This window comes from Paenibacillus sp. FSL H7-689 (assembly GCF_000517905.1).
Classification (GTDB): Bacteria; Bacillota; Bacilli; order Paenibacillales; family Paenibacillaceae; genus Paenibacillus; species Paenibacillus amylolyticus.
The window spans coordinates 1-115,343 of record NZ_ASPU01000007.1 but is presented as its reverse complement, the minus strand read 5'-3'; the positions used below and the strand labels follow the sequence as shown (position 1 = coordinate 115,343).

The window sequence follows — 115,343 nt, the reverse complement described above, 5'->3', positions numbered from 1 at the left end:
TCACTGCGTGTGCCTTGCGCTTCAATCTCAATCGACTCAATTTTGTCCAGGAAAGCGTCCAGAATCATCGTAATATCGATTCCCATACAGCCCCCGAGACCCGCCAGCAACAATTCCATCGGGGTCGCACCCTTGCTGTCACCACCATAAGCAGCAGTGGCATCCATGCCAACGGCGTAGCCAGAGGGTCCTTCGGAAGTAAACGCGCGTTTGCCTTTCCATACGGTTGTTACATTCATGATGTTATCCTTCTTTCTTACAATAGTTTACGATTTGCAGAAATCCGTTCCGGGTACGGCTCGTTCTTCCGATCGCTGTTGTCTCCAAATATTTTTGATTTTTATTCACAAAGGACAATATTCGGAGACAAAGGCGAGCGCTACGCTTCTTCAGAATCGATTCCGTCCCCTTCACTCAGCAGCTTATCGCTATAATCGATCGTATCAATCAGTAAATTGTAGTAATGTAATTAGAATTCAGTAATCTGTTGCAAGAAACGACGGGTGCGTTCTTGCGTTGGATGTTCAAAAAAGGCTTGTGGACTTGCCTCTTCCACAATTGACCCGTCCGCCATAAAGACGATTTTGTTCGCCACATTACGGGCAAACTTCAATTCATGTGTCACAACCAGCATCGTCATGCCTTCCTCTGCCAGTTCCTTCATAACGGAAAGCACTTCTCCGACCAATTCAGGATCAAGAGCTGAAGTTGGCTCATCAAACAGCATCACTTCCGGCTCCATCGCGAGTGCACGCGCAATGGCGACCCGCTGCTGTTGTCCACCGGACAATCGGGATGGATACGCATCCTGCTTGTCCGACAAGCCGACCCGATCCAGAAGAATCCGGCCGCGTTCAGCCGCCTCGTCCCTTTTGATTTTTTTCACCGTAACAAGGCCTTCTATCACATTACCCAGCACTGTCTTGTGCGGATACAGATTAAATTGCTGGAATACCATGCCGGTCTGGCGACGAATCTCCAGTACCCGGGCACGTTGGACTCGCAGCGGATCTGCGCTGTTGACCACAATGCCGTTCACTTCGATCTGTCCTCCGGACAGCTCTTCCAGCCCATTCAGACAGCGCAGCAAGGTACTTTTGCCTGAACCACTTGGGCCAAGCAATACAACAATATCTTTGGCATCGACATGCAGATCGATGTTCGTAAGTACTTCATTTTTCTGAAAACGTTTGGTAAGTCCAGTTGTTGTAATCATCGGTTCTCTCCTCCCATCAGTAAGCCCGGGCCAACCGGCGCTCCACTTGTTCCAGAATGGCCGAGAAGCCGATACTCATAATCCAGTAGATCACACCGATGGCCAGATAAAAAGGCATATTCAATGCATATTGGGATACCAGCAGTTGTGCTGAACGCAACAACTCGGTAACACCAATCGCCGCCACAAGTGATGTTTCCTTCAACATGCCAATAAACGTGTTCCCCATCGGCGGAATCGCAATGCGCACAGCCTGCGGGAAGATAATCCGTCTCATCGCTTGAGCCGGGGTCATTCCCGTTGCATATGCAGCTTCAGTCTGTCCTTTAGGCACAGCCTGAATGGCTCCACGGAACGTCTCCGATAGAAACGCACCTGCATTCAGACTCAGTCCCAGACATGCTGCGGTGAGTGATCCCAAGGTCACTCCATAATCGACCAATCCGTAATAAATAACGAATAATTGCACCAGCAGCGGGGTTCCCCGCATGATGGATACATAAAACCTTGCGATCAACCTAAGCCACATCGGTCCCTTCAGACGAGCAATCGCAACAAGCACCCCGATGATGAACGCAAAAAACATGGAGATCACAGTTACATACAGCGTATAATAAGCCCCCTTCAGAAAGAAGGGGATATTCTCAAATACCAGTTCCATGGGTCAAATCTTCCCTTCGCCTTGCAGGTTCATTATTGCGCAGGCTCTTCACCAAACCATTTTTTGAAAATGGTATTGTACGTGCCATCATCTTTCATGCCTTTGAGAGCATCATTTAATGCTGCTACAAGTTCCGGATTGTCTTTGCGAACAGCAATACCTGCCTGGTCACTCTTAATAGCTTCACCTACAGCTTTGATTTTCAATCCGTTGGCATCCACAATCGGTTTCAGAGCGTACATATTGTTGATTGTTGCATCAATCCGCCCAGCATTCAGATCTTTGAGTGAAGAGATGACATCGTCATAGGTTTTAATCGTGAAGTCTCCCACTTTTGGCAACACTTCATTACGCAGATATGATTCATCATTTGTACCCAGACCTACGCCAATCGTCTTACCTTTGAAGTCTTCCAGCTTGGTAATATCGTTATTGTCTTCTTTTACAATAATTTTAACTTGGTTCGTAATATACGGATCACTGAAATCCAGTACTTTCTTACGATCATCGGTAATCGTCATCTGGCTGATAATGGCATCAAGCTTCTTCGCTTGCAGACTTGGTGTCAGACCGGAGAACTCTTGGGATACAAATTCAACCTCTACACCCAGACGCTTCGCAACTTCACGTGCGATATCGGCATCATAGCCGTCCATTTCTTTCTTATCGTTCAGGAAGTTGTACGGTGCGTATGTGCCCATCATGCCCACTTTGATAACGCCAGCAGACTTGATTTGCTCCAGTTCATTGCTTGCCTGTGCACCATTTGTACTTCCATTGTCTGCTGCTTTACTTCCACAAGCACTAAGTACCAGCACGGTCATCAGCAGAATTGCTGTCAAAGACCAGCCTTTACGAGTTTTCGATCCATATGTGTTGTTCATTACGTTAACTTCCTCTCAGTCGTGTATTAATCTGGATGTACATTGGGTTACTTTATTGTGACTAAACCGCAGTTGTACCCATTATTCCCTGCTATTTGTTTAATCATGTGAATCTTATGTGCCTAGCAGTCCGTAAAACTCAAAGCTTGCTGCTTCAGTTGCCAGCGATGAAGCTGTCATGGCTGAAAATTTGCTGTGTAACTCATCGGAACCGAACAACCAGCGTGATATCATGCCTTCAATCATGCTTACCAATAGGGCTGCTCGAAGTGGAACATCCATGCCCTTAGGCAACATGCCGAGTTCGATGGCACGTTCCATATTGTGACGAAACGCAGTTTCCACGGCATTACGTGTCTCCTCGACCAGGCGTTGTACGGACTCTTCCGTCACGATGCCTTTGAGCAACAGTTCCATAAAATAACGATTCTGCGCGGCAAACAAAAACAAGTCAGTGAACAGCCTTTCTGATGCTTTCACCATATCCTCTACTGATCCGGCATCCTTGCGGTACCCTTGTCCAATCGACTCAAGTAACTTCTCCTTGCCCGTTAAGACAATCTCCGAAGCAATGGCTTCTTTACTCTTGAAGTGCCAGTAGAATGTCCCTTGCGCCACACCAGCCTCGCGGACGATATCGGAAATTTTCGTCTGATGGTAACCTTGGGTTGCAAAACGTTCCATCGCTATGCGTATTATTTGGTCCCGGCGTTCTTCACCGGGTTCCAAACCGTTAATTTTGGTCATTCATGTAACCCTCCCGATTGATCAGTCAGTCAGTTAAGTTATATCCTATGGGATAACTAGGTTTTTGTCAATATAGTTTTAAACAAATGGTTACAAGCATAAGTTGAAGTTGAGTGCATTTGTGATCATAATAGGTGATAGCCTTGTTCAAATGAACAGGCATGGTCAAGCAGGACAGCCTGTGCTGTCACCTGCATTTCAAGGAGGAAGAGAATTGGACATTATATCATCCATTATTATGGGCATCATCGAAGGTTTGACTGAGTTTTTGCCCGTGTCCTCTACTGGACACATGATTCTGACTGCCCATTTGCTGGGTTTATCGGAGGACAACGAGTCAGTCAAAACGTTTGAGGTGGTTGTTCAACTCGGAGCTGTACTTGCTGTTGTTGTACTGTATTGGAACAAATTCATTGATATGTTCCGCTTCACCGGAGGGAGCAGGCCTTACTCCCGCCGCCTCAATCTGGGACATATTTTCCTGGCGATGGTTCCTGCCGTAGTCATCGGACTTGTATTCCGCGACTGGATCAAAGCACATTTGTTTGGTCCGGAAACAGTGCTGTACAGCCTCGTTATAGGTGGTATATTGATGATCGTAGCCGAACGCTGGAGCCGGAAGAGTGGGCGGATTACTACCCATGATGTCGATGATATTTCCTACAAACAGGCATTCGCGGTGGGTATATTTCAGATCTTGGCGTTGTGGCCAGGCTTCTCCCGTTCCGGGTCAACGATCTCAGGCGGTCTCTTTGCAGGGGTAAGCCGTGTAGCCGCTGCGGAGTTCACATTCCTCGTGTCTGTGCCAATTATGATTGGTGCTACGGGATATGACCTGTACAAAAGTATCGATCACCTGAACGGCAGTGATTTCCCAATCTTCGCGATTGGATTCATCGCTGCTTTCATCGTCGCCATGCTTGCGATCAAGACGTTCCTGTCCATTTTGAAAAAATTGAGTCTGACCGTCTTTGCTGTGTATCGCTTTGTCTTGGCAGCCGTGTTCTTTATTATTTTGATGTAAGCATTACAATTCAAGTAATTAGACAGGCAAAATCAATGGCGGCCTCACGTTCCCTTGGGAAGCGAGGCCGCCATATTTTATATTCTGAACTATTGTTTCTGTTGCTTCACAATTCTGTTGCTGCTTCAGAGACAGCAATACCCGTAATTAGAAGAAGTCTGATTCTTCATTACTTCCTTCTTTGCTGGGTTGAATCATTGGTGATGCCGACTAGGTTTACTATGTATCATGTACATCCATATTTATGTTCACTTCTGAAAAGCAGTCTGGCTAATACCACTCTTTTACTTGAAAGTTCCTGTGTTTCTTTCGACTCTTCAATCTCTCACGCAGATTATATCTATTCTCCTTTTGTTCCTGCAGCAATTGCTTCACCCCGATCATCAACAATCGGTATCTTCGGTCATCATTGTGACTTAATTGGTGCATTTCTTCAAAGATTTCATTCTTCATACGGATCTTGTTCACTCCAAATATTCAGTTTGTTCTCACAGTATACATGGGAGCACTGAACAAATTCTAAACAAGCGTTGTTTCTCAACTTCAGTTATTCAAATGCACATTTGAATGCACTTCAAGCGTGCTGGAATGAAACAGAAAAACCCCTTCCTGTCGCAGGACAAGAAGAGGTCTCCTTAGCTAAATTAATTAGACAAACTGCTGAGTCTCGTACGCTTAAACTTTGGATTCAAGCGTCTCCAGATACTCGGAGATTTGAGCAGGTGTTTTAGCCCATTTGCTATGCAGATGTGCGATTTTCTTGCCGTTCTGGAAGACGAGCAGGCTTGGAATGCCGCGTACACCATTCTCTTCGGCAAACGGCTGGAACTTTTCTGCATCCAGGGCATAGAAGGTTTTGTCCGTATGTTGGTCGATAACATCCCCGATAAAACGATCCAGGTTTTTGCAATCCGGACACCAGGTTGTATCAAATTTAATGACGGTAAAACCATCAGAGTTAATTGTATCCAAATATTGCTGTTCACTTTGAATTCTTTCCATATGTCTTCTCTCCCTTATATGTTCCTTTTTTGGCTGATCTTCATTGTACCTCGTATAGTTACAATTGAAAATAGGCTTAATGGAGTTAACGATGCTGCTTGTACAGATTAGCGGGACTGAGTTCTCGTATTTCCTGAATTTCCGCAGGGGTGAGTTCAGGCGAATTCGAAGCAGCAATATTATGCAACAACTGTTCTCTTGAACTGGCACCAGGGACAACAGCTGCTACGGCAGGATGGGATAACGCGTAGCGAATAGCCGTCTGAGCCATACTGCGTTGGTCTGTAACAAGACGACTTAGCCCTTGCCGAATGGTATATAGTTGCTCTGGCGTATAGTCCAGATAACCTTTGTCTGCCTTGGCAGATCCAGAATCGGCAAGCACACCGCTAGCCACAGGTCCACGGGCAATTACGCTGATCCCCTTTTGCTCCAATAAAGGCAACACTTCTTCTTCCGCTCTGCGGTCAGCAACACTGTACTGGTTCATTACACTCACGAGGGATGCCCTCTCCACATATTCCCGAATCACGTTGGGACGAATGGAAGAGATACCGTAATACCGTATTAGTCCTTCTTTCTTTAACTCCTCAAACGCTTCGATCGTCTCTTCGATGGGGTCGTCCAAGGTCCCGCCATGCAGCTGATACAGATCGATGTAATCGGTCTGCAGACGCTTCAGACTTTCATGTACAGCCTGCTTAATGTAGGCTTTGGACGGGTCCCATGACCAGCCGTCTTTGCCCGGCATACGACGATTACCTACTTTGGTCGCCACAATGACTTGGTCCCGACGCCCCTTAATAGCTTGTCCTACAATCTCTTCATTACGCCCTTCGTCATACAGATCGGCTGTATCCAACAGATTGACACCATGATCCAGAGCCTCATGAACCAGGCCCACAGCGTGCTCCATTTCAGTTCCAAGTGACATACATCCTAGCCCAATCTCAGACACCATCAGTTCGGATGTACCCAGACGATTTTTCTTCATATGTGCATCTCCCTCCATACGTTCTGCAAGTATCCATTGTATCATTCTTGCTGGCAAAAATCGCATGCCTCACCGAAACAAAGGGTAGTTTTCATCTCACAAAAAAACCTGGAACGACTTCATCTCCAGGTTTCTCATGATCATCATTTAAATTCAATCGATAAACGAACTATCGCAATCTATTTCACTTCAACACGTGGTCTGGTTTTACTTGTTCCATTGGACGAATTGGAGTTTTTCATCATACCCGAGACAGTGCTAAACAGCTTATCTCTTGCTTGTTTGTTCCTCATCAGATAAGTCACACCTGCGCCGATAGCCGTCATGATAATTCCTCTTCTTTTAGACATGTGCTTCTCCTCCTTCAGGATAAATGTACATCGTGTCTTGCTTGACAATTACCCTGTGGGAACAAAACGAAACGAAGTACAGGCTTGATCGCAGAAAAAAAGATGACCTCCGAATTCAATTCAGCGGTCATCTTCCAATCGTCCTGTTGAAACATCAACCGCACGAGATAAATCATACAAGCTTTCGTACAATCAAGACAAACATCCATGTCCAATTAATCAGATGGCGTTGCCACATGGGTCATTTCTTCATGTTTGTAGGTCGAACCATCGGCGGTCAGATAAAAGTGTCCGATGGGATGCAGATCTTCATCCAATTCGTAGACAAGCGGAATGCCCGTTGGGATATTGAGCGCCATCACGTCTGCTTCGGACAATTGGTCCAGATGCATGACGAGTGAACGGAGCGTGTTCCCATGCGCAGAGATCAGCACTCTTTTGCCAGCAGACACCGTCGGTTTAATCTCCGCATTCCAGTACTCCAGTACACGCTTCGAGGTATCCATCAGGTTCTCCGTAAACGGGACGGTGCATCCGAGTCGCTTGTACTTGTCCAGATCCTGCACATATCGGTCATCGGTTTCGTCCAGTGCCGGGGGAGATACGTTCACGGATCGTCTCCATTCCTTTACTTGGTCTTCCCCATACTTCAGAGCAGTCTGCTGTTTATTCAGTCCTTGCAGCGCACCATAATGGCGTTCATTCAGCTTCCAAGTCTTCGTAATGGGAATCCACATGAGGTCCATTTCATCCAGCGCAATATCGAGTGTTCGGATAGAACGTTTCAGCACGGATGCATAGGCGTAATCAAAATCAAATCCCTGTTCCTTCATGATCTTCCCTGCTTTACGTGCTTCTGCGTAACCATCCGTCGTCAGATCCACATCAGTCCATCCGGTAAAACGATTCTCTACATTCCACATGCTCTGTCCATGGCGAATCAAAACAACTCTGTACATAAACGTGAACCCTCCTTCCATGGAAACATTACCCACAAGTCAAACTAATTAGCACAGTGAAACGTTCATCACATTAATAATATGGTGCCATCATCAGGTATACCACGACACCTGTAGAACTGACGTACAGCCAGATTGGCATCGTCCAACGTGCAATTTTGCGGTGTTTCTTCAATTGATTCGTCCAACCCCATACCAGTGTGAACAACGCCAATGGAACAATCAGGGCTGCCAGTATACTATGGGTAATCAGAATGAAGAAATAGATCGAACGAATGATGCCCTCGCCGCCGTATTTGGACGTCTCTGGTGAGAGGTAATGAAACGTCAGATAGGTTACGAGGAATAACAGTGTTGTTGAGAATGCAGCAAGAATAAATCGTTTGTGCAGCTTCACATTCCGCTTAATAATAGCAATAAGCGCTGCGAGCAGGAATATGAAGGTAAAGCTGTTAAACACGGCATTAAACCGCGGCAACACCGTAATATCAAAGGTTACATCACCTTTGTAACCAATGGACGGTGCGAAGAACAATAATAAAATAATGACATTAGCAAGAATAGAAATCGTGATAATGATGCCTGCGAAATTTTTATTGCTCGTCGGGGATGGAATGTTCGGCTCCCCTTTGTTATTTTTGCCCAATGCAAAATCCTCCTCATATCCTAACTTCTATGTTCTATATCATTATATCTCGCCAATTCCGGGCTGTTAAGTGACAACACTCTGAACAAAAGCCGCTGCACTTCCCTATAAAATGCCCCTTTGCGGCCATTTTCACTCAAATCCAATCCGACTCCCATTTACCGAATCCTTCATTTGTGGTATAATTAACGCAATTAATTACATACGCGTTGAAACTGGAGGAGCCTGTCACCAAGGGCCCCTCTTTGTCTTTTTCAGGCACAGAACGGCACTCTGCTAATGCCGTTCTGTGCCTTTTTGTCTGTTTGAAGCGGAGGATGGATCGCCCTTGGGTTGGTTAACCTATTGACGCTACTACTGGAGGGAAGAACACCTATGGAATTTATTTTGGTTCTTGCACTTATTTTAATCTTTACCAAACTTGCTGGTGATCTATCCGTAAGATTGGGTCAGCCATCCGTTTTGGGGAAACTGATTGTCGGTGTCATCCTCGGACCTGCGCTGCTCGGTTGGGTGGAGAAGACGGATTTCGTTCATTATATGGCTGAGATCGGGGTATTGCTGTTAATGTTCATTGCGGGACTGGAAACCGATCTGGAGCAGTTAAAGAAAAACTGGAAGGCGGCCTTTGCCGTAGCGGTCGGCGGTATTATTTTGCCTTTTATCGGCGGGTACGGTTCGGCCATAGCATTTGGTATGTCGCAGACACACGCGCTGTTCTTTGGACTTTTATTCTGTGCTACTTCCGTCAGTATCTCAGTTCAGACGTTGAAGGATATGAATCAACTGAGTTCACGGGAGGGTACCACCATTCTGGGTGCAGCCGTTGTGGATGATGTGCTCGTTGTGGTTCTGCTCGCCGTCATGATGAGCTTGCTCGGCACAGGTGCAGGGGATGTCTCTATTGGATTGTTGATTGGTAAGAAACTTCTGTTCTTTGTCATCATCTTTGCAGCAGGCTGGTGGCTTGTGCCACGGGTCATGAAATGGATGGCCCCACTGCGGGTCACGGAAACCGTGATTACGACAGGACTCATTATCTGTTTCCTCTTCTCATACTTTGCAGAGTGGATGGGTGTTGCTGGAATCATAGGTGCATTTGCCGCTGGTATCGCCATCTCCCAAACCAAATTCAAACATGAGGTTGAAACTAAAATCGAGCCGATTGCTTACGGAATATTTGTCCCAGTTTTCTTTGTCAGTATCGGCTTAAATGTCACTTTTGATGGTGTGGGTTCACAGATTTGGTTTATTGTTGTTATAAGCCTCATCGCTATTGTTACCAAACTTATCGGTGGTGGAGCTGGTGCCCGGCTGACCGGGTTCGACCGTTCCTCTTCTATTGCTATTGGTGCAGGCATGATCTCCAGAGGGGAAGTTGCTCTAATTATTGCTTCGACCGGACTTGCTTCGGGCTTGCTTGATTCGGAGTATTTTACCAGCGTTGTGATCATGGTTATTGTGACTACACTGGTTACTCCGCCACTCCTCAAAATCACCTTTGCACGTAAAAAAGGGGAGCAGCGGGTTGAAAAAGGAATTGAAGATTCTCATTTGAACGGGTGAGATATGTCTCAGTTCAAAACTTAACAATAAAGATTCCATTGTGGCACTCTGAACTCTAGACTTCAGTTGTGTCCCTAGAATTACTATGAGTGTCTTGCGACTCAGGTAAGCTGTGTCTTGATGATATGCTGCACTTTAAGCTTTTCGCATTTGGCACACCCAAGGCATCCAGTCGTCACACATACTAACACTGTCTTGAAGCATCAACGGGCGTAAAATTCCTGAAATGTAGGCCGGCTGCGCCTTAAGAATAACCCTTCATTTTTTCTAAGGAACCCAGTACGTCTTATTTGGTCCTCTGGCTCTCTTTTTCAATTGTAAGAAACATCAGACACCTTATTTCCCAAATTTTCATAACAAAACGCTGAAAATGGCTGTACATTCCGAAATAACGTTTCTCAGGTTCCTTACATTTCTGCGAGTGCTTCAACTCCCTGAATAAGACGTCTCAGATTCCTTAGCTCTTATTGCCCGCTCTACGCTTCTTTCCAAGCATGAGCAAGAGAAGACGCATACCCGCGGTACGAAGAACTTAATTTAAATGTAAACAGCCTTGAAGGCGAGAATAATCTACTTTTACAGCGTCTATATCGCTTACTCGCACATTAAGGGACGCGTTCTCACACATTTAAAGTGTAGCACCTACTAGCTCGGAATACGTCCAGTCTCGTTCTGGCATTCAGACCTTGGCTTGAGATATCCTCTATTGGAAAAGGTATTGAAATCATTCCATATTTAAAGCTATACTTGATCTAGAAATGTAACATATTGGTCGTGAAGCACACGCCGCTTTGATCCATTCTCCCCTTCAACGCGAAGGTTGGAAATGGTCAGAGCGGCTTTTTGTATTTTGACATGACGACCTGAAGCCTGTTCACGTTCGTTTATTTTATTTTTAGAAGAGATGAAGACGATGAGCATTGATTTTGAGGAGGCTTACGAAGTTTGGATGCACTCCCTTCTGGAGAAGGAAACGAACCCCAGAGTGCTGTCCAGACTAGAAAATGGACTTGAACATGGCACGTTGGAATTTTTGCGTTCAGTCTGGTTTCCGGTGATGAAAAACTTTAACCATTTGCAACCCGAATGGGAAGTTCGAGACTTTCATAACGGCTATCGGTATCTGGATCTGGCTTATCTGCCAGGTAACGGCGTTAAGGGAGGTATTGAGATTCAGGGATACGGGCCACATGCCCGTGATCTGGATGTACGGCGCTTTAAAGATTTATGCTGGCGGCATTGTCTGCTAACGCTTGATGATTGGATTTTTCTGCCGATCGCGTATCTCTCCATTAAAGACGAACCGAAACGGTGCCAACAGCTTGTGCTCTCTTTTATGGGAAAATTCATTGCTACGGACGTTCCGACATCCTTAAATTGGCTAGAAGCCGAGACTGTTCGTTATGCCAGACGCATCATCCGTCCATTTGCCCCCTCGGAACTAGCAACACACCTGCGAATCACGGATCAACATGCTCGAAGAGTTCTTCACAGCCTGATTGATCAACAAGTATTACATGTCGCTAGTGGCGCTCAACGATATCGAACGTATATCTTACGAACATGAGACACTCTATTTCGCCGATATCGTACATATTCATTTTCTAACGAACTCAGGACATCTTATTGTGATGATATGAAGTAGATCAGGGCACTTTTTCGGGCCTTTTCGTGAAATAAGTTTGCTGGGATTCGTTAGAATTCCAACATGCCTCTTATCTCGATAATAAGCTCACCTGAGTTCGTTAGAATTTTAGAAATGACTCCGAAACTTTTGGAGTTACTACTATAACTTTTGGAGTTACTACTATTAAACCTAATTGCGAACCACTTTAGCTACTGGAGTGTCAGATACTTGCGTCACCAACGAGTTACATGGAGATTTACACGGAGATTTACACGGAGGAATAGCTCTGAGCTTGAATTTACTTGAAATAGCTTGCGGGCTAGCCTACAGCTCCAAGGATAAATTACTTGTAGTCGATTAAATCACTTAAAATGAGGTCTCCGACCATATATAGAAAAACAAAAAAAGACCACCTTACACTCAAGAGGTCTTCGATCTTTGCCTGTTGTTGCAACAGGCTGTCCCATTTTAAGTTAACACGCCAACATAAAAACCAATCGAGATAAAGACAACACACCAGACGAATGCACCAATGCCCGATACAACTACGTACCTGCCGATGGCCATCTTGCTAATTCCGGAGAAACAACACATCAGATGACGAATGCCTGGAATGAAGTAACCTAGGATGATGGACCAATACCCATATTTGAGGAACCACGACTCCACCCTGCTGAATCGTTTGGCATTAACGCCAACCCACTTACCGTATTTTTCAACCAGCGGCCTGCCCGCTTTTTTGCCAATCATGTAGCTAAGCAGCCCTCCGGTAAATGCACCACCAAAACTGACGGCGATGGATACGGAGTAATTCAATACCGAGATGGAGGCGAGATAACCAACAAAAGTCATCATCACCTCATCCGGAATCGGCATGCCAATAACGCCAAGAGCCAGTAGTCCGTATATTGCGAAATAACCATATTGACCAATAAATTCTTTTGCAAATTCCATACTGACTCGCTCCTTATTTCGGTTCCACAATATCCTTCTCATGTGAGGCTAGCACTTGTTTTAGAGACGGGAATCGGATTTGGCTCACCATGAGACCGGATAATACAATAATGACAAGATAGGCTACACCATGTGTGAAATAAGGACTCCAGAGTGCGAAAAAGGACATCAGACCTCCCGCAAATGTAATCGGCATTCCGACAAAACCACTGCTTGCTGTCTTCTGACAGTTATAACGGGCCAGACGCAAAGCACCGCAAATCGGAAACAATGCAGTCAGTGCCATCCCCAGCACACTCACTTCAATCATGGAATTCAGGTACAGAATCAGCACGGGTGCTGTTCCGAATGAAACTACATCCGCAAGCGAGTCCAAGGACTTGCCGAACTCACCCTCACAATGCAATTTACGAGCCGCATACCCGTCAAACAGATCAAAGAACATCGCTACCCATATCATCATCACAGCCAGGGCAAATTCACCATGAATAGCCATAATGACTGCCAGCATGCCTGAACTCAGATTCCCCAAGGTTAAAATCGATGGTAAAGACTTCATAATATTTGACTCCCTTTCGTACTAGGCTTTAGGAAAAATAATATAAAAACGGACTCCATCCGGTGTATTCTCCACTCCATAACTGCACCCATGCAGATCAAGAATCTGCTTCGCAATGGCCAGACCAAGCCCGGTCCCCCCCATTTTACGATTACGTGAGCGCTCTACCCGATAGAACCTCTCCCATATATACTGCCGCTCAGCTTCAGCAATGTGCTCACCCTTGTTTTCAATGGAAATATGGACAAAACCTTCACGCCTGCTAATCTCAATAGTTATATCGGTATGTGGTATCGCATGACGTATAGCATTCATCATGATATTGAAAATAACTTGCTCCAGTTTGCTTCGGTCACCCTCAACCGTCTGTTCTGTTGTGGATACAAGCACTACATCCAATCCTTTGTCCTTCAGTTGCGGACCCAGACGGCCGGCGATATCTTCAATCATGTCAGCCAGTGCAACAGCATCCGTATTCAATTGAACCGCTGAGGATTCCAGTCGCACCAGATCCAGCATCTCTTCAACCATCGTTTCCATTTTGATCGTCTCATCGGCAATGATCTCAATGTAACGCTCCCGTTTGCTCTCACTGACGCCATCCTTCAGCCCTTCAGAATATCCCTTAATAATGCTGATTGGTGTCTTAAGTTCATGTGATGCATCGGCAAAAAACTTGCGCTGACGCTGTTCAATCTCCTGCTTCATTTCCATATCTGTACGCATCTGCGTGTTGGCCTGCCTCAGCTCTTCCAGTGTCTGACCCAAGGTTCCCGATAAGGCATTGAGGCTGTTAGACAGACTCCCGATCTCATCATTACGCCGGATGGGTGATTTCACCGTGAAATCCAGCGTAGACATTTTCTTGGCGACATGGTTCAACGCCAAGAGCGGCTTCGTAATAATTCGGGACAGGAGTAACGCCAGCAACAGAATCAATATAAATGCCCCTATGCCGAAATACGCATAGAACAAACGTGTTGCCTCATTCGCTTCCCTCATCTCCTGTAGAGAGGTGAGCGAAAAGATCAGTTGTTGCTCGGGTCCGGAACGATGCACTGGAGCAATGGTGATGACATTGCGAACACCGCTCCAGCTATCCATCCATTCTTCATTGAGCATTTTGCCATTCGCCAAGGCAAGTTGGTCTTCGGTAGATAATGGGAACCGGCTATCCAGTGCTTGCACCAGCAGTCCCTGCCTCTGACTCCACGTTGCCAGATTGGGAAGAACTACCTCGGTTAATACGCCTGACCATTCCTTTACCGGTTCAATTGATTCCTGAAAGCTTTCTGTTCCCCATGCGGCAGAAGTGGCATCCTGGATTTTGAATGGATAGACCATGGATTCGCTGGCCGGACCTTTCACCGTCAGTTCTTGCCCATATTTCAGATGGGATGTAATCCAGCCAGCATTCTCACTATTGATAAACAAGGACAAGGACACTTTCACTTGACTTCCATCCTCTTGAAGCAACGTAATGTGGAACGGGTCATTAACCAGTCTTCCGGTATTCGTCAGAATGACCAGATGTGATTGATTCTGACGCATGAACTTCCCGGTCTCCTTGGCTAGCTGTAAATCACTCCAATGCCCATTGGAGTATTGCTGTTCGAACTTGGACAGCTTTTTCTTCATACTGCTGACCTTTTGATGCTGATAGAAGTCGGGGAACCAGACCAACTGAGCAAAAACCGTCGTCCCATATAGAAGTACCAGACATCCTGCCATGACCAGGAAAAGCTTCATCGTTACGCCATTTCTTCTCATGCTTCTGCCTCGAAACGATATCCAGTACCAATCACCGTCCGGATACACTTGGCTTCATCACCCAATTTGCTGCGCAACTTCTTGATGTGGGTATCTACAACACGTGAGTCCCCTTCAAAATCAAATCCCCAGATCCGATTCAAAATGGCATCCCGGGACAACACAATGCCTGCATTACGTACCAAATAAAGCAACAGATCATATTCCTTTGGTGCAAGTTCCACTTCAATTCCGTCCTTCTCCAGACGTCTGGCCCATGGATCAAGGGTTACCTGTCCGAAGCGAATCACACCCTGCTCTCGTCCAAATGCACCTTCAACACGCTTCATTAATGTCTCTGCACGTGCAACCAGCACACGTGGACTAAACGGCTTGGTAACGTAATCGTCTACGCCCAGCTGAAATCCATGAATTTTATCGTCATCCTCGGACCGTGCAGTCAGCATGATAATAGGTACGGTGGATTGGGATCGAATATGCCCACATAACGTCCATCCATCCATTTCAGGCATCAAAACATCCAGAATAACCAGATCTACCTCATGCAGAGCCAACAGTTCCAGTGCCTGTACTCCATGTTCAGCTTCTATGACGTTCCATTGTTCTTTTATGAAATAATCGGCCACAATCTCACGAATGCGGCTTTCATCTTCCACCAGAAGCACTGTTCTGATCATGGCCGACTCTCCTTTTAGATTTCTGATGATAACATACCTATTCCATGTGTCGTTCATGTGTCCACACATGTTTTGGAATGCTCCCATGATATATACGATTAATATAAGCCAAAAGTTACTAATTTTTATAAAAATTCGCATAAAAAAGAAGCCATCAACGAGCAAGCTCCTGCTCATTGACAGCCACTTGAATGAAATCGAAGTGTGTTATCCAGAATTGATGCGCTACTGTGCGCTCCCTGGCAACACTTAACGTTGTTGCTCCAGACGGTGTGCCACATGCAGTGTCGGGCCAACAAAACGGTTTAGCGGGAATCCGCCGGCAATCGCTTTGGTCACGAAGGCTTTACCTTCACGAACAGCCTCTTTCACTGAAAGACCACGAGCCAATCCTGCGGTAATCGCCGCAGACGTTGTGCAGCCCGCACCATGAGTATATCCGGAGCCGACAACATCGGCTTCAAACCATTCGTAGTTGGTTCCATCATAGAGTAGATCCATTGCTTTACCCGGGCTAATGACACCTCTGTCCTTGATCAGAACATGTTTCGAGCCATGGGCATGAATTGCTGCTGCCGCTGCTTCCATTTGTTCCTTGGAGCGAATAGGTCCGCTCTTCGCCAGTTGGGATGCTTCGAACAGATTAGGTGTAACCAGATCAGCACCTGGCAACAGGAATTCGATCATCGCTTCCGTATTTTCCGGTTGCAGTACTTCGTCTGTACCTTTGCAGACCATTACCGGATCGATAACGATCTGTGGCAGACCGCTGCGGCGAATATGTTTTGCTACCAGTTCAATAATATCTACAGAACCGAGCATACCTGTCTTCATTGCATCGAAACCGATGCCGTCCAGAACCGTGCGAAGCTGCGCTTCAACCACATTTAATTCAACAGGAAAGACCTGGTGATCCCATGTTTCGGGCTCCATTGCCACAACCGTAGTCAGTACGGTCATGCCATACACACCCAGCTCCTGAAAAGTTTTCAAATCAGCTTGAATACCTGCACCGCCGCTCGTGTCCGAACCAGCTATTGTTAATGTTTTTGGAATCGTCATGGTAGTTGCATTCTCCTTCGTGTCTCAGTTGACATTATCCTATCCCTTGTACGAGCGGATGTCAATGGCATCTGAAGCCATACAGAGCATGGTTTTCCGAATGATTCAGTTCACATCTTTTGTCTCCAGACGAACCATGGACATCGAAGCAATCCATATCCCTATTGCTCCAAGGGTCAGAGGAATAATAATAAGAGAATGAACGGAAACTTCCGACCCGTTGAATCCGGAGCAGACAATCGAAACCAGCAAAATGGACGAGACCATTGTAGTTGTAACAGAATGCTTACGCATACCGAAGAATAGGGGAATGAGTGCCATACACGCAGCCGATAAAGAACTTATACTGTACTTCACCAGAAGTCCCAATATATCCCGATTCGTCAGTGATTCAGGAATGAAGGAGTAGAATTGATTAACAATCAACAATAGTGAGCCCATGAACAGATCGTTAACCATAATCATCACAAATGTAAAACCAAACACGATAATCAATTTGGCAGCGATGATTTTATGACGCTGGATGGGATAGGTGAACATGACGTTCATCGTTTTATTTCTATACTCACTGATCACCAGCTTGGATAATAAAGCTCCTGCAAATATGATAAAGGTCGCTCTCACAAACGTATCAATAATCATAAAGGCGGTCTGGTAATCGGCATAGGCATAATCTTCTGCTCCCACATCCACGAATCCAATCATGATCAGAAAAAGAAGAATGGCTATACTGGCAATACCTGCACCTGCAAAATTACGTGCAAAACGGTGCTTCCGCATCTCAAGTCTGATTAGTTTAAGCAACGTCTTCATCCCCTTTCACAAGCTTCATGAAGTGTTCTTCCAGGGAATGAGCCCGTTTGGATATCGATTCGATCTCAATGCCGTGTTGGATCAGCTTGGTGTTCAGTTCCGATGGAATGATTCCCGGATCATAGATGCGTAACGTTTGGTCATCAACCAGTTTATAATTACTCAAACCAAGCTGGTGTTCAATGACATAGGTCGCTTTGCGGATATCCACCGCCTGTAACTCGATGTACTCATTTTGACTTCCACGAATGCTCTCCATCGATACTTCCTCCACCAAGCGACCGCCGCGAATGACACCAACTGTGTCCGCAATCTGCTCTATCTCGCCAAGAATGTGACTGGAGACCAGCAGGGTAATGCGATACTCATTGCTAAGGCGCTTGAACAAATCACGCATCTCCCGGATCCCTACAGGGTCCAATCCGTTGATTGGTTCATCCAGAATGAGCAGTTCTGGTGTGGTTATAAGTGCACGAGCCAGTCCCAGCCTCTGTTTCATGCCCAAGGAGAAGTCCTTGACCGGTTTCTTGCCCGTATCCTTCAGCCCTACCATTTCCATAGTGTTGTCGATGATCTTTTTGTTGTAGAATCCCATGTATTCACAGTGAAGCTCCAGATTCTCGCGAGCAGAGAGTCTATCGTAGAAAAAAGGATATTCAATAATGCTGCCCATTCGCTTCAGCACTTCATAGGAGGTCGGCGTTAGCTTCTCCCCAAACAGTTCTATCTCCCCTGTGGTTGGTTTGACGAGATTGGTGAGCATCTTCATGATGGTTGTTTTACCAGCACCATTCGGACCGAGGAATCCATAGATCTCACCTTGCTTGATATTCATATTGACGTTGGATACAACCTCCACCCCTTCATATACTTTGGTCACATCTATTGTTCGTGCGATATAATTCATCGTCTTGTTCTCCTTTACGTCCCCTGTCCGGGTTCCTATATCTATATTGTAAAGAGAAAAGTCTTCTTTTTTATTAATCAAATCTTACAAAAACCTTAAGTCTGACCGGACATGCCAACGCAGGGTCTACCAAGCCTTTAAGGTAACCGAGAATACAGTCCGTTGATGTGGCACACTATGCAAGTGAATACTTCCACCCATCCGCTCAACTAGCCGTTTCGTAATGGTCAGACCCAGGCCACTGCCTTGATAGAGTCGATTGCGGGAATCCTCCAGTGTATACATGCGTTCAAACACACGGCTATGCTCGCTCTCAGGAATCCCTTTTCCCTGATCCCAGATCTGTAACGTCACAGGTGCACCTGTTGAATGATCAAGTGAAAGTCCCAGTACCTTACCCTCTGCTCCATATTTCATTCCATTGGTAATGAGATTATCCAGCACACGGTCCAATGCTTCTTCATTCGCTTGCACGAAGATATCACCATCAGGTATCTCCAGCTCCACGTGCAACCCCAGATTCGTCAACATTTCATAAAAGGAAAGCATCTTCAACCGGCATAATTCACTTAAATTCACCCGACTAAGTACCAGTTCCGTATCTCCGGATTCCAGCTTCGCCAGATCAAAAAAGGAATGGATCAAACGCAGCACTTCCTGCGCCTTATCTTGTATTTTCTCCGTCATCATCTTCCGTTCCTGATCGGTCAATGATGGGCTGTGCAGTAAGGTCTCACTATAACCCAGCACAACCGTGAGTGGCGTTTTCAGATCATGAGAAATGTTGGAGAGCATATTACGCATCTCCTTCTCCTGGTTCGTATAACCAGCCTTCGCGCGGTGCGCATGATCCAGCAGCTGGTTCATGTCTTTCAGAAGCTGACTGAATTGTTCATCACTATTGAATACAAGCAAGCGCTCAAAGGTGCCTTGATCCAAAATATCGGATATTTTCTGATGAATATAGGTCAGGTGTTGGTTTCTTTTCCGGAATTTCAACCACAATACAATGAAGGCAATGGCCAGAATACCCGTCGTGATGGCAAAAATCAGTGTCATCCCTGCTCCGCCTCCAGCTTATACCCGATGCCCCAGAGTGTCTTGATATACTGGGGAGCCGAAGGGTCTACCTCCAGTTTCTCACGCAGACGACGCATATGTACGTTAATGATATTTTCGTCTCCATAATAGTGATCGTTCCAGACGGAAGCGTAGATCTGAGCCTTGGTGAACACTTTGCCAGGATGGGTAACCAACAGCTTCAGAATTCCAAATTCCTTGGATGTCAGCTTGACGGGTGTCCCTTCACGTTCCACCTCGTACGTCTCCATGTCAACTACGAGTCCTCCAATGTGAATACGTTGATCTTTAGCCACTTCAGCCACAGGCTGAGTAGTATAATTGGCGCGGCGAATCGCAGCTTTGATGCGGGCAGTCAGTTCTATTAACGAGAAAGGTTTGCTCAAGTAATCATCTGCACCGAACCCCAGACCTAATGCTTTGTCCACCTCCCCATCCTTCGCAGACAGAATGAGCACAGGGACCAGACTGACTGCCCGAATGGTTTGCAGCACATCCATCCCACTTTTGCGGGGCAACATCAGATCCAGAATAACCAGATCATACCCGGGTTGGGACTGGCTGAACTGACGTTCTGCCTCTAAGCCGTCATATGCATAAGTGACGTCGTAGCCCTCTTTTTCCAAGTATGGCCCGACCATCTCACTAATTGAACGATCATCTTCAACAAGCAACAAGCGGTGACTTAACACATGTTTCCCTCCAACATGAACAGTTTTCTTTATTACCTCACAGTTTGTTTGAATTGGCAATGACATACGAAAAAACCTGACAGGAGCAACACTTTGACATCAAGTGTGTTTCCTGCCAGGTCTATGAGAGTTTATAGATGAGTGCTTATAAGTCTAGTCTCTATATCCGTTCTCGCTGTGTATCCAGCACAGCCCAATGGTTCCTGCACCTGCATGAATACTCACCACAGGAATAAACGGCATGATTTCGGTCTTTAATTTAGGGAGCAGATTGGCAATCTGCTTCTTGATCGTGACGGCTTCTTCCTGATTGTTCGCATGCATAATGCACACATGCTTTACTTTCTCCACATCCAGCTTGAGCATATCCAGCATGCGCTCTTTTGTCCGCTTGAACGTGCGAATTTTCTCATTCACAACCACTTTGCCCTCTTCAAATCGAAGCAGCAGATGGATCTTGAGCAGTTGACTGATGATCAGCTGTGTGCCCGACACCCGGCCACTGCGGTGAAGATGTTGAAGACTGGCCGGTATGAGGTAAAAGGACATGTTATCAATCATTTGTTCAATGTTTACTTTGATCTCGGCAGCTGAACATCCCTGCTTCTGCCATTCCAGTCCTTGCATAATCATCTCACGGTGAGGATAGGCACCTGCCTTCGAATCAATTGCGGTCACCGTCACTCCTGCAATCTCTGCAGCCTGCATGGACGTATGCAGCGTTCCGCTAAGCTCTGTAGAGCAATGAATCGTAATAATCTCATCGTACTTGTCTTTGAGCGACTCATACAGTTCAATGAATTCGCCAATGGGTGGCTGCGAACTGCTCGCACGTGAAGCCTCCGCAAGTTTCTCATAGAACATTTCAGATGTAATATCATCGGTTTCCCGGTAACATTCCTCTCCAAATACGATGCGCAGCGGTACGATGTAGATATGATTTTGCTCCGCAAAAACGGGATCCAGTGTACTGGTACTATCGGTGACCCATGCAATTTTCTTCATGACATCCTTCTCTCTTGCCGGATTGTTCGTTCTGTATCCTCAATCGTCAAGCACAAGCCCGGCGGTTTATTTAAAATTTGAATATTTCACATTGTAAACGTTTGCGATACTACCTCTCAATTATAAATGAACGGACAGACCGTTGTCTTGTGGCGCAATCATGAACATCCCTGTTAATACCATTATTAGCTAAAAAAATGTCTTGCCTGTGAAGGAATAAATTGGTATGCTGTTGTCCTTCTCTCTTTTTCGCCTTGACTGAAGTGAACGGAAACGCCGTTCAATCCACTTATCGGAGGTGTCACATGCTTTATTTCACTCTGGCTTCCAAAGCCTACTCCCGGAATCTGCAATACCGCGGGGCACACATGGTACATAACTTGGCAAGCGCCATGTTTGGTTACATGTATGCCTGCCTCTGGATCGGCATCGGGGCCGACCATACTCTCGGAGAATATGGGACACAGGGAATGATCAGTTACATTGCGTTCACGCAATCCTCTCTCTGGATCTCGGGTTTTCTCACGAACGGATTGGGTATTCCCTTATCCGTCAGGACAGGGCAGATCGCACTGGATCTGATGAGGCCTGTTCATCTGTTCACCCACCTGATGGCACGCGAATGGGGGCAGATTGCCTACCAGTTCGTGTACAAAAGTATTCCGATCTACCTGCTCTTCTCCATTGTCTTTTCCCTGCATTGGCCCTCAGACGTTTCAACACTATTCTATGCCGCACTTGGTCTTGCCGGCGCCGCATACTTATCCATCTGTATGAACTACATCATTGGTGCTACGTCGATGTGGACCACGGAGTCCTCTTGGCTTCACTGGGGCAATCACGCGATGATGAATCTGCTGGCTGGTTTTTTCATTCCGCTGGAATGGCTACCGAACTGGCTTGAACAACTTGCCTGGATATCACCCTACCCTTTCCTGCTCTATGTACCTACCCGAATCTATCTTGGTTTCGAAGATGGCTCCTTGTTATGGGGAACCTTGCTTTGGTGTGTCTTTATGACGTTGATCTGTCTTGCCATCACCCAAGTGTTACGTCGTAAAGTGGAGGTACAAGGCGGATGAAACGGACTTCCTGGTTCAATTTATATAAAATGCTCATTCGAACAAGCATCCGCAGTCGGATGCAATACAAGTTCAATTTCATCATGGCGTCCGTACTGGCCGCTTTAATTCAGATCTCCGAGTTTCTGATGGTTGCTCTCGTGTTGCACAAATTCGGAGCAATTAAAGGCTGGTCCCTCCATGAGATCGGTTATCTCTTTGCCATCATGACGTTATCCAAAACACTGTATCGCACATTTGGCAATGAGGTTCACCATCTGGAAAAATACCTGGTTAATGGTGAGCTTGATCAACTGTTAACACGTCCCATGCCCGTATTGCTGGCACTGCTGCCGCAAAACTTCCGCATCATGGCTGGAGAAGTCCTGCAAGGCGGGTTCATTCTCTGCTGGTCATTGGCAGGCATGATGCATAGCGGACAGATTGGCTGGATAGCCATTCCCTTCTCCCTGCTCATTATCCTGACGGGCGCAGTCATTCTCTTTTCCATCGGACTCGCTACTGCCACGCTCGGATTCTGGACCACACGCATCGAGGAATTACAGACGATCACTGAAGATGCCGCACGAACGGCTGCCCAATATCCGCTAACGTTATATCCCAAATGGATGTCTGGTATTCTGCTGACGGTAATTCCCGTGGGATTCGTCAACTACATTCCGTCACTTTACCTGTTACGGGGTGAAGGAGGAGCGTGGATTCTTGTTGCTGTTGCGGCGGTTGCCGTACTGAGCTTGGTTGCAAGTCTGCGTTTCTGGCAATTCGGCATGACCAAATATCAAAGTACAGGTAGCTAAGGAGGCGAAACGAATCATGAACATGATCACAGCACGGCATCTGCAAAAGGAATTCAAGACCCCTGTTATTCGCGAAGGACGTTTCTCCGGTCTACGTACGTTATTTTCACGTGAATATGTGTCCAAGGAAGCGGTACGCGATATCAGTTTTGATATCGGCCCAGGGGAATTTGTGGGTTACATCGGTCCGAACGGGGCTGGAAAGTCTACCACGATCAAAATGCTGACAGGTATCCTGCACCCAACCTCGGGTGAGGTAAAGCTTGACGGTATGAACCCACATCAGGACAGGCGCAGGACCGTTGGTCGACTAGGTGTTGTGTTTGGACAGCGCAGTCAGCTCTGGTGGGATCTGCCCGTGAAAGATTCATATGATATTCTGGCCGAGATGTACGGCGTTCGTGCCGAGGATAAAAAGAAACGGCTGTCCCAGTTCGCCGAGCTGCTGGACCTTGAATCGTTCTGGGCCACGCCTGTCCGCAAGCTCTCGCTTGGGCAACGCATGCGTGCCGATCTCGCAGCTTCCATGCTGCATGATCCGGAACTGCTTTTTCTCGATGAACCAACGATCGGACTGGATGTGAACGCAAAGCGGAATATTCGTCAATTTCTACGCACATTAAATGAAGTGTTTGGCAAAACGATTTTGCTGACCACACATGACATGGACGACATTGAGCAGTTATGCAGCCGGGTCATGGTGATTAACCAGGGTCAACTGACATATGACGGCACGATCTCGTCGCTTCGCGAAACCATCGGACTACCTACGCTGATTCGGGTAACGTTCCGAGGAGCGTTTCACATCCCGGATGTTGTGTCGTCCGCGATACATATTACAGGAGTGGAAGGGCAGATTGTCACCGTCGAAGTGAACCGGAAGGAATGGAGCACAATGGACATTCTGAAACAGTTGGAGCACTGGGGTGAGATTGAAGATGTAGAGATGAAAGAACCCGATTTTGAAGATATCATTCATCGGGTGTATTAGTCGGCCCGTTTTGTGAGGAAATAAGATGAAGACCTGTTCTTACGCCGTTACATGAAAGAGGGACATGGCGTACTGTAATAACGGAGGTGAAGCGTCATGCTTGTGACCAAACATGTCCTTCTAGCATCCAGCCTACACGCTACTCCCTACTTCATCGTACGTGGCATGATGCCGGGACCCGTGATGTTCATTACATCCGGAATTCACGGGAATGAAACGGCGAGTATGGCCGCTGCGCAAAAACTCGCAGATGATATTGCGACAGGTCGTCACGCCATTCAGCGAGGGCTGTTAATTATCGTGCCACGCGTGAACCAACAAGCCTACGCAAAGAAAATCAGAGGCAAGCCAGATCTGAATCGTACGTTTCCACGCCGTATGTCAGGCAAGGCCAAGCATCCGCTCGCTGCGGCAGTTTTTCAGCTGGCGCGTGAACATCGGGCCGACTGGTGGCTTGATCTGCATGAAGCCAACGGCCTGTCTCAACTGAGTTCACGAGTGCTTGGACAGACGTTGATCACCAATCCCGGCAGTCAGACGATTCCAGCTTGCAGAAGAGTTATCGAACGGATGAATCGGTCGATTGCCATTCGTGATCGTCATTTCAACCTCAAGCAGCATGAATTGCCGGGATCTGCCCGTACAGCGGCTTCAAGACTATTACAAGCCCGTTCCGTCACAGTGGAGACCTGTTGGAGTCTGAAACGCTCGACCCGTATCAAGTATCAGACGAAGATTGTGCACCATTTTCTGCGTGAAGCGGGTATGTCATGATCAAGACTATTAAGATAGAACGAAAAAAAACCTCCAACAGAGAGCGCCGAAGTACATCCTCAGGTGATCTCTATTGGAGGTTTTTTTTATCTCTGCATCATGGCTTCCAGTATTTTATTACCCACGGGATCCAGCGGCATGAGTGGATAAAGGTCTTTTTTAGTTATAAACTTGAATATCGCATCCAAATACTCATCCACAATTGAGGCTGATCCAAAACAATAATTGGACAATAATACGATGCCTATATCCTGTTCCTTGTTTATAGCCAAATAACTGGAGAAACCAAATGTGCCACCGTTATGCCAGAGTATATTCTGATCCGAGATGTTATCACTAAACCAGGCGTAATGATGGGTTGAATCTCCAATCATCACAGGCGTGTGACTTTGTTGTATTGCAGAGGCTAGCGGATGATCTTCATTCAGGTTGGCCTGTACAAATAAACTCATATCGTAAAGAGAAGACTTGATCGCTCCTGCCCCTTCATGTACACCAGTATCCCAGTGAGGCATCTTTTTCCCCGTTGACGTATGTCCATCTACAAATCTGCCATTCTGTTCTGGATTCAGCATAGCTGCTGTCTCCGTCATGTTTAATGGACCTGTGATATATTTTTTCAGCAGATCGTCATATGTACTGCCTGATACTTTACATAGGATATAGCCCAGTAAGCCCACGCCGGTATTGGAATACTCAAATGAACCCATCTGATCCGTATAGTCAGCATCCGATAAAAAAGCAAGTAAATCATCCTCCGTATAATTTGAATACGGATTGTATCGATTTTTCTTCGAGGACAGGTTTGTGGCAACTCCGGGTAATCCAGAGGTATGTGTCGCAAGACTTTTTAAGGTAACCTTATTCAAATAATCGTTTTTGCCATTGTGTATGTACTTGCCAACCGTGTCATCCGTGGAAAGCTGCTGTTGACGCTCCAATTCTAATAGAAGGATCGATGTAAAAAGTTTGGTTACAGAGCCGATTTCGAACAATCTGTGTTCGGGAGCAGCCACGCTCTTCTTTTTGGGATTGCCCAATGAATGATATTCGATATCTCCCTTTGTAATAACGCCAATCTCAAGATGCAGATGTTTCTTTCCTTTGATGTAATCGGATACAAAACCTTGCAAATCCCTCATAGAAAATGTTACTCCTTTTGTGGTGTGAGTTTCATTATTGAAATTATTGAAATCACGTTAAACACCATTATGTATTGGCAAACTACACTATGTATTCTTTCTAAATCTCCGATTCCCTGCTCGTTAGTCAACTCCTGTTTTCTGCTAAACAGGAAAAGAGCCGCGATTACGGCTCTTTCTTTTGCACCCTGAACGATTGAATATAATTGTCGATATCGTCCTCCGGTGTATGCAACAGTCGTGCCAGATTAATCTGCAGCTGTTCCAGATGGTCAATATGCTTCTGAATGTCAGTGATGCGTTCGCGTACAAGGGTTTTTAACGTTTCCTTTTCCATGTCTTCCTGACTGAGTAACTGTAACGTATCCTGTATTTCCTTTAGAGAGTAACCCAGCGACTGGGCATCCTTAATAAATTTAATCTTCACCAAATAATCCTCAGTATACACCCGGTATCCGTTGGAGGAACGACCGGGAGCGGGCAGAATCCCGCTGTCCTCATAATAACGGAGGGTTGCCATACTTACACCGGTACGCTTAGCCAGCTCTCCTCTTGTCATGGTTTCCATAGATACTCTCCATCCTTCTGCTGGGTTATTCCGCTTTTTGGTGACGTAGCTTGGTATACTTGGTATCATAAGTGGCCTCAGGGAATTTAGATGAAGGGCCTTGCAACAACGGCTGCTCCTCCCCCTTCAAATAATGATCAAAGAAGGCCAGCGTATAGGATCTGGTAATATCCACATTATGTTCTGGCGTCATACCTCTGGCAAACATTTTTGGTGAAATTAACGAAATATCCGTAAAGCTTTGATGAAATAAATTCTCCACTGTCAGATAATAGGTATCATTAAGACTGTTTGACATCACCCGATCCAAATCAGGCTCAAACTCGGGATAAAATACTTTATCCTTGGCAGTGGCGTCCGGGTCCAGACTTTTGGCTGTCCCACCCGACATGATATACATAAATGGCTGTTTCAAGGCTGTTGTGGATACTTTACCCCAGAAACCGCCTTCCAAACTAAGTCCTGCTTTGAAACGGTCATCCTGAGCCAGCGCTTCCGCTGTGGTTGCACCGCCGTAGGAGTGACCAAAGATACCGACAGAATCCAGATCAAGCTTGCCTTCGAGCAATTGATTCGGATCATGTGAATTCCACTGTGTGAGAGTGTCCAGTACAAAGCTTGCATCCTCTGCACGAATACCTATACCTTTTATATTATATTGATATAGTTCTTTGGAGGTTGGGAAGTCAGGGTCCGGCTGATAAGAAGCGACATGGCCATCCGAGAATGTAACTTGTGCAGATGTATACGGATGGTCGATACCAACCACAATGTAGCCGTGGCTCACAAGTTCCTCAATCGCGGTCATACTTTGAAAGCGAGTAGAACGTATCCCTGGTGAAAACAGTAAAACAGGATACTTGCTCTGTGCGGCAGATACCTCGGCACCTTTAACAACATGCGTCGGAATCGTGTCAAGGTAACTGAATACCACTGGTGGAATACCAAATACCAGGCTGATCGCCTCTCCCAATTCGGCAGGATAATGCTCTAGCGGCAATCCTTTGGCTGTTTCCTGATCTACAGGATACCAGACATTGATCATGAGTTCCCGCTTGTCGCCCGGTTCAACCGATTTCGTTTCTTCCCGGGAATCATCCGTTAACTGCTGCGAAAAGGTTCCTATGGCAAATGAACCCGTCGATTCGGGCATCGTGAATGCAGGGAATAACGACGTCAACACCATTGTACCTGCACTAAGAGCGAGCACCAGAATGGATGCCAAAATGGTTTTGAACCACGATCGACGTTTCTGTTTCTGTGTATTCTGAATATTGCGCCGTGACTTCCATAATTGAACGGACAATACAATCAGTAAAACAAAGGCCACGATATAGGTAGGCATCAACTGCAAACGAAAATGATCCATTCCCCCATGCAAAAGGATAGCCAGTGCCAGTGCCGACAACGTACCGCCCCCCACTACCCGATGTTTGGGAGCCACCCAAATAACCACTGCGCTAATAACTGTCACGATTACCAAAATCCATTCTAAAATTCTCATTATTCAGCCTCCAATATTTCTTGATAAAAAAAGAATAAACCTTGAAGTATACTTCAAGGTCAAGGCTGTATTTTAGAAAAGATTTTATCGAGGAATTCGTAAATCCCATTTGCGAAGTTCGGTCAACGTACACGTTCCGGATGAGAAAGCCTTAATACCTGTTGAGCTCGGCCCAGGATAGATCCGCCCTGTCATTACCTGCTCTCCCTGCTGAATGAACACCTCAACGGAGCTGACATCCATAAAAATATGAAGTTCCAGTTTCCCGTCAAGCAGTTCCACTGTTGCAGCTCGTTCTCCGCCCGGCCCTTGTCCGGCCTGCTCGCGATTCAAGCATAAACGCCGCTGCTCTACATCATAGGAAATCACGGTTTCTTCATCCTCACCCGTGCGCAGCTTTAACCCAAAGTGTTGTGCCTGTTCCGCTTCGAATACAGCATACAGTTCGTAACGGTCTCCACTGATTCCAAGATCAAAATCATGTTCATCACCATTTAAATGTATACCATACTGCTCGGTGCCTTCCGACCTGTACTGTATAAGTTCGGAAAGAGGCTGGAATATCAATCGTTCTCCCCTACGAATCAATTGTCTTGGCAACGTCATCGCTCCAGCCCAGGCATGGGACTGTTGTGTCGGGATTTCCGTTTCCCACGTATCCATCCAAGCCACCATGATTCGTCGTCCCTGTGCATCCTCCATCGTCTGAGGTGCGTAAAAGTCGAAGCCACAGTCCAACGGAACGTACTGCTCGTACTTCAACACACCCTGGTCTTCATCCAGCGTTCCCATCATATAAACGGTCGAATGCAAGTTGCGATAGTTATCTCCCTGAGCAGGCATGCGTTGCGGAGACATGATCAGAATATCTCGGCCATCCAGTGTGAACAGATCGGGACATTCCCAATTGTCGCCAAGCGTCCCGTCACTCTGGGCCATAATGTTGACATAACTCCAATCCAGCAAGTCCGTTGAGCGGTATAACAGAATGACACCTTTGCCCGCAGCATCATTCGATCCAAGGACGCAATAGTACACACTGTTTCGTTCAAACACTTTCGGATCACGGAAGTCCTTCGTACTCGTATGCTCCGGAATCTGATCCAGCCGAATGACCGGATTCATCGTGCTTTTGACAAAATCAATCCCATTGTCCGAGACAGCGATATTCTGTGTCTGCAAGTAATCGTTATCCTTGTCAGGTCCAGTCACGACATGTCCCGTGTACATCAGCACCAACTTGCCATCCTGCACGATTGCACTTCCGGAGAAACAGCCTCCACTGTCGTAGCTCTGATCGGGCGCCAGTACAACAGGCAGGTAAGACCACGTAACCAAATCACGGCTCACCGCATGGCCCCAGTGCATCGGCCCCCATACCGGTTCATAGGGATAATGCTGATAGAACAAATGATACATCCCACCGAAGTATATGAAGCCGTTGGGATCATTCATCCAGCCCACCTCTGGCATCAAATGATAGGCCATTCGATAGGTTGGATCAACCTGATGTCGATGCTCCTTGATATATGCGTTGGCCCGGGCGAGTGTATAACTCTCCTTTGTTTGAGCCGAAGAACTCGTCAGTCCAAGGTCTGTCTCTTGCCTTGTGTCTATTTCCTGCTTCTCGTGTCGTTCCTGGTTCATATGTCCTTCACTCCTGTCTCTCTCTATATCACCCGACTGAACTTATTTTATTGCCCCTTGCATGACCCCCTGAATAATGTACTTCTGCGCAAACAGATAAACGATCAGGACAGGTAGCAGGGTCAACACCAGACCAGCCATCAATGGACCGTAATCCACTGTATATGTCCCATAAAAATAAAACGTGGACAACGGCAGCGTACGCTGCTCGGATGAAGTCAGTACCAGAGAAGGCAGCAAAAAATCATTCCATATCCACAATACATTCAGCACGCTAATCGTTACGGTTGTTGGCAGTAACACTGGCAGTACGATACGGAAAAAGGTCTGCACTCTGCCGCAGCCATCCATTAGAGCCGCTTCTTCAAGCTCCAGGGGAATACTTTTGATAAAGCCATGGTAGATAAATACGGCGAGCGGACTGCCAAAGCCAATATACATGTAGATCAGCGACCACTTGTTATCCAGCAGGCTGAGCGAGCCGTATATTTTAACCAATGGAATCATAATGGCCTGGAACGGAATAATCATCGCAGCTACCATCAGGAAAAAGAGATACTGATTCACCTTGCTTTTGTGACGAACAAAGTAATGGGCTGTCATCGCCGCAAAAAGAGCAATCAGTAATACACCTGCAATGGTAATGAGCAACGAATTGCTGAATGCGGATACATATCCCATTTTGTCAAACGCATTGACGTAATTATCAAATTGAAAGGAGCTTGGCAAGCCCAGCGGATCGGAGGTAATTGCCTGGTTAGCCTTGAACGAATTGACGATTAGAAGCACAAACGGAAATACAAACAAAATCATCACAATGATTAATGCAATAAACTTCATCCAGTTGAGAATGCGCGATTGTCCAGCCATCATGCCTCGACCTCCAGTTTTTTGCTGAAATAGACCTGGAGCAATGTAATGGCGGCTACAAGGATAAACAGAACAAAGGCTTCTGCCTGACCCAATCCGTAGTCACGAGCAAGAAAGGCCTGCTCATAAACATGCATGGATACCATCTCTGTGCTCTTGAAGGGCCCGCCACTGGTCAAAGAGACGTTCAGATCATACACCATGAATCCCCGTTGCAGTGACAAAAAGATGCATACAATAAACGAAGGAACCATCAGTGGCAATACAATGCGCGCCAGCATTTTGCGATTACTTGCCCCATCAATGCTGGCTGCCTCCATAACATCCTTCGGCACATTCATCAGTCCTGCAATGTAGATAACCATCATATAACCGGCATACTGCCAAACGGTCACCACAACGAGAGCCCAGAACGCTTTATCCGGATCAGCCAACCAAGAGGTGGAGAACAGCGTGAGATTCATTTTTTGTCCTGCAAAGACGAGTACCTGATTAAAAATAAACTGCCAGATGAAACCAAGCACGATTCCGCCCACCAGATTTGGCAGGAAAAATCCAGCCCGAAACCAGCCCTGTGCCTTCATTCCCCGAGTTACAACGTAAGCGAGCAGGAAGGCAACCGCATTGGTCAGCACAACGGTAATAAATACGTACTCCAGCGTCATCCCAAATGATTTCCAGAACACGGTATCCTTGAACACACCGATATAATTATCCCAGCCAACAAAGTTTTGATCGATGGCAATGCCATCCCAGTTCGTAAACGTCAAATAAATACCATACAAAAATGGAATAATCATCACTGTAGCAAACGCAAATAATGTCGGGCCAGTAAAGATCAGGCGGGTGCGCAAACGTGTCCATAATCCTTTTTCGGTCAGCATTGTCAACCTCCACTCTATCCAAATGATTAGCCTGGCGGTTATACCGGAAACAAGTCGAACAGACCTCGTGTGGAAGCTGTATGTTCACCATCTCCGGCGTACCGCAAGTCTCTCTCTATGTGCTGCACAGGGCTATGATTAATTCCTTTATTTCACGTTGCTCCAGTATGCCTGAATTTCACTGGCAAGTCCGGCACGGTCAATGACGTCAGCCAAATATTTCTGCATGGATGCACCCAGTTTGGACCAGTGATCCGCAGGAAGTGTGCTCATTGATTCCTCGATTTTGCCTGCCTTGATGTATTCACTAATGGATTTGCCAAGTGGATCGGTTGGCTCCAATGTAATGTTGCTGAATGCCGGAATAATACTGGCTTGATTCACCAGGAAATCCTGACCTTTTTCGTTATAAACGATCCAGTCCAAAAATTTCTTCGCTGCTTCCTGCTGCGCTGGTGTGCTCTTTTCCTTATCCAGCAATATTCGTTTGGATACGGCAGCAGAGATTTGCGTATTACCGAAATCATCTGGATTATTGCTCACAGGTACCGGGAGGAAGCCATATTTTCCATCTGCTGTATCAAAGCTTGAAATTTGTGGCCATGCCCAGTTGCCCTGGAACCAGATACCTACCTCACCCTTGCCAAGCACTTCAGGTCCACGCTCATAGGTTCCGGACAGTGGAGAAGCCTTGTCAATATTGTAGGTTTTCATCAGATCAAATGTATCTAACAAGCCATTAAACACGGCATTGGAAGAAAGGTGCACTTGACCTGCCTTCAGATCAGTAATGAATTGATCCACCTTCGCACGGTCTGAAGACTGCCCACCATATGCAAGCCCCAGATAATGCGCACCAAGCGACCAATCCATCGGAGATACAATCAAAGGTGATTTTCCAGTAGCAGCGATCTTTTGGAACAACTCATCAAGCTGTGCAGTGGTCTGTACAGACTTTGGATCGAATGTCCCACCTACCGCCTGATCCAAGACATTCTGGTTATAGATGAATCCATATCCTTCAATAGAGAACGGGAAGGCATAATTTTTGCCATCAAACGTTGTAGCCGCTGTGCTATTCTCCACAGCATCCTTCATCCAAGACTCGGATGTGAGGTCCAGAACACGATCTTTGAATTTCTCGACATCCCCTGTATCCAGCATCATCATCGTTGTAGGGCTGCCAGAGGCATACAAAGCAGACGCTTTTTCAAACGGAGACTGTCCACTGCCTACAGGTACAATTTCAAGTGTTATATTTGGATTTTCGGCATGAAAGTCTTTAGCCACTTGTTCCAACTGACTGTTAATTTCCGACTTTGAATTAAGCAAGGTGATTTTGACACTCTCACTGCTGCTACCCTCTGAGGAGGAGTTGGACTCCGTCGCTGCTTTACCTCCACATGCCGACAATACAAGCATCATAGTCAATGACAATACCGATAATTTCATCCATCTCTGTTCTCTTTTCATCTTGTTATGGCCCCCGATCAATAGTTTAAAAGGAAACGCTTACAAATCGAATTATAATGTCAAAGGTTTGACATGTCAATCGTTTGACATACCATTCAAAAAAAAATTTCTACGACTTCATTTTTCCGTTGCAAAAGGACGAATATGAAAAAACGACCTGTATCAGGTCGTCTCTCTCTCCACGATAGTAACTGGCAAAATATGCTCCATTCCGATCTTCTCTTCCGCGAGTTGGCGCCGAATCAGATCAATCGCCAGCTTAGCCATGGCCTCCACCGGCTGCCTGATCGTTGTTATGCCAGGCATCGTATACGCTGCCGCACGACTGTCATCATAACCTATAATAGCGATATCGTCGGGTACCTTGCGCCCACCTAACACGATCTGCTTCAGCGCATGCACCGCCATCAGATCACTCGTTACAAAGAGCCCATCCACCTCGGGGTGTTGTGCAAGCAGCTTATCCACCAATTCCGTATACTGATGCTGATCAAACACATTCAGATCGGTTTCATGAATCATAACCGGTTTGACTCCATGAGCCTGCAATGTATCAACGAAACCTGTCGTCCGGCGATTGGACAGCATTTGCAATTCCAAATTACCGCAGATATGTGCCAAATGCCGTCTGTTCTTCGAGAGCAACAATTCAGCAGCCATAACCCCTCCCTGATAGTTATCAGATGAGATAAACGGGATGTCTTCACCGATCTTACGATCAAAGGTCACGATTGGGGAATGCAGATTCATATACTCATCAACTTCCAGTGTATGACTTCCCATAATAATTCCATCCACGCGATTACCCTTAAGCATTTCCACATATTCACGCTCTTTGGAAGGGTCCATGTGGGAATTGCATAACATAATTTTAAATCCATTCTGGTAAGCATGATACTCAACATAGCTAGCCAGTTCTCCAAAAAACGGATGGGATACATCAGGAATAATCAAGCCTATAACATTGGATTGCTTACGCAGAAGAGAACGGGCAATTTCATTGGGTCGATAGTTAAGTTCGTCCATGGTTTGATACACTTTGTCCCGAGTCTTCTGACTGATATATCCCCGGTTGTTTAATACACGCGAGACGGTAGTTACAGAAACTCCTGCCCTGAGTGCAACATCATGAATAGTTGCCATAACACCCTCTTTTCCTACAACATTCTTCATACCTTTAACATTATAAACCCATTGCTTCATTCCGCTACAATTCTCGCTCTCGGCATGCTATGCATAGCTCCGTGCGTAACATGGACCTGTACCACATACGTACCTGGTTCTTCAAAGGTATGCTGGATTTCATACAGCCCTTCCTCTGACTCATTGGCAGTAATAGCCCCCTGATTCTCCAGTTCGTCCGCTGTCATCATACCTTGTTCCGGAGATACAGAAGGCGGATCATCAAGCTCATTCCAGATCTGGAATTGCACATGGTCAGCCTGACTTAACGGTGCATCTCCCTGTGTAAGCTTCACCTGCAACCTTGTTGGTTTATGAAGAGAAGCCTTCTCTGGAACGTCAAGTTTCACTTTAATCATCTCTGGCATCTCGCCCGATTGTGACTGTTCTTCATAAGAGCATCCCACCGTCAGGAGGAGCAGAATAATGAAGGGCATGAACCAACGAGCTTGTCCGCTCATCACCATCTATCCTTTCTTATTAAGAAGATTTTGGTGTTTTGCCGATACCCCACAGCATCACGATGATGATAATAAAGGCGATCAGTGCCAGTAATGGAATCGTGATGAAACCAAACCAGTTCAAATAGTCGGTATAACATGGAACCTTACCGCACGCTACGGCATTACCTGTAGCTGAAAAAATACGCTGGATCGTTACATGATATAACGAAATGCCGCCACCGACGAAACTCAGTGGGAGTACGTATTTGGTGATGCCCACGTCATCCTTAAAGTAGGCAATGCCCAGCAAAATCGTTAGTGGATACATGAATATACGCTGGTACCAGCACAGATCACATGGAAGAAAGCCCTTGATCTCACTGAAATAGAGACTCCCCCCTGTTGCGATAACGGAAACGGCCCAAGCAACAAATAACCGGGTATCCACATTTCTCGCTGGACGCTCCGATTTTGATGATGTACTCATTCCTCTGTCCCCCTTTTCATTTTGCTTATACCAAATTATCATACATCATTCTAGACTCCATCGGCTATTCAAGCTGTTATGTAGGTCATTACTCGATGATTATACCAAATATTTGAACTTTTGGGTGAATACAAAAAAGCTGCCGTATGGGGCAGCTCTTTTGTTTGATTCATATGAAAACTTTATATTACATCGATTTAGTCAGCGTAATGGAACCATCTTTTTGTGCCCATTTCACGTCCCAGTTCAGAAGTTCAGCAATGAAGCGCAGAGGTACTTGCGTACGTCCATCTTTGTTAACAAATACAGTTGCACCCACGTTTTTCTTCACGCCGTTCACTTCCATAACGTTGTTGTTCACCCAGAATTCAAGCGTATCATCGCCAGCCATTACCGTTACTTGTTGTGCCTTTTTGTCCCATTTCACCGTTGCACCAATACCTTCACTCAAGAAACGCAGTGGAATGTATGTTGTGTTTTTCCAAAGCACTGGTGTGGTGTCCATGTTGGTTGTTTTGTCGTTAATTTTCAGCATTTTGCTGTTCAGTTGCATCCACACCGTTGTCATTTCTGGCGCTGGTGCAGGTGTTGCTGGCTCTTGGAATTTGTCGTTGAATTGAGTCACGATGGCGTTACCCAGAGCTTGACCTACACCAAACATCACTTTGAAGCCTTCACGATTCGTTGTGTACGAAGCATCATAGTTACCTGCTGCATATTGATTCAATACGTTTTGTACTTGATTTTCATGTGTTGTCAGTGCTTGTTGTCCTGCTGCTTTTGGCAGATTACCAGCTGTTGCAGAATCCAGGAATGTAGCGAACTCTGTTGTGAATCCAGCAATACGTTTCTCTACTGCTGCACGAGCAGTAGCATCGTTGTTTTTAACGGCTTTTACATAGTCGCTTTGTGCGTTAACGTGGTTCGTTACCCAAATTTTCTCGAAAGCATTGGCACCATCATTACCGTAAACGGAAGCAATTGCTGCTTTGAAGTCAGCTGTGTTTCCAGCTTCAGTTGTAATCAGTGCGTTGGAAGCGGCTGTACGTCCATCAAATTGCTCTTGCATTTGCAGAGCCGAAAGTGCAAAGTGTTCGGAAGCCAAGTGGTTGAGTGCAGATCTCAGATCAGCTGCTTTTGTATCCGCTTTGGTATTTTCGAATTTCTCAGGCATTTGTGTCGTAATTGCTGTGGAGAGTGCCTTACTTACGTCGAACATTTCCTTGAAACCTTCACGGTAAGCCTTGTATGCATCAGCGTAATCTCCAGCTACATACTCATCAAATACTTTTTGCACGAGATCTTCATGTACTTTCAGCGCCTGTTTGGCTGCTGCTTTTGGCAACTTGCCTTCGGTAGCTGTGCTCAGGAATGTGGAGAACTCATCCACGAAACCGTTGATGTTTGCCTGTGCTTGTTTGATTCCAGCCTGGTTGCCCATTTTGGTTGCTTTCACCAGATCATCTGTGTATTTGTTATGAGCGCGGAAGATGCGTTCGAATTCTTTGGCACCTGCGTCACCGTATAGGGAAGCGATTGCTGGTTGCATATCCAGTGCATTCTGGTCGAGTGCTTTGTAGGCTGCATCTGCATCTTTTGCTCCGTCATATGCTTTGGCCATTGCCGTTACTGCGAGTGCAAAGTGCTCGGACAACAGGTGGTCCAGGTTTGCTCTCAGGTCAGCCGCAGGTGTGTTCACGGATGCTTTCATCATGGTCATTGGTGTCTGTGGTGCGGCAGCTGCTCCAGCGATCCCCGGCATCAACAGTGTCAAGCTAAGTACAGGTGCGATAAACTTCTTCATTTTCATTTTCATTACGTGTTCACTCCTCGATTATGTTGTGTGTATAATTTCTTTCCTCGTCGTCGTCTTCATAGGGTGTAACGCAGGGTTCTCTATTCTGGATCACTCTGTGGGCAAAAAAAATTCACAGCTTTCAGTGAAGAAAGCTGCGAACGCCTGTTGTATCAAGGTTTTTTTGAATTAAAAAAATATAAAATTGTAGTGATCTTTCCGATCCAAGACCACATACATACTGTAATATAGATACTTCATTTTCCTTTATTTCTCAACTAAAGCTTACATCAAAGGTTATCCTGAAGTACAATAAGGACATAACATATTATTCGCAAAGGAGGTCCATTCATGACCTGGTTGCCTTATGTTTTAATTGTGGGTATCGCCTTGTTTGGAGGTATTGCTACCATGATCATCGGAAATTCCAAAGCCAATCAGACCAGCAACCCCGAATATGACCGCCGCACAAAGCAAAACCTAAGCAAACTTTCCTATGTATACGTTGGTGCGATTGTACTTGGTTTTGGCGGACTAATCCTCTATCTTTTTAACTAAAATGTTTCGATTCGGCAAAGAATACGTTCAAACATGCCAAGCAGCTTCAGTTTTCGTTCTACATATCCAATGGTTGAGGGACCATCTCCCCTCTCCCTGATTACTGCCAAAAATCCGCGTAACATCCATACTTGTAACTGTTCGTAAAGCTGCCTCCTGTTAAAATCAGCATTCTCCTGCACATAACCATCTTCAAAGTCAGCCATAATCTTTCCAAGTTCTTGCCTATGTGTTGACGAGGGAATTGTAGAAGTCAGTACAGCTGCCAGATCGAAATGATGATCGTCCATTCTTACTTCACTGAAATCAATAATGTAGATGGACTCTTTTGTAAACAACAAATTCCACATGCCCAGATCCCCATGAATGACTGAATGGTTCGTCTTGCGAAATTTCAGACACTCCTCTGTAAGCTGCGCTAACATACGAATTTGTTCGGATGAAGAGGCTAACACTACATTGGAAACCTCACGCCATAATTGAGATAACTCGAAACGATCTTCCATACCAGCAACCTTAAGATGATTCGTCATACGATGAAAAAGGTCTATCACCTGACCTAACCGAACAAAGTCAATGTTACTTTGGGAACGCGGAAGCAAATCCTCTATGTAGATCTGCAAATTATAAATCTCATTATTATATGTAATATACGGAATCTCGTATTTTGTCTGTACAATGGATGGTGAAATGTTTACGGATGCCAATGCCTGAACCATTTCATACTCAATCCACGCCTGTTGTTCGTTCCTCAATTTACGTAAAACGAACTTACCTTGTGTAGACTCGATCAACATCGCTTTAGAACTATTACCGTGTTCTATGGCACTAAATCCTACAATGTTCCCAATATCATAATGAACTGCCACGTAATGAAAAATTGTCATGCCTTCACCTCATTTCCTGATCCTAAGCGATCTATTCAACAGACAGATGCCAGTCTCCTGTTTATATACACATGTTTACAAGTTGGAGATAATTCAGAATTATTCCGGATATGTTCGGGGTTTAATATAAAGCCATAAGGGACAGCGAGCCCATTAAACAAAACTAACCCCCAACTTGAAGGAGAGATATATGATGAAAAAAAACATGAAGAAATCCGTAGCAACGATGATGGTACTGGGCATGACATTAACAGGAGCAACGGGTGTATTTGCCGGAACGCAACTGGAGAAAATCTCTGCATACCTTAACCATGGAATCAGCTTTAATGTCGATGGCGCGGCTTACTCACCAACGGATGGCAATGGCAACAAACTTGCGCCAATTACTTATAACAACTCTACTTATCTGCCCGTACGAGCGCTTGCCGATGCACTGCATGTGCCTGTATCCTATGACGGCAAAAAAGGGCAAGTCATTATCGGCCAAGCTACGAGCAATCCATCAGCTCTGACAAATGTAACGTATAGCGCAGCACAAAAAGAGGCCATTCAAAAAGCTTTTGCACAATTCGATGGGTTCGAGACCGCTTATGCCCCTCAGCAGATGATCGCAGGTGACACGTTCAAAAGTGTAGGTGTGGGTGGCGACGGCGTCAGTTTTGTTTTCAACCATATGAAAGTGGATGTGTCTCCAAGAGATTATTCGGACGGTTATACGAGCAAAGACGTGAAACTGTCCAATGGTGTTATTGCCAAATGGTACACACCAGATCAAACGGGCATGCTCACATTCCAACTGGATGATCGCTACGTTACCCTTAGCTCCCCGGATCATAAGCTGAGCCAAGTTCAGTTGCAACAAGTCGCTGTCTCTGTTCAAAAAGCCAACAGCAACAATGATCAAGGGATCACTGCATTTGCAGATGTGAACTATAGCAAACAACAATTGGATAACATTCGCAAAGCATTTGCGAAGTTTGACGGGTTCACAACAGCCTATGCCCCACAACATATGGTTGCTGGAGATACGTTCAAAAGCGTAGGTGCGGGTGGTGATGGTGTAAACTTTGTTTTTAATCGTATGAATGTAACGGTATCCCCTAAAGATTACTCGTTCAGCTATGATGGCAAAACGGTAAAACTGCCTAATGGCGTATCAGCCAAATGGTATACACCAGACCAAACGGATATGCTCACATTCAAGCTGGATGATCGTTATGTAACCATCAGCTCGCCGAATAACCAATTGACTCACACTCAACTGGAGCAAATGGCGGTATCCGTACAAAAAGTGAAATAAACAAAAAAAGAAACACACATCATTTCGGTCCCGCTCTATGAGCTGGGGCTGATTTGATGTGTGTTTTGTATGCTCAAGCTTTGCAACAAAGGGCTCTTCCACATCTGTATATGCAACTATAGCTTGATAGATACGTTTCGTCATAATTACAGTGTCATTTCCGTTAAACGAACAACCCTGCGATAGACCATCGCATCCATCAAATCCTCCCAGTCGAGTTCACTGGCATTAACGTCTCGATAATAGACCGCAGCAGCAGGCAAGAAACCAACTAGCGGCCCTGTACCGCCACATATCAGGCTACCGCCGTCTCCGCCTTTGGGCATCACATCTCCAACCGAATCCAGTGTAAGCTCATACTTGTAGGGATCACCGGCAAATTGCACTCCGAAGAAATTTGGCAGTTCCAGATCATAAGGACAATCATCCTTTTCTTCAACCCGTGAAGAGGCCGTCTCTGCCAATCCATCCACAAATTCATCCACGCCTTCCAGACTTCCAAAGTGCTTCAATCTCATCGTATAGTCGAAGCTGTCACCCCAGGGAAATAACGTGCGACAACCGCCGCCATAGATATACTCCCATTCGTCTTCGGTTAGTAAACCAAAACCCGCTGTAGCTTCCTCCCTCACAACGTCTTCCAACTCTATTCCTTCGTTGAACCACAGGATTCGGACTTCATTCTCACTTTGGCGAATCAGACGAAATTGTTGATGCAGTTCATATTCACGGATCTCCGACTGCTTAAACTGCTCCAGTGCTGAAGGGAAATCAGGATTTTCCTGTGCAAATGCTTCCTCCTTGGACACTTCAATCCAGCCAAGTGAGATCAGTTCGCATTCAACAAGCATCGGCGCAATGTTGACCGTTCTTACAGGTGACATTTGACTCGCTAGAAACGAATCCACGTCCTCCACACCATACTCACTGACCGTTTCATGCAGGTCGGCTGAGGTCTCTTCGTTCATACCATGCTGCCAACGATCCCAGCCGAGTGTTACTTGATCCCCAGGGACAAACACAAATCTCAGCCCATCCTCCGTAAATACACCTGTCTCCATCCGCTGACCGAATCGTTCAAATGTCTCGAGACCCTCATATACCATACCGTCTGGTAACTGACGAACAAGCTTACGCATCCAAGCCTCTTTGTCCTGAGCATTCAACGCCTGCCACATGTCTCGTCTCAATGCCTCCACAACTTCCCCCACCTTTCCTTATGCACTTTCACTTCACTAAAATACTTTACTAGCGAAGCACAATCTTACTTGTGTTGTTTACATTTTTATTTCTCTGCGGCCTGCAAAAGTTCCATCAATAATTCCTTCCGTCTTCCCTCGGCCTTGCGAGCAAGCGTTGAGAGCTTCTCCACTTTGCCAAAGATCGGATAGAGTACACGTTCTGCTTCATAATGCTCAAGTTTTTGAATCTGTCTAACCAGCAGTTCGAGTATTTCCTCATTCTCCAGTTCGGGCTGAATCTTCAGCTTCAGACTATCGGTCGAACGACGCAAGCTGGCGACTAACGCAGGTATGGCTTGAGCCGTGACACCCTGTTGTTCTACAAATGCCGCAATGAACTTATCCTGAATCAACTGATGCTCATCATCCACTTCACCCATGTAATATTCAACCAGCGGGAAATACCGCTCATCCACGAGCCCCAGCCCAAAGGTTGCATAACTGCCTGGCATACAGCTTTTCTCTCCCTCGGTATCCTCGTAGAACTCAAACTCCTGGATAGCCTCACGCGCATACTCTTCCAGGAGTGGATGCAATTCCGGGTACTCCAGTGCATTGGCAAAGAATCGGTGGGTATCCGACTTCGCGAGCCCTTTGATCGGCAAATACTGCTTTACGCTGGACTTGAGCTTGATCTTATAACTTTTCGGAAAGCCCTGTTTCAATAAATGAGTGATAAAGGTAAGTGCCTGTTGATAGGCACCAGCCTCTTCCTTACGAATGTGAATGGTCATCAAAGCAAATACATCATTTGCTTTGCATTCCACTTCTTCCGTTCTCACATGAATATCGTCCTTCGCATACGTTCCGCTACCTTCTGTCATCATACGTGCCGCACGTTTGCTACCGAGTTGCTTCGCGAGCTCCAAGAAAGTCAGACCTTTGGATTTGCTATAACTGGGCTCAAAACGTAGAATCATGACCGCCGCGTATAATAGCAGATCGATTGGTTGAGTTTCGGATGTTTGCGCCTTCCCAGGCTCGTCCAAATGTTGGCCTTCCTGTGTCTCAACGTTCGACTCCAGCGTTGCTCCGGGCTTTAGTGAATACTCATTGGTACGATAAGGCGAAGACTGAACATCATAATACTGTGGCAAAAACTGATTCTCCGCCCATGCCGTCACCGCACGAGTTATCTCAGCACGATGTTCCGCAAGTGCCTCCGGACGACCCTGATTCAACTCTTGAATCCGGTCATACTGTCTGGTGGTCCATGCTACATCCAACTCAGGGAACAGCTTTGGATCGAGCAGATGACTTGTCAAAAAGAAGGATTCCAATGGCTTCGTTGGATATGTACTGTTCTCCAGATTCTTGTCTACATAGGTATGAATACGCTCAAGGAGCAGCTTTCTTTTCTCTTCGTTGATCCATTCCAATAAAGTCAGTTGCAGCTTGCCTTCGGTTGTTGGGAATTTCCCTCGCAAGGTGAAGCGGTAGTCAATCAACGGAGTATCTGCCAGCTTGTCCAATCTTCCCTGAACAACCTCTACAAGCTTAGGCCCGATCTCGTTCCGTACCTGTTCCTCGGTAAAGGCTCCTGCCTGCTTTGATTTCACATCATCATCCAAACCCAGATCCAGGCTGTCTACCGTGGTCCGTCCAGGTCTGTAATCCAGTACAATATCATTAAAAATACCCATTTGCAGTGTAGTTCGCTTCACAACACTTTCCAAGTCATCCCGCTTTTCCTGTTCATCAAACCATTCATGGATCGTCGTCATCATCTCTTCCATCGCCTGATCATAAAGTGTACTCATCTAATCTCCTGCCTTCCCATGCATCTTATGATGTTCATCAAACACACTTGAACCTCTATTCATCCCGGATTAGTCCGAGGTATCTATGTTATTAATACGTATTGATGTTCGTATATTACCTATTATTTTACTCTCTCAAGTACAACGGAACAATAAGGCTTACGCACGGTTGCTCGCTAGTAAGAGAAATCTACAGATTCCTTTCATAACTATGTACGCTCTCGGCATGCCCTCGCTATCGTCATCCCCACGTTGTATAATCATTGTATTCCTTTTCAGGAGGTCTGACTAAATGAGCTACAGCAAATACTTCCCCTTGGAAAACTATTTGAATCAAGTTTCAATCACCCTTACATATGCAGAGCTTGAGGAGATTCTCGGATTTACGTTACCCCCTACAGCGTATAATCGCGAACAATGGTGGGTGAATAATTCCAATAATCATACACAAGCACTATCCTGGTTAAATGCCGGATGGAAGGTTGAGAATGTGATTCTAGGAAAACAAGTAACTTTTGTCCGCTGCGAGTCATAATCGATCTGTACGATATAGATTAATAGTTATAACTCCAAAGGTTCTATTTTCCATAAATGTTATTCGAGACAAAAAAAGCAGGGTAGACTGATGAATTCATCAGTTCTCCCCTGCTTTGTAAATTAATTAACTGTCTTATACCACTCGTTCACTTCGGCGGTAATATCATCGCCGCCCATGGATTTCCACTTTGTCACAAACGCATCAAATTCCTCAATGCCTACCTGACCATAGATGATCTTGCTGAACGTATCTTTCTCCAACTTGTCGATTGCGTCCTTCTTCATTTTCATCGTCTCGGTTGGTGCCCCGGTGAACTTGTTCTTGATCGCGTTATCTTTATTCGCAACAACCACCTCAGCGGCTACAAACACTTCCGGTTTGTTGGCAATCTTCGTATTTTTCTCAAAAGGAGTCTCCGGTTCTTTGCCCTTCGCAAGTTCCGCCAGCGTATCCATCATGAGATTCGGAATCCGTGCACCATCATACGTAATCGTATATTTGAGTGGTGATACGCCGTCCTTCACTTCAGCTTCACCAACGACTTTGCCATCCACGATGTCATAATCATATCCTTGTGCGAAGCCATGTTCGAACTCGCTGCCCACTTCCGGATTAGCAAAGTTGTCGAACAGATAATTTTGGTACGTGAAGAAAATCTCCGGGTTCGCCATGTCTTTGTTAATCAGTACAACGCCGTTACTTGCACCAGAACCATGCTGGTGGCTCTCACCTGTTGGTCCTGTAGGTAAAGCAATGGCCTTGTACGTGGCACCGTCCACATTTTTCTTCACATCATCAATCGGCCAGTTTGGCATCCAGTGTGGTCCCACAATTATGCCTGCTTTACCTGCGGTGAACAATTCTGCTGCCTTGATCTCGTCATAGACACCCGCTTCTTTGGGCAGGTAACCTTTGGACAACCAATCTTTCATCGTTGCAAGGCCTTCCTTCACACCTGGCTGAATGGAGCCATATTGCAGTGTTCCGTCTCCGGCATCATTCCACTGTCCAGGCATCGTATTGTACATGCCGAAGATCCAGCCGGATTCCGTCATCCAGGTATTGAGCGCATTTTTCATGCCCACGGTCAGACCATACGTATCTTTCTTACCGTTCCCATCCGGGTCCTGATTCGTAAAAGCATCCATGACCGTAACCAGTTCATCCATGGTTTTTGGTTCTTCCAGTCCCAGCTTCTTCAGCCAGTCTTCCCGGATAAACATGACCGAATCGCCGTTGTAGGCATAATCGAAGATTGGAATACCATAACGCTCGCCCTCATACATGTATGGATACCATTCCTCGGATGCTGATTCGGATGCCTGTTTCCATGTGTCTGAAGCGTATTTGTCAAACAACTCGCCTGCATTGGCAAATTTGCCGGACTCAATTAATTCCCGGACCAGATTGTAGTCTCCCCGAATGGAGACGATATCCGGCAGTTCTTCGTTAGCGGACAGGGACAAGCGTAATTTCGTGTAAAATGCATCATTGGTCACCGATACAGCCCACGGTGTGGTCAGATCGATGCCAAGTCGCTCCTTGGCCCATTTGGTATGCACATTGTTCTGGGCCGTTTCCCCGTTCTTAAATTTCGTATCATCATTCCAGGCCCGCAAATAACTCATCTGTACCCCCGGTTCATACTTCCCGTCTTGCAGAGCAAGTGGTGTAGCGGCTTCCTTCGCCGGTTCTTCCTTGGCCCCCGAACTACATGCCGTTACAGCAACCATCGTGATTGCGAGCAATGCCGTCATCATTTTTCTATACATGAACTAACCCCTCCTCAGGTAACTTGGATACCCTTGCGTGCCAAATGCACCTTACATGAAAAGGATAGTGCAGCCGGGGAGGCAAACATATATCACAATTTCAATGTTCATATCGATTTGTTAACCGTTCCGAAAATCTTGCGGGGTCAGTCCATAATGTTTGCGGAACACCTGAATGAAATAAGGTGTATTATTGTACCCCACTTCCTGACCAACTTCATAGATCTTCATCGCCGTATGCTTCAGCAAATGAACCGCACGTTCCATTCTGGAACGGATAATATAATCACTAATGCCTTCACCTGTGGATTGTTTGTACATTTTCGACAGATAGACGGGGTGCAGATGCACCTCTCCTGCAATGACTTGTAACGATAAATCCTCGCCAAGATGATGGTCAATCCATTGCTGTACCTGCCTAATCAGCGTTGATCCGGCATCCTGTCCCACATCGCTTGTGCTCTCTGCCCACTGCTGCATTACAGACCGAGTCCACGTTTCCAGACTACGCAGCGAGATACCATAACCATCCTTGAGCAACTGCTGGTACTGCTCCCCAAGCACTTCGGCTAACTGCCTTCCTTCCCGATGAGCCATATAGGAGAATGCTGCCGCCAAATAATGAAAAGCCACATACACATGCTCCGGGAACACACTGTTCGACAGTTCGGTAAAGATCTGATCAATCTTACGGTGTGCATCTTCCATGCGCCCCGCTTCCAGTAACGTCGTTAGACCCGGTGGTTCATACAGCGCTGCAAGAGACTTCAACGTGGCCCCATTGGTTCCCGCCGCCGCATTCAGATGTAATCCTTTGCCTGCCTCGGCCTGCTTGCGAAGTGCACTCACAGCTTGATGATATAGCTGCGGCACCTGATCTGGGAAACGCCCCATACGACTAACGGACAGGGAAATGGTCGCGTTCAGATACTGCCTCACACTGTGAAGCAATCGTTCTCCAAGTCGGCCCATTAGCATTTCAGGTTCGGCCTGAGTTTGTTTGGGACTGGCCATGAAGACCAGATCATCGTAGGCGTCATCCGTATGACAGAGGTGATAGGTACTGCCGTAGATCTCTTCCACCACATTTGAGATGGCGTACTTCATCAATCGAAACGCTTTATGTGTAGGTTGATGGTCATCATACCGGATGAGCAGCAGTTGCATTTTATCCTGTGGACGGAACTCAATCTCCAATTGCTCCAGCTTGCCTTGGAGTTCATCATCCGCAAATTTATGGCCTAACAGTACATCCTTCATCAGTTCCGCCCGCTTCTCAGGCAGATGTTCCCTTACCGAATACATGGCCCGCTGATGCAGCAATTGTTTCTCACCCTCTAGGCGAATCTGCACTGCGGCCTGCTGCACGGATTCGATCAGTTCCTCATCTCGGACCGGCTTGAGCAGATAACTGACTGTCCCATGTTTGAGCGCCTGCTTCGCATAATCGAAGGAAGCATGCCCCGATAAAATAATACATTTGGTCTGTTCCCACTTTTGGCGGATGTGACTGACCAGATCCAGACCGGACATACCCGGCATACGGATATCCGTGATAATAATATGGACCTGATGTGTTGCCATATGTTCCAGAGCTTCTTTGACTGAATAGGCTTTGAATACCTGCCCAATGCCGTGTTCTCTCCACGGTATCGAGACAGCGATCGACTCTACTGCCGAATGTTCATCATCCACGACCATCAGATTCATCATGCGGTTGTTCCTCCTCAAACCATCGAATTTCTACACTAAGTCCACCATAGGGAATCGCTCCAAAATGAAGCCCCGACGACAGCCCATATCGCGTAACGAGACGCTGGTGCACATTCCACGTCCCTGTTCCAATCTCCTCGCCCATTGGTTCATTGATCTCCCGTTCCAATTCGGCAATCTCTTCCGCTGTCAGCGTGACACCGTCATTGTCTACAAACAGGCTATATCTTGTATATTTTCGTCCCTCAATATGTTCGGGTACCGCCATCCCCGTTACGACGACATGCCCACTGCCTTCCATCGGCTCAATGCCATGGATCACCGCATTCTCTACGATCGGCTGAATGAGCAGTCGCGGAATGTGGAGCTGCATCAGTTGCTGCGGTACGGCGATCTCGTAGGTCAGCCGGTTGGTCCGCATCTGTTGAATGGACAAATAATGGTCCAGCAGCCGGATTTCTTCCTCTACTGTCGTCATATCATTCTCGCCCCGCGTAATGTAGCGATAGTAGTCTCCCAGACTTAGCGACATGGCAATAACGGCTTCACGGTTGCCAAGCTGGGTCATATTTTTGATATAAAACAGGCAGTTGTACAGGAAATGCGGATTGATCTGTGACTGTAGATGTTTCAATGTGGCTTCCCTTGAACGGATACGTTCCTCGTATACCTTCTCGATCAGTTCCTGAATCTGCTCTGCCATATGGTTGAAGCTCTGGGTGAGATACGCGAATTCATCCCGAGAGTGATCGACCGGAATCCGTGTGGACAACTGGCCTTTGCGAATCTGTTGCAGCCCTCTCATCAAACGATGGATGGGCACCTGAACTTTTCGATACAAAAGCAGTGCGGCCCCGATACTCAGCACGAGCAGTAACAGAATGGAGGTAATAAACATATTTCGGCTCTTGTCCATTGGGGTCAGCAAATCATCTAATACCACAGGGTTCACGTATACCGCTTGCAGTTGTTTGGAGTGCACGTAACTGACCAGATATTGTTTACCGCCCACCTCCAATTGATGATTGCCTTCCCTCTCCGGCCCGTTAAAAGGCATATCACGCATGATCGCTTCGACCAGTTCGGGGTCCGCCGTACGGTTCAGCAACGGATCGTTACCTGGTACCAGCAAGAAGGGATCTCCTCCCTGTGTCTCTTTGAAATCATCCAACATGGCAACCACGTTCATCGGGTCAAAATTAATCTCCATCACCGTTCGCACACCTGTGTTCACCGGTTTTTCATTCCACTCGTAGTTATCCGTGAAAAAGTAGGTGAAACTCCCCTTCTCCAGCTGCCATTGGCCAGGTTGCGGAAACGTCAACATCTTCTCATCGTAGACCGTCCGGCTGGACATGGTGGATAACACAAGTTCCGCTTGTGGCAGGACAATGGTAATATCGTTCTTCCAGCGGCTGGTGGACTGGTACAACGATAATTTGTCGAGAATATCCAGATAGATACTGTTCTTCTCATATTGGCTGGTGGAGTCCGTCATGTAACGGTAATGCAGGATACTCGGATCTCGCAGCAATGTCAGGCCATACAGCGAGAGCTGCTCGATATTTTTATCCACCTGCGAACTGAAATAATTGAACTGGTTCAAACTCGACTGTTGTTTCTCTTCAACGACCATGTCCACATTTGCCTGGTTCGCGTATGTATACAGCAGCAGAATGGGTACGAGCAGGCAGATTAAGAGAATGACCGTCTTCGCAAATACTGTGAATTTCATCGTTTCACCCTGTCCCTAAATTTGGAGTCGTTCTACACCGAAGTCCTATTTTATATTGAAAGCCCTTACAATTCTATATGATTTTTTGTTCTCCCGTTTTCCTGTGACTTGAAGACCTCTGTTTCCTCAACAAGTTAATATTTCAACATCCGCATTGAAATGTTGTTCTATAGTCGACCTTTCTCCGTTGCTATAATTCAGTTGCTCCACTCTGTACAGAGGCTTATTCGCCTCACTTTCAGGGCTGGACGAGATAAAGGAGGGACCCTGATGGCTATGGAACAACCGTTAACAACCAATACGCCGGTGCGAAAAATGTCACCCCATCCACGCAAACGTACCCGCTGGAATTTCAAACGCACGTGGCCGCTGCATCTGATGCTGCTGCCTGCTGTACTGCTCACATTACTGTTCGCCTATGTGCCCATGGGCGGCATTATTATTGCTTTTCAAGACTTCAAACCGTGGCTGGGGTTCACTGGATCCAAATGGGTGGGCTGGGATAACTTCAGGTTCATGTTCGAATATCCCGACAGCGTTCAGGTCATCTGGAACACGGTATTGATTGCTTCGATGAAAATCGTGGCCGGACTTGTGGCCCCCGTGGTGTTTGCCATTTTGCTGAATGAGGTTCGGAACTCTACGTTCAAACGTTTCTCACAGACCTTGGTGTATCTGCCCCATTTCCTGTCCTGGGTTGTCCTGGGTGGAATTCTGCTCGACATGTTATCACCGGAAGGTGGGCTGGTAAACCAAGTGTTAGCGGCGGCTGGTGTTGAACCGATCTTCTTTCTGGGAGATGGCGACTGGTTCCGTGTAACGGTAGTTGTCAGTGATGTGTGGAAGGAGTTTGGATTCGGAACGATTGTATTTCTGGCAGCACTGGCGGGTATTAACCCGGCATTGTATGAGGCTTCGGAGGTGGATGGGGCAACACGGCTTAGACAGACATTACATATTACCCTGCCTGCACTCGTACCGATGATTATCGTGGTAGGTACGTTATCGCTGGGCAACATCCTGAATGCAGGTTTTGACCAGATCTTTAACCTGTACAATCCGCTGGTATATGAGAAAGGCGATATTATCGATACCTTTGTCTACCGGATGGGAATTCTGAATGGCAAAATGAGCTTTGCGACCGCTGTTGGACTATTCAAATCATTTGTCGCGATGTTCCTGGTCATCTCTGCGTACCGGATGGCGTACAAAATCGCCAATTACCGTATTTTTTAAGAAGCATTTTGCATAAATCCAGACAGCGACTTTCAATAAGAAAGATAGAGATCGAAATGGTTCAGTTCGTCTATATCTTGTACACGCGAGCGATTCAAATCGAATTATGCAAAATGCAGAGGAGGAATCAAGGTGTATCACAAAACAACCGGGTACCGTATATTCAATGGTTTCAACCTGATATTCATCGCGGCCGTCTCGATCCTGTGCATCCTGCCGCTCGTCCATATTCTGGCGGTTTCCTTCAGTGGTAAAGCGGCAGCATCCGCCAATCTGGTAACACTATGGCCGATTGATTTTACGGTGGACGCCTATACCAAAACATTTGGTAACAGTAACTTTATCAGCGCACTCTGGATTTCAGTCCAACGTACCGTTCTTGGCACACTGCTCAGTATGACACTTGTTTTCCTGACGGCTTATCCGTTATCCAAGGAGAGTCTGCACTTTAAAGGACGTTCGTTATATGCGTGGTTTTTCATCTTCACGATGCTGTTCAGCGGGGGATTGATTCCATCCTATATTTTGATCCAGAAGCTTGGATTGATGAATACGATGTGGGCTCTCATTTTGCCGGGAGCGGTGGCTGTCTGGAACCTGATTCTCATGATGAACTTTTTCCGCAACGTGCCAAAAGAGCTGGAAGAAGCCGCATTTATCGATGGAGCCAACCATATCACAACCCTGTTCAAAATCTATCTGCCTGTTTCCATGCCCGCCATTGCCACGATCTCCTTATTCACCATGGTAGGTCAATGGAATTCCTGGTTTGACGGTTTGATCTATATGAATGATGCTTCCAAATATCCACTCGCCACGTTAATGCAGACCATAATTGTACAGCAAGATTTCTCCAACATGAACGTGGATGCAACGCAGCTCCAGAACATGTCTCAACGTACGGTGAACGCGGCTCAGATCTTTATTGGGGCTCTGCCGATTCTGCTCGTATACCCGTTCTTGCAGCGTTTCTTCGTAAAGGGGATTGTGCTCGGGGCGGTAAAAGAGTAAGGCAAACACACGGAATCCCTTCTTGGAATTCTTTGTTCAGAAAGATCATGATTTCAGTTGATTCGAGATCGTTCTCCCGCGAGTTGCATTGTTATATTCATTAATTAACTCATCCAGCACCATGGATTGGCGAATAACCTCCGGATGCCATAGTTCCGGGTATTGAGCTGCAATCTGGTAGAGCCTTTGCCGTGCATGTTCGATACATTCCTGAATGGTTTCCGGATTATGTACCATACTCCCGCCCCCTGTTGTCCTTGAATATCATCATCCAAAAAAGACCATCTAATATAATATTCGGAACAAGAGGGGATTTGGATTACCCCAAAATTAAAATTTTGGTTATTTTTTCTTGTAAATGTTATTACTAGCGTGGATCACATGAGTTGAGGTGCATATATGTTCAATACAAATAAACCGGATCGGCTGCGGCCTATCCGGTTTTATTCCTGCTGAGTTTTTCAATTTTCTCTATCATGCTCCATTCATCTTAATCCAACATCCTTAAAACGATTGCCTATCGTCTCTGGAAAGGCACGTTTAATGGCATCAATAGCACGTTGTTCCGTAGCCCCTGCCTTCCGGATAAGCTCAATCACGCTTTGCACACATTCCGGTTCTCCCGAATCCCAGGAGATGGAGTTGTCTATTTCCTCAATGATCATTGTGTACAGGTTTGCGAGTAGCTCATACTCGTCTATGACCTGGTCCATTTGAATGGACAGATGCTTAAGTCCTGCAACATAAGAGGCAATATCCAATCTTGATTTGGCATAATAGCGAAGTACAGTTGCCGCTTGTTCTGCGTCATATGTTCCTGACTGCAAAGCAGCAGCAATAGCGGCATACGCAGCCGCCCCACAGGCATAATCTTGGGGCGGCAGCATATAGTCATGAGTTTCCCATTTGTACACGGCCTGGATTAACGATTCCTTGCAGACTTCCCATAAATCGATAGATGCACAGGCTTCCAGAATCTGATAATACCAGTAGGGTGTACTGTTCCTCCCAAACGAATCATAGGGCAGACGAATGATTTCATCACCTTGACTTTCACAGATGAATAAGACCCGTTCCACATCATCATATCCAGTAACAATGACAAATTGATCGTGCCAGAGAATCGCACCTACGCCCCGGTCAATGGAAGCTTTGATATCCAGCAGAGCCTGCTTCTGATAGAGCGGAAAAGTCGGTTCAAATGAAAATCCACCATGTTGTCCCGTTGTCACACCAATGAAGTCTGCTGCGACAAAGTTCTCTGCCATCCAATTGTATGCGGAGATTGACTCTGACGTCAGACGCCGATCCACCACTAATCGGAATGCACTTGCTGTCATACCTGCAATCATGTGGTGTGGGAAAACCGTCCACTGTTTATGTAATAAAATGCGAAACAACGCATCTGTATATGCGCTCACACCGCTCCATGATCTATATTCATCAGCAAAACTCGCAGCTTGCGGGGATTGAATCCAGTCCTGCAATACTACTTTTGTCGCCATCATCCTTCACTCCCTTCCCCTCTCATCCTATCGTGCGGAATGCGCTCCCCACCGTGGTATAGTGGACCTTTTACGGTCAGGATACTTCCTGGATATCACTCGAAAATAATCAATGGCCTGCTCTTCCAGTGCTTTCGCCTTCACGAGTACCTGTGCTAGATCTTCTGTGGTGTCTGGTCGCAAGACACGTCTATTCTCCTGCTGAACCATATATCCTTTCATTTGGTCAATTAACGTCCCAAGCTGTTCATAACATGCACAAGCCTGATCCAGTTCGTTCCATATCCCTCGAACACCCTGCAAATACATCCTTATTTCGGTTCGCGAATGGCAGAAGGATTCCAAAATATAACCTGCACCGGTTTCATCGAAATCCCCACTCCGCAGGGCCTCCACCCACACATCATATGCCTTTCTACCTGAAGCAATATTCTGATCAGGTAACAGACGATAGGGAATATCCCAATCCTCAATCGCCAGTCGCAGGGATTCCAGCAGCATCTGCTGTTCAGGGATGCGGACCTGATCACCAAACACCTGACAATACCAAAATCCGGAAAAGTTCAAGCCGAAATTATCATATAGCAAAATCTGCGGTTCCTTGCTCCATCCGTCTTGCACATAAAAGATGCGGTCACTGTCATCATATCCATGAATAACACCGAACTCAGGAATCCAGTAAATCACACCAGTGCCTTCATCAATACTCCGTCTCACCCAATTCACTGCATCCTGCTGATAATAACCGAACGTGGAATGACGTGTACGTCCCCCATCCCAGATCGTGAATATCCCCAGGTTATCAACTCCGGGACGATGTGCTTCCCCCCATTGTCCATACGCTGTAACCGACATGGGAAGTAGTCTGCGATGTACCGACAGCTTGAAAGCCATGCCCGTATATCCGGCAAGTACAACCTTGGAACCTTGAAACTGGCCTGTATGGGTTAGTATCGCATGCAGACTATCCACGTACGATTTGGACTCCCGCTTCATGATGAGGTTATCTAAAATGTTCTCAGCCAAGGATGGATCTTCTCCTCTCTACACTGGTTTATTCCACGTTTTTCTTACCTTGTATCGCGAGCCTGGCAATTAATCCTTCTGCGCTTTGCTGAAGCTTGCGTCTAAGCCACCCAGGAGACAAAAGTTCCTCCCATTCACTAACAAACAAATGCTGTAAGAAAGCGTCCATGTCATAAAATTCAATTGAATAAATCTGATCTTGCCTAGCCCGAATACGATACCCTTCCCATAGGTCCATTTGCTGCAATTCCTTCAAGCGAATCTCAGCTACAAACGGTTTACGCACAGGCAGTGTTTCTTCCCATCCACCTAGGAGAGCATCTGACTTGTACTCAAATCTCTCATTCAAGATCGATACATGAACAATGCCCTCCAAGCGAATGGCCACTTGCTGTACAGGGTCTGCTTCATAACCCACCACGTAATCGGCGTTAAACTGGGATATCATCTTTAATGGACACAAGGAAAACTGCCGTTCTCCATCGTGATCCCTGTAATGAATATGTACTCTGCGCAAGTCAGTTATGGCATGGGACAACAATTCAAAGAATTGCAGTTGCTTCGGTTGCGCCGAAAACACTGGGAGCTCACTACTTCCCATCTGTTGTTCCTCCAACGTAAAACGCTCCAGCAAATGCGCTACACGTTTCACCGCGTCCGATTGATCATAATCGTAATGCCGGTAACGATGCGCCAGATATTTCAGCACACGCTGCTCTTCTTCGGTCATATACAAATGGGGCAATCGAAAAGTCTGATCCTCATAACAATAGCCCCGATATTTCGCCATATACACCAAAGGGGCTCTCAAGGAACTTGCCATATATTCAATATCACGCTGAGCCTGACGACGGGAGATTTCAAATTCACGGGCAAGCCAGCTGCTATTCGGAAAACGTCCACCCCGAATCTGTTCGTCAAACCAGTGAATCCGATGCATGTTACTCATCTTCCCGCCCCCATCTCATCCATTCTTAATATATTCGATTATATCAAAAGACATGGCCCGTTCCGAAGAACAGGCCAGTTATGTTATACATGTGCCTTATCCACTCTGGATTGCACGGCTTTGAAGCATTTCTTGCATACTTTCAGACTTGTACCGTCTGTTTTTGTTTGCGTATACAACAATTTAATTCGGGTACTGCTGCACACCGGGCATGTTCCCCGGCCCCTGGAAGGAAGACTCCACAAAACGCGTCCTCTTTTGGTTTTTGCCAATGGTTGTGAACCTCTTTTCGATATGGTTTGTGTGTTCACCGTTATTATATAGGGCATGGTACGACACAGAATGTCGCATCAGTATTAGAAGTATTTCAAAAAATAAAAATGTCCCCTCTTCGACCTGAAGAAAGGACAACATTTAGGAAGGATCTGTGCTCGACTGAGCTGCGGCCTGCAATAACGGTTGCAGGAGTCCTGGAAAGCGCGTTTCCAAATCATCGGATCGCAGGGTGAGAAAATGCTGTGTACCCTGCACTCTGACCCGAATGACTCCAGCTTCTCGCAGGGTACGAATGTGATGCGACATCGTTGACTTCACAACAGGTGCATGAAAATGACTGCACGGCTGTTCTCCGCTTCTCGCTGCTTCCGCAACAATCCCAAGACGGGTCGGGTCGCTTAACGCATACAATACGGAGGAAAGTTCAATATCTGACACCTGTGGATGATGTAAAATCTTCATACTGTAGTCCCCTTTTCTCAGACTATCCATTGTATTTTAACACAGATCCATGATATATTTCTAATGTTCGACACCAATCGAACTTTAATGATTTCGTTATGTAACCCCTGCTGTCAGGCACGGGATTGACATCATACTACATTTTGCAAATGTTACACACCGTTTCTGAAATGTTGCGAAATACACATCACTCCAGGAGGTTTTTTATGAACAACACCGCAACCGCATCATCAGGGGAACGGACCGGAATACAGGAAGGATTAATTGTAAGCTTGCTTGGCTTCACCGTTGTACTCGTTGTTATGAATACAATGATGTTTAATCTAGCCCTGCCCAAAATTGCAGCCGAATTTATGCTTACATCCGTCGCTTCCTCATGGATTGTTACAGGGTATTCCATTGTATTTGCCATTTCCTCGATTACGTTCTCACGTCTATCGGATTTCATACCTATTCGTACATTATTCACAACCGGGCTTACGTTACTTGGCGCGGCATCCGTTCTCGGGTTCTTCAGTAATCATTTCATCATTTTGCTCATTGCACGTCTGATCCAGGCTGCGGGTGCTGCATCGGTTCCGGGGCTTGCCATTGTACTGATTACCCGGTACATTCCACATGATCGCCGGGGTAAATCGATGGCTGTCATCATGTCCGCCAGTTCACTGGGTCTTGGACTCGGTCCCGTCATCGGCGGAAGTATTACACAATTTTTGGGATGGCATGATCTGTTTATCGTTACAGGATTAACGTTATTCTTGATTCCTGTATTTTTCAAACTGCTTCCGCGGGAAACACCGCAAAAAGGTTCATTTGACCTGCTGGGTGCCGTGCTTCTCGCCATCGGTACTACGGGTGTGCTGTTATTCCTGACTTCCCGTCAGTGGTTCACGCTTGTCATCGGTGCTGCGGCACTGCTTCTGTTCTGGCTCCGAATTCGGCGCGCGGCAGATCCGTTTGTTCAACCTGCTTTGTTTAAAGACAAAAAATATATGATGCTCAGCTCGCTGGGGATTGTATCGTACATTAATAACTTCTCAACGTTGTTCCTGTTACCTCAAATTTTGGCGCATCTATATGGACTGACCCCTGCTCAATCGGGACTCGTCATCTTCCCTGGTGCAGTCGTGTCCATGCTGCTGTCCAACCGGATCGGCCGTATGATTGACCGACATGGCAATACGTTGCTGCTGAAGTTTGCACCATGGCTACTACTGGCAGCTGCCGGGTTATTCGCCTTATTTGCAGACAATAACATCTACGCCATTATGGCCGTGTATGTCTTGCTCAGCGTAGGCTTCTCTTCCCTAACCACCAGCGTGTCCAATGAATTGTCTGGCAATCTGACTATGGATCAGGTGGGCGCAGGTATGGGGCTGTTCCAACTCAGTCAGTTCTTCAGCGGTGCTTTCAGTGTTGCTGTTACCGGCGTAGCATTAACGGCGATGCAAAACATGCCACTGTCCTCAGCGTATACCAATATTTTCTGGGGCATGACTGTGGTCGCACTGGCATCCGTTATTTTCTCTCAGGTGTATCTGAGAATGCAGTCACGGAAAGTCACGGGAACAAGTCATCAGATTTAATATCATAACTAACCAAAAGAAGTCAGGAAGGGACCCTCGGGTTCTGAACCTGGCTTTTTTCTATCCCATTTTCTATGCATGTGTCAGCTGCCCTCTTCCACTAACACAAAAAAGCCCCAAGGATGCGTTCATCACGCTCCTCGGGGCTATTATTTTATGGTTGACCAACTTCTCTATTCTTCTAAACTGAGTATACTATTCAAACAGGTCCAAACTAAGACGTTTCAGACTTGTATGTTTGATGTACCACTGGCCGTCGATTTTGACAAAAGTTTCGTGGTAGTGCCCAAATCCGTGGAAGGATTTGTTCTCATTGCCCTCCGGGAACGTAACCCAATCTTCCATTGGGGAGATGACCTTTGCTTCGTTCTCAGATACAAATTCAACTTCGGCGCTATGAACATGATGCACGGTTACGGCAACATCCACCAGATCACGGAATACTTGTACGATCGTATCACGGCCTGTTAATACCGGAATTGGATTGCCTTCCGTGCTGAAATCGGCCACTGCATCCGGAGCAAACACATCACCCAAGGTATCCCACTGCTTCGTATCAATATAGCGGCAATAACGTGCCTTGGTGTTCCGAATGTTTTCCAGCGCGAGCAATTGTTCCAGTCCTGTGATCGTTGATTGGCTCATGTGTTGTCCCTCCAGAGATGTAAAATGTGATGTAAGATTAGGATCATGTATGTATGCATACTATACCTTCCTTATTGTACCATTCGACTTCTATTAGGCACAACGATACAAAAAAATCTTTCCTTACCTCTCACGAGGTTGGGGAAAGATCACTTCTAGTGCAAGTTACAGGGAATGTGCACCCTTCATCTGGGAAGCCAGTTCTGACATTTTTTTATTGTTCAAAAAACTTTCCATCTCTTCTTCCGCATGCACCATCACCTGCTGGATCAAACAGCCTGCGTTATGATTCTGGGAACATTCGAACAGGGACGCCTGACCTTCAATCGCATGAATGATCTCCAGGAAAGAAGGATCCGGATTTTTACGACTAAGCCGGTAACCACCATTGGCACCAGAAGTTGATTCGATCATGCCCGCCTTAACCAATTTGGTCAAAATTTTGGACAGATACGTTGGTGATACCTTCTGCAGTTCTGCAAGTTGGTGTACACTAACCAGCTGTTCAGGGGCAGTACTTACAAGATGAAGCATCGTATGCAAAGCATAATTTGTCGCTTTTGAATATTTCATGAGGGCACCTCATTATACACGGATTTAATTTATCCATAATAGACTTGATTGAGTTCTGTGTCAAACCACTATACCTCAAGCGCTGGCAACATCGACAAGAAACGGGTTAATTGTGATACAATCCGCGGTAATCCGTAGGTGTCATCCCCTCATGGGCCATGAACTGACGGTTAAAATAACTGGCATTGGGATACCCCGCTTCCTCCGCGATTTGTCCAATGTTGGCCGTAGGCCGTTCGAGTAACCATTGCTTCGCCATCTGTAGTCGTGAACGAGTGATAAATTCCATGGGCGTCATCTCCACAGCACTCTTGAACATTTTGCAAAAGTAATACGAACTCACACCTGCGAGATCCGCCCAGTCCTGTAACAGGAAAGGTTGACAGGCCTCCTGCTGCATCTGTGGAAGAAGTGCAAGAACCCGATTCTCCGCCTTACTTGTGGTACGTGTGCTCTTTAAAGGTACTGCATGCTGCACGAACTCGGCAAGTACGGCATAGGTCAGTGTGGATAGCTGAGCTGGACGCAGCATGGTGTTCTGTTCCGCTTCAGTGAGCAAGGCCAGATGAGCCTCTTCCCAAGAGCTGCGTTGCCGCAGTGTCCACAATAGATTGCGATGTAACCCCCGCTCGATCATATAATCATGCAGACGTTCACCGTAAAAATGAACCCATCGTACATCCCATGGATCATCTTCACTACTATAATAATGCTGCCGCTGTTGCGGGAAATAGAGAAACGCCTGACCTGCGCGAAGCTCATGTACCACCCCGTCCACTTCCACATATCCCTTGCCCGAAGCCACGTAGTGAATATTAAAGTTGTTCAGTGCGCCGGCCTCACGCAACACGGCATGCTGGACGTGGTCCATATAATGTCCAACGGACTCGGGATAACAAAAATATGGAATATCCTGCAGGGTAAGCAATACGGTTTGTCTCATCATAGCCGGTTCTCCTTGATCAACAATATTGTGTTAACTAACTTCAATATATTATCATTTTAATTCATTGATCTATTCTTTATAATCACAATATACATTCATAAACGGGAGGATACAACACATGAATTCAGTTCGAAAATTGCGTTGGGGCATTCTTGGTAGCGCTAGCATTGCTGTGGAATCCGTCATTCCAGGCCTGCAGCAATCCGAGTTAAATGAAGTAACCGCGATTGCCAGTCGAGACGAAGATAAAGCCAAACAGACGGCCGAGAAACTTGGGATCGACAAGGCTTATGGCAGTTATGAAGCTTTGCTCGCTGATGATTCCATTGATGCCGTATATATCCCACTGCCGAATCATCTTCATCGGGAATGGACGATCCGGGCTGCTGAAGCAGGCAAACATATTTTGTGCGAAAAACCACTGGCTCTGACAGAACAGGAAGCTCAGGAGATGGTTCAAGCTTGTGCAGATGCAGGTGTGCATCTGGCTGAAGCATTCATGTACCGCCATCATCCAAGATATGAGCAGATCCGAGATATCATTGCCAGCGGTGAGATTGGTGAGATTCGTGGTATGCACAGCACATTTTCATTTAATAACTCCAATGCATCCGGCAATGTCCGCTTTCGGCGGGATTGGGGCGGAGGTGCACTGTATGATATCGGATGTTATTCCATCAGTGTAGCACGTCTGCTGCTTGGTCGAGAACCAAGTGCAGCCACTGTTATTGGCATGTTCTCCCCACAGCATGATCAAGTCGATATGATGGCTTCCGGACTGCTGGAATTCGATAATCACATCGGCGTGACGTTTGACAGCAGCATGTGGGCAGCCTTCCGCAACACATTGGAGGTATTGGGATCCGACGGGATTATTGAAGTCCCTTCGGCATTTATCAGCGGACAGGACCGCAGTTCCAACTTCTATGTAACGGCTGGTGGTAAACGCAGAGAGATTGAAGTCCCGCAAGTGAACCACTACTCTCTACAGGGAGATGATATGGCACGTGCTGTACTTCAGGGCAAGGATCTGCGCTTCGCCCCTTCCGATGCGGTAGCTAATATGAAAGTACTGGAAGCTTGCCTTCGTTCAGCGGAAGAACGTACACGAATTACACTATAATTGAGAGGATGAACTGACTTATGGAATTTATCGAAATTGCTGGTACAGGTAAACGTGTCTCCAGATTGATTAAAGGAACCGATTATTTCGTGCATAATGCCTACGATAAAGCAGCTACGAACATGGATGCTTTTCTGTCGATTGGCGGTAACACTGTAGATACAGCACATATCTATTGTGGTGGACAGAGTGAAGAAGTCCTTGGTCGTTACATGAAGGAACGTGGTAACCGCGACCAGATCGTCATTCTCACCAAAGGCGCGCATCATGACCAGAATGGGCCACGTGTGAACGCTGATGCCATCCGCAGTGACTTGATGGAAAGTCTGGAGCGTCTTCAGACAGATCACGTAGAGATGTATGCCTTGCACCGCGATGATCCCAATACCCCTGTCAGTGTTATTCTTGAAGCACTGAACGAACATATTGAATCCGGCAAAATCGGCGCAATTGGCGCATCCAACTGGACCTGGCAGCGGCTCGAGGAAGCCAATGCATACGCTGCGGCAAATGGCCTGAAGGGCTTCACATTCAGCAGTCCAAATCTCAGTCTCGCCAAAGCAAACGAACCTTTCTGGGAAGGCTGTGTGTCAGCAGATGCAGAGACGCTGGCATGGCATGAGCAAACCAAACTACCATTGCTATCCTGGTCGTCCCAAGCACGTGGTTTCTTCACTGGAAGATTCACACCTGAAGTTCGGGATAACGAAGATCTGGTGCGTGTATTCTACAGTGATGATAACTGGGAACGGTTGCATCGGGCTGAACAATTGGCTAATTCCAAGAAAACAACACCAATCCAGATTGCACTTGCTTATGTATTGAATCAGACGTTCCCAACCTGTGCGCTGATCGGAGCCCAGAATCAGGCAGAACTGCTCTCCTGTGACGAAGGATCACGCATCACGCTTACTCCTGCTGAAATCGCATGGTTGGATCTGGGCAGTGATGTACCGGCTGGCATCTAAAGAGAGTTAAACATTCTATCATTCAATTTAATGACTCCAAGAGGCTGATATTCCGCGATAGCGTGAAATGTCAGTCTCTTTCTGTTCTGCACAAGCGATCAGATGCTTTAACCTTGTTGCACAAATTACCATATATACTGTTCACTTTCCCCCACTTGCCCGGGAACAAATAAAGAAGGACTTACCCCAGAACACTTCTCTGAAGATAAGTCCCTTATATCATAGATTAAGACATATAGAATGTTAGAAATTACACTGTCATTCGGTTGGATTACAGTTTAACGATCTGACCTGTTTTCTCGGATTCGAATGCTGCCAAGATCACTTGCAGAGAACGCAAGCCCTCTTCCCCTGAAATCGCTGGAGGTGTTTGAGTGACAATCGACTCTACAAATGCGTCAATTACACCACTTGGCACTTGTTTCTCGTTGGTAGCCATGGCACCAACTTTGTACGTCTCAACTGTACCATTGGTCAGCTCAATGATAACTTCGTCGCCTTCCACTGTTCCGATCTTCATAACACCATTCTCACACCACAGCACTGTACTGTTGTCTCCAGCTCTGTATTGTGTCCAGCTCGCTACGAGCGTTCCGATCGCTCCGCTCTTCATACGCAGCAAGCAAGTTGCGTTATCGTCAACTTTAGTGCCTTCCTTGTGCAGTGTGCTGATGAAACCAGCCACTTCAGATACTTCATCATTCAGCAGATAACGGATGAAGTCGGATTTGTGCACGCCCAGATCGCCCATTGCGCCCATAATCGCTTCTTCTTTACGGAAGAACCAGCTTTCAGCTCCGTCCACACTCCATCCTTCCGGACCCGGGTGACCAAACGATGTACGGAAATTCAGGACTTTACCGAGTTTGCCGGATTCGAGAATTTCTTTTGCTTTTACGTGAGGAGGCATCAAACGTTGGTTGTGTCCAACCATCAAATACACGCCATTTTTCTTGGCAGCTTCGATCATTTGCTCGCCTTCTTCAGTGGATACTGCCATTGGTTTCTCAACCAATACATGCTTGCCTGCATTTGCAGCAGCAATCGCCATTGGCGCATGCAGATAGTTTGGTGTACACACACTAACGGCATCCACTGTTTCGTTTGCAAGCAATTCTTCGTAACTGGAATACGCTTTACCGCCGTAAGTCTCGGCCATCTTCTCCGCACGCTCCACAACCGGATCGGCAAAAGCGACAAGTTCTACGTTCTCATTGGCAGCGTACTCTGGAATATGTCTGCGCTCGGCAATGGCTCCACAGCCGAATACAGCAACTTTAATTTTACTCATGTACATAAGTCTCCTTTGACAAATAGATTAGCATTTTTCATGGTTCGATGGTCCATTAGAATTGATTCAAGTAGTTTTCTTTCAACCAGTTGTAGCTATTGGATACGCTCTCAAGCGGAGGATTCTGACATACGTCTTGTTCCACGATCAGCCATTCCACGCCTGCATTCGTAGCGCCTTCAATAACAGCTGGCAGGTCAACCGAACCTTGTCCCAATTCCAGTGTTTTCATCTGGCCCTGTTCGTCTTTGCTGAAGTCCTTCAGATGAAGCAGCGGCAAGCGACCCGCATATTTATTAATATACTCGATCGGATTTTGTCCCGCAAATTGTACCCAACATACGTCCATTTCCACTTTTACCGCTTCCGGTGATGTTTGAGCGAACATGGCATCAAAGGCATTCGCATCGCCAACCTGGCCGTGGAATTCAAAGTCATGGTTATGGTAACCGAAGATCAATCCTTGTTTCGCTGCTTCAGCTCCATATTGTTGTAACTCAGCGAATAGCTTGGTCCAACCTTCTGCATTCTCAGGACGATCTTCTGGCATCAGGTAAGGACAAATGATATATTGTGCACCAATTGTTTTCAGGTAATCGATTTGTTTTTGCAAGTCTTCGCGCATCGCATGTAGTGAAACGTGACTGCTGAATCCTTTCAGTCCAAGTTCATCTAGTAGCGCTTTCATTTCCTCAGCTGGAATATCGCCATATCCGGCAAACTCCACACCTTCATATCCAAGGGCCGCTACCTTACGCAACGTACCACGAAAATCTGCTGCAGTTTCATCACGGAGTGTAAACAATTGCAAACCAATATTAAGTTTTTTCATGTAGGATACACCTCTGTTCTCAAATTTGCTTTCATTGCTCTATCTGGTATCATCCTAACGCAAAACAGGCTAGAATGAACATATACAATATAGTCAGAACATGAACTATCTGATCAAATTTTATTTCCATCATTTTGCATCAATTGAATGTAGCTAATTTCAACTGAAGATATTTACACTGGCACTCCGATGACAGAACAACCTTCCGATCGCTGTTATCCCCAGATTTTTTTGATTTCCTTTTCAAAAGGATAAAATCCGGAGATAAAGGCGAACACTTCGTTTCTTCAGGTTCTTTCTGTCCTCTCCGTTTTCGTGTAAATGTTAAGTTAAACTTATGATGTAAAAGGATGTACATATTGGGGGATTTTATCTTTGGATACGTTAGAGACATCTGTACTGATCTGTGACTACTCATACCACTATAAAGCGTTCACTCATAATATGAAGGGCGAGCTGCAAACCTATCTGTTCCGTCTGCAGACCGAAGGCTCGTGCAAAGTGTATGTACAGGATGAGGAATTCAGGATGACGAGCGGGGACTTGCTGCTCTTAAAGCCTGGTGACGACTACCATCTCGTTGTCGATGAACCACATAAGGAAGGACGTTTGTCCAGCGGAGATTATTATCTGTTCTGCGAGGGCAGCTGGATCGAGAACTGGTGGAAACGGCAGCATCGATCTACCGTGAGCCGAATTGGACTGGATGACAAACTCATCAGCCTGTGGAGAAATATGTTACTTGAGAAACGTCGCGGGCCTCTTGAGGAAAATGCGGAGCTAAAGGATGCGTTACTACGCGGATTATGTCTGTATATCGACCGGGCAATTAAAGAGAATATACAGACCGATCGGGCAGTTTCCTCTGCGCTGAAGTTAAAACGTTTCATTGAGGAGCATGCCACTGTTACGTTCAAGCTTGATGAAGCGGCTCGTTATGCGGGCCTCAGCCTGTCACGTGCAGTCCGTTTATTTAAGGAGCACTACAATAAGACCATGATTCAATATGCGATTGAGATCCGTTTGAATGCGGCATTGGAACGAATGAAATACAGTGAAATGACACTGGAGCATATTGCCGAATCCTGTGGTTTTGCAAGTTACTCCTATTTCCACCGGGTATTCCGGGCGCACTTCGGTGTGTCTCCGGCGGAGTATCGGGAAAGGGAACCTGAACCCATTGATGATTTGGAACATGTATAGTTGTGTTTATAATTTTTGATTATGTGCTTTTCAATCACTTTATTAATTTCTAACTACCTTCTCTTTCTTAAACCATTTTTATAGACTATTTTTCAATATAGTATAATGAAAATCAATCTGCATCTTTTTACAAATAAATAATTAATGTATATGAACAAATTTGTCTGCCTTTAACAAATAAACATGGAGGAATTATATGACAATCATTAATGAAAAGTACCTGGCCTTATCTCCACGGAAAGAATATTTAGTGGATCCTGTTATCTTAGCGCAAGCTTGGAAAAAATCTCACAGCTATATCAGGCGGCATAACTGGTATGCAGATGTGTTAGAACTTGATCTATCAACTATTACTTTGGAAAAAAATCTTAATCTTTGGGCAGAGCAACTAAAAACGGATGTGTACAAACCCGATAATTTAATGCTGGTACCTGCGCCCAAAACCTCTACTTGGGAGTTTCCTAAAGAAGGGAATGTTTACTGGAAACCTACAGATAAGACTTCAGATATAGATACTGAAGAGGACTTTAGTCTACGCCCGTTAGCACACATAGGAATTCGGGACCAATCCATTGCTACGGCAGCAATGTTGTGCTTGGCTGATGCAATTGAAACTCTACAGGGACCTACCGACGGTGATAATTTCGTCGAAGCACAAGAACAAAGCGTTTTTAGTTATGGAAATCGACTGCACTGTCACTGGGATTCTATGGACGGAAAAAACAAGGCAACATTTGGCTGGGGAAATTCTAAAAGTTATCGAATGTACTATGAAGACTATCAACAATTCTTAAAAAGGCCAAAATTTATGTGCCAATACTATAATTCAATAGCACAACCTAGTATGAAGCAGTATGTAATTACGCTTGATCTTAAGAAATTCTATGATCGAATAGACAGAACAGCCTTGATTAACGAAACAAAGCGGTTATACGAGGATTACGTTTCTAAATACCAAATTACTGATCTTTCTTTAAAAGATGACAATTCATTCTGGAAAAGTCTCAAGAACATATTCTCATGGAAATGGGATCCTGATGATAAAATGAAATCAATGGAAATATTTGAGATTGAGGATTTACCAGAAGGCTTGCCTCAGGGTCTTGTAGCTGGAGGATTTTTCTCAAATATATATATGATGAGATTCGATAAAAAAGTTGGTGAACTTTTACATAAAGAAATTAAAACTGAAAACTTATCAAACAAGATTAGAATCCGGGATTATTGTAGATATGTAGATGACATGCGTTTAGTTATTGAAGCAAGCGATGATATATTGCCTCAAGAACTCATAAGCGTAATTACTAAGGAAGTCGGCTTATGTCTACACACACATCTCAGTTCAATGAAAGTTACTAAACATAGTGATCCCCTGTGCATCAATGAAGACAAAACAAAAATTCAAAGCTATCAGGAGATATCTAGCCAAAATGAGTTGTCAGCTCGTATGAATATGCTTCAAAATGTAATCAGTGGTACTCCTGATATAGACTCAATTAGACAGATCATAAGTGATTTAGATAGTCTATTGCAACTTTCGGAACACCTTGATGAGAAGCAAAAAAACAATTTCAATAGTCTCGCTCTATCGAGAATCTCTGTATTAAACGTAGATGTCAACTCAGATACACTTAAACGTTTCGCTGCAAAGCGACTAGTTGATGCTCTGAGAACACAGAAAGGAATTAACATTCCTGAAGAAGATTTTGTGAATACATCGCAACAGACAAGTGGAAATGTTGCAAGTATTGATCATGATCTTGAGCTATATTCACGCAAATTGATTTCCATTTGGTCAAGGAATCCAGCTCTTTCCTCTTTACTTAAATTCGGACTAGATCTCTATCCCGATCCGTCTCTTTTAAGTTTAGTTATTGATGCTCTAGAATCTAAAATATTTATTCTTCCTTTTTCTTTTTTAATTAATATCAATGAAAAAAAACATAAATTTGCAATGGAATATGTAGCAGCGGATCTCCTCTGTTCAAGTGCAGTTTGGATAGGATATCGCCATAAACAGGACTATCCGCAAAATATAGATGTTCAAGCATTTCGCGAGACACTCGCTCTCTTTGCTCGAAAAATATTAAAAAATGCAACTCAATGCTCATGGTACCTAAACCAGCAGGCTGCACTATATCTAGCTTCCCTGGATCAACCATATGCATTTAAAAACTGGGAAAGCCTAAAAGCAATGGATCATTATGTTGTTCTTCATCAGTCTTTGCTCTATGAAACTATTGAACCTGTAGATATACAGAAAATTGAAGATCGACTTGTGACAAGTCTAGTCGTGCAACAACTCAAACCAAATGTGACTAGATTTGCACTTTGGATGTCTGAATTCTACAACTTATTGAGCGTAGATTTAAAAATCACAACATTAAAGTTGCTATCCATAAATCGACCAGATTTGGTGCGTGAAGTTTTCAAACATATTAAAATAGAAAAAGAGGTACTGTACGAAGCACCAGAGCTTTCTTCTATCGCTTACAGAGACAATATCAAAAAAGTACTGTCACAAAAATCAACAAATAAAACTAGTTATAACCTAGCAACTATTATCAGTAGTCCCGATAATCCTTTCCAACAGGAGAATGCACTACTAATTTTAATTGAAAAATTATTAGATCCTAGCTTCTACAATAGATTGAATTCTAAAAGCGGACTTTCACTTGAAGATGTACAAATTAAGTTCAAGCAATTTGATTCTATACAAAATCCGAGTATAAAGGATTCTTTTACTCTCACACTTTCCAGTAGTAGTAATTCTACACTTTCATTAGATCGTTTATATGATAAGCCTTGGGTAAAAGAAGAGTACTTTTGGCTCTATAATCTAGGAAGCATTATACGCTCTTGTATTACTGGAGAATATGACTTTACAACACACTCATATTTGATTAGACAAGATCATTCGATCTCCTACGGCTACAAAGGATTGAAATCAACATGGTTTACCCGACGTTTTGGTATGTCTGTGTTCGCTCAAGGTGTTTTCACAGAACCCTTACCCCTATCACCTTGGCTAAGTGAGCTCCTTCTTCGCATGCTTCAGTGGCCTGGCATTCATTATTTCGATAGACACCTTAAAAATTTTAGTGAAGCACCCACACGCGTTGAATTAATGAAGATTATAAAAGGTCGAAAAAAGACACAACAGCAGCTTTACGGTAAGCTATCAAATACTCCAGTTTATGTGTTACCAGTTATCAACAAAAAAAGAGAAGAAGATAATCAATTTAGGGCTGTTATTGTTCAATCTCTACTTCCTAACATGTCAGATTTCAATTTGAAAAACCCCATTTACTGGACACCTGAATTTAGAAGGAAACACCGTGGGCATATCGCTGATGTTTGCCATCTAGTAAATAAACATTTAGCTGCATGGCAAGCTGCATCATCAAATTCTGTCGTTAATAAACGAGAAGCTGCAAATGCTGTTGATCTCATTGTTTTTCCAGAACTTTCGGTTCACGCAGATGATATCGATTATCTAAAAAGATTATCAAGACAGACTAAAGCTAGTATATTCGCAGGTGTTTGCTTTCAAGAAAGAACTACAGATAAAGTATTGGTTAACCAAGCTATATGGATTCTATACTCTGACGATGACCCTGATGTTACCGTATGGCAAGGTAAAAAAAATATGACTGTTTATGAAGAGTCCATGGAGATTCAAGGACACCGCCCTTATCAGTTATTAGTAGAGTTTCAAAAATCAGGAAACAGAAGAATTCGAGTAGCAGGTGCCATCTGTTATGATTCTACTGACCTTGAGCAAGCCGCGGATCTTCGAGATATTTCTGATATGTATGTTATTTCTGCACTAAATCAAGATGTAGATACTTTTGATAACATGATTACAGCTTTAAACTATCATATGTACCAACCTGTCATTTTGGCTAATACAGGTGAGTTCGGTGGTTCCGCAGCTTATGCTCCTTTTAAAGGGCATGACAAGTTAATCGCACACGTTCATGGTGGTAATCAACTTGCAATTAGTATGTTTGATATTGATCCTACAATGTTTAAAAACAAATCAAAAGTCAAAGCAACAAGTGGAAAAAAAGTTAAAACTTCACCTGCGGGATTCGAAGGAAGATAGATTGACTGATTGATAATACTGGAGGGCCTCTCTTTCAACTATTTGGCTTAGTTCATCAGCCGCGAGTAGAAAGAGAAGGCTCTTGAGTTTTATTCTCTACGCATTAAAGTAACTTACTCACTTCCCTCATGACTCATCCACATCAAACCTGTATAGTTAAAATCATAGGTTTTTCTTACAGTTTCAACCAACTAAACATCTTATATAGATACTCTAATAATGGAGCGATACATATGCTAACCCACCAGCGCAAAGTCCTCATCATTGAGGATGAATCAGATATTTCGCGCATTCTGCGAGATTATTTAACCAAAAATCAATATGAAACCGCCGTGGCAGCCACTGGACAAGATGGACTTCAGATCATGGAGCTTATTGAACCAGACTACATCATTCTAGATATTATGCTTCCGGACATGGACGGGATTGAAGTTTGCCGAGAGATCAGAAGGCGCAACAATATCCCCATCCTCATTCTAAGTGCCAGAGGCAGTGATACCGATAAGGTACTTGGACTTGGCTTTGGAGCAGACGACTATATGACCAAGCCCTTCTCGCTGAGCGAATTGTTAGCAAGGATTAATGCCCACTTCAGGCGTTATGACAGCATGACATCCGTTGGAGACAGAACAGATCTGCTGCATCTTGGAAACCTGGTGATTGATAAAAAAGCCTATAAAGTTACATTAAACGGATCGGAAGTTTCTCTGTCTGCCAAGGAATTCGAATTACTTCATTACTTGGCAAGCCATAAGAATCAGGTATTCTCCAAAGCCCAGTTGCTCGACGCCATCTGGGGATATGCAACCTACGGTGATGAAAATACCGTAACCGTATACATTCGCAGACTACGTGAAAAGATTGAGGCAGATGCCTCGCATCCGACCGTTCTGAAGACGGTATGGGGTGTCGGTTACAAATTCAATTACGAATAAGTGAGATTGGAGGCACCCACATGTCATTGAACAGCTGGTCCAAACGCTGGTTGTTAACAACACTTGGGCTTCTCATTATTATCGTTTTAAGTATCCTTGCACTGTCGATGATGCTGTTACAAGATCGAAATTCAGGCGTATCCAATCTGTCCCTGAATCAGGTTCGACTCAAGGTCAATCCAATCTTACTCGCTTTGGAGCAAAATCATCAGCATCTTAATGAACAAAATATTCGTGAAGTCATACGTTCCACCGCCAGAGAGACCGGGGTTCTGCTTACCTATCTAAACTTGGATGGAAAAGTCATTCTGTCCTCCGCCCCCACCTCTGAAGGGACGCAAGCTAATCTGCGTAAAGCTCTTCATTATGATCTGCATCATGCCACTCAGGCCGCGGACGGTAACGATTTGCTTGATATTGCGTTTCCTGTGATGGACGGACCCACGGGAAGTCAGATCGGCAATGCCATCTTTTCCATCCCCCAAGCCATGGTTACGGTTCAGCAATCGATGACTTTTCCGGTTATATTGATTAGCGCACTCCTGCTCCTGTCACTGATTCTGAGCTTATTTCTATTCTGGATGAAACGAAAACTGGACAAACACCTGCTCTCTCCCATCCATCAATTGAAGCAACATGCGGAATCCATGCTTAAAGGCAATTATGAAGAAAAAATCCAGTACAACCGGAACGATGAATTGCTCGAAGTATATGCCATGTTTGATCTAATGCGCACGGAGATTAAACATATGAGCGAGCAGCGTATTCAGCAGGAACAAGCACAAAAAGAACTCATCACCAATATATCTCATGACATTAAAACACCAATTACCACGATAAAAGTATACATAGAAGCTATTGAGGAAGGACTATGCAACGATCAGGAGACGCTGATGGAATATATGGGAGTGATGCGAACCCATACGGATAAAACAGCCCGCCTTGTGGAGGATCTGCTGGTTCATGCACTTCAGGAATTGGGGCAAATTTCGGTGGAAACCCGTGAGTTGTACAGTGGGCCTATACTGGAGACGATGTTGAAACCTATTGAACATGTTGTCCTAACAAAGGGGCTTATCTATAAAGGACCCAACTACATCCCCAATGTGTTAATCGCTATCGACCCCACTCGAATTGAACAGGTGATCTCCAATCTTGCCGCCAATGCCCTCAAGCATACAGCTCCAGGAGACACGATACGTATAGATATGGAACTGGAATCTGAGCATTTGAATGTGACGATTGCCGATTCGGGTCAGGGAATACGTGTACAGGACATGCCGTTTGTTTTTCAGCGTTACTTCAGAGGCCAGGCGAGTCATGCAGAACAACGTGTTCAGGAAGGTACAGGGCTGGGCCTTTCTATCTGCCAAAGCATTATTGAAGCACATGGAGGCCATATTTCCTTTACTAGTAAAGAAGGACAAGGTACAACCTTCCGGTTCTATCTGCCGATCTGCTGAGCACCCTCCACAGCTGTAATACTTTATTCATAATTCAATAAGGCTTCCTCAACATCCCTCCTCTAGAATGAATCCTATATTGCACTCGGGAGTGATTCGACTTGTCCAAAAAGGTGATTATCCGTGCACAGAATCTGTGCAAAACGTACAACAGCGGAAGTGAACAACATCATGCCATCCGTAATGTTGATCTTGACATCTATGAAGGGGAATTCACGGTCATCATGGGTAACTCTGGCTCTGGCAAATCAACCCTCTTATATCTGCTAAGCGGACTGGATCAGATTACAGCAGGTGAGGTCTATTTTCGCGACCAGCGGATTGACGCTTACAGTGAACGCCAAATGTCCGATTTCCGCACCCGCCGGATCGGTTATATCTATCAAAGTATCAATCTGGTCCCAGACCTTTCCATCAAAGAGAACATTGCTTTACCGGGATATATTGCAGGAAACAAAAAGAAGGACATCCTATCCCGCGCTGCTGAGTTGATGAATGCCATGGATATTGATGGACAGCGTAACCGCCTCCCATCCCAAACTTCCGGAGGACAGCAGCAACGAGCTGCGATTGCACGGGCTTTGATCAATTCGCCGGATATCATTTTTGCCGATGAACCGACCGGAAGCTTGAATATGGAACATGGCACAGCCGTTCTCGATATCCTTACAGATATGCATCGAAAAGGACAGTCTGTTGTTATGGTGACGCATGATATCAAGGCCGCCTGTCGGGCAGATCGCCTGATCTATATTCAAGACGGCAAGATTGGCGGAATCCTTGAGTTTGACACCTATGACGAACATCAAATTCAGGATCGTGAAGCGATTATCTTCGCTTTGGTTACGGGGAAGGAATAACGATGGCTGTCATATTTAAACTTAGCTTGTCGTATCTGAGTAGGAACAAAATACAAAATGCGTTGATTGCGCTGCTCCTGCTTCTCTCGACACTTCTTGTATCTACAGCTACTGTCATTCTGGCGAACACCGGCAATCAGTTTTATGAAATGCATACCCGAACCCATGGATCTCATCAGATCCTGACGTTTGAAAAAGGACTGAATGACCCTGACGCTGTGCACAACTGGTGGGCTTCTCAGGATGGAGTTCAGGTGTCCCCTTTGCTAACGTATCGTACATTTTCAGGCATCATTTTGAATGAAACTCACATCCCTAACATCTACCTGTACATGTTTAATACGCCTCCACCGCCATGGGGTGTGGATGAACTGATTTTCTCAAGCGGGACGCCCGACACAGTTCCCGAACAAGGCTCCGTCTGGATTCCAACGTCCATGGCGAATGCTTATCATATCTCGGTAGGTGATACCATTGGCTTCAAAACCGGCTCAAGCACACTTGAATTGAATGTATCGGGCATTGTCATCGATGTACCATACGGGGCACCCTTCTCCAATACAGCACGGGTCTGGATGAATCCTGCCGATTATCAACATGATCTCGCTACACTTGCTGGCAACGAGAATCGTATGATGGGCATCCATTTTAACGATTACAGCATGAATTCGGTGTATTGGGAACGGTACAATCGTGAGACAGGTATTCCGTTTCTGGAATCCAAAATGGAGTTCGAGGCCATTGCCTCTTTTTATCTGATCATCAATCAGGTTATTGGATTCATCATGATATTCATGGGTGTTGTCATGCTCTCTATCGCCCTGATGACCATCGGATTTACGATTGCGGATGCCATCCTGGCCAATTACAGAACGATAGGAATCCTCAAATCACTAGGTCTGACTTCCCGAAAAACGATAGGCACCTATGTTATTCAATATGCATTGATATCCATCGTAGCCATTATCCCAGGACTTGCACTCAGTATATGGATATCCAAATGGATCATTAATATTTCTGTATCCTCTCTTCGAGTGGGGAATCAGAACATTCCAGTCCATGGATTGGATGCGGCCATACTGTCCGGCGTACTACTATTTGCTCTAGTGATTCTGTTCACTGTGTTATATGCCAAAAAGGCACGCAGCATACAGCCCGTGCAAGCTATTCGTTATGGTATGTCGGAGACAGATCACGGCCGGATGGCTGGCAAAATGAATTCGCCATGGGCACACTGGATCGGATTTACACGACTGCCTGTCACCGCCGTACTTGGATTCAGACATGTGTTCAAAAACACCAAAAGCTCTGTTCTAACACTCCTGCTAGCCACCATGGCTTCCTCCGTACTTGTTCTGGGTTATGTTCTGCTGACCAGTATAACCGGAATTGAACAGACCGCAGCTAAATGGGGGTATGACAATGCCAATATCGCAGCAGTAGTCGTGAACAAAGGTAACTTTCCAAAGACTGTATTGAAACACACGTTAGAAGAGGATACAAGGATTAGCAATGCAGGCTGGCAAGGGAACACAACGGGTGTAATTAGCCCGGAGTCTTCTGCAACAGTGAAGGGCCAATCCCTCAGTCTCAACTTGAGTGTACTGGACGGGAGTTATCAGGAACTTGGATTCGAAACGTTAAAAGGGGGTAACCCACAACATGCGAATGAAATTGCCCTTGGTGTAAGTGTAGCCAAAACATCAAATAAAGATCTCGGTGATCTTATCGATATCTATATTGAAGGAGAAAAGCGTACATTCCTCATCACAGGCATCTATCAGGCGATCGCCAACATGTCTGTTTCAGGCAGAATCACCATTGATGCCATGAGAAGTGTGAACCCCGGTTATAGTGAATTTGATGTTATCTTCATCAATGTGAACGATATGGCACAAGCGGGTAAGGTTGCCTCTGAATTAAATGAGCAATTTAAAGATTTTGCTTCGGTAGTCACTCAGAAGACTTTGCTTGATTCGGTTTACGCGGAAGCCGCTAACATCCTGATCTATCCGATGAGCCTGATCGGATTGCTGTTTATCATTGTGACGTTCATCATTATTTTCAGTACTTGTAGAATCAATATCCGTAAAGAAAGCAGAACGTACGGGATATACAAATCGCTGGGAATGACATCTCGCCAAATCCGGTTGTCGCTCACCATGGGAATGTTCATACTGTCCTCCGTGGGAGCCATACTGGGTATTTTCGTCGGCGTATACCTGCTGCCTCTTCTACTCGAAATGGTCCTTTCCGGTTATGGTATCGTACAGCTTCCACTGATCCTGCATTGGGGTGGAATGGTACTGTTCACCTGTCTAAGCATCATTGCAGCCAGTCTTGGCTCGTGGTTCTCTTCGAGAATCATTCGGGAAGCATCGCCACGTATGCTGGTTATCGAATAATGTAATCAGAATGCCTTAACACAATAAAACAAGCCCTTCCATACCTCTATAGGATGTGGAAGGGCTTGTTATCATGATATGAACTAATTCCGCCATTTCTTCGCAAGTACACCAATCTGATGTGGCGTAGTACGGCAGCAGCCGCCAATAATTTGCGCGCCCGCAGCAACCCACTGTTCCGAAGCATCACTCATGCTGCCACATGTACCCTGTCCACTCCACGTCTTCGTCACTGCATCATACGTCTCACCTGAGTTCGGATACACAATAACAGGTTTGTCGCTGGCACGGCTAAGAATACTTACGGCTTCCGTCACCACTTCCATGGGAGCGCAGTTCAGGCCAATTGCCGCAACCTGCGGCTCGGAGCCAAACGTCTGTGCACATACCTCAAGCGGTGTGCCCTCGCTGATGCTTGTCCCGTCTTTTAAAGAAAATGATAACCAGGCATACGCATGAGGAAACTCCTTCAGTACATCAACCAGCACCTGTGCTTCCTGCAAGGAAGGAATCGTCTCAAACGCCAGAATATCAGCACCCGCTTCAATCAGCGCCGCCATACGTGGACGGTGAAATGCGGCAAGCGTCTCATCCGACACGTCGTAATGTCCCACATACTCTGAACCATCCGCCAGATAGGCGCCGTACGGACCAACGGAACCGGCAATAATTGGACGTGGACGAAGACTGTCTGCTTCGCGATCCCCTGTACGATCTGTTATGTTCTCCTCGTTCTCCTCGTTCTCCACGTTCTCGGAACGTACTGAAGGAGCTTTTACAAGCTGACCTGTCGAGCTTTCTCTCCCTACTACACCGCTCTGCACTTCTGCCCATACGTCATCTCTCGCCTGTACAGCCAGTTCCACCGTCTTCCGGATCAGCTCCAGTGCTGACTGTTCATCGATCCCTCTCTTGCGGAAACCATCCACCGTCGCCTGATAACTGGATGTAATCGCACAGTCGGCTCCTGCTCGAAAATAATCTGCATGGACCTGAACAATAACATCCGGATTCTCAAGCAACACACGAGCAGACCATAGTGGATCATCGAGATCACATCCATGCTGTTCGAGTTCCGTAGCCAACGCTCCATCCAGAATCATGACCGGATGTTCACGAAGGATCTGTTCTATGGGGTTAGTCTGTTGTTCTTGCGTCATGTACTTGTCCTCTTTTCTTATTCACACGTTCTGTCAGATAATAAGCAGCGTAACATACTGCGATAAACGGAACCCCACAATACAGCGCAATCCGCTGTGTCGGGTCAAAGGCAATACCTATGCATGAAGCCAGGCATAATATAAATGAAACAATTGGTACCACCGGATACAGTGGTGTGCGGTAGACCAGATCTTTGACCGCATGTCCTTCCCGGATATATTGTCTGCGGAACATGTATTGGGAAGCGCTGATGCTCATCCATACCGCAACGACAGCCAGACCTGAAATGGAAACCAGCGTAATATACACCGTACCTGGTGCAATAATACTGGACAGCAATGCCAGCGCACCACCCACCATACTAATCAGAAGTGCATTCAGGGGTACACCCTGTTTGGTCAATTTGGCAAACCACGGGGAGATCGTTTTTTTGTCAGCCAGAGACCAGAGCATCCGCGACGAAGCATACAGGCCTGAATTGGCAGCAGAGAGAATCGCCGTCAGAATAACAAAGTTCATAATATCTGCTGCATAGGGTACACCCACCCGCTCCATTACCGCTACAAATGGACTTTCCAGTACACTGGCATCCGACATGGGTAGCAAGGCCGACAAGATAACAATCGTTCCGATGAAGAAAATAACCAAACGCCACAGCGTTGTATGAATAGCCTTTGGTATCGTCTTTTCCGGGTTCTCCGTCTCACCGGCGGCAATCCCGATTAACTCGGTGCCTGAGAAGGCAAAGTTTACAGCAAGCATGGTCATCAATATCGCTGTAGCCCCATGAGGGAACCACCCGGATGCGGTAATATTCGATATAAATGGAGCCGGTTCAGAATCCGCCATCGGGATGATGCCGAACATGGCTGCGCCACCGATTATAATGAAGATTACGATAGTCACTACTTTTACAGATGAGAACCAGAACTCGGATTCCGCAAAAAATTTCACCGTTAGAGCGTTAAACAGAAAGATCATCAGTGCAAAAACCGCGCTCCATATCCATACGTTTACCGATGGGAACCAGCGCTGCATAAGCAATCCGGCGGCTGTGAATTCGGAGCCAAGCGCAACAGTCCAGGTTAACCAGTATAACCAAGCCACCGTGTAACCTGTTGCCGGTCCGATATATTTGGCTGCATAACTATGAAATGCTCCCGTCTCTGGCATATGAACAGACAGTTCACCAAGACAGAGCATCACCAGATATACAACGATGGCTCCAATCAGATAGGACAGAATGGTTCCCAGTGGTCCCGCCTGCTGAATGGTGTAACCTGAGCTGAGGAATAATCCCGTTCCAATGACTCCTCCGAGAGAGAGCATGACCACATGCCGTGCCTGCATTTTCCGCTGAAAATGCCCTTTGTCGTTGTTGTTCTCCATACCTTCTGCTCCCCTACTTCTTCATCCAGAAAAAACAAAAAAGACCCACTCTGCCTAAAGAGTGCGCCGTTACTGACAAATAAAAACAAACGCTCCTATCTATCAGGCTTTCACCCGCTGGAATTAGCACAGTATCCTTCAGATCTGTTGCTGAGGTTTCTAAGGGCCAGTCCCTCCACCTCTCTGGATAAGAAAATGATTTTTTACTAATATAGCGATCTATCATGAATGTGTCAACAATTAAATAATATATGGCACACCTCGCTATTCGGTGGAAGACCCCGGATTCGTGATGGTGGTCTTTACCTCATAGGTGATCGGCACGGTGCTAAAAATTTTATCCCAATCGTCTTTGACTTTTTTCCATGTTTTAGGTTCTTTAATACGCAAGCTATCCCGAAAATCCGCAACATCTACTTTATAGGTATGCTGCAGTTTGTATAACAACTGTCGAATCTGTTGTTTGGCAAGTTCAGCAAATTCTTTTTCCAATTCACTGAGATACGCACCTTTTTCCTCTTCCTCGGGAGCACGCCAATCCTCCATCAACCAGCCTTCGGATTCAGTTTTCACATGGAATGAAATATCATCGCCAACCACTTTTGGAATTATTGTTGTTTTTTTCTTCTTCATTTCATATACAACAGTGAACCCCTCTTTATTGTATGTCTTCAAGATACCTCCTTTTTCTTTAGGTCTGAGCCAAGATAGCCCTTCTAGATCCGTTTGGCTGAGTTCCCCGATGAATTTGGTTGTTTTCCCATCAAAGATACTGGCACCGGAGAACTTGTCCTCTCCATTGAAGTTCAGTACATTCTGGAGCAAAAAGCTGGAACCGGATTGCATTTGTGCATCTAATTTGGAGAGTAGAACGGGGTCCAGGATTTTATTGGACAAGTATGAATTACCGGTAATACCTGTAAGATAAAATGCTGGAATCCGGGAAGGATCATCTGAAGTCAGTACATCAACAGCGCGATGATGGCTAATCAACACCAGACAGTTAGGACGAATATCGTTATCCCGAAGTACAAAATCCAGCAGCTGGTCCAGACCATACTTTTTGGCGATATCCTTGGACACAACGATAACCTTCAGATGATGTCCGATGAGCGGATGATCTCGTCTCAGTGCAAACTGACGAAAGATTTGCAGCAATGAATCTCCGGTAAGCTGTTCATTGGAATAGGACGTTTTACCAGAAGCAGGCGAACCGGATTGTTGGCTCTTTTGACTGCTGGAATTACCGGGAGCAATCTGTACCGTGGCCGTCAAATTGTTCTGCTTGGAGTACCCTCCTCCCTGATTGGCGATGTTCTCCTCAAATTCCGTCTCTTTGCCGATATCGATCCCGAGACCAACGTAGACACTTAGATCCTCTATCTCTCGACTGCTCCAACATCCGGATATCGTTAAGAGAATGCATAATACAGTGGCTAAGCGTAACAACATGCGGAATGTAATCATGCATGCTTGCCTCCTTTTTTGCGAATCAGACTTAACAACAGTAGTACCAGAGGTAAAATGCCAAACAAAAATACGGACACATTGCCTAGCATATCTCCTAGTACGAAGGTATCATCCACTGTTTTGGGTATCATTGCTGTCAGATAAATGAACGGCAGCAGGCCGTACATGATGCCTTTGATTTTTTTGGAACGAAACAAATCACGAATACCCACCGAAGCGCAGTAATGTGTAATTGCTGTAGTCGAAAAGATTTGCATAATCCAGATGACCAGCAATAAGGATTCAAAACGCTCGAATATCAGACCCTGGATTTCGAAGCTTCTTACCAAATCCAGTGTTGGCCAGGTTCGAGTTTTGATGCCATCGAGCGATAAACTGCCTATAACCATCACCACCGTGATCAAGTAGATAATAGTGGATATGAGTATCCCCCAGGTCATCGCTTTATTGCTCTTCTTCGGATTTTTCATATAGGCAGTCATGATTAACATCACCTCATAGCCCGTATAAGATAATAGTGAAGGCTTCAACCCTTGGAAAACGGGCATAATCCCATCACCGAGGACGGGTCTCAGATTGCCAATCTCGAATAGCTGATTACTAAGCAAAATTTCAATCACAAATATAATAATCGTAATCGGAAGGATGATCTCAAACACGCGTACGATAACGCCAAGCCCGCCTGAAATCATATATACACCGATCCACATGAAGACCATCACAATCACCCAGGTGGGGGTGCGTTCGAGCAGATACATCCCTGTTACTTCAGCCATAACTCTGATTTCGAATGCGGCAATAACTATGAAATACATAATCATAGACAATCCCAGTATGTAAGCAATCCAGCTGCCCGTAATCTCACGGGTGAACTGGAAGACGGTTTTCTCCGGGAATCTGCGACACAGCGTAACCAGAATAATTCCGACGCCTAAGATAATGAATCCAGATAGGATAATGGAAATCCAGACATCCGGTGTTCCGACAGCTTTGCTGGTCGTTCGAGGTAGTGTCAATATCCCGGCACCAAGCATGTAATTGACAATAATTACAACGGCCTGTGTCGTGGTTAGCTTTCCTTGGGAGCCATTCACTTTAGTTCACCTCCAGACCTTCAGTAGATGGAATTCCGTTTATTTTTTCCGATCATCATCGATCGGATTAGTCATCTTGGGACGCATTCTCATCATGTTTAGCGGAGCACGGATAACAAAATCCTTCCATTCATTCATGTGATAAGGAACGGCTGGTGCAACATAAGGTACGCCAAAGCTTGAGAGTCGTGCCAGATGTGTACACACAAGCAGAAAGAACATAACCACGCCAAACAATCCAAGTACGGCTGCGCTGAACATAGCGGCAAATCGTAGAATCCTTAGCGTTAATCCCGCACTATAGACAGGAATCGTAAAGGAAGATATGGCTGTTACCGCAACGACAATGACCAGAAATTGGCTTATTATTCCCGCTTGCACCGCTGCTTGGCCAATAATCAGACCTCCTACGATACCCATCGCTGGCGCAATCGGTTTGGGCAAGCGTATCCCGGCCTCCCTCAAGATTTCAATTGAAAGCTCCATGATGAGTACCTCAATAATTGAGGGGAATGGCACTCCGGTACGCGTTTCAATAATCGTCAATACCAGCTTGGTTGGAATAAGACCCGGATGGAACGAGATAAACGAGATATAGAGCGCAGGAGCAAGCAATGCCAGCATCGCGGCCATAAAACGCAGCACTCGCAAAAATGTTCCAGGAATCCAGCGTTCATAATAGTCCTCTGGAGACTGAAGCAACATGCTAAAGGTCACCGGTACAATTAATACAAATGGCGTTCCATCCAACAAAATTGCCACTCGGCCTTCCAGAAGGGCACCCATCACTCGGTCAGGTCTTTCCGTATTCAGTACCTGCTGAAAAGGACTCAGCGTATTATCTTCGATGAGTTGTTCCACATAACCTGATTCGAGCATTGAATCCATATCCATCTCTTCGATTCGCTTGCATACTTCTGCAACGAGATTTGGATCGGCAATATCCTGAATATAGGCTATCGCCAAATCTTTTTTGATCCGTGAACCCACTTCATACTTCTTAATAAACAGGCTCTGATCACTTCCATAACGACGTAAAATGCCTGTATTATCGCTTAATTGCTCTGTAAAACCAATACGAGGCCCACGAAGCAGTCCCTCTGACAAGGGTTCATTCATACCTCTTGTTTTGATCTTATGAGCTCCAATTAATAAAGCACCTGGCAAACCATCAACCAGCAGTGCATTTTTCCCAAACAACACACCAACTGCGAGTTCTTGGAGGGACTTCGTCTCCTCAACCAGACTGACAGGAAGTAATTGATCTTGCAGATATGCCGACAGTAAGTGTGCGTTGTCTGGATGGAGAAAACCCTCCTGCTTAAGTAGAGGAACACCTTCGAACATCAACGGTGTAATCAAGTGATCATCAACTAAGTCCTGATCTACCAGGCCTTCGGTATAGATGACCGCAGCCCGTGTATTCGTTCCCTTAATAATAAATTCTCGAATATGCACGTCTGCATTGAGTCCAAAGCTTTCTTTCACACTCGTCAGATTTATGCTGTACTTTTCGGTTATTTTAATATTGGCATAGTGGCCTGTTTCGGTCCCTTCACCCTGCCCTTTGGCTGCTGGCGAGATATCCTTCGAGGATATGGACGATGGCTTGGAACGAGAGAAGCTTCCGCGCTTAATGGCAGCATTGATCCAGCGCATGCTCAATGTAATACCAATTGGAATGATGAAGACCAAGAATGCCTGAATCCATATGGACCAATCCGGCACGTAGGATACAATTGTTGACCACATGTTCCCACCCCAACATTTCTCTGCATGACATAGCTGCAGGTATTCCCAAGTATTGTGTCCCCGTTTGATCACAATAATTCCCGTTTTTTTGAGTACTGAACGACAAAAAAACGGTTCCTGTGCAAGGAACCGCTATTACTATATATTGTTATACGATTCTGGTCACATGCTCCGCTTTGGCATCCAACAAGTGAGCTGAAGCAGCAATTGCTGTAAAATCATTCAATGCGATCTCAATCTGCTTCTGGCTCTGCTCCACATATTCTTCTACTTTTTTGGTACCACCCGTGATATTACCAATCTCCTTGGTTATTCCAGTCACGCTATCACGAATCTCATTAATCGAACTCTCCACCATTGCGGATAGTTTCTTAACTTCCTTGGCCACGATATCAAATCCTCGTCCGTATTCTCCTGCATGTGCAGCCTCAATGGCAGCATTCAACGCGAGCAGTTGCGTCTGAGACGAAATCTCGCGTATCGTTCGTACCACGCCCTGAATCGATCCGGCCTGTTCCTGCAGATGGGTCAACGTTGCACGGTTAGAAGTTGACACCTCTGAGATATAGGAGATACTGGACATTAATTCCTGGCTCCGTTCAATGCCTACATCTGCCTGCCCATTCAGTTCATGGGACATCGTTTTCAGCTCATTCACTACGACCGAAATGTTGTTCTGACGGTTGGTAATGTTGGTGGCGATTTTGGATACACCCAGTATCTTCTGATTTGTCTCATCGTACACCGGCATATATGTCGCCTCAAGCCATACGGAATTCCCCTTTGCATCCTTGCGTTCAACCTTGTCCTGGAAGCTGACACCATTAAATATGCTATTCCAAAAAGCATCATATTCCGGAGTATTTGCAAATTGACCGAAGCACAGTTGCTGATGCTTCATGCCGTACATCTCATCTACCGTATATCCCATCGTCTGGGCAAAGACTTCATTCACGTAGGTTACCCGGCGATCCAGATCAAATCGAATGATAGCAAGACTTTTCTCCATCGCCTTGATGACCATTGCATCGGTGACAACATCTTTCTTTTCCATATCTAATATAGACACTTGATAACCCCCACAGTTCATTCCATAATAGACAGCCTTTAACTAGCAAAAAACAATCATAACAACATATGTATCCATCAGGTTCTAGATGGCTCTACTATGGATACCCGATTTGCAGCATTTTGGATCACCTGTTGTTATTTATTTTTATTGCAACCCTGTGAAGTCAAAATATATAGTTGTTCCTTCGTTTCAATGCTTCTCCAATATCCTGGATAAAAGGGTTCCATCAACATACTTTCGGAGCATATTCATCGTCCAGAAAAGAGACGTTATAACTTATCTTATCCGTAAAATATCTCTGTATCTACTAGTACGTATCGTAACATAAGGCAAAGAGGTATACACTTCTGTATTTGTAACGTATTTGTAACATAATTTCTGATTTTTAGTAACCGTTTAACCCCTATATACAAGAAAAACAGAACGATTTGTCATGCGTCGTTCTGTTTCTTATCCAGTCTCATCTTTATTATTTTTTTCGTGGTGTCCAGCGCTTTGTTTCACTGTGATTCGGATACTGAATGCCCGCAGGATAGGAGATCAGCTCGATCAGCATCCCCCAAGGTGCTCTTCCATACACAAACTGATTGCCTTCTCCACCTTCAATATGACCGGTCAATGCCCCAGGCTCTGTTAGCAACACCCCGCCCGCTTCCTTGAAGTGTCGTGCAGCTTCTTGCATATCGTCCACATACAACGCCATATGCTGCAATCCGTAATCTGATGCCCTAACTGGCTCCGATTGCGCTGTATTCGTGTACTGAAATAACTCTATACTAGCGCTCTCCCCGAGCGATAACATCCGAATATGAATAACCTTTGCTCCTGAACGCAGTCCTAATTTAAGCTCTGCCTCGGGTCCTTCCTGTGGGGGATCATCCGGCGTTATATGGTCATAGGCAAGTTGAGCTCCAAACGCCTGTTGTAGAAATAGTGTCGCCTGCTCCATATCCGTACAGTTATTCCAATATGGTCGATTCCTCTCGTAATCATGTTATCCCTTCTTTCCTTTATCCATTGAACTTGCTTGTACACAGCGACATCCGTACCTATATGATTTACACGAAAAGGGGTCCGCTATAACCATCGGTTGCTCGAACAACCTTGTATTGAAACCGAAGAAAGAAGAGCGCATGATATCCATGGCTCTTCTTTTTTTGATGTTTTTAAGTTAGTTACAGGTTTACATACCGAGTGCTTAACCGGGGGCCTGAACTCATTTTAAAAATCGTGTACAGTGACACATAGCTGAATCGCAATGCCAAATGGGTCCCGTACAATACCGTATCCTGGGCTGAATTCATTTTGTTCATACGGTACCAGTATCTTCACACCCTCATGTTGCATCAGAGAATGATACAGTTGATCGATGGTATCTTTATCCTTGGATTGAATACATAGTGACGTGCTGTTCCCCAGCTGCCATGCTCTCTCCGTGTCCATTGCTTCTTCCGCAATCATGACTTTGTTAACCCCAATCTCCAGCACCGAATGTGTAATATACTCATCTTGACCGGCAGGGTACTCGAAACCTGGGTTCATCTCCTTCATCTCTTTATAACTTTTCTTGAATATCACCTTGGCACCCAGAAACTCTTCATAAAAAGCAATGGCTGCCGCCGCATCCCCGTTCATCGACAAAAATGGTATCACTTCAAAATTCATTATATTGCCTCCTTGTTCCTATTGGATTACACTTATCACTATAACAACGAAAGGTGCCAATCTATGGCACCATTAAGAGGGTTTGATATGAAAAAATCAGAACGTATGAACCAGATGCTGCGCTTCATTAATCAAAAACAACAGTTCACCCTGCAAGATCTCATGCAGGAGTTCCAGATCTCCAAACGAACCGCGTTAAGAGATATCGCTTCATTGGAAGAGTTAGGTGCGCCCATCTATGTCGAATATGGACGCTACGGCGGATATCGACTGTTGCAACAGATGCAGCTGCCTCCCATTTCGTTTAATACGGGGGAGCTTCATGCCCTTTATTTTGCGATGCAGGCTCTTCGCAGCTTCTCCAGCCTACCCTTTCAAATCTCTTTCCGTACCATTCATGAGAAATTTATGAACGCGTTATCCGACAAGCAACGACAGGATATTGAGAACATCCAACACCGGGTTTACTTCCAACATACCGAGCAGATCGGCGACAGTGCACATTTGGAGTTTCTGTTGATGGCTGCTGTTCAGAATATAGTGATCCAGATTACGTACGCTAATCAGCGTAGATCCTCTGATCAAAGGCCATCTTCTGCAAACACCAATATCCGCACCATTCAACCCATCGCGCTCTATGCCAGGAAAGGTTATTGGTATTGTCAGGCCTATGATCTGCATAAACAAGCGTATCGTGTATTCCGCTGCGACCGCATCATTTCAGCCGAAACAACGGAGATTGAACCTTTAACTCATGTAAAGGAACTCTATTCACAGGATGCCCAATCTCTATGGAAACCATCGGAACAAGCAATTCCATTCAAATGCCTGATGGACGAAGCCGGGATTGAGCTATTCCAGCAAGAACATTTCCCATCTATGCAGATCATCGAGAAGATGGGACACATGTATCTTGTTGGTTCGTATGAACCTCACGAGCTTGATTTCATAGTGAGATATCTTGCAGGCTATGGTAAATCGATTAAGATTATGGAGCCCGTCATCTTACAGAAAGCATTAAGGCAGTACTATCTGGACTTGTTGGATCATGTATAAAGATCATATTTCTATATCCATTTTACTTCACATGCCTTTTAGCTCTGCTCCCGGCTAACTTTCAAACTTTTTTTATTACCAACAGCCAATTGAACGATAATCTGCAACACGATGATGATAGCCAAACCATAAAATGCTTGCACGAAGCTGCCTGTTAGATCGCGGAGCCAACCAATCGCCAGCGGCCCAAGTGCTCCAAGAATGTAGCCACCAGATTGAGTCATAGCGGACCAGCTACTCGCTTCCTGAGCATTGTTTGTCTCATCAATCGGCAACATAAGTGCAATCGGGAACAGTCCACCTGCACCAATACCGAGCGGAATCGCCGCGAGCCACGGACTGACAGAGAGATTCAGCATCAGGACACCTATTAACTCCAACATCGCACATCCAACAAGCCAGAAGACACGTCTTTGGTACCGATGTACAAGCATGGGAATGAATAACGTTGAGGGCAGTGATATCAATGTAAATAACGTTTGGATGTTGCCAGCAGTCTCTTGGCTATATCCATGGCTCTGAATGGCTGGCGCAAGCCAGGCGGTTAATGAATAGAAGATCGCGGCCATCAGTCCAAAGAACAGTGTCAGCACCCATGCACGCCTGTTCTTCACCGGAAGTGGTGCATGGACTACAGCCGAAGTTTGTCCGGATTGCCGCTCTGTACGCGCAGACCAAGCTAATTTTAACCAGATTGGCAATGCAATGGCAGCGAGTAATGCCCATGTAGCCAAAGAACCTCTCCAAGATCCACCCAACGTATGCTGAAGCGGAACCGATAATCCCACACTAATGCTGGCCCCCATCACCATTGCTGTTGAATAGATGCCGACCATGGCTGCCACTCGGTTAGGGAAATACTGCTTAATGAAGCTGGACAACAGCGGCCCTGCCAATGCAATCCCTACACCTGACAGAAAAGAAGTGAACATCATCAACGGAGTTGCGCCTACAAACAATCGTAATCCCGTACCTATCCCAATAAGGATTAAAGCCAGCACAATGGCACCTTCGTTCCCCCACCTTCTACTTAGTCTTACAGAGAATGGAGCGAATATGCCCATACATAATACCGGTAGTGTAGTTAAAAGACTGGCGGTCATGCCGCTCAAACCCAGATCATTCTGTATGGTACTCATCAGAGGAGAAATGGAAGTAATCGGTGGTCTTAAGTTCAGTGAAGCCAGAATAAGCGCCAATACAATATAAAAAAGTTTCATTATGGATCACCTCATGGGAGTAGTATTCTTGCCTTCACCAAAGATCCTATTTGTTAATGTCAGGATCTTTGAGTGTTGCACGATTAAGTATAGATTCATTATAATGATTGAACAATACTATTGTTTCTATTAAAATGATTACTAAAACCAATGATCAGAGGTGAATTCATGGAGATTCGTCAAATGGAAAACTTTATTACGGTGTGTGAGGAGCTTCATTTTACACGGGCAGCTGAGAAACTTGGCATATCTCAACCTACGTTGAGTCAACAAATACGTGGGTTGGAGGATGAACTTGGTGTTCCTTTGTTTGACCGCGTCGGCAAAAAGATTGTGATGACCCAGGCAGGCACTCTGTTTCTGGAGCACTGTGTACAGATGATCCGGCATTTACAGAATACCCAGGATGCGCTAGCTGAATTTCGGAATGATCAGCGGGGACGATTGGTTATTGGTGTTCTTCCATCCGATTTGGATTACCGTATCACTCCGCTGCTCGTTGATTTTCATGCCCGATTCCCCAAGGTACAATTGAAGGTTATCTCTTCGATCTATGTAGTAAATCAAGTGTTGGAAAATGAAGTCGACATCGGCATCGAGATCACGTCTCCCCCGGATAGGCGGCTTGTACGCATTCCTTTGTGCAGTGAAGAATATGTACTGGTCGTATCCGAGAATCATGATTGGGCTGAACGAAGCACAATTGAAATTCAGGAGTTACGTGATATCCAAACGGTGATGTTCCCCGAAGGATTTACGGGCAGAGAATTGGTCGATGGCTATTGCCGTAAATATGGATTTACCCTAAATACCATCATGGAGACCAGTTCGGCAACCTCCATCATTAGCCTGGTCAAAGCCAACGTCGGAGGAACACTGCTGCCTTATCCTCTGATCAAAGCCATGAATGAGCCCACGCTACGTTGCATCCGAATTACAGACGATCCGCCATACCGGCACTTTGAGATCATCCATCGGTCCGACCGTTACCTGACGCAATCGGCCAAGGCATTTATTGAGAAAACAATCGAGTATTTCGATCAAAGGTGAGATTAAAAGGAGGATGTTGAAATGATAATAAGAGAAGTTGGTTTGTTGACACATCAGGTCGAGGCCATAAAAGAGTTTTACGGTACACTACTGGAATTGAATCTTGTGGAGGATACTGCAACATGCGTTTCATTCCGTGCGGGGAACTCGGTCCTCTCTTTCAAGAAGGCGCCAGAACAAGAAAAGCCCTACTATCATGTAGCATTTACGATTCCAACGAATAAACTTGCTGATGCAAAAAGATGGGCTCAAGACCGTAACATTTCATTGCTATCCAAAGATGGACAAGATGAATTTTATTTCCCCTACTGGGATGCAACAGCCTTCTATTTTTATGATCCAAGCGGCAACTTGATGGAATTTATCGCTCACCATTCATTCGATAATGCAGTTGATGAAGCTTTCGAAGCGAAGCATCTGTTATGTATTAGTGAAATCGGTCTGCCTGTCGATGATGTTCCTGAGACAATGAACACATTGAATGAGCATTATCAACTTGAACCATTTGCCGGAGACGGAAAACAATTCTCCCCCACGGGTGATGCAGAAGGCATGTTTATTGTCATTGATAAACAGAAGCCATGGTTCCCAGACGGACGTATGCCTGGTGTATTTGTTACAGAGGTGAAGGTGGAAACTGGGCAGCCCGGTAATCTGCGTATACAGGACGGCCTATACTCCATTGTATCTAATTAAAGGAGAACAACTAAAAAAGCCGAATGAAGTCAGGAATATGATCCTGACTTCACTCGGCTTCTATGACTTGACTTTAAACTCGTCTGCAACAATTGGCAATTACTTCTAAAAATTAGAAAATAATATCAATAGCCTCTAGCTCATCTTGCTCCTGTTCGGATTGCCCGTTCAGGGAAATATCCTTGAGCAGCACCGAAGGCTGTTCGCCAATTTGGGTGATGATCACGAGCAGGTCCTGAGCGAAATTGTCGATCAGATTGCGCGTAAACAACTTGGTAGCATATTCAAACTGCCCGTTCATTCCCTCATCCAGCAACGAAATGACCAAGGTAAGGTCAAATTGAGCAACCGCATGCGTTTCCGGATAAGATTCGATCTGGATATCCCCGAAGCTTTGAACGTTATCTTCCTTCGTTTCCAGCGCAAACATGACATCAAATACAGGATTGCGGCTTTGATCTCGCGGCACCTGCAGCTTTTTCACAAGCTCTTCAAACGGATAATCCTGGTGGTCGTAGGCCCCCAGCATCGTTTCTTTGACTTCGTTCAAGTAAGCAAGGAACGTCTTCTCCCCGGATGGATAATGACGAATCGCCAACGTGTTGACAAACATTCCGATGAGCGGCTCCAGGTCGGCATGTGTGCGGCCTGAAACCGGTGTGCCTACAATGAAGTCTTCTTGTCCCGAGTACTTGCTGAGCAGGATTGAATAGGCCGCCGATAACACCATATATAGGGTAGCACCGTTCTCATCGGCAATGCGCTGCAAGTTGTCAGTCATCTGCTTGTCGATACTGAAAGGCAGCACATCTCCCTCAAAGCTGCGAGCGGCAGGTCTGACAAAGTCCGTAGGTAGCTCAAGCGTTGGCAGTTCACCTTCCAGCATGTCCAGCCAGTAGGCTTCCTGGCGTTTCAGCCGTTCTTTTACAGGTTCGGACTGCTGCCAAGTGGCAAATTCCTTGTATTGAATCCGAAGCGGTTCCAGCGTCTCACCGTTATACAGGCGTAGCAGCTCTTCGATGAAGATACCCATCGACATGCCATCCGTGACGATATGATGAATGTCCAGCATAAGCAGATGACGTTCCGCTTCCCATTCAACTAAGCCCACACGCAGCAGCGGCGGCCGCTCCAAATCAAAGACACGTACAAAGGCATCCGCAATGCTTTTCGTTTCACTTTCCGTCGCCTTTGTATACTCGACGGCAAACTCCAAGTCCGAATAAATCCGTTGTACCGGTTCGCCGTCGACCATTTCGAAGCCGGTTCGCAAAACTTCGTGACGAGCGATTAATCCTTTGAGCGCCGCCTCGAATTGATTCCGCTCCAAGCGCCCGACGAGAACCGTCATGCCGGACATGTTGTAACTAAGCTCGGCCCCTTCCATCTGCTGCTGGATGTACAGCCGCTTTTGCACAGAGGAAAGCGGATAATACTCCCTTTTATCCAGAATTGGAATGGAAAGAAACTCCTGCTGCTCCAATCGGCTAATCACTTCAGCCATCGCTTCAATAGTTGAGTACCGGAATACATCGCGCAGTGGCAGGTCCACGTGCAGCTCCTTGTGCACCTTGCTGACCAGCGTCGTCGCCCGCAGCGAGTGACCGCCGAGGTCGAAGAAGTTGTCCGTCACACCAATCGTAACTGACCCAAGCACGTCCTGCCAGATGGAGACCAGTTTCGTCTCCAGATCGGTGCGCGGCGCCACGTATTCGCGTCCTGCACTTGCTCCCTCTTCCGGCGTCGGCAGCGCTTTCCGGTCGATTTTCCCGTTTGGTGTCAGAGGTAAATGCTCCAGCTCCACAAAGTACGACGGGATCATGTAACCCGGCAGCTCGCTGGAGATCGCTCGTTTCAGGTCGGCTGCCGTCAGATCGATATCCATTGTGTAGTATGCGCACAGCGCCTTTTGCTCGTTCGCATCACTTCGAACCAGCACCACCGCTTCGCGTATACCTACCACCCGCAGCAGCTGCGACTCAATCTCACCCGTTTCGATCCGGTAGCCCCGGATTTTCGCTTGATTGTCGATCCGGCCGATGAAGTCCACGTTGCCGTCTTCCATCCACCGCGCCAAGTCCCCCGTGCGATACAACCGCTCACCCACGGTGAAAGGGCTGTCTACAAACTTCTCTTCCGTCAGCTCTGGGCGGTTCAAGTACCCACGTGCCACACCGACTCCGCCGATAACCAATTCGCCCAGTACGCCGACTGGCACCGGGTTCAGATGTGCATCCACGATGTAAAACTTCGCATTCAACCACGCTTTGCCAATCGGGACATGGCCTGTCTGCGGCAGTTTCGCCAACTCCTCGTCATAGAAACTGGAGTCAATTGCCGCTTCCGTCACACCGTAGGCATTAATAATGCGGAACGACGAGCCAAACCGCTCCTGCAAGGTACGGTAATCCGCTACACTGCAGCTGTCCGAGCTTGTGATCAACAGCTCCATACCGCTTAACTTTTGCCCCTGCTCATGCACGTATTCCATAAACGGCACGACCAGTGCTGGTGTTGATTCAAAGATCGTCACTTGCTCCTGCTCTATCCAGTGGTGCAGACGAGATGGATCAATCCGGTCGTCCTTCGGTACAATGACCATGGTGCCTCCGTTATACAACGTGCGTGCGATATCGCCCACGAAAACATCAAATGAGAAGCTTGCGAGTTGCAACAGTCGCACCGGAAACTGATCCAACCGGTATTCCCGTCGGTAGCCCGCTGCCGTGTTCACTAGGCTGCGATGCTCGATCATCACGCCTTTTGGCTTGCCCGTCGTTCCCGACGTGTAGATGACGTACGCCAGATCCTCCGGACGGGCTTCATGGAAGCTGTCCATATCGACAACATCAACATCATTTGGATGACTCTCGCCACCACCGTTCACAGCCCCCGTTAGCTTGCCGTTGACTCGATCGGGAGCACTGTTGGAGCCTTGGCCAAAGTCCATTGGCACATTGCTTCGTTCCTCGCTGTATGACGTTTCGTCGTCGAGATACAGCACCGTCGCCAGTGCCAGTTCCTCTTCACCGAGCCAGGCTTCGGCACGCTCTCGCAGCGGCGTTTGCGTCAGCAGCACCTTCGCTCCGCTGTCTTCCAGCATGAACCGCACACGGTCCACCGGATAATCCGGGTCAAGCGGTACATACGCCCCGCCTGCTTTCCAGACGGCCAGCACGGCCACCAACAGGTCCACCGAACGCTCGGCGAGAATGCCGACGATTGACTCCCGGCTGATGCCGCTTGTGCGCAGCGTGGCCGACAGGCGGTTCGCCCGCTCGTTCAGCTCCGCATACGTCAGCCGATCGTTTTCGTAAACGACAGCTTCAGCTTCCGGCGTGTGTTCCGCCTGTTCCTCGAACAGTCGATGGAACGCTGCCATAAGAGCCTCTTCCGGTTGCGCAGGGTTAAACGCGCCGACAATCTGCTCTTTTTCCTCTGCCGTTAACAAGTTCAGCTCGGCAATAGTCGCCGACGGGTTGCAGAGAATGGATTCAAGCAGCTGCAAGTAGTGAACAGCCAATTTCTCCACCGTTTCGGTTTTGTATAGAGCTGTGGCGTATTCAAACAGATATTCCAAGCCGTCCTCAATCTCCGTAACGTCCAAGCTGAGATCGAATTTGGAAACAATTTCTTCGCTGGCATACGTCGACAAATGCAGTCCCGGAAGCTGGATTTCCACATTTTCTGTATTCTGCAAAGCAAACATCGTATCGAACAGTGGATGACGGCGTAGATCACGAGCCACGTTTACCTTATCCACCAGTTCCTCAAACGGATAATTCTGATGTTCAAAAGCACTCAGCGTTGTCTCCTTGATCTCCTTCAAGTAGTCAAGGAACGTTTTACCGGCAGCCGGGTAACTTCGGATGGCCAAAGTATTAACGAACATCCCGATCAGCGGTTGAACGTCGCTATGATTTCTGCCCGCAATCGGCGTACCTACCACCACGTCTTCCTGACCTGAATATTTATGCAGAAGCACGTTATATGCCGCAAGCAGAACCATGTAAAGCGTTGCGCCGTTTTCAGCTGCAAGCCGTTTCAGACCTTCGCTTTTCTCAATATTCATAAACAATTGCAGCGTGCGGCCCTCATAGCTCTGCATAGCCGGGCGCGGATAGTCCGTTGGCATTTCCAGAACTGGCAGTTCTCCGCGGAACATGTCAATCCAGTAGGCTTCCTGCTTGGCAAGTTGCGTTTTCTGCTCGTCCGATTGCTGCCATACTGCATAATCTTTGTACTGAATGCGGAGTGGCTTGAGCGGCTCCCCGCTGTACAAGTGCACAAACTCTTCGATCAGTACGTCCATTGAAACGCCGTCCGATACGATATGATGTGTATCGAACATCAGGATGTGCCGGTCCGGCGCGAGTTCGGCAATGCCCACCCGCAGAAGTGGCGGCTTCGCTAGATCAAACGCACGAACAAATTGGCGCACCGTTTCTTCCGCCTGCTCCCCGCTGATCTGCACATATTCCACCTGGAAGGTGACTTCTTCGTAAATCCGCTGAACCGCTTCGCCTTCAACCATCTCAAAGCTGGTACGCAGCGTTTCATGACGAGCTACAAGCTCGCGGAACGCTTCTTCAAACCGCTGCCGGTTGAGCTGCCCTTTGAGCAGCATAGCTCCCGGTATATTGTAGCTCAGCTCGCCTCCTTCCAGCTGGTTCAAGATATAGAGACGTTTCTGCGCAGAAGAGAGCGGATAATACTCGCTAGGTTCCGCAGCCGGAATAGCCATAAACGAGCCGATCTCCAAATGCTCCATAGCCACAGCCATTTCCTCAACTGTCGAGTAGCGGAATACGTCGCGAAGCGGGAATTGGGCGCCCAGCTCCTTATGCATTTTGCTGACAAGTGTTGTCGCCCGCAGGGAGTGTCCTCCGAGGTCGAAGAAGTTGTCCGTTACGCCTACCGCCTTATCCCGAACAAGTACCTCCTGCCAAATGGCGGCCAGTTTTGCCTCCAGTTCGGTGCGCGGCGCCACGTAATCGCAGCCTCCGCCTGCTCCCCCTGCCGGCGCTGGTAGCGCCTTCCGGTCAATTTTCCCATTCGGCGTTAGAGGCAATTGCTCCAGTTCGACGAAGTACGACGGAATCATGTATCCCGGTAGCTCGCTGGAGATCGCCCGTTTCAAATCTGCCGCCGTCAAGCCTTCTTCCACTGTATAATAAGCGCACAACGCTTTCTGCCCTTCTTGATCTTCCCTGACAACAACGACCGCTTCCTTCACGCCACCTACACTCAGCAGCTTTGCTTCGACTTCGCCCGTCTCGATCCGGTAACCCCGGATTTTCGCCTGGTTATCGATCCGCCCGATGAAGTCCACGTTGCCGTCCTCCATCCACCGCGCCAAATCTCCCGTGCGATACAACCGCTCACCCGCAGTGAAAGGACTGTCTACAAACTTCTCTTCCGTCAGCTCTGGACGGTTCAAGTACCCGCGCGCCACACCGAATCCGCCGATAACCAATTCGCCCAACACACCGACCGGCACCGGGTTCAGGTACGCATCCACGATGTAAAACTTCGCATTCAACCACGCTTTGCCAATCGGTACATGGCCTGTCTGCGGCAGCTTCGCCAACTCCTCATCATAGAAACTGGAGTCAATTGCCGCTTCCGTCACGCCGTAGGCGTTGATGATGCGGAACGACGAACCAAACCGTTCCTGCAAGGTCCGGTAATCTGCCACACTGCAGCTGTCCGAGCTTGTAATCAACAGCTCCATACTGCTTAACTCTAGTCCCTGCTCATGCACGTATTCCATGAACGGCACGATCAGTGCCGGCGTTGATTCAAAGATCGACACTTGCTCCCGTTCTATCCAGTAGTGCAGACGAGACGGATCAATCCTGTCGTCCTTCGGTACAATCACCATGGTCCCTCCGTTGTACAGCGTCCGCGCGATATCACCCACGAACACGTCAAACGAGAAACTGGCGAGTTGCAACAGCCTTACCGGGAACTGATCCAACCGGTATTCCCGTCGGTAACCCGCTGCCGTGTTCACCAGGCTGCGGTGCTCGATCATCACGCCTTTTGGCTTGCCCGTCGTTCCCGACGTGTAGATGACGTACGCCAGATCCTCCGGACAGGCTTCATGGAAGCTGCCTATACCGACAACATCAACATCATTTGGGTGACTCTCATTACGGTCGTTCACAGCACCCGTTAGCTTGCCGTTGACTGGATTGGGAGCACTGCTGGAGCCTTGGCCGAAGTCCATCAGTGCATTCGCTCGGTCTTCGCTGTATGACGTTTCGTCGTCAAGATACAGCACCGTCTCCAGTGCTAGTTCCTCTTCGCCGAGCCAGGATTCCGCACGCTCTCGCAGCAGCGTTTGTGTCAGTAGTACCTTCGCTCCGCTGTCTTCCAGCATGAACCGCACGCGGTCCGCCGGATAATCCGGGTCAAGCGGTACATACGCCCCTCCCGCTTTCCAGACGGCCATTACGGCCACCAGCAAGTCCACCGAACGCTCGGCGAGAATGCCAACGATTGACTCCCGGCCGATGCCATTTGCACGCAGCGTTGCCGACAGGCGGTTCGCCCGCTCGTTCAACTCCGCATACGTCAGCCGATCGTTCTCGTACACGACAGCTTCCTCTTCCGGTATGCGCTCCGCCTGTTGCTCGAACAGTCGATGGAACGCTGCCACTGGAGCCATTTCCGGCTGCACCGGATTAAACACGCCGACAATTTCTTCTTTTTCCGCTGCCGTCAAAAGCTCTAACTCATGTACACGAACATTCGGATTAGCCGCAACCTGCTCCAATGCACGGGCAAAATGACCGTGGATCTGCCTGATGTCTTGCTCTCTAAATGTCAGTGCATTGTACGTAAACCGCAGCAAAATATGCTCTTCCGGAATGACGGTAATGTCCAGATCGTAGTTCGTTTGTTCCGGCGATTGGATATTAGCGATTTTCAGCGCTTCTTGTCCTCCGCCGACAACCTGCTCAATCTGTTCTTCCATCGGATAATTTTCAAAGACCATAATATGGTTGATCAAGTCGCTCTTTTGCTCGCTCAGCGACTGAATTTCGAAGAGCGGGAACGTTTCGTAAGCTCCCGATGTCAGCGCTTGATCCTGGGTTTTTCTCAAAATATCAGCTACCGTCTCCTCGGCTTTACCTTGAATACGGACGGGGATCGTATTAATAAACAGACCGATCATGCTTTCGATACCCGGAATCTCCGCCGGACGCCCGGATACGACGGAGCCAAATACAACATCTTCGCTGTTGTTGTATACCTGCAGAACCAGTCCCCATACGGTCTGCATGAATGTATTAAGCGTCACCTGATGCTGGCGCGCCACCCGCTCGATTTGCCCAGTCAGTTCCTTGCTGAGTTCCACATCGATCTCAGCTGCTTCAAAAGTGCCCTGCTTCAGCCCTGTTTTCTCCCGAGGCAGCTTGGTCTGCTGATCATAACCCGCCAAATACTCGGACCAGTAACGCGAAGCTTTCGCGGCATCTTGAGCTTCCAGCCATTCGATATACCGAGAGTACGAGGTAACCGGAGGAAGCTCCAGCGTCCGTTGCTCCTGGAACGCGAAGTAGGTGTCGAACACTTCCTTGATCATTAAGGACATGCACCAGCCGTCCAACAAAATGTGATGGTGACTCCAGATCACTTGGTAGGACTCGTCGCCCGTACGCAAAACTGTAACGCGCATCAGAGAGCCTTGGGCCAAATTGAACTTGTTCGCTTTATCCGCGCTGACAAAATCGGCTATCGTCTTCTCCGGGTGTTCATCTCTTGCCGAGCGAATATCTTCAAAGTACACTTCACACTTCCGCTCGCGGAATACCACTTGAATCGGCTCGTCTCTCCAGCCGGTAATAAAATTGGTCCGCAGCGCCTCATTTCGCTGTACCAGCGTATCCAATCCGCGGGTGAAGGCTTCCACATTCAGGCTTCCATACAGATCGAAGGTCACCTGTTCGAAGTAGGCTTCCGAATCGGCATCCAGCAAGCTGTGGAACAACATCCCTTTTTGCAGCGGAGTAAGGGTGTATACATTCTCCAGTTCGCCGAGTGCCGTCGTATGTTCTGACAGCCGCTCCAGTTCCTCCACCGTCACATCTTGAAGCAGTACGTCACTAGGCGTAAGCTCCGGCCGCTCTTTCGATACGCAATGGCTGATGACTTCAAGCAAACTCGATTGAAGCAGGGTGCCCAGGCGCTCAACCGTCTCCCGTTGATACTGGGTTTCCCCATAACGGATCGTAAGTTCCAACACGCCTTCCGATACCATACCGTTGATATCGAGGACATAATTCATCACAGCATTCGGGCTTGAATCGGAGCCCGGACTGAACGGAGACGGCTGCGAGCCGCTGCTTTCGTAATCCTGGTCGAACTGACCCAGATAGTTGAAACTGATCTCCGGCTCTAAAGCAAAGCGCTCGCCGTCATGCGGCGCCGACAAATAACGCAGGATGCCGTAGCCGATTCCTTTGTTCGGAATGCGGCGCAAGTTTTCTTTCACCTGTTTCACCTGATGACCGAGCGCCTGGACGTGACCCGGCTCCAGAACGACAGGGAATTGGCTTGTAAACCAGCCTACCGTCCGCGTAATGTCCACATCCGGCAAAAGTTCTTCCCGACCGTGGCCTTCGAGATTCACCAGCACGCGTTCCCGACCGCTCCAAGCTTGTACCGCGAGGCCAAGCGCGGCAAGCAGCAAATCGTTCATTTCCGTATGGTAAGCACGGTGTGCCTGCTTCAGCAGCTGTTCGGTTTCCTCCGCCGTCCAGCGGACGGTCACGAGCCCGCTGTCCTTCAGCTTGGATGTGCCTTGTTCAAAATCTTTTGGAAGCGGCTCATAGGTCAATTGCTCGAGATGCTGCCAATACGCTCTCTCGCTTTCCATCGCCGGACCGTTCGCATAATCAGCGAGCTGTTTCGCCCACGTTTGGAATGAATCCGTTTTGAGCGGCAGACGGATCAGCTGCCCTTGCAGCGCCTGCTCATAGCCGACAGCAAAATCCTCAAGCAGAATCCGCCAGGATACGCCGTCTACGACCAAGTGGTGGATCGCGATCAGCAGATGATCTCCATCCGTACAGCGGAACAAGCCGAGCTTCAGCAAAGGCCCTGCCTGCAGGTCAATGCTGCGCTGAAGCTCGTTCGCCTTGGCTTCGATCGCCTGCGCGCAGTCCGTCATTCCACGGAAATCGATCACTTCCAGGTTGTAGAGCTCGCCATCGCTTTCCGCGATGCCCCGGTTCCATGCCGCATACCCGCTCTCGGTCCGGCTGAAGACGAGGCGCAGCGCATCGTGATGCTCGGCCAGCTTCCGCACGGCCTGACGAAGCGCCGCTTCGTCATAGCCTTCCTCCCGGTACAGCATCACCGCCTGGTTAAAGTGGTGCAGCTCGGCGAACGACTGCTCGAAGAACCAGCGCTGAATCGGCGTCAGCCCCGTCTCTCCCGTAGCTGCCCCCTGATCGGCGCGTCTTAAGACCGACTGGAGATACGGGCTTAATTCCGCTACGGTCGGATATTTGAACAAATGCTTAATTTCCAGCTTGTACCCGGCCTGATGTAGCCTGGACGACACCTGGATCGATTTAATTGAATCCCCGCCGAGTTCGAAGAAATTGTCCATCACGCCGATCGGACGACCCGTTCCCAGCACCTTTTGCCACACCGCAACCAACGTCTGCTCCGCCGCCGTCCGGGGCGCCACGTATTCCGTTCCAACGAGCATACTGCTTTCCGGTGCGGGCAGCGCCTTGCGGTCGAGCTTCCCGCTGTGTGTGAGGGGCATCCGCTCCAGCTGCACGAAGTAGGACGGAATCATGTACGCAGGCAGATCCTCCGCCAGCGCGCTTCGCAGCTCGCTCGCCGCAAGCGGCTTGTCCGCCACGAAGTACGCGCAGAGCTGCTTCTGACCGGCTTCGTCCTCTCTGGCGATGACAACCCCCTCTTGGACGGACGCCGCTTTCAGGACCTGCGCCTCCACTTCGCCGAGTTCGATCCGGTACCCGCGGATTTTCACCTGATGGTCGATCCGGCCCATATACTCGATGTTGCCGTCCGGCAGCCATCTGGCCAGATCGCCCGTCCGGTACATCCGCCCGCCCGGCGCAAACGGACACTCTACGAATTTCTCCGCGGTCAGCTCGGGACGGTTCAAGTAGCCTCTAGCCAGACCTTCGCCCGCGATGCACAACTCGCCCGGCACGCCGACCGGCTGCAGCGCTGTCGTCCCTTCCTTGACAATATGCAGCCGGATGTTCGAGATCGGCTTGCCGATCGGCACCGATACATTCGCCTCTTCCGGTCCGCAATCGTAGTACGAGACATCAACCGTCGCTTCCGTAGGCCCATAAAGGTTGATCAGCTGCGCTTGATTCACGGATGACGAAATCCACTGCCAGAACCGGCTCACATGCGACGTCGCCAGCGCTTCCCCGCTTGCAAACACCCGTTTCAGCGAAGACAGCTTGTTACCCAGATCTTCGCTCGGCTGACGCTCGACATATTCGAGGAAGACGTGCAGCATCGACGGCACAAAGTGCATCGTGGTGACGGCTTGCCGTTCGATCGTGTCCAGAATCGTCTCGGGATTCTTCTCTCCGCCCGGCGGCAGCAAGCAAACTTTGGCCCCCGTCCAAGCCCACCAAAACAGCTCCCACACGGAAACGTCGAAGGTGATCGCCGTCTTTTGCAGAATCGTATCCCTGGAGTCGATCGGGTATGCATTCTGCATCCACAGCAGCCGGTTGATCACCGGACGGTGCTCCACCATGACGCCTTTGGGCTTGCCTGTCGAGCCCGATGTGTAAATGACGTAGGCCAAGTGCTCCGGTCCGCTCGCCGGCTCCAGGTTCGAGCCGTCTTCATCATACGCGGATGGATCGTTCAGATCGACGAGCGATAGACCACCAAGTGGCTCGGTCCCGGCAAATGACGCGCTTTCCCGCAAATGGCTCTGGATCAGCAGCAGCCTAGCGCACGAATCTTCGAGCATGTAGCGGATACGCTCCTGCGGGAATTGCGGGTCGATCGGCACGTAGGCGCCCCCGGCCTTCAAGATCGCATAGATGCCGACAATCATCTCCAGCGAGCGCTCGGCCATGATCGCGATCGGCTGATCGGCCTGCGCGCCAGAGGCACGCAAGGATCGCGCCAGCCGGTTCGCCCGCTCGTTCAACTCCCGGTAAGTCAGGCGGCTGTCCTCATAGACAACGGCCACCTGCTCCGGCGTTCGCTCTGCTTGCTCCTCGAACAGCTCGTGGATCGTTCTCTCTCTCCACGACTCATCCGCTTCCAAGCCTGGACCCTCTGAGGCGGATTGCTTCGCTAGAGCCGAAGACGACACGGCAAACCCGACCAGTAAATCATGCTTTTCGCTGTCCTTCAAGATGTTCAAATCCGAGATCCTCGCACCCGGCTGAGCTAGGATCGATGCCAAAAGCTGCTCGTAATGACCCGCCAGCCGTACCATCGTTTCCTGTCTAAACAACGAGGTAGCGTACTCGATCTTGCAAACCAGCTCGTTACCCTCTTCCACGATATCCAGGCTAAGATCAAACTTTGCTCTCTTTTCCTCGATGTCAAACAGCGACCATTGCAAGCCTTCCAGGGCTAAATCCAGACTTTCGTGCTTTTGCAAAGAAAACATGGTGTCAAACAGCGGATTCCGGCTTAAATTCCGGCTCACCTGAAGAGCTTCTACCAGCTCCTCGAACGGATAGTCCTGGTGCTCGTAGGCTCCAAGCGTTGTTTCCTTCACATCCTGCAAGTAATCCAGGAACATCTGTTCTGCCGTCGGACCCAAGCGAAGGGCCAGCGTATTTACAAACATGCCGATAATCGGTTGTAGGTCGGCGTGAGAACGAGCGGCAATCGGAGTGCCGACTACGATATCTTCCTGTCCCGCGTATTTATGAAGCAATACGGAGTAAGCAGCCAGCAGAAGCATGTACAGCGTCGCCCCCGAATCTCCGGCAAGCCGTTTTAGAGCTTCGCTTTTCTCCGCATCCAGCGCAAACGTGAGCGTTTGACCGTCAAACTGTCGGACGGCTGGGCGGGAAAAGTCAAGAGGCAGCTCAAGAACCGGAAGCTCGGATCTGAATACCCCGCGCCAGTATTCCTCCTGCCGTTTGATACGCTGACATTGCTCGTCGGATTGCTGCCAAACGGCGTAATCCTTGTATTGAATCCGCAGCTCCGGCAATTCTTCCCCATTGTAAAGCCCCACAAATTCGCGTAGTAGCACGTCCATGGAAAGACCGTCGGAACCAATATGATGCATATCCAGCGCAAGCAGGAATTTCTCTTTCTCAAGTATGATCAGCAGGGCGCGCAGCAAAGGCGCCTGGGTCAAGTCAAAAGGCTGAATGAAGCCTTCCAGAATGGCCGCGACCTGATCTTTGCTTGCTTGAAGCTTCTCGACCTTGAAATCTACGAGCGGATGAATACGCTGAACCGGCTCTCCATTCACGATTTCAAAACCGGTGCGCAGCATATCGTGCCGGGCCACCAAAGTAGTCAGCGCCTTTTCCATTTTGGCCTCGTTCAAATTCCCTTTCAATTGCAAGGCGCTCGGGATGTTGTAATTCAGCTCCGAGCTATCTAGCTGGTGCAGGACATACAGCCTTTTTTGCGCAGAGGAAACTGGATAGTACGCTTTCTCTTCCGCTTTTGGAATCGAGCTGTGCTCTGATTCTTCCAAGCTGGCAATAGCCCCGGCCATCGATTCTACCGTCATATAGCGGAACACATCGCGCAGCGGAAGTTCAACGTTCATTTCCTTCCGAATCTTGCTGACAAGGTTTGTCGCCCGCAAGGAATGCCCTCCGAGCTCAAAGAAATTGTCCAGGACTCCAATGCCGGAGTTGCCCAGCACTTCCTCCCAGATCTTCACAAGCTGGGACTCCGTAAGGTTACTAGGGGCTACGTATTCGACGCCTGTTTGCAAGCTACCTTGCGGCTCCGGCAGCGCTTTGCGGTCCACTTTGCCGTTAGATGTCAGCGGCATGCGCTCCAGCTGCACGAAATACGACGGGATCATGTATCCCGGCATTCCCTGTGCCAGCGAGGTTCTCATTTCGCTGACTGTCAGCGTCCGGTCTGCAACAAAGTAGGCAACAAGTGCCTTCTCTCCCTCGTTGTCCTGACGGGCGAGCACCACCGCTTCTTCCACGCCCTCCACGTTCAGAAGTTGCGTCTCGATTTCGTCCAGCTCGATCCGGTACCCGCGGATTTTGACCTGATGGTCGATCCGGCCGAGGTATTCAATGTTGCCGTCCGGTAGCCATGCCGCCAAGTCGCCTGAGCGATACAGTTTTTCCCCCTCCGCAAACGGGGAATCAACGAACCTTTCCGCCGTCAAATCCGGTCGATTCAGGTATCCTCTTGCCAGGCCTTCACCGGCCACGTACATTTCGCCTGCTACGCCGATCGGAACAGGACGACGGTTTTCATCCAGAACATACACGCTCAGCGTCGGGATCGGCTTGCCGATATTACTCTTTGCCGCCTCCATCTCGATCCATGTAATTTCCTTATACGTCACGTGAACCGTCGTCTCGGTAATACCGTACATATTGATCAGCTTTGTCTCCGGGTACTTCGTCTTGAAACCCTTGAGCAACAGCGGGCTGAGTGCTTCGCCGCCAAAGATGACGTTGCGAATCCGCAGATTGTACGGATGGTCCGCTAAAACCTCACGCAGCAGTTGGTAGAAATATGTTGGCGTCTGGTTCAAAATCGTGACCCGTTCGCGGCTCAGCAGTGCCAAGAACTCGGCTGGATTTTTCGCCGTAAGTGGCGGTACGATAACCAGCTTTCCTCCATTCAGAAGTGCTCCGTACATCTCCCAGACGGAGAAATCGAAGCAGAACGAGTGGAATAACGTCCACGTGTCGGACGGCCCAAAGTCGAACAGGTTCTTGTCGTTGAACAAAAGGCGCACGACGTTTTTATGCTCAATCAACGTGCCTTTGGGTTTGCCGGTCGTTCCCGATGTGTAGATGACATAAGCCAAGTTACCCGGGCCAGAAATTGGTTCCAGATTCGAATCGTCCAGTGCATCAGCGGAGTCCGCCCCTTTGTCGCCCCAAACGAAATCGTCCAATTCAAGGCGCGTTCCTGCGAAATCGGTCTTCTCATGCAAATGCTTTTGAATCAGCAATAACGGTGCGCCCGAATCCTCAATCATGAAGCGGATGCGTTCCTCCGGGTAGTCGGGATCGACAGGCACGTAGGCTCCGCCCGCTTTGAGAATCGCCAGAATGCCGACGACCATATCAAGTGAACGTTCGGCCAGAATCGCTACCAACTGATCCGCTTCGACTCCTGTCTCCCGCAGCTTACGCGCAAGGCGGTTGGATCGCTCGTTCAGTTCGTGGTAGCTCAACAGCCGCTCATTCATGACGACGGCCACGTTATCCGGGTAAAGCTTCGCCTGCTCTTCGAACAAGCCATGAATCGTCTGCTGCCGTGGGTAGTCTGCCTCCGAATCATTAAAACCGCGCACCAGTTCACGGATTTCCTGCTCGGTTAGCATTTCCAGCGAAGCAATATCCCCTTCCGGCGCTGTTGCGATAGTTTCGAGTAGCTTGTCATAATGTCTGGCGAACCGCTCCGCGGTCTCCTGTTTATACAAAGCCGTAGCGTACTCCAACCGGCATTCGAGCTGACCATCCAGCTCCGAAATATCCAGAAGCAGCTCGAACTTGGACGTTCGGTTTTCCAACGGATAAAACGATTGCTCCAGCCCCTCGATGACAATTTGCTCATTCTCCGTATTTTGCAGAGAGAAGAACGTATCAAAGAGCGGATTCCGGCCGGTCGCGCGCGGAATATGAAGACTTTCCACCAAATCTTCGAACAAATAATTTTGGTGTTCAAAAGCCCCGAGTGTGATTTCCTTCATTTCTTCCAGGTACTTAAGGTACGGCTTGGAACGCTCCGGATGGCTGCGAATGGCAAGCGTGTTGATAAACATACCTACGATTGGCTGCACTTCTTCCTGCGTTCTTCCGGCAATCGGGGTTCCCACGATCAGATCTTCCTGACCCGAGTATTTATGCATAAGGATCGAGTAAGCAGACAACAGCACCATGTACAGGGTCGTGCCCGTCCGTGCGGCCAGTTCTTTCAGCTTCTCCGTCCGTTCTTTCCCAATATCAAACTTCACGGTCCGGCCGTCAAAACTTTGCACCGCAGGCCGCGGGAAGTCCGTCGGAAGTTCCAATACAGGCAGCTCGCCCGACAGCTGTTCCAGCCAGTACTCCTTCTGCGGCTGGATCAACTGCCCGTAGGCTTCGGAATGCTGCCAAACGGCATAATCTTTGTATTGAATACGCAACGGAGCCAGCTCCTCACCCCGATACAGGCGGCTGAACTCGTCGAAAAGCAATGCTGTCGAGATGCCATCCGAGACGATGTGATGCATATCGAACAACAGGATGTGGCGATCCTCGGCGACTTCGATCAGGCCGATGCGAAGAAGTGGCGGCTTGGTCAGATCAAACGGGTGATAGTATGCTTCCACCACATGGTCCACTTCTCGCTCGCTCGCCTGGAAATAATCTACAGCAAACTCCAACTCGTCATAGATGCGCTGCACAAGCTCGCCTTGAACCTGCTCGATCCCGGTACGCAGCGTCTCATGGCGCTGAATCAGCGCCCGGAACGCGTACTCTACACGCGTGCGGTCCAGCTTGCCTTCGAGAAGAAGCGCCGCCGACATATTGTAGCTACGCTCGGCCGCGTCAAGCTGGCGCAGGACGTACAGACGCTTTTGCTCGGATGAAACCGGATAGTACTCGGTCTCTGCCGCCTTTGTAATCTCATACGTTTCTTGCTGCTTTAAACCGCTAATTCTTTGGGCAAGCTGTTCGATCGTGGTGTAGCGGAAAACGTCCCGCAGCGGAACCTCGACTTGCAGCTCTTTTCGAATCTTGGAAACAAGCGCGGAGGCCCGCAAGGAATGACCACCCAGGTCAAAGAAATCGTCTTGGACTCCAACTCGCACAATACCTAGGACCTGCTGCCAAATAAGAGCAAGTCTTGTTTCCAGCGTTGTGCGAGGAGCCACATACTCACGGCCGGCTTCTATCTCTCCGGTCGGCTCAGGTAGCGCTTTACGGTCAATCTTGCCATTCGGTGTGAGCGGAAGCTGATCAAGAGACACCAGTCGGGCCGGGACCATATGGGCAGGCAGCTCTTGTTTCAATTGGGACAGCAGATCGCTCAGCTGCAAGGAAACATCCCCCGCCACGTAACCGCACAAATACTTTTGCCCCTGCTCATCCGTACGGTCAGTCACCACAGCCTGCTTGACCCCCGCGAAACTGAGCAGGACCGTTTCAATTTCGCCGAGTTCGATCCGGAACCCGCGAATTTTCACCTGATAGTCGATCCGGCCGATGAAGTCAACGTTGCCGTCTTCCAGCCAGCGGGCCAAATCTCCTGTCCGATACAGACGTTCTCCAGGCACAAACGGGCTGTCTGCAAACTTCTCGGTGGTTAGGTCCGGACGGTTCCAATACCCGCGCGCCACCCCGGCGCCGCCGATGACAAGCTCCCCCGGAACCCCTACAGGAACCGGCTTTAACCCGGCATCTACAATGTAAAACCGGGCGTTCAGCCAGGCTTTGCCGATCGGCACATGACCCAACGATGGCAGCTTGTCCAGCGGCTCATCGTAAAAACTGCTGTCAATGGCCGCTTCGGTAACGCCGTAGCTGTTGATGATGCGGAATTGTCCGCCGAATCTTTCCTGCAGCATTCGGTAATCGGTGACACTGCAAGCATCCGAGCTGGTAATCAGCAAATGCATGGAGCTGACGTCCAGCCCTTCTTCATAAATATGCTGCATGAACGGCAGGATAAGCGCAGGTGTCGATTCAAATACCGTAATGTTTTGGTCCCGAATCCAGCCGTATAAGCGGTTCGGATCAATCCGGTCATCCTTTGGCACAATTACCATCGTTCCTCCGTTATACAGCGTCCGCGCGATGTCTCCAACGAACACGTCAAACGAGAAGCTCGCCAGTTGCAGCAACCGCACCGGGAACTGATCCAACCGGTACTCACGGCGGTACGCATCCGCCGTATTCATGAGGCTACCATGCTCGATCATGACGCCTTTTGGACGTCCCGTCGTACCGGAGGTGTAAATCACATAAGCCAAGTCTTGTGGGGCACTGTCAGCAGATTCAAATTCCACGGCTGAGGTATCCCCGTTATACATCTGTTCATCGTCCATCGCATAGACAGCTTGAAGCTTCAGCCGGTCATCGGCCAGCCAACCTCCGGCCCCCTCCAACAGATGACGCTGCGTAAGCAGCACCGATGCTTCGCTATCGCTGAGCATGTACTCAATCCGCTCCGCTGGATAATCGGGGTCCAGTGGTACATAAGCTCCGCCGGCTTTCCATACGGCGAGCACACCGACCAGAAGTTCCACCGAACGCTCTGCCCAGATCCCCGTAATCGTCTCCCTTCCCACGCCCTGTTCACGAAGGAGCGCAGCCAGCCGCTCAGCGCGTTTGTTCAATTCGCCGTAAGTCAGCTTTTTGTCCATGTAAACAACTGCCGGGTGATCCGGAATGTCTCGGGCAAACTTTTCGACATACCGATGAAACGCTATTCCCTCGCTCAGTGCTGCCACCGGCGGGTTAAACACGTCCAGAATACGGTGTCTCTCCTCATCGCTCAACAGAGAAATCTCGCTCACCCGCAGTTCCGGAGTCTCAAGAAACTGGTCCAAAACGGTTACATACTGTTCCATAATGCGATCAATCTCGGTCGTCTCGAACAGGCCGGTACGATAGGAAGCATGGAGAATGACATGGCCTTCATTCAGCATATGGTCGAAGCGCAGCAGTAGATCGTCCATCTCGTGTCTAGCAAAGTGAGCCTCCAGACGTACCTTGATTTCTTCGTACTCCACGATTTTCAAAGGTAGATATTCCAGAGACGTGCGGAACAACTCCGAAAGATCGTTGCGGCCGTGTTGTTCGCGTAAATCCTGAATCAATTGGTTATAAGGATATTTCTGATGCCGCAGATCCGCCGTATTTTCCTTGGAAACGGTTTGGATCAAGGAAAGCACGGACCCAACTGGATTCAGACTAATCCGCGTAGCCACGGTGCTGACGAACATACCGATCGTTTCTTTTTCCTTCTTGCTCGTGCGATTGGCAAAAACCGTGCCGACTGGAACATCGGTGCTGTCGGTCAGCTTATACAATAAGACGTACATGGCGGACAAAAATAACGTATATAAACTAACCTGATATTGTTCGCTAAAAGCCAGAATGCGGTCATAGCGGGAACCATCCAAAGTGATGGAACGTTTATTCGATTCGCTACCAATCGAGAATGGCGGAACTGATTTAATGCCGCTCGTTTCAGGCAAAGTCTTGTACTTGGTTAGCCAATATTCCTTGCCTTTTTGATAACGCTGCGATTGCTCATATTCATGCTCAGTTGAAATATAATCCAGATAGGATGGGGCCTGGTAACTGCTGAAGATGCCATTGCGCAGTTCCAGGTATTTTTCCATCACCGCATGCAGCAAAGCAGTGACGGACAAGCCATCGGCGATGATATGATTTATAGTCAAATTAAGCCATACTTGGCCGTTCGCAAAATGGATCATCGTAAATTGATAGAGGTGTTCGTCGAACACACTCGCCGGTTTTTCGGTTACTTCTTTCACCCAAGCATAGAATTGTTCGGTTGTGCCTATTTCGAGGTGGCTTATCCTGGTTTGGACATTCTCCAGCTCTTCGAACCACTGCGTTGGATTTTGCATATCCCCGCTAATGCGGATTCGGAAAGCGTCATAGGTTTTTACAATCTCTGCCGCCGCTTGCTCAAGCAGCTTGGTGTCGATCTCGCCCGTAATCTGGTAGGTCGCGGAAAGCATCGTGATGGATGTGCCCGGATTCATAATTTCCATGAACCATATCCGGCGCTGGGCTTGCGTTAATCCATATTGCTTGTTCGTATTCTCTCTCACATCGACACACTCCCGTATTAGAGATTGTTTGTAGATAGGCTTTATACCTGAATATCAGCAGGAAGCCGCCCGCCGAAAAGCGAGTCTAGCCGTACAGCCGCGCGTAGTAACCTCCGAGCGCCAGCAGTTCCTGATGGCGGCCCCGTTCCACGACCGTTCCTTGATTCATGACCGTAATCAAATCCGCATGTTCCACAGTGCTGAGACGGTGGGCAATCAGAATGGTGGTGCGCCCCTTCATCAATACGTTCAGAGCTTGCTGTACCCAATGCTGGGATTCGTTATCCAATGCAGAAGTCGCTTCGTCCAGCAGTAGAATCGGGGCGTTTTTGAGAATCGCCCGGGCGATCGCAATTCGCTGCCTTTGTCCACCTGACAATGACGCTCCCCTCTCTCCCACCGGCGTTTTATACTGTTCAGGAAGTTCCTGAATAAAATGGTGAGCGTACGCCGCTTTGGCCGCTTCCACCACTTCTTCATCCGTTGCATCCGGGTTGCCATAGCGGATATTTTCCTCAATCGTGCCGGTAAACAAAAACGGTTCCTGCGGAACGTATGCAATCTGCCTGCGGATTTCTTCCAGCGTGTAATGGCCGAAAGGTTTACCCTGAAGCAGGATATCTCCGCTGTCCACAGGATAAAAGCCGAGCAACAGCTTAATCAGCGTACTTTTACCGCTGCCGCTGGCTCCTACAATCGCAGCGACCTGACCAGGAAACACTTGCATGGACATGTCGACAAGTACCTTTTTATCCGCCTGATAGGAAAATTCCACATCGCGAAACTCCACCGCAGCCTCCGATACAAGCTCGCTACGAGAAGATCCCAAACGCTCCGGTTCCTCTTCCTCACTTAGTACCTCTTGAATCCGGTGAGCGCCCGCGAGCGAATTTTGGGTCATCGACAGAACCATCCCCAGGTTCAACAAGGCGTGCGTCAGATTCACTTGCAAAACTGCCAGAGCGGCGACACTTCCCATTCCCATCAATCCGTAAGCATAAAGAAGACTGCCGATGACGATGATGCCGCAGAACGTGACATAGCTGATAAAATGGTTCACCGCAGCCTGCATACCGTTCTTTTTCGCCGTTTGCCGAAGCGTTTGCGTCATTTGCTCGTTCAACGCCTCGTACTGGCCGTAAATCGTGCGGATGCGAAACAGCTTCACAATTTGAATGCCGCCCATAAAATCTTTAAATTTTTCGGTCATTTTACCGAGCGTACGCAAGCCTTGCTCGGACAAAGCGCGGATATCCCGTGCAAATTTCAGGCTGACCAGAGAAGACAGCAGCAGAATGACGAAGGATACGCCAGCAAACCGCCAATCGATCACCGCCATAGAGACAATGGAGCCGATGCAGAAGACAACTTGAAGCAGCAAAACGAAGTAAACCTGCGAGAATGTAAACTCAACGGTCGTTACATCGTTGTTCACTCGCGACAGCAAGTCCCCATGATGGTTCTGCTCCAGGAATCTCGGCCGCACCCGGCACAGCTTGTCATAAAGACGTTTGCGGATATTCAGCACAGTCAGCTCGACACTGCGCTGGTATAAGTAAATGAACCAGGGAGAAATTATATTTTCCAGGAACAGGGCCGCGCCCAAAATAACAAAAGCTTCTACCATCAGGGACGTATCTCGGGACACGGCGAAATCAACCAAGTTATGTACGACCAAGCTGAAGGCGATCAGAAACAATGTCTGGGTGAGCGCCGTTACAGCAAGGCCAATCGCGTACTGGGTTTTGCGCTTGCGGTTCATAAACGTCAGCAAGTAGCCGAGTTCTTTCACTTGTGATAGCCTTCCGCCCTTTTTCATGTGTACGACACCTCCCTGCGTTCGGCAGACTCGGTAAACTCCTGGTAATACGACTGGGCGTACAGTCCCTTCCTCTCGAGCAATTGTTCATGAGTGCCCTTTTCGACAATACTTCCTTGTTCCATAACCCAAATTTCATCGGCGTTTTGTACCGTAGAAAGCCGGTGGGCAATAACCATGGTCGTTCTCTGCTTCATCAATACGCCCAACGCTTCCTGAACCGCGCTTTCCGACTCCGGATCAAGTGCCGATGTGGGCTCGTCCAACAGCAGAACGGGAGCATCCTTCAGAAACGCCCGAGCCATTGCAATGCGCTGGCGTTGCCCACCGGACAAAAACCCGCCGCGCTCTCCGACATACGTCTGGTAACCGTCCTCAAGCTGCATAATGAAAGAATGAGCCTGAGCGGCTTTGGCGGCTTCGATAATCTCGTCCATCGACGCTTCTTGCCGCCCATAGCCGATATTTTCGGCGATCGTACCGCTAAACAAATATGAATCTTGGGTTACCACGGAAAAATGCGACCGAAGCTGCTCCGGATCTGCACCGTGGATCAGGCTTCCGAACACGCGGATCTCGCCCTGATCCTCCGGAAGTGGATAAAAGCCGCATACCAGCTTAAACACCGTACTCTTCCCTCCGCCGCTCGCTCCGACAAGTGCAATCGTCTTGCCTTCCGGCACCGAGAAGCTAACATTCCGCAGAATCGGGGAACTCTCTTCATACCCGAAGGTTACGTTCTGAAACTGGATGGGGGCGGCGCTCGCTTTTGGAAGCAAACGGCCATTTTCCGTTTCGGTCGGCTGCTCGACGATTTCGGAGACCCTTCTCAGGGCACCGGTCATTTCGAACGTGCGCGTGATGAGCTCGGGAATATGCTCCAGCGGCTCCAGACACAGATTAAGCAAGTACAGGAAGGCGATCAGTTCTCCCGCGCCTAGCTGCCCGTTGTAGATCAAATAGCTTCCGTAACTGACGGCGAAAATGATCGGGCTAATCATCAGCGTAGAAAGCAGCGGGTTGACCCAGGCTTCCCGCTTTTTCACGGCCAGCTTTTTTTGAGCTGTCAATTGCAACAGCACTTGGTAGGAGCGAGATAACATACCGGATAGCAGGTAGCTTTTTACAATAGGCATCCCCCCAAGCGTATCCTGGAGGTTGACGTTCATTCGGCCCATGTTCGCCTGGGCTTCCTCCGTCAACTGTTCCAACTGCTTGCCGATCCATTGGGAAACCAGCAGTGCTACGGGAAATAACAGCAGGCTGTACAGCATCAGCTCCCATTGGAGATACATCAAATAAGCGAAACAGCCGATAAATAATAGCGGATGATAAAACCACTGGGCGAGGTCCCGAATCATAAATTGCTGGATGAGCTGCAGATCGTTGTTGATCCGCGACAACACGTCGCCGGAGTGCTGCTTTTCCAAATAGGGGACCGGGAGTTTGCCGATATGACGCATGACATGGTTGCGGATATCCTGCACCGCAGAGGCACTGCTTCGCTCCACACCAAAGCTCATGAAAAACTTCGCCGGCACACCGATCAAGATGACCACAAAGACCGTGTACACGATCTGCAGAACGATAGGCCCCGCCCCATTCTCGGCCTGTGTGGTCAGCTGCTCGACCAGACGTCCCGTCCATATCTCAATAACCGCGGCGGCAATTGCGGACAGGATACCGACGATCATCCAGCCTTTGTGACGGCTTACATAGGACATCAGCCAGCGGAACGCTTTCCAGGTGGCATAAGCGGTTCGGCGCTTGGAAGGCGCCGCTGTGCCTTGTCCTTGAACAGACGTCTGCTGGTCAGCTCCCATGCAGGACCCCTGCCTCCGCTTCGATCTGCTGCTTGATTTGCACTAAGATGTCACGGATGACAACGGCCGTTTCGTCCACGCGCGCGAGTTCCAGTAACTCCTCGTGTGCGCCCTCCAGCCGGTAATCGGCGTAAGCTTGCGTCGTTGCCCTCTGCCAAGACGGCAACTGGTGCTCCAGGCGGAACGCTTCACTGTCCTTCGCAATCAGTTCGTAAATCCGGGCAGTTATCGTTCCTGAATTAATAAGCTGCGCTTCGTACGTCAATGTGGCTTTGATCTTCCGATGAACACGCTCCCGTACGAGCGGATTGCTCATTAATTCCTTCTCTTCTTCGTCGAAATCCGCAAGCATCTCTTCAAGCTCTTTCTCAGACGTTTCATAAGGTGTGAGTGTGTCCTTAATCCACGAGTCCACCATGAGCATGTCCGTTACGGAGTACCCTCTTCTTTCCATCGATTTGGCTACCTCGAACGTCAGGTTGCCTCCGAAGCAGTAACCGAGCAACACGTAAGGTCCTTCAGGCTGGATACGAACAATCTCATCCACATAACGGTTCAGCATGGCCTCGTAATCGATGACATCGTCGATAAAATCAATGCCGTAAAGCACGAATCGGCCGTCTAGTCTGCTTGCAAGCTCTCGGTAACCGATGCCGAAGCCGCTGCCTGGAGGGAAGCAGAACACGTTCAGATCCCCTGTTTTATTTAGCTTAATGAAGGAGTCTCCCCCTTTATCCAGACCCAGATCCTCCTCTCCAAAAGCCATGGCTTCAACGGTTACATGATGGAATTGGCGATTCAGCGGTATCTCGATGCCCGTTTCATCGTAAACGGCTTGAACGAGCCTAATCAGACTTAAGGAATTGCCTCCCAGCTCAAAAAAGTTATCCTTTACGCCAACCTGTGAAATGCCAAGTGTATCCTGCCAGACACGGGCGATCTTCATCTCGAGCAGCGTTCTCGGCGCGACATATTCCGTTCCTCCAGTGGGGGCTTCCTCTGGCGCGGGTAGCGCTTTGCGGTCGATTTTCCCGTTCGGGGTCAGCGGCATCCGCGAAAGCTGCACGAGGTACGAAGGAATCATATATCCTGGAAGCTGCTTGGCGAGCTGCTCCTTGAGTTCATGCGCCGCCAGCCTCGTTTCCGCAACGTAATAAGCGACAAGCTGCTTATGGCCGTTCGCGTCGTCGCGGGCGAGCACCACCGTTTCTTGCATGGCGGCGATCTTCAGCAGCTGCTCTTCAATCTCGCCGATTTCGATCCGGTAGCCGCGGATTTTCACCTGATGATCGATCCGCCCCCGGTATTCGATGTTGCCGTCCGGCAGCCAGCGGGCGAGATCTCCCGTCCGGTAAAGGCGTTCTCCCGGCGCAAACGGATGTTCCACAAATTTCTCTGCCGTCAGCTCCGGTTGGTTCAGGTAACCTCTCGCAAGCCCCACGCCTGCCACGCACAGCTCTCCGTCCACTCCAGGAGGCACAAGCTGCAGGTGGGCATCCAAAATGAAAATCCGGTGATTGGACAGCGGGCGCCCGATCGGAATAACTCTGCGCTCTGGCTGCTGCTCAACCGCATCCCAAAGCGTTGTAACAATCGAAGCTTCGGTAGGCCCGTAAGCATTGAAATAGTGGACCTTCTCCTTCCACTGCTGCACAAATTCGGCCGATACCGCCGAACCTCCCGTTACAAGCTTCGTTAAGCTGGGAAGGCGGTCCGGGTTCAAATATGCGCTGTACGTCGGAGGCAAAATCGCCGCCGTAATCGCATGCTCGTTCATATAACTCTCGAACAGGCGGTTGTCGAGAATCGTCTCGGCCGTCGGGATGTACAAAGTCGCGCCAAAATAGAGCGCTTTGAACACTTCCCAGCAGGACGCGTCGAATGACAGGCTGGCGAATTGAACGATCCGGTCATGCTCCGTGATGCCCAGCCTGTCCGCGAACATCAGCTTCAAACTGACCAAACCACGATGCTCCAGCATGACCCCTTTGGGTTTGCCCGTCGTACCTGATGTATAGATGACATAAGCCAGATCATTCGGACCGCTGGCCGGCTCCAGATTCGAAGCATCCAGCACACCAGTGGATTCCGCCCCGCTATCGCCCCAAACAAAATCGTCTAATTCAAGGCGTGTTCCTTCAAAGTCGGTTTTCTCGTGCAGATGTTTTTGAGTCAGCAATAACGGTGCACCTGAATCCTCGATCATGAAGCGGATGCGCTCCTCCGGGTAGTCGGGATCGACAGGCACGAAGGCTCCACCCGCTTTAAGAATTGCCAGAATGCCGACGACCATATCAAGCGAGCGTTCGACCAGAATCGCTACCAGCTGGTCTGCTTCTACTCCTTTTTCCCGCAGCTTCCGCGCAAGGCGGTTGGATCGCTCGTTCAGCTCGCGGTAGGTCAATTGCCGCTCGTTCATGACGACGGCCACGTTATCCGGGCGATGCTCCGCCTGTTCTTCGAACAAGCCATGAATCGTTTTTCCCCGCTCGAACTCGGTTTCGGTGTCATTAAATCCCTTGAGCAGCATCTCCCTCTCGACTGGGAACAGCATATCGACTTGTCCAAGCTCCAGATCTGGCTGAAATAAAAGCATGGACAGCAACCGAACAAGATGGTCGGCCGCCTGCTCCATAAATGCCCGCTCGTACCGCTGTCCGTCAAAGCTTATTTCCAGCTCGATGGAGTGGTTTTGGCGGTCGAAGCGAAAAACGGTATCAGCCGCCACACGGTTACCCAGCGGTCCCGGATGAATCGGGGCGAAGGATGCGATGGTGTTGACGACCGGGAGGCCATGCCCCGTATAGTCCAGATGGAGCGGCTCCACCATTTTTCGAAAAGGCAGGTGCTGATGCTCCAGCGCCTCGCCGATGGAGCCTTTGATGCCCCCAAGCAGCGTTTTCAGCGTAGTCTGGCTGCTTACCGATGTCTTGATCACCAAGATGTCATGCGGCGGCGTCTCGCCCTGGTCTGCGCTATACGAAGGCATGCCGACCAGCACTTGGTCCCGCCCGGTATATTTGAACAGCAGGCTTTTGACTCCTGCCAAAACAATCATGTACAGAGCCAAATCCGAACCGCTGGCGAGGCCAATGATTCTCTCCGAGAGTTCGCTCGGCAGAGTACGGTGAAGCAAGTCCGGCTCTGCCGCAGATTCCCCGCCCTCGAATAATTTGGAGGATTGACTGTATGGAAGGAAGCTCAGGCTATCATCTGCGTCAAACTTGCCGCTCCAGTACCGTTCTTCCTTTTCAAATAAAGATTTCATTCGTACCTCCCCTAAAAATGAAGTGACCGCATACCCCGACGCAGGTCCGAAAGAGCTTGCTTTCGGCCTGCGCGTTTACGGGCTTGATTTACGGACTAGCAAGTTGTTCGCCGTCTTTCTTGGGATGCGCACCACTTTCGGTTACGGCGGAGCGCGCTTGTCTTATTAGAACGCGAATTCGATCGTATCGACGGCACTCTTTGCGCCTGCCGCCGGTTTATGACATTCAATTCGGCTTAGCTCGAGTTGTGGATTTTCCGCAATTTGAGACAGTACCCGCAGGTAATCCTCAGTCAAGGTGCGGATCATCGTTTCTTTAAACAGCTTGGTGGCGTAGAAGAAGCCCCCGCTCAACGCCCCTTCGTTTTCATACATAAACAGCGTCAGATCAAACTTCGCTTCTTCCAATGGGTCAAGCTCGTAATTCTTCAGGCTGACCCCTTCCAGTTCGGCGTCTCGTTCTTCGATATTTTGCAAGTCGAAAACGGCATCGAACAGCGGGAAGCGGCCCGGCTCCCGTTTCACATTCAAACGCTCCACGAGATCCTCGAATGGATAATCCTGATTCTCAAAAGCACCCAAAGCCGTTTCCTTCACTTCTTCCAGGTAGGACAAGAACGTTTTGTCGCCAGACGGACGATTGCGGAGCGCCAGCGTATTAACAAACATGCCGATGACCGGCTCCAAATCGGCGTTAGTTCTTCCAGCCACCGGGGTACCCACGATCAAGTCCTCCTGACCGCTGTACTTGGACAGCAACACAGTATAAGCCGCAAGCAGCACCATGAACAGTGTGCTTTCACACTCGGCAGCCAATTCGCGCAACCGCGCAGAGAGAGAAGCTTCGACGTCGAAATCCACATGCGCGCCTTCGTAGCTACGAACGGCAGACCGTTCGTAGTCCATCGGCAGGTCCGCCGTGGGCAGCTCGCCTTCGAAGGTTTGCAGCCAGTACGCTTCCTGCCGCCCGATTCGCTCTCGGTGGGCCTTCGACTGCTGCCAAACGGCATAATCCTTGTAATGAATGCGCAGGGGTGGCAGCTGTTCTCCGGCGTAGAAACTCGAGAACTCCTCCATCACAATCGCCATCGATACGCCGTCGGACACGATATGGTGCATATCGAAAAGGAGAATACGCAGGTGCGGCTCCAACTCGATGACCCCGGCGCGCAGCAGCGGCGGTTGGCCGAGATCAAACGGACGAACGAAGTTGCGGACGATCTGCTCGATTTGATCTGAATCCTCTGTATCCGCTTGATGATGCTCGATAGCAAAATCGACCTGTGGGTATATCCGCTGAACCACTTCGCCCTTCATCATTTCAAAACCGGTGCGCAGCGATTCATGCCGTGTTATCAATTTTCGCAAGGCGGCTTCCAACCGGTCTAAATCAAACTCACCTTCCACCTGCACCAGTTCCGGCATGTTGTAAAGCTGATCTGCTCCATCCAGCGTGTGCTGAATGAACAGCCGTTTCTGCGCGGAGGACAGAGGGTAGTACTCTCTCTCTTCCGCTTGAGGAATGGCCTCATGCTCCCGCCGTTCCATCCGGGTGATCGCCTCGGCCATCGCCGCAATCGTTGAGTGACGGAATACGTCGCGCAGCGGCAGGTTGACGTTTAATTCCTTAAATATTTTGCCTGCCAGCGTCGTCGCCCGCAGGGAGTGACCGCCGATGTCGAAGAAGTTGTCGTGAACGCCAATCTGCTTCGCAAGCCCCAGCACCTCCTGCCAAATCACCGCTAGCTTCATTTCCAGCTCATTGCGCGGTGCGACATACTCTCTTCCACTTCCCGCTTCCCCTTCCGGCGCTGGCAGCGCCCTCCGGTCTATTTTCCCGTTCGGGGTCAGAGGCAGACGATCCAGCTCCACGAAGTACGACGGGATCATGTACCCAGGTAACTCCTGTGCCAGCGCGCTGCGCAGATCGTTCACTACCAGCTCAACTCCGGTATCCGGCGTGTAATATGCGCATAGCGCCTTCTGCCCGTTCGCGTCACTTCGAACCAGCACCACCGCTTCGCGCACACCTTTCACCCGCAGCAACTGCGACTCAATCTC

General features: G+C 47.7%; 86 protein-coding genes and 1 riboswitch (1 of these 87 running past the window's edge). Of the genes, 24 read left to right on the top strand and 62 right to left on the bottom strand.

Annotated elements, in window-relative coordinates:
• The 5 genes from C170_RS04855 to C170_RS04835 form a co-directional block, all read right to left on the bottom strand.
• A protein-coding gene (locus tag C170_RS04855; protein ID WP_036606882.1) for an OsmC family protein crosses the window boundary here: on the bottom strand, positions 1-239 show its 5' portion. The gene continues 184 nt to the left of window position 1, outside the view; the window shows 239 of its 423 coding nt (coding positions 1-239); its start codon is at positions 237-239; the stop codon falls past the left edge of the window.
• A gap of 230 nt (positions 240-469) precedes the next feature.
• A complete protein-coding gene (locus tag C170_RS04850) occupies positions 470-1,216 on the bottom strand; it encodes an amino acid ABC transporter ATP-binding protein (protein ID WP_036606880.1) in 747 nt (248 codons plus the stop codon).
• 16 nt (positions 1,217-1,232) lie between these two features.
• Positions 1,233-1,877, bottom strand: a complete 645-nt coding sequence (locus C170_RS04845; RefSeq protein WP_017692207.1) for an amino acid ABC transporter permease — start codon at positions 1,875-1,877, stop codon at positions 1,233-1,235.
• Between the two features lie 32 nt (positions 1,878-1,909).
• Positions 1,910-2,761 carry a substrate-binding periplasmic protein gene (locus C170_RS04840; RefSeq protein WP_036606877.1) on the bottom strand — a complete coding sequence of 284 codons (852 nt, stop codon included), beginning with the start codon at positions 2,759-2,761 and terminating at the stop codon, positions 1,910-1,912.
• Positions 2,762-2,875: 114 nt separating this feature from the next.
• Positions 2,876-3,508: a TetR/AcrR family transcriptional regulator gene (locus C170_RS04835; protein WP_036606875.1), complete on the bottom strand. Its 633-nt coding sequence runs from the start codon at positions 3,506-3,508 to the stop codon at positions 2,876-2,878.
• A gap of 214 nt (positions 3,509-3,722) precedes the next feature.
• Here C170_RS04835 and bacA point away from each other — a divergent pair, with 214 nt between their 5' ends.
• Positions 3,723-4,532 carry an undecaprenyl-diphosphate phosphatase gene (gene bacA, locus C170_RS04830; protein WP_017692204.1) on the top strand — a complete coding sequence of 270 codons (810 nt, stop codon included), beginning with the start codon at positions 3,723-3,725 and terminating at the stop codon, positions 4,530-4,532.
• A 675-nt stretch (positions 4,533-5,207) separates the two neighbouring features.
• Here bacA and C170_RS04820 read toward each other — a convergent pair.
• The 5 genes from C170_RS04820 to C170_RS04805 all read right to left on the bottom strand — a co-directional run bounded on the left by C170_RS04820 (position 5,208) and on the right by C170_RS04805 (position 8,483).
• Positions 5,208-5,534 (bottom strand): thioredoxin family protein, encoded by a 327-nt coding sequence (locus C170_RS04820; protein ID WP_017692202.1) that lies wholly within the window; start codon positions 5,532-5,534, stop codon positions 5,208-5,210.
• An 85-nt stretch (positions 5,535-5,619) separates the two neighbouring features.
• Complete coding sequence (locus C170_RS04815) at positions 5,620-6,528, bottom strand: aldo/keto reductase (protein WP_036606871.1); 909 nt, start codon at positions 6,526-6,528, stop codon at positions 5,620-5,622.
• Positions 6,529-6,707: 179 nt separating this feature from the next.
• Positions 6,708-6,878, bottom strand: coding sequence for a hypothetical protein (locus tag C170_RS31110; protein WP_017692200.1), 171 nt, complete (start codon positions 6,876-6,878; stop codon positions 6,708-6,710).
• 215 nt (positions 6,879-7,093) lie between these two features.
• Complete coding sequence (gpmA, locus tag C170_RS04810) at positions 7,094-7,837, bottom strand: 2,3-diphosphoglycerate-dependent phosphoglycerate mutase (RefSeq protein WP_036606869.1); 744 nt, start codon at positions 7,835-7,837, stop codon at positions 7,094-7,096.
• A gap of 73 nt (positions 7,838-7,910) precedes the next feature.
• Positions 7,911-8,483, bottom strand: a complete 573-nt coding sequence (locus C170_RS04805; protein WP_017692198.1) for a DUF420 domain-containing protein — start codon at positions 8,481-8,483, stop codon at positions 7,911-7,913.
• 375 nt (positions 8,484-8,858) lie between these two features.
• Between C170_RS04805 and C170_RS04800 the strand changes: the two genes are divergently transcribed.
• Together C170_RS04800 and C170_RS04790 are read left to right on the top strand one after the other, a co-directional pair.
• Positions 8,859-10,049, top strand: a complete 1,191-nt coding sequence (locus tag C170_RS04800) for a cation:proton antiporter (RefSeq protein ID WP_036606867.1) — start codon at positions 8,859-8,861, stop codon at positions 10,047-10,049.
• Between the two features lie 913 nt (positions 10,050-10,962).
• Positions 10,963-11,616 (top strand): hypothetical protein, encoded by a 654-nt coding sequence (locus tag C170_RS04790; RefSeq protein ID WP_036606863.1) that lies wholly within the window; start codon positions 10,963-10,965, stop codon positions 11,614-11,616.
• A 528-nt stretch (positions 11,617-12,144) separates the two neighbouring features.
• Here C170_RS04790 and C170_RS04785 read toward each other — a convergent pair.
• From C170_RS04785 to C170_RS04735, 10 genes are all read right to left on the bottom strand, one after another.
• Complete coding sequence (locus C170_RS04785) at positions 12,145-12,630, bottom strand: DedA family protein (protein WP_036606861.1); 486 nt, start codon at positions 12,628-12,630, stop codon at positions 12,145-12,147.
• Positions 12,631-12,643: 13 nt separating this feature from the next.
• Positions 12,644-13,189, bottom strand: coding sequence for a CDP-diacylglycerol--serine O-phosphatidyltransferase (gene pssA / locus C170_RS04780; RefSeq protein WP_036606859.1), 546 nt, complete (start codon positions 13,187-13,189; stop codon positions 12,644-12,646).
• A 21-nt stretch (positions 13,190-13,210) separates the two neighbouring features.
• Positions 13,211-14,959 (bottom strand): sensor histidine kinase, encoded by a 1,749-nt coding sequence (locus C170_RS04775; RefSeq protein ID WP_036606856.1) that lies wholly within the window; start codon positions 14,957-14,959, stop codon positions 13,211-13,213.
• Positions 14,956-15,636, bottom strand: coding sequence for a response regulator transcription factor (locus C170_RS04770; RefSeq protein WP_036606855.1), 681 nt, complete (start codon positions 15,634-15,636; stop codon positions 14,956-14,958). The genes C170_RS04775 and C170_RS04770 overlap by 4 nt, the downstream gene beginning before the upstream one ends.
• Before the next feature lie 249 nt (positions 15,637-15,885).
• Positions 15,886-16,698 carry a bifunctional hydroxymethylpyrimidine kinase/phosphomethylpyrimidine kinase gene (gene thiD, locus C170_RS04760; RefSeq protein WP_017692191.1) on the bottom strand — a complete coding sequence of 271 codons (813 nt, stop codon included), beginning with the start codon at positions 16,696-16,698 and terminating at the stop codon, positions 15,886-15,888.
• A 105-nt stretch (positions 16,699-16,803) separates the two neighbouring features.
• Positions 16,804-17,502 carry an ABC transporter permease gene (locus C170_RS04755; protein WP_036606850.1) on the bottom strand — a complete coding sequence of 233 codons (699 nt, stop codon included), beginning with the start codon at positions 17,500-17,502 and terminating at the stop codon, positions 16,804-16,806.
• Positions 17,495-18,418 carry an ABC transporter ATP-binding protein gene (locus C170_RS04750; protein WP_036606847.1) on the bottom strand — a complete coding sequence of 308 codons (924 nt, stop codon included), beginning with the start codon at positions 18,416-18,418 and terminating at the stop codon, positions 17,495-17,497. The genes C170_RS04755 and C170_RS04750 overlap by 8 nt, the downstream gene beginning before the upstream one ends.
• A 126-nt stretch (positions 18,419-18,544) precedes the next feature.
• Positions 18,545-19,477 (bottom strand): sensor histidine kinase, encoded by a 933-nt coding sequence (locus C170_RS04745; RefSeq protein WP_036606845.1) that lies wholly within the window; start codon positions 19,475-19,477, stop codon positions 18,545-18,547.
• On the bottom strand, positions 19,474-20,139 hold the full coding sequence (locus tag C170_RS04740; protein ID WP_051447024.1) for a response regulator transcription factor: 666 nt from the start codon (positions 20,137-20,139) through the stop codon (positions 19,474-19,476). The genes C170_RS04745 and C170_RS04740 overlap by 4 nt, the downstream gene beginning before the upstream one ends.
• A 204-nt stretch (positions 20,140-20,343) precedes the next feature.
• A complete protein-coding gene (locus C170_RS04735) occupies positions 20,344-21,195 on the bottom strand; it encodes a DegV family protein (RefSeq protein WP_036606840.1) in 852 nt (283 codons plus the stop codon).
• 305 nt (positions 21,196-21,500) lie between these two features.
• Here C170_RS04735 and C170_RS04730 point away from each other — a divergent pair, with 305 nt between their 5' ends.
• From C170_RS04730 to C170_RS04715, 4 genes are all read left to right on the top strand, one after another.
• Positions 21,501-22,277, top strand: a complete 777-nt coding sequence (locus C170_RS04730) for an ABC transporter permease (RefSeq protein WP_036606839.1) — start codon at positions 21,501-21,503, stop codon at positions 22,275-22,277.
• On the top strand, positions 22,274-23,074 hold the full coding sequence (locus C170_RS04725) for an ABC transporter permease (protein WP_036606837.1): 801 nt from the start codon (positions 22,274-22,276) through the stop codon (positions 23,072-23,074). The genes C170_RS04730 and C170_RS04725 overlap by 4 nt, the downstream gene beginning before the upstream one ends.
• A gap of 22 nt (positions 23,075-23,096) precedes the next feature.
• Positions 23,097-24,065: an ABC transporter ATP-binding protein gene (locus tag C170_RS04720; protein ID WP_036607080.1), complete on the top strand. Its 969-nt coding sequence runs from the start codon at positions 23,097-23,099 to the stop codon at positions 24,063-24,065.
• 96 nt (positions 24,066-24,161) lie between these two features.
• Positions 24,162-24,839, top strand: a complete 678-nt coding sequence (locus tag C170_RS04715; RefSeq protein WP_036606836.1) for a succinylglutamate desuccinylase/aspartoacylase family protein — start codon at positions 24,162-24,164, stop codon at positions 24,837-24,839.
• Between the two features lie 86 nt (positions 24,840-24,925).
• Here the strand turns inward: C170_RS04715 and C170_RS04710 are convergent, their stop codons facing one another.
• The 11 genes from C170_RS04710 to C170_RS04660 form a co-directional block, all read right to left on the bottom strand.
• Positions 24,926-25,981 carry a serine hydrolase domain-containing protein gene (locus C170_RS04710; protein WP_036606834.1) on the bottom strand — a complete coding sequence of 352 codons (1,056 nt, stop codon included), beginning with the start codon at positions 25,979-25,981 and terminating at the stop codon, positions 24,926-24,928.
• A gap of 166 nt (positions 25,982-26,147) precedes the next feature.
• Positions 26,148-26,549 carry a MerR family transcriptional regulator gene (locus C170_RS04705; RefSeq protein ID WP_036606833.1) on the bottom strand — a complete coding sequence of 134 codons (402 nt, stop codon included), beginning with the start codon at positions 26,547-26,549 and terminating at the stop codon, positions 26,148-26,150.
• Between the two features lie 25 nt (positions 26,550-26,574).
• Complete coding sequence (locus C170_RS04700) at positions 26,575-28,053, bottom strand: alpha/beta hydrolase family protein (protein ID WP_036606831.1); 1,479 nt, start codon at positions 28,051-28,053, stop codon at positions 26,575-26,577.
• An 84-nt stretch (positions 28,054-28,137) separates the two neighbouring features.
• Entirely contained in the window at positions 28,138-29,700 is a 1,563-nt protein-coding gene (locus tag C170_RS04695; RefSeq protein WP_081745856.1) for a glycoside hydrolase family 32 protein, read from the bottom strand.
• 42 nt (positions 29,701-29,742) lie between these two features.
• On the bottom strand, positions 29,743-30,570 hold the full coding sequence (locus C170_RS04690) for a carbohydrate ABC transporter permease (protein WP_036607075.1): 828 nt from the start codon (positions 30,568-30,570) through the stop codon (positions 29,743-29,745).
• Positions 30,570-31,454, bottom strand: a complete 885-nt coding sequence (locus C170_RS04685) for a carbohydrate ABC transporter permease (protein ID WP_036606829.1) — start codon at positions 31,452-31,454, stop codon at positions 30,570-30,572. The genes C170_RS04690 and C170_RS04685 overlap by 1 nt, the downstream gene beginning before the upstream one ends.
• A gap of 147 nt (positions 31,455-31,601) precedes the next feature.
• A complete protein-coding gene (locus C170_RS04680; protein ID WP_081745855.1) occupies positions 31,602-32,927 on the bottom strand; it encodes an ABC transporter substrate-binding protein in 1,326 nt (441 codons plus the stop codon).
• A 162-nt stretch (positions 32,928-33,089) separates the two neighbouring features.
• Positions 33,090-34,070, bottom strand: coding sequence for a LacI family DNA-binding transcriptional regulator (locus C170_RS04675; protein WP_036607071.1), 981 nt, complete (start codon positions 34,068-34,070; stop codon positions 33,090-33,092).
• A 56-nt stretch (positions 34,071-34,126) separates the two neighbouring features.
• Positions 34,127-34,570 (bottom strand): FixH family protein, encoded by a 444-nt coding sequence (locus tag C170_RS04670; protein WP_036606827.1) that lies wholly within the window; start codon positions 34,568-34,570, stop codon positions 34,127-34,129.
• Positions 34,571-34,589: 19 nt separating this feature from the next.
• Positions 34,590-35,039 carry a disulfide oxidoreductase gene (locus C170_RS04665; RefSeq protein ID WP_047841622.1) on the bottom strand — a complete coding sequence of 150 codons (450 nt, stop codon included), beginning with the start codon at positions 35,037-35,039 and terminating at the stop codon, positions 34,590-34,592.
• A gap of 187 nt (positions 35,040-35,226) precedes the next feature.
• A complete protein-coding gene (locus tag C170_RS04660; protein ID WP_036607066.1) occupies positions 35,227-36,849 on the bottom strand; it encodes a copper amine oxidase N-terminal domain-containing protein in 1,623 nt (540 codons plus the stop codon).
• Between the two features lie 336 nt (positions 36,850-37,185).
• On the opposite strand from C170_RS04660, the gene C170_RS04655 reads away from it, so the two are divergent.
• Positions 37,186-37,392, top strand: coding sequence for a hypothetical protein (locus tag C170_RS04655; protein ID WP_017692174.1), 207 nt, complete (start codon positions 37,186-37,188; stop codon positions 37,390-37,392).
• Here the strand turns inward: C170_RS04655 and C170_RS04650 are convergent.
• Entirely contained in the window at positions 37,389-38,279 is an 891-nt protein-coding gene (locus C170_RS04650) for a phosphotransferase (protein WP_036606824.1), read from the bottom strand. The genes C170_RS04655 and C170_RS04650 overlap by 4 nt on opposite strands.
• A 190-nt stretch (positions 38,280-38,469) precedes the next feature.
• On the opposite strand from C170_RS04650, the gene C170_RS04645 reads away from it, so the two are divergent.
• Complete coding sequence (locus C170_RS04645; RefSeq protein ID WP_235200716.1) at positions 38,470-39,579, top strand: stalk domain-containing protein; 1,110 nt, start codon at positions 38,470-38,472, stop codon at positions 39,577-39,579.
• Between the two features lie 146 nt (positions 39,580-39,725).
• Here C170_RS04645 and C170_RS04640 read toward each other — a convergent pair whose 3' ends face one another.
• Both C170_RS04640 and C170_RS04635 read right to left on the bottom strand, forming a co-directional pair.
• Positions 39,726-40,778: a hypothetical protein gene (locus C170_RS04640; RefSeq protein ID WP_155985026.1), complete on the bottom strand. Its 1,053-nt coding sequence runs from the start codon at positions 40,776-40,778 to the stop codon at positions 39,726-39,728.
• Between the two features lie 86 nt (positions 40,779-40,864).
• Positions 40,865-42,580 (bottom strand): DUF6138 family protein, encoded by a 1,716-nt coding sequence (locus C170_RS04635; RefSeq protein WP_036606817.1) that lies wholly within the window; start codon positions 42,578-42,580, stop codon positions 40,865-40,867.
• A 292-nt stretch (positions 42,581-42,872) separates the two neighbouring features.
• Here C170_RS04635 and C170_RS04630 point away from each other — a divergent pair, with 292 nt between their 5' ends.
• Entirely contained in the window at positions 42,873-43,115 is a 243-nt protein-coding gene (locus tag C170_RS04630) for a DUF7662 domain-containing protein (RefSeq protein ID WP_036606815.1), read from the top strand.
• Positions 43,116-43,237: 122 nt separating this feature from the next.
• Here C170_RS04630 and C170_RS04625 read toward each other — a convergent pair whose 3' ends face one another.
• The 3 genes from C170_RS04625 to C170_RS04615 form a co-directional block, all read right to left on the bottom strand.
• Entirely contained in the window at positions 43,238-44,890 is a 1,653-nt protein-coding gene (locus tag C170_RS04625) for an extracellular solute-binding protein (protein WP_036606813.1), read from the bottom strand.
• A gap of 120 nt (positions 44,891-45,010) precedes the next feature.
• Positions 45,011-46,603: a response regulator transcription factor gene (locus C170_RS04620; protein ID WP_051447015.1), complete on the bottom strand. Its 1,593-nt coding sequence runs from the start codon at positions 46,601-46,603 to the stop codon at positions 45,011-45,013.
• Positions 46,578-48,338, bottom strand: coding sequence for a sensor histidine kinase (locus C170_RS04615; protein WP_036606811.1), 1,761 nt, complete (start codon positions 48,336-48,338; stop codon positions 46,578-46,580). The genes C170_RS04620 and C170_RS04615 overlap by 26 nt, the downstream gene beginning before the upstream one ends.
• Positions 48,339-48,653: 315 nt before the next feature.
• On the opposite strand from C170_RS04615, the gene C170_RS04610 reads away from it, so the two are divergent.
• Together C170_RS04610 and C170_RS04605 are read left to right on the top strand one after the other, a co-directional pair.
• On the top strand, positions 48,654-49,574 hold the full coding sequence (locus C170_RS04610) for an ABC transporter permease (RefSeq protein ID WP_036607062.1): 921 nt from the start codon (positions 48,654-48,656) through the stop codon (positions 49,572-49,574).
• Between the two features lie 132 nt (positions 49,575-49,706).
• A complete protein-coding gene (locus C170_RS04605) occupies positions 49,707-50,585 on the top strand; it encodes a carbohydrate ABC transporter permease (RefSeq protein WP_036606808.1) in 879 nt (292 codons plus the stop codon).
• A gap of 45 nt (positions 50,586-50,630) precedes the next feature.
• On the opposite strand, the gene C170_RS04600 is transcribed toward C170_RS04605, so the two are convergent.
• The 6 genes from C170_RS04600 to C170_RS04580 form a co-directional block, all read right to left on the bottom strand.
• Complete coding sequence (locus tag C170_RS04600) at positions 50,631-50,822, bottom strand: aspartyl-phosphate phosphatase Spo0E family protein (RefSeq protein ID WP_036606805.1); 192 nt, start codon at positions 50,820-50,822, stop codon at positions 50,631-50,633.
• Positions 50,823-51,070: 248 nt separating this feature from the next.
• Complete coding sequence (locus tag C170_RS04595; RefSeq protein ID WP_162158953.1) at positions 51,071-52,093, bottom strand: hypothetical protein; 1,023 nt, start codon at positions 52,091-52,093, stop codon at positions 51,071-51,073.
• 24 nt (positions 52,094-52,117) lie between these two features.
• Entirely contained in the window at positions 52,118-53,116 is a 999-nt protein-coding gene (locus tag C170_RS04590) for a hypothetical protein (protein WP_036606800.1), read from the bottom strand.
• Between the two features lie 28 nt (positions 53,117-53,144).
• Positions 53,145-54,065: a helix-turn-helix transcriptional regulator gene (locus C170_RS04585; protein WP_036606797.1), complete on the bottom strand. Its 921-nt coding sequence runs from the start codon at positions 54,063-54,065 to the stop codon at positions 53,145-53,147.
• Positions 54,066-54,148: 83 nt separating this feature from the next.
• Positions 54,149-54,337, bottom strand: coding sequence for a hypothetical protein (locus tag C170_RS31270; protein WP_074096524.1), 189 nt, complete (start codon positions 54,335-54,337; stop codon positions 54,149-54,151).
• A gap of 142 nt (positions 54,338-54,479) precedes the next feature.
• Entirely contained in the window at positions 54,480-54,803 is a 324-nt protein-coding gene (locus C170_RS04580; RefSeq protein WP_036606795.1) for an ArsR/SmtB family transcription factor, read from the bottom strand.
• A 206-nt stretch (positions 54,804-55,009) separates the two neighbouring features.
• On the opposite strand from C170_RS04580, the gene C170_RS04575 reads away from it, so the two are divergent.
• Positions 55,010-56,389, top strand: a complete 1,380-nt coding sequence (locus tag C170_RS04575) for an MFS transporter (RefSeq protein ID WP_051447014.1) — start codon at positions 55,010-55,012, stop codon at positions 56,387-56,389.
• 195 nt (positions 56,390-56,584) lie between these two features.
• Here the strand turns inward: C170_RS04575 and C170_RS04570 are convergent, their stop codons facing one another.
• The 3 genes from C170_RS04570 to C170_RS04560 form a co-directional block, all read right to left on the bottom strand.
• The gene (locus C170_RS04570; protein WP_036606792.1) at positions 56,585-57,034 is read right to left on the bottom strand and encodes a nuclear transport factor 2 family protein; all 450 of its coding nucleotides are present in this window, start codon (positions 57,032-57,034) and stop codon (positions 56,585-56,587) included.
• A gap of 165 nt (positions 57,035-57,199) precedes the next feature.
• On the bottom strand, positions 57,200-57,607 hold the full coding sequence (locus C170_RS04565; protein ID WP_036606791.1) for an RrF2 family transcriptional regulator: 408 nt from the start codon (positions 57,605-57,607) through the stop codon (positions 57,200-57,202).
• A 106-nt stretch (positions 57,608-57,713) separates the two neighbouring features.
• Positions 57,714-58,553: a helix-turn-helix transcriptional regulator gene (locus tag C170_RS04560; RefSeq protein ID WP_036606789.1), complete on the bottom strand. Its 840-nt coding sequence runs from the start codon at positions 58,551-58,553 to the stop codon at positions 57,714-57,716.
• A 118-nt stretch (positions 58,554-58,671) separates the two neighbouring features.
• Here C170_RS04560 and C170_RS04555 point away from each other — a divergent pair, with 118 nt between their 5' ends.
• Together C170_RS04555 and C170_RS04550 are read left to right on the top strand one after the other, a co-directional pair.
• Positions 58,672-59,676, top strand: coding sequence for a Gfo/Idh/MocA family protein (locus tag C170_RS04555; protein WP_036606787.1), 1,005 nt, complete (start codon positions 58,672-58,674; stop codon positions 59,674-59,676).
• Positions 59,677-59,696: 20 nt separating this feature from the next.
• The gene (locus tag C170_RS04550; RefSeq protein ID WP_036606785.1) at positions 59,697-60,644 is read left to right on the top strand and encodes an aldo/keto reductase; all 948 of its coding nucleotides are present in this window, start codon (positions 59,697-59,699) and stop codon (positions 60,642-60,644) included.
• Positions 60,645-60,915: 271 nt separating this feature from the next.
• Here the strand turns inward: C170_RS04550 and C170_RS04545 are convergent, their stop codons facing one another.
• Together C170_RS04545 and C170_RS04540 are read right to left on the bottom strand one after the other, a co-directional pair.
• Complete coding sequence (locus C170_RS04545) at positions 60,916-61,935, bottom strand: Gfo/Idh/MocA family protein (RefSeq protein WP_036606783.1); 1,020 nt, start codon at positions 61,933-61,935, stop codon at positions 60,916-60,918.
• 55 nt (positions 61,936-61,990) lie between these two features.
• Entirely contained in the window at positions 61,991-62,767 is a 777-nt protein-coding gene (locus C170_RS04540; RefSeq protein ID WP_036606781.1) for a sugar phosphate isomerase/epimerase family protein, read from the bottom strand.
• 375 nt (positions 62,768-63,142) lie between these two features.
• On the opposite strand from C170_RS04540, the gene C170_RS04535 reads away from it, so the two are divergent.
• From C170_RS04535 to C170_RS04510, 6 genes are all read left to right on the top strand, one after another.
• Positions 63,143-63,970, top strand: coding sequence for a helix-turn-helix domain-containing protein (locus C170_RS04535; protein WP_036606779.1), 828 nt, complete (start codon positions 63,143-63,145; stop codon positions 63,968-63,970).
• A gap of 196 nt (positions 63,971-64,166) precedes the next feature.
• Complete coding sequence (locus tag C170_RS04530; protein WP_036606776.1) at positions 64,167-68,078, top strand: reverse transcriptase domain-containing protein; 3,912 nt, start codon at positions 64,167-64,169, stop codon at positions 68,076-68,078.
• Between the two features lie 233 nt (positions 68,079-68,311).
• A complete protein-coding gene (locus C170_RS04525) occupies positions 68,312-69,013 on the top strand; it encodes a response regulator transcription factor (protein WP_036606774.1) in 702 nt (233 codons plus the stop codon).
• Positions 69,014-69,033: 20 nt separating this feature from the next.
• A complete protein-coding gene (locus C170_RS04520; RefSeq protein WP_036606772.1) occupies positions 69,034-70,476 on the top strand; it encodes a HAMP domain-containing sensor histidine kinase in 1,443 nt (480 codons plus the stop codon).
• Positions 70,477-70,577: 101 nt separating this feature from the next.
• On the top strand, positions 70,578-71,336 hold the full coding sequence (locus C170_RS04515; RefSeq protein WP_036606770.1) for an ABC transporter ATP-binding protein: 759 nt from the start codon (positions 70,578-70,580) through the stop codon (positions 71,334-71,336).
• Positions 71,337-71,338: 2 nt separating this feature from the next.
• Complete coding sequence (locus C170_RS04510) at positions 71,339-73,741, top strand: ABC transporter permease (protein ID WP_036606768.1); 2,403 nt, start codon at positions 71,339-71,341, stop codon at positions 73,739-73,741.
• An 83-nt stretch (positions 73,742-73,824) separates the two neighbouring features.
• On the opposite strand, the gene mmuM is transcribed toward C170_RS04510, so the two are convergent.
• The 8 genes from mmuM to C170_RS04470 form a co-directional block, all read right to left on the bottom strand.
• Positions 73,825-74,901: a homocysteine S-methyltransferase gene (mmuM, locus tag C170_RS04505; RefSeq protein WP_036606765.1), complete on the bottom strand. Its 1,077-nt coding sequence runs from the start codon at positions 74,899-74,901 to the stop codon at positions 73,825-73,827.
• On the bottom strand, positions 74,879-76,291 hold the full coding sequence (mmuP, locus tag C170_RS04500; RefSeq protein WP_036606762.1) for an S-methylmethionine permease: 1,413 nt from the start codon (positions 76,289-76,291) through the stop codon (positions 74,879-74,881). Before mmuP ends, mmuM begins: the two co-directional genes overlap by 23 nt.
• Positions 76,292-76,383: 92 nt before the next feature.
• Positions 76,384-76,485: riboswitch (SAM riboswitch) on the bottom strand.
• Between the two features lie 70 nt (positions 76,486-76,555).
• A complete protein-coding gene (locus tag C170_RS04495; protein WP_051447013.1) occupies positions 76,556-77,758 on the bottom strand; it encodes a Ger(x)C family spore germination protein in 1,203 nt (400 codons plus the stop codon).
• Positions 77,755-78,855 (bottom strand): spore germination protein, encoded by a 1,101-nt coding sequence (locus C170_RS04490; RefSeq protein WP_036606759.1) that lies wholly within the window; start codon positions 78,853-78,855, stop codon positions 77,755-77,757. The genes C170_RS04495 and C170_RS04490 overlap by 4 nt, the downstream gene beginning before the upstream one ends.
• 39 nt (positions 78,856-78,894) lie before the next feature.
• Entirely contained in the window at positions 78,895-80,607 is a 1,713-nt protein-coding gene (locus C170_RS04485; RefSeq protein WP_036606757.1) for a spore germination protein, read from the bottom strand.
• Between the two features lie 148 nt (positions 80,608-80,755).
• Positions 80,756-81,676 carry a methyl-accepting chemotaxis protein gene (locus C170_RS04480; protein WP_235200715.1) on the bottom strand — a complete coding sequence of 307 codons (921 nt, stop codon included), beginning with the start codon at positions 81,674-81,676 and terminating at the stop codon, positions 80,756-80,758.
• Positions 81,677-82,148: 472 nt separating this feature from the next.
• Positions 82,149-82,628: a VOC family protein gene (locus tag C170_RS04475; RefSeq protein WP_235200714.1), complete on the bottom strand. Its 480-nt coding sequence runs from the start codon at positions 82,626-82,628 to the stop codon at positions 82,149-82,151.
• A 272-nt stretch (positions 82,629-82,900) separates the two neighbouring features.
• Positions 82,901-83,344, bottom strand: a complete 444-nt coding sequence (locus C170_RS04470; protein ID WP_036606754.1) for a VOC family protein — start codon at positions 83,342-83,344, stop codon at positions 82,901-82,903.
• 87 nt (positions 83,345-83,431) lie between these two features.
• Between C170_RS04470 and C170_RS04465 the strand changes: the two genes are divergently transcribed.
• Positions 83,432-84,400: a helix-turn-helix transcriptional regulator gene (locus C170_RS04465; protein WP_036606752.1), complete on the top strand. Its 969-nt coding sequence runs from the start codon at positions 83,432-83,434 to the stop codon at positions 84,398-84,400.
• Positions 84,401-84,438: 38 nt separating this feature from the next.
• On the opposite strand, the gene C170_RS04460 is transcribed toward C170_RS04465, so the two are convergent.
• Positions 84,439-85,620, bottom strand: a complete 1,182-nt coding sequence (locus tag C170_RS04460) for an MFS transporter (RefSeq protein WP_036606749.1) — start codon at positions 85,618-85,620, stop codon at positions 84,439-84,441.
• A gap of 168 nt (positions 85,621-85,788) precedes the next feature.
• Between C170_RS04460 and C170_RS04455 the strand changes: the two genes are divergently transcribed.
• Both C170_RS04455 and C170_RS04450 read left to right on the top strand, forming a co-directional pair.
• Positions 85,789-86,670, top strand: coding sequence for a LysR family transcriptional regulator (locus C170_RS04455; RefSeq protein WP_081745853.1), 882 nt, complete (start codon positions 85,789-85,791; stop codon positions 86,668-86,670).
• A gap of 21 nt (positions 86,671-86,691) precedes the next feature.
• Entirely contained in the window at positions 86,692-87,366 is a 675-nt protein-coding gene (locus C170_RS04450) for a VOC family protein (RefSeq protein WP_036606747.1), read from the top strand.
• 112 nt (positions 87,367-87,478) lie between these two features.
• On the opposite strand, the gene C170_RS04445 is transcribed toward C170_RS04450, so the two are convergent.
• From C170_RS04445 to C170_RS04425, 5 genes are all read right to left on the bottom strand, one after another.
• The gene (locus tag C170_RS04445; RefSeq protein WP_036606745.1) at positions 87,479-106,372 is read right to left on the bottom strand and encodes a non-ribosomal peptide synthase/polyketide synthase; all 18,894 of its coding nucleotides are present in this window, start codon (positions 106,370-106,372) and stop codon (positions 87,479-87,481) included.
• Between the two features lie 85 nt (positions 106,373-106,457).
• A complete protein-coding gene (locus C170_RS04440; protein ID WP_036606743.1) occupies positions 106,458-108,191 on the bottom strand; it encodes an ABC transporter ATP-binding protein in 1,734 nt (577 codons plus the stop codon).
• A complete protein-coding gene (locus C170_RS04435; RefSeq protein WP_036606741.1) occupies positions 108,188-110,014 on the bottom strand; it encodes an ABC transporter ATP-binding protein in 1,827 nt (608 codons plus the stop codon). The genes C170_RS04440 and C170_RS04435 overlap by 4 nt, the downstream gene beginning before the upstream one ends.
• A complete protein-coding gene (locus C170_RS04430; protein WP_036606739.1) occupies positions 110,004-113,282 on the bottom strand; it encodes a non-ribosomal peptide synthetase in 3,279 nt (1,092 codons plus the stop codon). The genes C170_RS04435 and C170_RS04430 overlap by 11 nt, the downstream gene beginning before the upstream one ends.
• 165 nt (positions 113,283-113,447) lie before the next feature.
• Positions 113,448-115,343: condensation domain-containing protein (locus C170_RS04425; protein ID WP_036606736.1), on the bottom strand; the 1,896-nt coding region annotated here is incomplete at its 5' end.

Bases quoted from the DNA above. Each gene is read 5' to 3' on its own strand.
- C170_RS04665 (WP_047841622.1), bottom strand. From the start codon at position 35,039: ATGAGTACATCATCAAAATCGGAGCGTCCAGCGAGAAATGTGGATACC.
- C170_RS04595 (WP_162158953.1), bottom strand. From the start codon at position 52,093: ATGATGGCGACAAAAGTAGTATTGCAGGACTGGATTCAATCCCCGCAA.
- C170_RS04615 (WP_036606811.1), bottom strand. From the start codon at position 48,338: ATGAAATTCACAGTATTTGCGAAGACGGTCATTCTCTTAATCTGCCTG.
- C170_RS04560 (WP_036606789.1), bottom strand. From the start codon at position 58,553: ATGATGAGACAAACCGTATTGCTTACCCTGCAGGATATTCCATATTTT.
- C170_RS04470 (WP_036606754.1), bottom strand. From the start codon at position 83,344: ATGAATTTTGAAGTGATACCATTTTTGTCGATGAACGGGGATGCGGCG.
- C170_RS04565 (WP_036606791.1), bottom strand. From the start codon at position 57,607: ATGAAATATTCAAAAGCGACAAATTATGCTTTGCATACGATGCTTCAT.
- C170_RS04775 (WP_036606856.1), bottom strand. From the start codon at position 14,959: ATGAGAAGAAATGGCGTAACGATGAAGCTTTTCCTGGTCATGGCAGGA.
- C170_RS04740 (WP_051447024.1), bottom strand. From the start codon at position 20,139: ATGGTCGGGCCATACTTGGAAAAAGAGGGCTACGACGTCACTTATGCA.
- C170_RS04695 (WP_081745856.1), bottom strand. From the start codon at position 29,700: ATGAACCAGGAACGACACGAGAAGCAGGAAATAGACACAAGGCAAGAG.
- C170_RS04675 (WP_036607071.1), bottom strand. From the start codon at position 34,070: ATGGCAACTATTCATGATGTTGCACTCAGGGCAGGAGTTTCTGTAACT.
- C170_RS04850 (WP_036606880.1), bottom strand. From the start codon at position 1,216: ATGATTACAACAACTGGACTTACCAAACGTTTTCAGAAAAATGAAGTA.
- C170_RS04455 (WP_081745853.1), top strand. From the start codon at position 85,789: ATGGAGATTCGTCAAATGGAAAACTTTATTACGGTGTGTGAGGAGCTT.
- C170_RS04570 (WP_036606792.1), bottom strand. From the start codon at position 57,034: ATGAGCCAATCAACGATCACAGGACTGGAACAATTGCTCGCGCTGGAA.
- C170_RS04600 (WP_036606805.1), bottom strand. From the start codon at position 50,822: ATGGTACATAATCCGGAAACCATTCAGGAATGTATCGAACATGCACGG.
- C170_RS04440 (WP_036606743.1), bottom strand. From the start codon at position 108,191: ATGAAAAAGGGCGGAAGGCTATCACAAGTGAAAGAACTCGGCTACTTG.
- C170_RS04620 (WP_051447015.1), bottom strand. From the start codon at position 46,603: ATGATGAATCTGATGGTCGTGGATGATGAACATTCGGCAGTAGAGTCG.
- C170_RS04680 (WP_081745855.1), bottom strand. From the start codon at position 32,927: ATGAAAAGAGAACAGAGATGGATGAAATTATCGGTATTGTCATTGACT.
- thiD (WP_017692191.1), bottom strand. From the start codon at position 16,698: ATGACGATTCCAAAAACATTAACAATAGCTGGTTCGGACACGAGCGGC.
- C170_RS04750 (WP_036606847.1), bottom strand. From the start codon at position 18,418: ATGAATTATATCGCACGAACAATAGATGTGACCAAAGTATATGAAGGG.
- C170_RS04645 (WP_235200716.1), top strand. From the start codon at position 38,470: ATGATGAAAAAAAACATGAAGAAATCCGTAGCAACGATGATGGTACTG.
- mmuM (WP_036606765.1), bottom strand. From the start codon at position 74,901: ATGACGCAAGAACAACAGACTAACCCCATAGAACAGATCCTTCGTGAA.
- C170_RS04835 (WP_036606875.1), bottom strand. From the start codon at position 3,508: ATGACCAAAATTAACGGTTTGGAACCCGGTGAAGAACGCCGGGACCAA.
- C170_RS04690 (WP_036607075.1), bottom strand. From the start codon at position 30,570: ATGGCTGGACAATCGCGCATTCTCAACTGGATGAAGTTTATTGCATTA.
- C170_RS04820 (WP_017692202.1), bottom strand. From the start codon at position 5,534: ATGGAAAGAATTCAAAGTGAACAGCAATATTTGGATACAATTAACTCT.
- C170_RS04435 (WP_036606741.1), bottom strand. From the start codon at position 110,014: ATGGGAGCTGACCAGCAGACGTCTGTTCAAGGACAAGGCACAGCGGCG.
- C170_RS04845 (WP_017692207.1), bottom strand. From the start codon at position 1,877: ATGGAACTGGTATTTGAGAATATCCCCTTCTTTCTGAAGGGGGCTTAT.
- C170_RS04735 (WP_036606840.1), bottom strand. From the start codon at position 21,195: ATGAAGAAAATTGCATGGGTCACCGATAGTACCAGTACACTGGATCCC.
- C170_RS04720 (WP_036607080.1), top strand. From the start codon at position 23,097: ATGATCACAGCACGGCATCTGCAAAAGGAATTCAAGACCCCTGTTATT.
- C170_RS04530 (WP_036606776.1), top strand. From the start codon at position 64,167: ATGACAATCATTAATGAAAAGTACCTGGCCTTATCTCCACGGAAAGAA.
- C170_RS04815 (WP_036606871.1), bottom strand. From the start codon at position 6,528: ATGAAGAAAAATCGTCTGGGTACATCCGAACTGATGGTGTCTGAGATT.
- C170_RS04725 (WP_036606837.1), top strand. From the start codon at position 22,274: ATGAAACGGACTTCCTGGTTCAATTTATATAAAATGCTCATTCGAACA.
- gpmA (WP_036606869.1), bottom strand. From the start codon at position 7,837: ATGTACAGAGTTGTTTTGATTCGCCATGGACAGAGCATGTGGAATGTA.
- C170_RS04790 (WP_036606863.1), top strand. From the start codon at position 10,963: ATGAGCATTGATTTTGAGGAGGCTTACGAAGTTTGGATGCACTCCCTT.
- C170_RS04485 (WP_036606757.1), bottom strand. From the start codon at position 80,607: ATGTGGTCAACAATTGTATCCTACGTGCCGGATTGGTCCATATGGATT.
- mmuP (WP_036606762.1), bottom strand. From the start codon at position 76,291: ATGGAGAACAACAACGACAAAGGGCATTTTCAGCGGAAAATGCAGGCA.
- C170_RS04495 (WP_051447013.1), bottom strand. From the start codon at position 77,758: ATGATTACATTCCGCATGTTGTTACGCTTAGCCACTGTATTATGCATT.
- C170_RS04785 (WP_036606861.1), bottom strand. From the start codon at position 12,630: ATGGAATTTGCAAAAGAATTTATTGGTCAATATGGTTATTTCGCAATA.
- C170_RS04710 (WP_036606834.1), bottom strand. From the start codon at position 25,981: ATGAGGGATTTGCAAGGTTTTGTATCCGATTACATCAAAGGAAAGAAA.
- C170_RS04450 (WP_036606747.1), top strand. From the start codon at position 86,692: ATGATAATAAGAGAAGTTGGTTTGTTGACACATCAGGTCGAGGCCATA.
- C170_RS04580 (WP_036606795.1), bottom strand. From the start codon at position 54,803: ATGAAGATTTTACATCATCCACAGGTGTCAGATATTGAACTTTCCTCC.
- C170_RS04525 (WP_036606774.1), top strand. From the start codon at position 68,312: ATGCTAACCCACCAGCGCAAAGTCCTCATCATTGAGGATGAATCAGAT.
- C170_RS04745 (WP_036606845.1), bottom strand. From the start codon at position 19,477: ATGACACTGATTTTTGCCATCACGACGGGTATTCTGGCCATTGCCTTC.
- C170_RS04585 (WP_036606797.1), bottom strand. From the start codon at position 54,065: ATGAGTAACATGCATCGGATTCACTGGTTTGACGAACAGATTCGGGGT.
- C170_RS04660 (WP_036607066.1), bottom strand. From the start codon at position 36,849: ATGAAAATGAAGAAGTTTATCGCACCTGTACTTAGCTTGACACTGTTG.
- C170_RS04520 (WP_036606772.1), top strand. From the start codon at position 69,034: ATGTCATTGAACAGCTGGTCCAAACGCTGGTTGTTAACAACACTTGGG.
- C170_RS04635 (WP_036606817.1), bottom strand. From the start codon at position 42,580: ATGAGTACACTTTATGATCAGGCGATGGAAGAGATGATGACGACGATC.
- C170_RS04540 (WP_036606781.1), bottom strand. From the start codon at position 62,767: ATGAAAAAACTTAATATTGGTTTGCAATTGTTTACACTCCGTGATGAA.
- C170_RS04650 (WP_036606824.1), bottom strand. From the start codon at position 38,279: ATGACAATTTTTCATTACGTGGCAGTTCATTATGATATTGGGAACATT.
- C170_RS04630 (WP_036606815.1), top strand. From the start codon at position 42,873: ATGAGCTACAGCAAATACTTCCCCTTGGAAAACTATTTGAATCAAGTT.
- C170_RS04685 (WP_036606829.1), bottom strand. From the start codon at position 31,454: ATGCTGACCGAAAAAGGATTATGGACACGTTTGCGCACCCGCCTGATC.
- C170_RS04465 (WP_036606752.1), top strand. From the start codon at position 83,432: ATGAAAAAATCAGAACGTATGAACCAGATGCTGCGCTTCATTAATCAA.
- C170_RS04545 (WP_036606783.1), bottom strand. From the start codon at position 61,935: ATGAGTAAAATTAAAGTTGCTGTATTCGGCTGTGGAGCCATTGCCGAG.
- C170_RS04550 (WP_036606785.1), top strand. From the start codon at position 59,697: ATGGAATTTATCGAAATTGCTGGTACAGGTAAACGTGTCTCCAGATTG.
- C170_RS04555 (WP_036606787.1), top strand. From the start codon at position 58,672: ATGAATTCAGTTCGAAAATTGCGTTGGGGCATTCTTGGTAGCGCTAGC.
- C170_RS04460 (WP_036606749.1), bottom strand. From the start codon at position 85,620: ATGAAACTTTTTTATATTGTATTGGCGCTTATTCTGGCTTCACTGAAC.
- C170_RS04700 (WP_036606831.1), bottom strand. From the start codon at position 28,053: ATGAGAATTTTAGAATGGATTTTGGTAATCGTGACAGTTATTAGCGCA.
- C170_RS04730 (WP_036606839.1), top strand. From the start codon at position 21,501: ATGCTTTATTTCACTCTGGCTTCCAAAGCCTACTCCCGGAATCTGCAA.
- C170_RS31110 (WP_017692200.1), bottom strand. From the start codon at position 6,878: ATGTCTAAAAGAAGAGGAATTATCATGACGGCTATCGGCGCAGGTGTG.
- C170_RS04610 (WP_036607062.1), top strand. From the start codon at position 48,654: ATGTCACCCCATCCACGCAAACGTACCCGCTGGAATTTCAAACGCACG.
- pssA (WP_036606859.1), bottom strand. From the start codon at position 13,189: ATGAAGTCTTTACCATCGATTTTAACCTTGGGGAATCTGAGTTCAGGC.
- C170_RS04430 (WP_036606739.1), bottom strand. From the start codon at position 113,282: ATGAAATCTTTATTTGAAAAGGAAGAACGGTACTGGAGCGGCAAGTTT.
- C170_RS04800 (WP_036606867.1), top strand. From the start codon at position 8,859: ATGGAATTTATTTTGGTTCTTGCACTTATTTTAATCTTTACCAAACTT.
- C170_RS04840 (WP_036606877.1), bottom strand. From the start codon at position 2,761: ATGAACAACACATATGGATCGAAAACTCGTAAAGGCTGGTCTTTGACA.
- C170_RS04670 (WP_036606827.1), bottom strand. From the start codon at position 34,570: ATGAGCGGACAAGCTCGTTGGTTCATGCCCTTCATTATTCTGCTCCTC.
- C170_RS04510 (WP_036606768.1), top strand. From the start codon at position 71,339: ATGGCTGTCATATTTAAACTTAGCTTGTCGTATCTGAGTAGGAACAAA.
- C170_RS04575 (WP_051447014.1), top strand. From the start codon at position 55,010: ATGAACAACACCGCAACCGCATCATCAGGGGAACGGACCGGAATACAG.
- C170_RS04770 (WP_036606855.1), bottom strand. From the start codon at position 15,636: ATGATCAGAACAGTGCTTCTGGTGGAAGATGAAAGCCGCATTCGTGAG.
- C170_RS04475 (WP_235200714.1), bottom strand. From the start codon at position 82,628: ATGGAGCAGGCGACACTATTTCTACAACAGGCGTTTGGAGCTCAACTT.
- C170_RS04655 (WP_017692174.1), top strand. From the start codon at position 37,186: ATGACCTGGTTGCCTTATGTTTTAATTGTGGGTATCGCCTTGTTTGGA.
- C170_RS04715 (WP_036606836.1), top strand. From the start codon at position 24,162: ATGCTTGTGACCAAACATGTCCTTCTAGCATCCAGCCTACACGCTACT.
- C170_RS04625 (WP_036606813.1), bottom strand. From the start codon at position 44,890: ATGTATAGAAAAATGATGACGGCATTGCTCGCAATCACGATGGTTGCT.
- C170_RS04705 (WP_036606833.1), bottom strand. From the start codon at position 26,549: ATGGAAACCATGACAAGAGGAGAGCTGGCTAAGCGTACCGGTGTAAGT.